106 protein-coding genes and 1 tRNA gene (2 of these 107 cut by a window edge) are annotated in these 112,541 nt (G+C 70.8%); 71 read left to right on the top strand and 36 right to left on the bottom strand.

Annotated elements, in window-relative coordinates; all coding sequences use genetic code 11:
• Positions 1–389, bottom strand: the beginning of a protein-coding gene (locus tag J2Y46_RS17525) for an alpha/beta fold hydrolase (RefSeq protein WP_310243986.1). It extends 994 nt beyond the left edge of the window; only the first 389 of its 1,383 coding nucleotides appear in the window; it begins with the start codon at positions 387–389; the stop codon falls past the left edge of the window.
• A 156-nt stretch (positions 390–545) separates the two neighbouring features.
• Here J2Y46_RS17525 and J2Y46_RS17520 point away from each other — a divergent pair, with 156 nt between their 5' ends.
• The 6 genes from J2Y46_RS17520 (at position 546) to J2Y46_RS17495 (ending at position 6,458) form a co-directional block, all read left to right on the top strand.
• Positions 546–2,696 carry a heavy metal translocating P-type ATPase gene (locus J2Y46_RS17520; RefSeq protein WP_396653211.1) on the top strand — a complete coding sequence of 717 codons (2,151 nt, stop codon included), beginning with the start codon at positions 546–548 and terminating at the stop codon, positions 2,694–2,696.
• Positions 2,697–2,782: 86 nt separating this feature from the next.
• Positions 2,783–3,613, top strand: a complete 831-nt coding sequence (locus J2Y46_RS17515) for a DUF2510 domain-containing protein (protein ID WP_310243982.1) — start codon at positions 2,783–2,785, stop codon at positions 3,611–3,613.
• Positions 3,610–4,449: a sulfite exporter TauE/SafE family protein gene (locus J2Y46_RS17510; RefSeq protein ID WP_045300425.1), complete on the top strand. Its 840-nt coding sequence runs from the start codon at positions 3,610–3,612 to the stop codon at positions 4,447–4,449. Before J2Y46_RS17515 ends, J2Y46_RS17510 begins: the two co-directional genes overlap by 4 nt.
• Positions 4,450–4,458: 9 nt before the next feature.
• Positions 4,459–4,908: a MaoC family dehydratase N-terminal domain-containing protein gene (locus J2Y46_RS17505; protein ID WP_310243980.1), complete on the top strand. Its 450-nt coding sequence runs from the start codon at positions 4,459–4,461 to the stop codon at positions 4,906–4,908.
• Positions 4,905–5,318 (top strand): MaoC/PaaZ C-terminal domain-containing protein, encoded by a 414-nt coding sequence (locus tag J2Y46_RS17500; RefSeq protein ID WP_045300421.1) that lies wholly within the window; start codon positions 4,905–4,907, stop codon positions 5,316–5,318. The genes J2Y46_RS17505 and J2Y46_RS17500 overlap by 4 nt, the downstream gene beginning before the upstream one ends.
• A gap of 3 nt (positions 5,319–5,321) precedes the next feature.
• Positions 5,322–6,458: a UDP-N-acetylmuramate dehydrogenase gene (locus J2Y46_RS17495; protein WP_045300420.1), complete on the top strand. Its 1,137-nt coding sequence runs from the start codon at positions 5,322–5,324 to the stop codon at positions 6,456–6,458.
• 173 nt (positions 6,459–6,631) lie between these two features.
• On the opposite strand, the gene J2Y46_RS17490 is transcribed toward J2Y46_RS17495, so the two are convergent.
• The gene (locus J2Y46_RS17490) at positions 6,632–7,834 is read right to left on the bottom strand and encodes a pyridoxal phosphate-dependent aminotransferase (protein WP_045300419.1); all 1,203 of its coding nucleotides are present in this window, start codon (positions 7,832–7,834) and stop codon (positions 6,632–6,634) included.
• A gap of 149 nt (positions 7,835–7,983) precedes the next feature.
• Here J2Y46_RS17490 and J2Y46_RS17485 point away from each other — a divergent pair, with 149 nt between their 5' ends.
• The 5 genes from J2Y46_RS17485 (at position 7,984) to J2Y46_RS17465 (ending at position 12,122) form a co-directional block, all read left to right on the top strand.
• The gene (locus tag J2Y46_RS17485) at positions 7,984–8,322 is read left to right on the top strand and encodes a hypothetical protein (protein WP_045300417.1); all 339 of its coding nucleotides are present in this window, start codon (positions 7,984–7,986) and stop codon (positions 8,320–8,322) included.
• A 115-nt stretch (positions 8,323–8,437) separates the two neighbouring features.
• Positions 8,438–9,331 carry an ABC transporter ATP-binding protein gene (locus J2Y46_RS17480; RefSeq protein WP_045300415.1) on the top strand — a complete coding sequence of 298 codons (894 nt, stop codon included), beginning with the start codon at positions 8,438–8,440 and terminating at the stop codon, positions 9,329–9,331.
• Positions 9,328–10,194 carry an ABC transporter permease gene (locus J2Y46_RS17475; RefSeq protein ID WP_310243970.1) on the top strand — a complete coding sequence of 289 codons (867 nt, stop codon included), beginning with the start codon at positions 9,328–9,330 and terminating at the stop codon, positions 10,192–10,194. Before J2Y46_RS17480 ends, J2Y46_RS17475 begins: the two co-directional genes overlap by 4 nt.
• A 30-nt stretch (positions 10,195–10,224) precedes the next feature.
• Positions 10,225–11,487 carry a sensor histidine kinase gene (locus J2Y46_RS17470; protein WP_052676841.1) on the top strand — a complete coding sequence of 421 codons (1,263 nt, stop codon included), beginning with the start codon at positions 10,225–10,227 and terminating at the stop codon, positions 11,485–11,487.
• Positions 11,484–12,122: a response regulator transcription factor gene (locus tag J2Y46_RS17465; RefSeq protein WP_045300413.1), complete on the top strand. Its 639-nt coding sequence runs from the start codon at positions 11,484–11,486 to the stop codon at positions 12,120–12,122. The genes J2Y46_RS17470 and J2Y46_RS17465 overlap by 4 nt, the downstream gene beginning before the upstream one ends.
• Positions 12,123–12,181: 59 nt before the next feature.
• Here J2Y46_RS17465 and J2Y46_RS17460 read toward each other — a convergent pair whose 3' ends face one another.
• Together J2Y46_RS17460 and aceB are read right to left on the bottom strand one after the other, a co-directional pair.
• A complete protein-coding gene (locus tag J2Y46_RS17460) occupies positions 12,182–13,777 on the bottom strand; it encodes an isocitrate lyase (RefSeq protein WP_310243966.1) in 1,596 nt (531 codons plus the stop codon).
• A gap of 26 nt (positions 13,778–13,803) precedes the next feature.
• Positions 13,804–15,444 (bottom strand): malate synthase A, encoded by a 1,641-nt coding sequence (aceB, locus tag J2Y46_RS17455; RefSeq protein ID WP_045300627.1) that lies wholly within the window; start codon positions 15,442–15,444, stop codon positions 13,804–13,806.
• Between the two features lie 234 nt (positions 15,445–15,678).
• Here aceB and J2Y46_RS17450 point away from each other — a divergent pair, with 234 nt between their 5' ends.
• On the top strand, positions 15,679–17,157 hold the full coding sequence (locus J2Y46_RS17450) for a helix-turn-helix domain-containing protein (protein WP_310243963.1): 1,479 nt from the start codon (positions 15,679–15,681) through the stop codon (positions 17,155–17,157).
• A 118-nt stretch (positions 17,158–17,275) separates the two neighbouring features.
• Here J2Y46_RS17450 and J2Y46_RS17445 read toward each other — a convergent pair whose 3' ends face one another.
• Together J2Y46_RS17445 and J2Y46_RS17440 are read right to left on the bottom strand one after the other, a co-directional pair.
• Positions 17,276–18,667: an FAD-binding oxidoreductase gene (locus J2Y46_RS17445; protein ID WP_310243960.1), complete on the bottom strand. Its 1,392-nt coding sequence runs from the start codon at positions 18,665–18,667 to the stop codon at positions 17,276–17,278.
• Positions 18,668–18,802: 135 nt separating this feature from the next.
• Entirely contained in the window at positions 18,803–20,338 is a 1,536-nt protein-coding gene (locus J2Y46_RS17440) for a PucR family transcriptional regulator ligand-binding domain-containing protein (protein ID WP_310243957.1), read from the bottom strand.
• Positions 20,339–20,431: 93 nt separating this feature from the next.
• Here J2Y46_RS17440 and gabT point away from each other — a divergent pair, with 93 nt between their 5' ends.
• The 5 genes from gabT to J2Y46_RS17415 all read left to right on the top strand — a co-directional run bounded on the left by gabT (position 20,432) and on the right by J2Y46_RS17415 (position 27,091).
• On the top strand, positions 20,432–21,793 hold the full coding sequence (gene gabT / locus J2Y46_RS17435; protein WP_310243954.1) for a 4-aminobutyrate--2-oxoglutarate transaminase: 1,362 nt from the start codon (positions 20,432–20,434) through the stop codon (positions 21,791–21,793).
• A 98-nt stretch (positions 21,794–21,891) separates the two neighbouring features.
• Positions 21,892–23,253 carry an NAD(P)/FAD-dependent oxidoreductase gene (locus J2Y46_RS17430; protein WP_310243952.1) on the top strand — a complete coding sequence of 454 codons (1,362 nt, stop codon included), beginning with the start codon at positions 21,892–21,894 and terminating at the stop codon, positions 23,251–23,253.
• The gene (locus J2Y46_RS17425) at positions 23,250–24,125 is read left to right on the top strand and encodes a universal stress protein (protein ID WP_045300400.1); all 876 of its coding nucleotides are present in this window, start codon (positions 23,250–23,252) and stop codon (positions 24,123–24,125) included. Before J2Y46_RS17430 ends, J2Y46_RS17425 begins: the two co-directional genes overlap by 4 nt.
• Positions 24,125–25,702 carry an APC family permease gene (locus J2Y46_RS17420; protein ID WP_045300398.1) on the top strand — a complete coding sequence of 526 codons (1,578 nt, stop codon included), beginning with the start codon at positions 24,125–24,127 and terminating at the stop codon, positions 25,700–25,702. Before J2Y46_RS17425 ends, J2Y46_RS17420 begins: the two co-directional genes overlap by 1 nt.
• 27 nt (positions 25,703–25,729) lie before the next feature.
• Entirely contained in the window at positions 25,730–27,091 is a 1,362-nt protein-coding gene (locus J2Y46_RS17415; RefSeq protein WP_045300396.1) for an NAD-dependent succinate-semialdehyde dehydrogenase, read from the top strand.
• Between the two features lie 54 nt (positions 27,092–27,145).
• Here J2Y46_RS17415 and J2Y46_RS17410 read toward each other — a convergent pair whose 3' ends face one another.
• Positions 27,146–27,760 carry a hypothetical protein gene (locus J2Y46_RS17410; protein ID WP_310243949.1) on the bottom strand — a complete coding sequence of 205 codons (615 nt, stop codon included), beginning with the start codon at positions 27,758–27,760 and terminating at the stop codon, positions 27,146–27,148.
• 64 nt (positions 27,761–27,824) lie between these two features.
• On the opposite strand from J2Y46_RS17410, the gene J2Y46_RS17405 reads away from it, so the two are divergent.
• The 7 genes from J2Y46_RS17405 (at position 27,825) to J2Y46_RS17375 (ending at position 32,494) form a co-directional block, all read left to right on the top strand.
• Positions 27,825–28,262, top strand: coding sequence for a pyridoxamine 5'-phosphate oxidase family protein (locus J2Y46_RS17405; protein ID WP_045300392.1), 438 nt, complete (start codon positions 27,825–27,827; stop codon positions 28,260–28,262).
• 175 nt (positions 28,263–28,437) lie between these two features.
• Positions 28,438–28,510, top strand: a tRNA-Trp gene (locus J2Y46_RS17400).
• A 90-nt stretch (positions 28,511–28,600) separates the two neighbouring features.
• Entirely contained in the window at positions 28,601–28,873 is a 273-nt protein-coding gene (secE, locus tag J2Y46_RS17395; protein ID WP_045300625.1) for a preprotein translocase subunit SecE, read from the top strand.
• Between the two features lie 83 nt (positions 28,874–28,956).
• Entirely contained in the window at positions 28,957–30,078 is a 1,122-nt protein-coding gene (gene nusG, locus J2Y46_RS17390; protein ID WP_310243946.1) for a transcription termination/antitermination protein NusG, read from the top strand.
• Between the two features lie 131 nt (positions 30,079–30,209).
• Entirely contained in the window at positions 30,210–30,641 is a 432-nt protein-coding gene (rplK, locus tag J2Y46_RS17385; protein ID WP_045247325.1) for a 50S ribosomal protein L11, read from the top strand.
• Positions 30,642–30,655: 14 nt separating this feature from the next.
• Positions 30,656–31,348 (top strand): 50S ribosomal protein L1, encoded by a 693-nt coding sequence (gene rplA, locus J2Y46_RS17380; RefSeq protein WP_045300386.1) that lies wholly within the window; start codon positions 30,656–30,658, stop codon positions 31,346–31,348.
• Between the two features lie 99 nt (positions 31,349–31,447).
• Positions 31,448–32,494 carry a nitronate monooxygenase family protein gene (locus J2Y46_RS17375; protein ID WP_045300384.1) on the top strand — a complete coding sequence of 349 codons (1,047 nt, stop codon included), beginning with the start codon at positions 31,448–31,450 and terminating at the stop codon, positions 32,492–32,494.
• Between the two features lie 92 nt (positions 32,495–32,586).
• Here the strand turns inward: J2Y46_RS17375 and J2Y46_RS17370 are convergent, their stop codons facing one another.
• The gene (locus J2Y46_RS17370; RefSeq protein ID WP_045300623.1) at positions 32,587–32,862 is read right to left on the bottom strand and encodes an acylphosphatase; all 276 of its coding nucleotides are present in this window, start codon (positions 32,860–32,862) and stop codon (positions 32,587–32,589) included.
• Positions 32,863–32,908: 46 nt separating this feature from the next.
• On the opposite strand from J2Y46_RS17370, the gene J2Y46_RS17365 reads away from it, so the two are divergent.
• Positions 32,909–33,286, top strand: a complete 378-nt coding sequence (locus J2Y46_RS17365; RefSeq protein ID WP_310243937.1) for a DUF1801 domain-containing protein — start codon at positions 32,909–32,911, stop codon at positions 33,284–33,286.
• A 10-nt stretch (positions 33,287–33,296) separates the two neighbouring features.
• Here J2Y46_RS17365 and J2Y46_RS17360 read toward each other — a convergent pair whose 3' ends face one another.
• Positions 33,297–33,692 carry a helix-turn-helix domain-containing protein gene (locus J2Y46_RS17360; RefSeq protein ID WP_310243934.1) on the bottom strand — a complete coding sequence of 132 codons (396 nt, stop codon included), beginning with the start codon at positions 33,690–33,692 and terminating at the stop codon, positions 33,297–33,299.
• A gap of 86 nt (positions 33,693–33,778) precedes the next feature.
• Here J2Y46_RS17360 and J2Y46_RS17355 point away from each other — a divergent pair, with 86 nt between their 5' ends.
• Positions 33,779–34,639, top strand: coding sequence for an NAD-dependent epimerase/dehydratase family protein (locus J2Y46_RS17355; RefSeq protein WP_310243931.1), 861 nt, complete (start codon positions 33,779–33,781; stop codon positions 34,637–34,639).
• Between the two features lie 58 nt (positions 34,640–34,697).
• Here the strand turns inward: J2Y46_RS17355 and lysE are convergent, their stop codons facing one another.
• Positions 34,698–35,441 (bottom strand): L-lysine exporter, encoded by a 744-nt coding sequence (lysE, locus tag J2Y46_RS17350; RefSeq protein ID WP_310243928.1) that lies wholly within the window; start codon positions 35,439–35,441, stop codon positions 34,698–34,700.
• 71 nt (positions 35,442–35,512) lie between these two features.
• Here lysE and J2Y46_RS17345 point away from each other — a divergent pair, with 71 nt between their 5' ends.
• A complete protein-coding gene (locus J2Y46_RS17345; protein WP_045300376.1) occupies positions 35,513–36,412 on the top strand; it encodes a LysR family transcriptional regulator ArgP in 900 nt (299 codons plus the stop codon).
• Between the two features lie 97 nt (positions 36,413–36,509).
• Here J2Y46_RS17345 and J2Y46_RS17340 read toward each other — a convergent pair whose 3' ends face one another.
• Positions 36,510–37,535 (bottom strand): NADP-dependent oxidoreductase, encoded by a 1,026-nt coding sequence (locus J2Y46_RS17340; RefSeq protein ID WP_310243924.1) that lies wholly within the window; start codon positions 37,533–37,535, stop codon positions 36,510–36,512.
• A 130-nt stretch (positions 37,536–37,665) separates the two neighbouring features.
• On the bottom strand, positions 37,666–38,859 hold the full coding sequence (locus J2Y46_RS17335; RefSeq protein ID WP_310243922.1) for an ROK family protein: 1,194 nt from the start codon (positions 38,857–38,859) through the stop codon (positions 37,666–37,668).
• A gap of 113 nt (positions 38,860–38,972) precedes the next feature.
• On the opposite strand from J2Y46_RS17335, the gene J2Y46_RS17330 reads away from it, so the two are divergent.
• The 7 genes from J2Y46_RS17330 (at position 38,973) to J2Y46_RS17300 (ending at position 46,373) form a co-directional block, all read left to right on the top strand.
• The gene (locus J2Y46_RS17330; RefSeq protein ID WP_310243921.1) at positions 38,973–40,079 is read left to right on the top strand and encodes a Gfo/Idh/MocA family oxidoreductase; all 1,107 of its coding nucleotides are present in this window, start codon (positions 38,973–38,975) and stop codon (positions 40,077–40,079) included.
• Positions 40,076–41,647, top strand: coding sequence for a sugar ABC transporter ATP-binding protein (locus J2Y46_RS17325; RefSeq protein WP_310243920.1), 1,572 nt, complete (start codon positions 40,076–40,078; stop codon positions 41,645–41,647). The genes J2Y46_RS17330 and J2Y46_RS17325 overlap by 4 nt, the downstream gene beginning before the upstream one ends.
• Positions 41,644–42,744, top strand: a complete 1,101-nt coding sequence (locus tag J2Y46_RS17320; RefSeq protein WP_045300368.1) for an ABC transporter permease — start codon at positions 41,644–41,646, stop codon at positions 42,742–42,744. The genes J2Y46_RS17325 and J2Y46_RS17320 overlap by 4 nt, the downstream gene beginning before the upstream one ends.
• Entirely contained in the window at positions 42,741–43,817 is a 1,077-nt protein-coding gene (locus J2Y46_RS17315) for an ABC transporter permease (RefSeq protein ID WP_310243919.1), read from the top strand. The genes J2Y46_RS17320 and J2Y46_RS17315 overlap by 4 nt, the downstream gene beginning before the upstream one ends.
• A 2-nt stretch (positions 43,818–43,819) precedes the next feature.
• Positions 43,820–45,031, top strand: coding sequence for a substrate-binding domain-containing protein (locus tag J2Y46_RS17310; RefSeq protein ID WP_045300364.1), 1,212 nt, complete (start codon positions 43,820–43,822; stop codon positions 45,029–45,031).
• A gap of 121 nt (positions 45,032–45,152) precedes the next feature.
• Positions 45,153–46,010: a sugar phosphate isomerase/epimerase gene (locus J2Y46_RS17305; RefSeq protein ID WP_310243915.1), complete on the top strand. Its 858-nt coding sequence runs from the start codon at positions 45,153–45,155 to the stop codon at positions 46,008–46,010.
• 66 nt (positions 46,011–46,076) lie between these two features.
• Complete coding sequence (locus J2Y46_RS17300) at positions 46,077–46,373, top strand: Dabb family protein (RefSeq protein WP_045300360.1); 297 nt, start codon at positions 46,077–46,079, stop codon at positions 46,371–46,373.
• Between the two features lie 7 nt (positions 46,374–46,380).
• On the opposite strand, the gene J2Y46_RS17295 is transcribed toward J2Y46_RS17300, so the two are convergent.
• Both J2Y46_RS17295 and J2Y46_RS17290 read right to left on the bottom strand, forming a co-directional pair.
• On the bottom strand, positions 46,381–46,845 hold the full coding sequence (locus J2Y46_RS17295; RefSeq protein ID WP_052676854.1) for a MarR family winged helix-turn-helix transcriptional regulator: 465 nt from the start codon (positions 46,843–46,845) through the stop codon (positions 46,381–46,383).
• An 11-nt stretch (positions 46,846–46,856) separates the two neighbouring features.
• Positions 46,857–48,617: an MDR family MFS transporter gene (locus J2Y46_RS17290; protein WP_310243907.1), complete on the bottom strand. Its 1,761-nt coding sequence runs from the start codon at positions 48,615–48,617 to the stop codon at positions 46,857–46,859.
• A 358-nt stretch (positions 48,618–48,975) separates the two neighbouring features.
• On the opposite strand from J2Y46_RS17290, the gene J2Y46_RS17285 reads away from it, so the two are divergent.
• Positions 48,976–49,965, top strand: coding sequence for a hypothetical protein (locus tag J2Y46_RS17285; protein ID WP_310243904.1), 990 nt, complete (start codon positions 48,976–48,978; stop codon positions 49,963–49,965).
• Between the two features lie 129 nt (positions 49,966–50,094).
• Here the strand turns inward: J2Y46_RS17285 and J2Y46_RS17280 are convergent, their stop codons facing one another.
• Positions 50,095–50,805, bottom strand: coding sequence for a helix-turn-helix domain-containing protein (locus J2Y46_RS17280; protein WP_310243901.1), 711 nt, complete (start codon positions 50,803–50,805; stop codon positions 50,095–50,097).
• Between the two features lie 164 nt (positions 50,806–50,969).
• Here J2Y46_RS17280 and J2Y46_RS17275 point away from each other — a divergent pair, with 164 nt between their 5' ends.
• The 6 genes from J2Y46_RS17275 (at position 50,970) to J2Y46_RS17250 (ending at position 58,771) form a co-directional block, all read left to right on the top strand.
• Positions 50,970–52,757: an amidohydrolase gene (locus tag J2Y46_RS17275; protein ID WP_310243898.1), complete on the top strand. Its 1,788-nt coding sequence runs from the start codon at positions 50,970–50,972 to the stop codon at positions 52,755–52,757.
• A gap of 47 nt (positions 52,758–52,804) precedes the next feature.
• On the top strand, positions 52,805–54,454 hold the full coding sequence (locus tag J2Y46_RS17270) for an ABC transporter substrate-binding protein (RefSeq protein ID WP_045300354.1): 1,650 nt from the start codon (positions 52,805–52,807) through the stop codon (positions 54,452–54,454).
• 76 nt (positions 54,455–54,530) lie between these two features.
• Positions 54,531–55,484 (top strand): ABC transporter permease, encoded by a 954-nt coding sequence (locus tag J2Y46_RS17265; RefSeq protein WP_045300612.1) that lies wholly within the window; start codon positions 54,531–54,533, stop codon positions 55,482–55,484.
• The gene (locus J2Y46_RS17260) at positions 55,481–56,344 is read left to right on the top strand and encodes an ABC transporter permease (RefSeq protein WP_310243893.1); all 864 of its coding nucleotides are present in this window, start codon (positions 55,481–55,483) and stop codon (positions 56,342–56,344) included. The genes J2Y46_RS17265 and J2Y46_RS17260 overlap by 4 nt, the downstream gene beginning before the upstream one ends.
• A complete protein-coding gene (locus J2Y46_RS17255) occupies positions 56,341–58,224 on the top strand; it encodes an ABC transporter ATP-binding protein (protein ID WP_310243891.1) in 1,884 nt (627 codons plus the stop codon). The genes J2Y46_RS17260 and J2Y46_RS17255 overlap by 4 nt, the downstream gene beginning before the upstream one ends.
• Before the next feature lie 43 nt (positions 58,225–58,267).
• The gene (locus J2Y46_RS17250) at positions 58,268–58,771 is read left to right on the top strand and encodes a 2'-5' RNA ligase family protein (protein ID WP_310243888.1); all 504 of its coding nucleotides are present in this window, start codon (positions 58,268–58,270) and stop codon (positions 58,769–58,771) included.
• A 24-nt stretch (positions 58,772–58,795) separates the two neighbouring features.
• Here J2Y46_RS17250 and J2Y46_RS17245 read toward each other — a convergent pair whose 3' ends face one another.
• Positions 58,796–59,503 carry a YqaJ viral recombinase family protein gene (locus tag J2Y46_RS17245; RefSeq protein ID WP_396653210.1) on the bottom strand — a complete coding sequence of 236 codons (708 nt, stop codon included), beginning with the start codon at positions 59,501–59,503 and terminating at the stop codon, positions 58,796–58,798.
• A 114-nt stretch (positions 59,504–59,617) separates the two neighbouring features.
• On the opposite strand from J2Y46_RS17245, the gene J2Y46_RS17240 reads away from it, so the two are divergent.
• Positions 59,618–60,253: a 4a-hydroxytetrahydrobiopterin dehydratase gene (locus J2Y46_RS17240; RefSeq protein WP_045300347.1), complete on the top strand. Its 636-nt coding sequence runs from the start codon at positions 59,618–59,620 to the stop codon at positions 60,251–60,253.
• Between the two features lie 36 nt (positions 60,254–60,289).
• Here J2Y46_RS17240 and J2Y46_RS17235 read toward each other — a convergent pair whose 3' ends face one another.
• Positions 60,290–60,694 carry a heme-binding protein gene (locus J2Y46_RS17235; RefSeq protein WP_045300345.1) on the bottom strand — a complete coding sequence of 135 codons (405 nt, stop codon included), beginning with the start codon at positions 60,692–60,694 and terminating at the stop codon, positions 60,290–60,292.
• Positions 60,695–60,747: 53 nt separating this feature from the next.
• Complete coding sequence (fdhA, locus tag J2Y46_RS17230) at positions 60,748–61,968, bottom strand: formaldehyde dehydrogenase, glutathione-independent (RefSeq protein WP_045300343.1); 1,221 nt, start codon at positions 61,966–61,968, stop codon at positions 60,748–60,750.
• Between the two features lie 358 nt (positions 61,969–62,326).
• Here fdhA and rplJ point away from each other — a divergent pair, with 358 nt between their 5' ends.
• The 7 genes from rplJ (at position 62,327) to J2Y46_RS17195 (ending at position 69,989) form a co-directional block, all read left to right on the top strand.
• Positions 62,327–62,842 carry a 50S ribosomal protein L10 gene (rplJ, locus tag J2Y46_RS17225; protein ID WP_310243884.1) on the top strand — a complete coding sequence of 172 codons (516 nt, stop codon included), beginning with the start codon at positions 62,327–62,329 and terminating at the stop codon, positions 62,840–62,842.
• A 44-nt stretch (positions 62,843–62,886) separates the two neighbouring features.
• Complete coding sequence (rplL, locus tag J2Y46_RS17220; RefSeq protein ID WP_045300341.1) at positions 62,887–63,273, top strand: 50S ribosomal protein L7/L12; 387 nt, start codon at positions 62,887–62,889, stop codon at positions 63,271–63,273.
• A 308-nt stretch (positions 63,274–63,581) separates the two neighbouring features.
• Complete coding sequence (locus tag J2Y46_RS17215) at positions 63,582–64,508, top strand: carbohydrate ABC transporter permease (RefSeq protein WP_045300339.1); 927 nt, start codon at positions 63,582–63,584, stop codon at positions 64,506–64,508.
• The gene (locus J2Y46_RS17210; protein WP_211255936.1) at positions 64,495–65,418 is read left to right on the top strand and encodes a carbohydrate ABC transporter permease; all 924 of its coding nucleotides are present in this window, start codon (positions 64,495–64,497) and stop codon (positions 65,416–65,418) included. The genes J2Y46_RS17215 and J2Y46_RS17210 overlap by 14 nt, the downstream gene beginning before the upstream one ends.
• A 95-nt stretch (positions 65,419–65,513) precedes the next feature.
• On the top strand, positions 65,514–66,851 hold the full coding sequence (locus tag J2Y46_RS17205; protein WP_052676839.1) for an ABC transporter substrate-binding protein: 1,338 nt from the start codon (positions 65,514–65,516) through the stop codon (positions 66,849–66,851).
• A gap of 178 nt (positions 66,852–67,029) precedes the next feature.
• A complete protein-coding gene (locus J2Y46_RS17200) occupies positions 67,030–68,886 on the top strand; it encodes a DUF6807 family protein (protein WP_052676838.1) in 1,857 nt (618 codons plus the stop codon).
• Positions 68,883–69,989 (top strand): Gfo/Idh/MocA family oxidoreductase, encoded by a 1,107-nt coding sequence (locus tag J2Y46_RS17195; RefSeq protein WP_310243879.1) that lies wholly within the window; start codon positions 68,883–68,885, stop codon positions 69,987–69,989. Before J2Y46_RS17200 ends, J2Y46_RS17195 begins: the two co-directional genes overlap by 4 nt.
• Before the next feature lie 14 nt (positions 69,990–70,003).
• Here J2Y46_RS17195 and J2Y46_RS17190 read toward each other — a convergent pair whose 3' ends face one another.
• Positions 70,004–71,053, bottom strand: coding sequence for a LacI family DNA-binding transcriptional regulator (locus J2Y46_RS17190; RefSeq protein WP_045300333.1), 1,050 nt, complete (start codon positions 71,051–71,053; stop codon positions 70,004–70,006).
• A 243-nt stretch (positions 71,054–71,296) separates the two neighbouring features.
• Between J2Y46_RS17190 and J2Y46_RS17185 the strand changes: the two genes are divergently transcribed.
• The 3 genes from J2Y46_RS17185 (at position 71,297) to J2Y46_RS17175 (ending at position 75,054) form a co-directional block, all read left to right on the top strand.
• Positions 71,297–72,640, top strand: a complete 1,344-nt coding sequence (locus J2Y46_RS17185) for an ABC transporter substrate-binding protein (RefSeq protein WP_045300332.1) — start codon at positions 71,297–71,299, stop codon at positions 72,638–72,640.
• 93 nt (positions 72,641–72,733) lie between these two features.
• Positions 72,734–74,077, top strand: coding sequence for a carbohydrate ABC transporter permease (locus J2Y46_RS17180; RefSeq protein WP_045300331.1), 1,344 nt, complete (start codon positions 72,734–72,736; stop codon positions 74,075–74,077).
• Entirely contained in the window at positions 74,077–75,054 is a 978-nt protein-coding gene (locus J2Y46_RS17175; RefSeq protein ID WP_045300329.1) for a carbohydrate ABC transporter permease, read from the top strand. Before J2Y46_RS17180 ends, J2Y46_RS17175 begins: the two co-directional genes overlap by 1 nt.
• An 83-nt stretch (positions 75,055–75,137) precedes the next feature.
• Here J2Y46_RS17175 and J2Y46_RS17170 read toward each other — a convergent pair whose 3' ends face one another.
• On the bottom strand, positions 75,138–75,812 hold the full coding sequence (locus J2Y46_RS17170; RefSeq protein ID WP_310243876.1) for a DUF305 domain-containing protein: 675 nt from the start codon (positions 75,810–75,812) through the stop codon (positions 75,138–75,140).
• Positions 75,813–75,819: 7 nt separating this feature from the next.
• Complete coding sequence (locus J2Y46_RS17165) at positions 75,820–76,530, bottom strand: DUF3105 domain-containing protein (protein WP_310243873.1); 711 nt, start codon at positions 76,528–76,530, stop codon at positions 75,820–75,822.
• A 388-nt stretch (positions 76,531–76,918) separates the two neighbouring features.
• Between J2Y46_RS17165 and J2Y46_RS17160 the strand changes: the two genes are divergently transcribed.
• Positions 76,919–78,274: a multidrug effflux MFS transporter gene (locus J2Y46_RS17160; protein WP_084695648.1), complete on the top strand. Its 1,356-nt coding sequence runs from the start codon at positions 76,919–76,921 to the stop codon at positions 78,272–78,274.
• Between the two features lie 7 nt (positions 78,275–78,281).
• On the opposite strand, the gene J2Y46_RS17155 is transcribed toward J2Y46_RS17160, so the two are convergent.
• Positions 78,282–78,779, bottom strand: a complete 498-nt coding sequence (locus tag J2Y46_RS17155) for a nitroreductase family deazaflavin-dependent oxidoreductase (protein WP_310243870.1) — start codon at positions 78,777–78,779, stop codon at positions 78,282–78,284.
• A gap of 180 nt (positions 78,780–78,959) precedes the next feature.
• Between J2Y46_RS17155 and J2Y46_RS17150 the strand changes: the two genes are divergently transcribed.
• The 3 genes from J2Y46_RS17150 to J2Y46_RS17140 are packed head-to-tail and all read left to right on the top strand — an operon-like array spanning position 78,960 to position 82,368.
• The gene (locus J2Y46_RS17150) at positions 78,960–79,625 is read left to right on the top strand and encodes a phosphatase PAP2 family protein (RefSeq protein WP_045300323.1); all 666 of its coding nucleotides are present in this window, start codon (positions 78,960–78,962) and stop codon (positions 79,623–79,625) included.
• A 4-nt stretch (positions 79,626–79,629) separates the two neighbouring features.
• Positions 79,630–81,684, top strand: a complete 2,055-nt coding sequence (locus tag J2Y46_RS17145) for a helicase HerA-like domain-containing protein (protein ID WP_084695647.1) — start codon at positions 79,630–79,632, stop codon at positions 81,682–81,684.
• 45 nt (positions 81,685–81,729) lie between these two features.
• Entirely contained in the window at positions 81,730–82,368 is a 639-nt protein-coding gene (locus J2Y46_RS17140) for a DUF305 domain-containing protein (RefSeq protein WP_157005579.1), read from the top strand.
• A gap of 150 nt (positions 82,369–82,518) precedes the next feature.
• On the opposite strand, the gene J2Y46_RS17135 is transcribed toward J2Y46_RS17140, so the two are convergent.
• The gene (locus tag J2Y46_RS17135) at positions 82,519–83,265 is read right to left on the bottom strand and encodes an IclR family transcriptional regulator (protein ID WP_052676836.1); all 747 of its coding nucleotides are present in this window, start codon (positions 83,263–83,265) and stop codon (positions 82,519–82,521) included.
• Complete coding sequence (locus tag J2Y46_RS17130) at positions 83,262–84,701, bottom strand: APC family permease (RefSeq protein ID WP_052676835.1); 1,440 nt, start codon at positions 84,699–84,701, stop codon at positions 83,262–83,264. Before J2Y46_RS17130 ends, J2Y46_RS17135 begins: the two co-directional genes overlap by 4 nt.
• Before the next feature lie 251 nt (positions 84,702–84,952).
• On the opposite strand from J2Y46_RS17130, the gene J2Y46_RS17125 reads away from it, so the two are divergent.
• The 7 genes from J2Y46_RS17125 to J2Y46_RS17095 all read left to right on the top strand — a co-directional run bounded on the left by J2Y46_RS17125 (position 84,953) and on the right by J2Y46_RS17095 (position 92,725).
• On the top strand, positions 84,953–85,795 hold the full coding sequence (locus J2Y46_RS17125) for a hypothetical protein (RefSeq protein WP_045300319.1): 843 nt from the start codon (positions 84,953–84,955) through the stop codon (positions 85,793–85,795).
• A gap of 17 nt (positions 85,796–85,812) precedes the next feature.
• Positions 85,813–87,720 carry a hypothetical protein gene (locus J2Y46_RS17120; RefSeq protein ID WP_310243855.1) on the top strand — a complete coding sequence of 636 codons (1,908 nt, stop codon included), beginning with the start codon at positions 85,813–85,815 and terminating at the stop codon, positions 87,718–87,720.
• A 94-nt stretch (positions 87,721–87,814) separates the two neighbouring features.
• The gene (locus J2Y46_RS17115) at positions 87,815–88,501 is read left to right on the top strand and encodes a DUF305 domain-containing protein (RefSeq protein ID WP_310243853.1); all 687 of its coding nucleotides are present in this window, start codon (positions 87,815–87,817) and stop codon (positions 88,499–88,501) included.
• Between the two features lie 143 nt (positions 88,502–88,644).
• Positions 88,645–89,139 carry a signal peptidase I gene (gene lepB / locus J2Y46_RS17110; RefSeq protein ID WP_045300314.1) on the top strand — a complete coding sequence of 165 codons (495 nt, stop codon included), beginning with the start codon at positions 88,645–88,647 and terminating at the stop codon, positions 89,137–89,139.
• A gap of 127 nt (positions 89,140–89,266) precedes the next feature.
• Positions 89,267–91,777, top strand: a complete 2,511-nt coding sequence (locus tag J2Y46_RS17105; protein ID WP_045300312.1) for an FdhF/YdeP family oxidoreductase — start codon at positions 89,267–89,269, stop codon at positions 91,775–91,777.
• Between the two features lie 28 nt (positions 91,778–91,805).
• Complete coding sequence (locus J2Y46_RS17100; RefSeq protein WP_045300310.1) at positions 91,806–92,285, top strand: molybdenum cofactor biosynthesis protein B; 480 nt, start codon at positions 91,806–91,808, stop codon at positions 92,283–92,285.
• Positions 92,285–92,725 (top strand): molybdenum cofactor biosynthesis protein MoaE, encoded by a 441-nt coding sequence (locus J2Y46_RS17095; RefSeq protein ID WP_045300308.1) that lies wholly within the window; start codon positions 92,285–92,287, stop codon positions 92,723–92,725. The genes J2Y46_RS17100 and J2Y46_RS17095 overlap by 1 nt, the downstream gene beginning before the upstream one ends.
• A gap of 114 nt (positions 92,726–92,839) precedes the next feature.
• On the opposite strand, the gene J2Y46_RS17090 is transcribed toward J2Y46_RS17095, so the two are convergent.
• Genes J2Y46_RS17090 through J2Y46_RS17065 form a run of 6 tightly spaced genes read right to left on the bottom strand, consistent with a single transcriptional unit; the run spans position 92,840 to position 96,824 of the window.
• The gene (locus J2Y46_RS17090; RefSeq protein WP_045300306.1) at positions 92,840–93,073 is read right to left on the bottom strand and encodes a MoaD/ThiS family protein; all 234 of its coding nucleotides are present in this window, start codon (positions 93,071–93,073) and stop codon (positions 92,840–92,842) included.
• Positions 93,073–93,342, bottom strand: a complete 270-nt coding sequence (locus J2Y46_RS17085) for a DUF6457 domain-containing protein (protein WP_045300304.1) — start codon at positions 93,340–93,342, stop codon at positions 93,073–93,075. Before J2Y46_RS17085 ends, J2Y46_RS17090 begins: the two co-directional genes overlap by 1 nt.
• Positions 93,339–93,965 (bottom strand): molybdenum cofactor guanylyltransferase, encoded by a 627-nt coding sequence (locus J2Y46_RS17080; protein WP_045300302.1) that lies wholly within the window; start codon positions 93,963–93,965, stop codon positions 93,339–93,341. Before J2Y46_RS17080 ends, J2Y46_RS17085 begins: the two co-directional genes overlap by 4 nt.
• Entirely contained in the window at positions 93,962–94,453 is a 492-nt protein-coding gene (gene moaC / locus J2Y46_RS17075) for a cyclic pyranopterin monophosphate synthase MoaC (RefSeq protein ID WP_045300300.1), read from the bottom strand. The genes J2Y46_RS17080 and moaC overlap by 4 nt, the downstream gene beginning before the upstream one ends.
• On the bottom strand, positions 94,450–95,694 hold the full coding sequence (gene glp, locus J2Y46_RS17070; protein WP_045300299.1) for a gephyrin-like molybdotransferase Glp: 1,245 nt from the start codon (positions 95,692–95,694) through the stop codon (positions 94,450–94,452). The genes moaC and glp overlap by 4 nt, the downstream gene beginning before the upstream one ends.
• Positions 95,691–96,824, bottom strand: a complete 1,134-nt coding sequence (locus tag J2Y46_RS17065) for a ThiF family adenylyltransferase (protein WP_310243845.1) — start codon at positions 96,822–96,824, stop codon at positions 95,691–95,693. Before J2Y46_RS17065 ends, glp begins: the two co-directional genes overlap by 4 nt.
• A 210-nt stretch (positions 96,825–97,034) precedes the next feature.
• On the opposite strand from J2Y46_RS17065, the gene J2Y46_RS17060 reads away from it, so the two are divergent.
• Complete coding sequence (locus tag J2Y46_RS17060; protein WP_310243843.1) at positions 97,035–98,552, top strand: protein adenylyltransferase SelO family protein; 1,518 nt, start codon at positions 97,035–97,037, stop codon at positions 98,550–98,552.
• Positions 98,553–98,576: 24 nt separating this feature from the next.
• Here J2Y46_RS17060 and J2Y46_RS17055 read toward each other — a convergent pair whose 3' ends face one another.
• Entirely contained in the window at positions 98,577–98,939 is a 363-nt protein-coding gene (locus J2Y46_RS17055) for an MmcQ/YjbR family DNA-binding protein (protein WP_045300296.1), read from the bottom strand.
• 152 nt (positions 98,940–99,091) lie between these two features.
• Between J2Y46_RS17055 and J2Y46_RS17050 the strand changes: the two genes are divergently transcribed.
• The 6 genes from J2Y46_RS17050 (at position 99,092) to J2Y46_RS17025 (ending at position 104,658) form a co-directional block, all read left to right on the top strand.
• Positions 99,092–99,484, top strand: coding sequence for a molybdopterin-binding protein (locus tag J2Y46_RS17050; protein WP_045300294.1), 393 nt, complete (start codon positions 99,092–99,094; stop codon positions 99,482–99,484).
• Position 99,485: 1 nt separating this feature from the next.
• Positions 99,486–100,292: a molybdate ABC transporter substrate-binding protein gene (modA, locus tag J2Y46_RS17045; RefSeq protein WP_310243841.1), complete on the top strand. Its 807-nt coding sequence runs from the start codon at positions 99,486–99,488 to the stop codon at positions 100,290–100,292.
• Positions 100,289–101,122: an ABC transporter permease gene (locus tag J2Y46_RS17040; RefSeq protein ID WP_310243839.1), complete on the top strand. Its 834-nt coding sequence runs from the start codon at positions 100,289–100,291 to the stop codon at positions 101,120–101,122. The genes modA and J2Y46_RS17040 overlap by 4 nt, the downstream gene beginning before the upstream one ends.
• Complete coding sequence (locus J2Y46_RS17035) at positions 101,119–102,267, top strand: ABC transporter ATP-binding protein (protein ID WP_310243837.1); 1,149 nt, start codon at positions 101,119–101,121, stop codon at positions 102,265–102,267. Before J2Y46_RS17040 ends, J2Y46_RS17035 begins: the two co-directional genes overlap by 4 nt.
• 162 nt (positions 102,268–102,429) lie before the next feature.
• Positions 102,430–103,041 (top strand): GNAT family N-acetyltransferase, encoded by a 612-nt coding sequence (locus tag J2Y46_RS17030; protein ID WP_157005575.1) that lies wholly within the window; start codon positions 102,430–102,432, stop codon positions 103,039–103,041.
• A 66-nt stretch (positions 103,042–103,107) separates the two neighbouring features.
• Positions 103,108–104,658 carry an SDR family oxidoreductase gene (locus J2Y46_RS17025; RefSeq protein ID WP_310243835.1) on the top strand — a complete coding sequence of 517 codons (1,551 nt, stop codon included), beginning with the start codon at positions 103,108–103,110 and terminating at the stop codon, positions 104,656–104,658.
• Positions 104,659–104,668: 10 nt separating this feature from the next.
• Here J2Y46_RS17025 and J2Y46_RS17020 read toward each other — a convergent pair whose 3' ends face one another.
• The 5 genes from J2Y46_RS17020 to J2Y46_RS17000 all read right to left on the bottom strand — a co-directional run bounded on the left by J2Y46_RS17020 (position 104,669) and on the right by J2Y46_RS17000 (position 111,623).
• Positions 104,669–105,613 (bottom strand): capsular polysaccharide synthesis protein, encoded by a 945-nt coding sequence (locus tag J2Y46_RS17020; RefSeq protein WP_045300283.1) that lies wholly within the window; start codon positions 105,611–105,613, stop codon positions 104,669–104,671.
• Between the two features lie 37 nt (positions 105,614–105,650).
• A complete protein-coding gene (gene cydC / locus J2Y46_RS17015; protein ID WP_310243832.1) occupies positions 105,651–107,327 on the bottom strand; it encodes a thiol reductant ABC exporter subunit CydC in 1,677 nt (558 codons plus the stop codon).
• Positions 107,324–109,006, bottom strand: coding sequence for a thiol reductant ABC exporter subunit CydD (gene cydD, locus J2Y46_RS17010; RefSeq protein ID WP_310243829.1), 1,683 nt, complete (start codon positions 109,004–109,006; stop codon positions 107,324–107,326). Before cydD ends, cydC begins: the two co-directional genes overlap by 4 nt.
• Before the next feature lie 118 nt (positions 109,007–109,124).
• Positions 109,125–110,159, bottom strand: coding sequence for a cytochrome d ubiquinol oxidase subunit II (gene cydB, locus J2Y46_RS17005; RefSeq protein ID WP_310243828.1), 1,035 nt, complete (start codon positions 110,157–110,159; stop codon positions 109,125–109,127).
• 18 nt (positions 110,160–110,177) lie between these two features.
• Positions 110,178–111,623: a cytochrome ubiquinol oxidase subunit I gene (locus tag J2Y46_RS17000; protein WP_310243826.1), complete on the bottom strand. Its 1,446-nt coding sequence runs from the start codon at positions 111,621–111,623 to the stop codon at positions 110,178–110,180.
• Between the two features lie 229 nt (positions 111,624–111,852).
• Here J2Y46_RS17000 and moaA point away from each other — a divergent pair, with 229 nt between their 5' ends.
• Positions 111,853–112,541, top strand: partial view of a GTP 3',8-cyclase MoaA gene (moaA, locus tag J2Y46_RS16995; RefSeq protein WP_310243825.1) — the 5' portion only. The gene runs 409 nt beyond the window's last position; the window shows 689 of its 1,098 coding nt (coding positions 1–689); its start codon is at positions 111,853–111,855; its stop codon lies off the right edge, out of view.

The following is a 112,541-nucleotide window of genomic DNA, read 5'->3' as shown; positions in this document are numbered from 1 at the left end:
TCATCGAACTCGCTCCACGGCGGCAGTGGCAGCTCGCCGCCCTCCGTCGCGAACCCGTCGAGCAGGGGGTCGCCGTCGGCCGTCGGGAAGCCTCCGATGAGGATCAGACGCGCGACACGATCGGGGCGCGCGTCGGCCGCCGCGTAGACGATGCCCGCGCCCGCGGAGTGTCCGACCAGGACGACCCGCTCGCCGGGCGCCTCGTCGATGGCGGCCACGACAGCCGCGACGTGGTCGGCCAGGGTGATCGCCGAGCGGTCGGCATCGGCCGATCCCATGCCGGGGAGGGTGAGCGGCACGGGCCGATGCCCTTCACGCTCGAGGGCCGGCGCCACCTCGTACCACGCCCATCCGCCCATCCACAGGCCGGCGACCAGGATGATGTCCATTCGTGCTCCTCGCGACTCCAGGGTGATGTCAGTGTCGCGCGCTCCGCCGACATCCGCCAGGATTCGGCGCGAAGGGGAATAGCGCGTTCGCGGGGTCGATTGAACCTGATACCCCTAGGGGGTATAACAAAAGCGTACTTCGACGAGGAGATCACCGTGACCGATCCGCATCGCGACCAGGACCACTCCGGGCACGACCACGACCACTCCGCTCATCGGGCCATGAGCGCGACCGCCACGACCGACGCCGATCACGCCGCGCACGCCGATCACGCCGATCACATGGGTCACGGAGGCCACGCCGGCCACGGCGCGGACCACGTCGCCCGCTTCCGCCGCCTGTTCTGGATCAACCTCGCCCTCGCGGTGCCCGTGGTCGCGTTCTCGGGCATGTTCGCGATGGTGCTCGGCTACACGCTGCCCGACGCCCCCTGGGTCCGCTGGATCTCGCCCCTTCTCGGCACTGTCATGTACTTCTGGGGCGGCTGGCCCTTCCTCTCGGGCGCCGCATCGGAGCTGCGCTCCCGCAAACCCGGCATGATGCTCCTCATCGGCCTCGCGATCACGGTCGCGTTCTTCGCGTCGTGGGGTGCGAGCCTCGGGCTGCTGCACCATGAGCTCGAGTTCTGGTGGGAGCTGGCCCTGCTCATCGTGATCATGCTGCTCGGCCACTGGATCGAGATGCGCTCACTCGCCCAGACGAGCTCAGCGCTGGACTCGCTCGCGGCGCTGCTCCCCGACGAGGCCGAGCGTGTGGAGGGCGACCGCATCTTCACGGTCGCACCGTCCGAGCTGCGGCTCGGCGACGTCGTCGTGGTGCGCCCCGGCGGCAGCGTTCCCGCCGACGGCCGGATCGTCGACGGCGGCGCCGACATGGACGAGTCCATGGTCACGGGCGAGTCCCGGCCCGTCGTCCGCGGCGTCGGCGATCACGTGACCGCCGGCACGGTCGCCACCGACTCGGGGCTGCGGGTCGAGGTCACCGCGACCGGCGACGACACCACGCTCGCCGGCATCCGACGGCTCGTCGCCGAAGCGCAGAGCTCGACGTCGCGTGCGCAGCGCCTGGCCGACCGTGCGGCCGGCTGGCTGTTCTGGCTCGCCCTCGGCGCCGCTGCGCTGACCGCGATCGTGTGGACCATGCTCGGACTGCCCGACGAGGCGGTCGTGCGCACCATCACCGTGCTCGTGATCGCCTGCCCTCACGCGCTGGGCCTCGCGATCCCGCTCGTGGTGTCGATCGCCACGGAACGGGCCGCGCGCGGCGGCGTGCTGATCAAGGACCGTCTGGCGCTCGAGAGCATGCGCACGATCGGCGCTGTGCTGTTCGACAAGACGGGCACCCTCACGAAGGGCGAGCCGACGGTGGTCGACGTCGCATCCGTGGCGGTGACCGGCGAGGACCCGATCGATGCCGACGGCGTGCTCGCGCTCGCCGCGGCAGCCGAGGCCGACAGCGAGCACCCGCTCGCGAAGGCCATCGTGCGCGCTGCGAAGGAGCGCGGTCTCGCGGTCGCCCCCGCGTCCGGCTTCCAGTCGTCGCCGGCCGTCGGCGTCACCGCGACCGTCGACGGGCATGTCGTGCGGGTGGGCGGCCCTCGCCTTCTCGACGAGATCGGCCGTGTCGACATCGTGGCCGCGCGTGCCTGGCGGGACCAGGGCGCGATCGTGCTCCACGTCGTTCGCGACGGCTCCGTCGTCGGGGGCCTCGCGCTCGCCGACGAGATCCGCCCCGAGTCCCGCGAGGCCGTCGACGCGCTGCACCGGCTGGGCGTCGAGGTCGTCATGATCACGGGCGACGCCGAGCCCGTCGCGCGGTCCGTCGCCGAGGCGCTCGGCATCCGTCGCGTGTTCGCCGGGGTGCGCCCGGAGGACAAGGAGCGGAAGGTCGCGGAGCTGCAGAGCGAGGGCCTCAAGGTCGCGATGGTGGGCGATGGCGTCAACGACGCCCCCGCGCTCGCGCGGGCGGACGTCGGCATCGCGATCGGCGCCGGAACCGACGTGGCGATCGGGTCGGCGGGGGTCATCCTGGCGTCGAGCGATCCGCGCTCGGTGCTGTCGGTGATCGAGCTGTCTCGCGCGAGCTACCGCAAGATGACGCAGAACCTCTGGTGGGCCGCGGGCTACAACCTCATCTCGGTCCCGCTGGCGGCCGGAATCCTCGCCCCGATCGGCTTCGTGCTGCCGATGTCTGTCGGCGCGATCCTCATGTCGCTGTCGACGGTCGTCGTGGCGCTCAACGCGCAGCTGCTGCGCCGGCTCGACCTCAGCCCGGAACGGAGCGCCCGCGCGGTCCTCGACCGCTGACTCCGGGGACCGGATGCTGCGCCCCGGCGCCGGGGCGCAGCATCCGCGATCCGTGCCTCCGGAGGTCGCGGAGATAGGGTTTGAGGATGACGACTCCTCCCGGCTGGTACGACGACGGTCACGGCGCGCTGCGCTGGTGGGACGGGACGCAGTGGACGGAGCACGTCGCTCAGCCCGACCCGGAGGCGTCGCCGGCCCCGACGGAGGCCGAGATCGTCGCCGGAGCCGAGGCATCGGGGGAGAGCCAGCAGGAGGCGTTCGCGTCGCAGCCCGTCTCCCCGGCGGCGCAGCCGTACCCGGCGCAGCCGTACCCGGTGCAGGAAGGGTACGCGCCGGTCGAGGGGTCTCCGCAGGGCGTGTACCCCGGAACACCGGCAGGCGTCGCTCCTGCCGGTGGCGGCTTCACGGCGGCGACCGAGCCGCGGAGAACGTCGAAGCTCTGGATCGTGTGGGTCGTGCTCGGCGTGGTGCTGCTCGGCATCGTGATCGCCGCAGCCGTCGTGATCCCGCTGCTGCTCCTGTCGGCGTCGACCGCGAACAGCGCCGGCCAGTCCGATGACGAGCGAGCCGCCGTCGCGACCGTGGGCCTGTACGACGACGCGTGGCAGGAGGGCGACTGCGACTCGTTCGCCGCCGCCACGTCCGAGAACTTCCGCGACACCGTCGGGCTGCTCGACTGCGCGACGTTCGAATCGCAGGCGTCCGCCTTCGACGAGAACTTCGACGACTACGAGATCAAGGTCACCGACGTGGAGACCATCGGCGACCAGGTCGCGGTGACGACGAACGAGACGTACACCGCGCTCGTCGACGAGGACGGCCAGCCGACCGACCCCGCGCCCGGCGCCACGGTGTACCACTACACGCTGGTGCAGTCGGACGGCGAGTGGGTCATCGACGACCTGTCGTACGAATGACCCCGCCCGAGACGGCGCGCCCTCTCCACGACGCCAGGTTCTTCCTCACCTGCGTCGGCATCGGCCTCGTTGCGGGTCTCCTGTCGGGCCTGTTCGGCGTGGGCGGCGGCACGGTCATCGTGCCGTTCCTGGTGCTCTTCCTCCGCTTCGACCAGCGGCTCGCCGCGGGCACATCGCTCGCCGCGATCGTGCCCACCGCGACGGTGGGCGTCATCTCGTACGCCGTGCACGGCTCGGTCGCCTGGATCCCCGCGCTGCTGCTCGCCGCGGGCGCGGTGGTCGGCGCCCAGATCGGCACGTGGCTGCTGCCGCGGCTCTCGCTGACGGTGCTGCGATGGGCGTTCGTCGGCTTCCTCGCCGCAGTGATCGTCAGCCTCTTCATCGTGATCCCGTCCCGCGATGCCCAGTTCTCCCTCACCTGGGTGAGCGGAGTCCTGCTCGTCGTGCTGGGGGTGGTCACCGGCATCCTGTCGGGGCTGATCGGCGTCGGCGGCGGGATCATCGTGGTGCCGGCGCTCATGGTGCTGTTCGGCACGAGCGATCTCGTGGCCAAGGGCACGTCGTTGCTCATGATGATCCCGACGGCCGTCTCGGGAACGGTCGGCAACATCCGGCGGCGAAACGTCGACCTCGTCGCGGCGGCGATCGTCGGCGTCGCGGCGTGCACCACGACGGCGCTCGGCGCGTGGGCGGCGACGCTCATCGATCCCTTCGTCGGCAACATGCTGTTCGCGGCGTACCTCGTGATCATCGCGGTGCAGATGGGCCTGCGGGCCTGGCGCGGGCGCCCTCGCCCGACGACCGGCCCGGCCGGCCCGGGGGATGCTGCTCGGTAGGATGGGCGGGTGCCAGTGAACCCCGAGCTCGTCGGCCGCGACTTCCCGCCGACGACCCCCTACCTCGTGGGTCGCGAGAAGGTGCGCGAGTTCGCGCGCGCCGTCTTCGCCGATGACCCGCAGCACACCGACCTCATCGCCGCCCGGGCGCTCGGCTACGCCGACGTCGTCGCGCCGCCGACCTTCGCGATCGTGGTGACCGACGCGACGCTCCAGCAGCTGCTGGGGGAGCCCGACTCGGGCATCGTACTGAAGAACGTGCTGCACGCCGAGCAGAAGTTCCGCTACTCGCGGCCGATCGTGGCGGGCGACGAGCTCACCGCGAAGCTGTCGGTCACCGGCATCCGTGCCATGGGCGCGGCCGCGATGGTCACGAGCGAGTCCGAGATCACGGATGCCGCGGGCGGCCACGTCGTCACCACGACGTCCGTCCTGCTCGTGGGGGAGGGCGACGCATGAGCGCGCTCGCGAACCTGACCGTCGGCGACGTGGTCGCCGAGCGCACCGTGCACCTCACGCGTGAGTCCCTCGTGCGCTACGCCGGGGCCTCCGGAGACTTCAACCCGATCCACTACCGCGACGACGTGGCTTCGGCGGTGGGTCTGCCGGGCGTGCTCGCCCACGGCATGCTCACGATGGGCCTCGCCGTCGGCACGATCGAGTCGTGGCTCGGCGACACCGGCCGCATCCTCGAGTACGGTGTGCGCTTCACCAAGCCCGTCGTCGTCGACCCCGAGACCGGGGCCGACGTCACCGTCGTCGCGAAGGTCGGGGCGGTCGACGAGGAGTCCGCCCGCATCGACCTCACCGTGTCGTTCGAGGGTGTCACCGTGCTCGTCAAGGCGCAGGTGCGCGTCCGGACCGTCTGACGCATGCCCGACATCACCCCCATCCCGCTCGCGCGGCTCACGACGCTGCGCACCGGCGGCACGCCGGAGCGCATGATCGACGCCCACACGACCGATGAGCTCGTCGACGCCCTGCGCGACGTCTGGGCCTCCGGCGACGAGTGGCTCGTGCTGGGCGGCGGGTCGAACCTGTTCGTGGGCGACGAGTCCTTCGCCGGCACGGTCGTGCGCGTGCTCACGAAGGGCATCGAACGGATGCCGTCGCCCCTGTCCGGACGCGTCCGGCTCAGAGTCCAGGCGGGTCATGACTGGGACGACCTCGTCGGCTTCGCGGTCGCCGAAGGGCTCGGCGGCATCGAGGCGATGTCGGGGATCCCCGGAACCGTCGGCGCCGCCCCGGTGCAGAACATCGGCGCCTATGGCCAGGAGATCGTGCAGACCCTGAGCGAGGTCGAGCTGCTCGATGAGTCGACCGGAGAGGTGTCGACCGTTCCCGCCGCCGAGCTGGGCCTGGGCTTTCGGACCTCCGTGCTCAAGCACCACTACGGCTCGGTGCCCGCGCGCCGCGCGGTGATCCTGTCGGTGACGCTGGACCTGCCCGAGATCGGCCAGGGCGCCCGCCGCATCGCCGGGGATCAGCTCCGCACGGCACTCCGCCTCGGCCCCGACGACGAAGCGACCCTCGCCTGGGTGCGCGAGCGCATCCTCGAGACCCGGCGCACCAAGGGCATGGTGCTCGACGCCGATGATCCCGACACGTACAGCGCCGGGTCGTTCTTCCAGAACGCGGTGGTGTCGGCATCCTTCGCCCGGACGCTTCCCGAGGCGTGCCCGCGCTGGCCGGTGCACCCCGACCTCGACCCGGTGCTCGTCATCCCGCTCGCGAACTTCGACGGCTACGTGCCCGCGCCCACGACGGTGGAGTCCGACGTCAAGGTGAGCGCCGGCTGGCTCATCGAGCATGCCGGCGTGCGCAAGGGCTTCCGGCTGCCGCGCTCGCGCGCCGGCCTGTCGACGAAGCACGCGCTGGCGCTGACGAACCGCGGCAGCGCGACCGCAGCCGAGCTCGCCGAGCTCGCCCGCTTCATCCAGGGTCGCGTGCAGTCCGAGTTCGGTCTGATCCTGCAGCCCGAACCCGTCCTGGTGAACGTCGAGCTCTAGCCCCCGGCCGCGGCATCCGTCCCCCCCTACGGTTCGGGGCGCACGGCGAACGTTCGGGGCGCACGGCGCGCGCCCCGACGGCACGGAACGCGCCCCGAACCCCGAAGCGACCCGCCGACAGACGCAGAAACGCGGATGCCTCGAGCCGAGGCATCCGCGTTCTGAAAGGGTTGTTACGACGCGAAGAGGCGCTGCATGCGCTGCACGCCCTCGAGGAGGGCGTCGTCGCCCAGCGCGTACGAGAGGCGCAGGTAGCCGGACGGGCCGAAGGCCTCGCCCGGAACCACGGCGACCTCGGCCTTCTCGAGGATGAGGTCGGCCAGCTCGAGGGAGGTCGTCGGCGTGACACCCGCCCACTCGCGGCCGAGGAGCCCGCGCACGTCGGGGTAGGCGTAGAAGGCGCCGAGCGGCGTCGGCACCTCGACCCCGTCGATCTTCGACAGCTCGGCGACGATCAGCTTGCGGCGGCGGTCGAAGGCCTGGCGCATCTGCTCGACCTCGTCCTGGGGGCCGGTGAGCGCCGCCAGCGCCGCGCGCTGCGCGATGTTGTTCACGTTCGAGCAGAGGTGCGACTGCAGGTTGCCGGCGATCTTGATCGCGTCCTTGGGGCCGACCATCCAGCCCAGGCGCCAGCCGGTCATCGCGTAGGTCTTGGCGACGCCGTTGACGAGGATCGTCTGGGCGGCCGCCTCCGGCACCGCCTCCACGATCGACACCGCGCGCGTGCCCTCGTAGACGAGGTTCTGGTAGATCTCGTCGGAGATGATCCAGATGCCGTGCTCGACGGCCCACCGGCCGATCGCCTCGGTCTCCTCCAGCGTGTACACCGAGCCGGTGGGGTTCGACGGCGACACGAACACGAGCGCCGTGGTCTTGTCGGTGCGGGCGGCCTCGAGCTGCTCGACCGTCACCTTGTAGTCCTGGTCGGCACCGGCGAAGACCTCGACCGGGATGCCGTCGGCCAGCGCGATCGCCTCGGGGTAGGTGGTCCAGTACGGAGCCGGCAGCAGGACCTCGTCGCCGGGGTTCACCACGGTCTGGAAAGCCTGGTAGACGGCCTGCTTGCCGCCGTTGGTGACGATGACCTGCGACGGGTCGACCTCGAGACCCGAGTCTCGCAGCGTCTTCCCTGCGATCGCCTCGCGCAGGACCGGGAGTCCGGCGGCGGGGGTGTAGCGGAAGTTCGCGGGGTTGTGCAGCGCCTCTGCAGCCGCGTCCACGATGAACTGCGGCGTCGCGAAATCGGGCTCGCCCGCCGCATACGAGATGACCGGTCGACCGGCGGCCTGGAGCGCCTTCGCCTTGGCATCGACCTTCAGGGTCGCGGACTCGGCGATGGCGGAGAGCTTGCGGGAGAGCGGAGCGCGTTCTGTCACGGTTCGAGCGTAGTCCGCGCGGCGGGAGGCTTCAGCCGCCGATCGCGCACGCGTGGCCCGCGCGTGTGCGCGATCCGCCGCCGACACGACGGAACGTCCGGGGTAAGCGCTCTTCCGGATTCGGCCGGTGCGGCGGTAGCCTGTGCGTCGTGGACGCCTGGATCTGGGGAGCCGTCGTGCTCGCCATCGTGCTCGTCATCGCCGGTGGGATCGCCTGGTGGCTGGCGCGCGGGTGCGTGCTGACCATCATCGGCGCCACGGGCGCCATCCTCGGCGGCCTCGTCGCCCTGATCAGTCTCGTGCTGCTGCTCGACCCCGATGTCGGCCTGCGCGTCGCGTTCATCGTCACGGTCGGCTCGGGGGTATGGCTGCTCGCCTGGGCTCTGGCGGGGGGAATCCGTGGTCAGCGCATGCTCCGCGCGGAACAGCGTGCGGAGGTCGATGCCCGAGCGGTGCGTGTCCCGGTGATGGTCGCGTCGCGGCACTGATCAGCGTTCGGGCTTGCCGACCGCCCACGGTGGGCGTGGCATCCACCGAATGGGGGATGCCGTCTCCTGCGGATGACCACTGGGCGCAGCATCCGTCATCCGTGACGCTGGAAGCATGCAGACACAAGCGGTGCGGGTGCGGAACCTGCGCAAGACGTATGGTGACCGCACGGTCGTCGACGGGGTGTCGTTCGAGATCGAGCGCGGCGAGACCTTCGCCCTGCTCGGGCCGAACGGCGCCGGCAAGTCGACGACCGTCGAGATCCTCGAGGGGTACCGGCGCCGCACGGGCGGTGACGTCGAGGTGCTCGGCGTCGACCCGGCGACGGGTGGGCTGGACCTCAAGGCCCGGCTCGGCATCGTGCTCCAGTCGACCGGCCAGTCCGGTCTCGTCACCGTGCGCGAACAGCTCCGGCAGTTCGCGGGCTTCTATCCGGATCCGCGCGACGTCGACGAGGTGATCGCGGCCGTCGGTCTCGAGGCGCAGGCGAAGACGCGCATCTCCAAGCTCTCCGGAGGCCAGCAGCGCCGCGTCGACGTGGCCCTCGGCATCATCGGTCGCCCCGAACTGCTCTTCCTCGACGAGCCGACGACGGGCTTCGACCCGCATGCGCGTCGCGAGTTCTGGGAGCTGATCCGACGCCTCCAGGCCGAGGGAACGACGATCGTGCTGACGACGCATTACCTCGACGAGGCGGCGCAGCTCGCCGACCGCGTCGCGGTGATCGCAGCCGGTCGGCTGCAGGCGATCGGGCCCGTCGCGGGGTTCGGCGGCGATGCGGCGCGCGTCCCGGTCGTGCGATGGGTGGAGGACGGGATGCCGCGGCACGAGCGCTCCGAGGACCCCTTCGCGTTCGCGACCGCCCTGGCTGCGCGGCTGGGCGCAGCGCCCGCCGAACTCGAGATCGTGCGGCCGAGCCTCGAGGACGTCTACCTCGAGCTGGTCGGCGAGACGACCGCCGACGCGGTCCCGGGTGCGGCCGTCCAGAAGAAGGGAGCGGTGCGATGAGCGCCACCGTCGAGACAGCGCGGGCGGTCGGCCTCCGTCCGCGTCGTGCACGCAGCAACGTCCTGCGCGTGGGCGTCTGGCGCACACGGTTCGAGCTGATGCAGTACTTCCGCTCGGGCGACACGCTGTTCTTCACGTTCCTCTTCCCCGTCTTCATGCTGGGGCTCTTCAGCGTCGCGTTCGGCTCGGACGGCGACGTGCAGATCGCCCCGGGCGTGCCGGCGATCTCGATGGCCGAGCTGTACCTGCCCGGCATGATCGCCGCGGGCCTGCTGCTGTCGGGCTTCCAGAATCTGGCCATGGACATCGCGATCGAGCGGTCCGACGGCATGCTGAAGCGTCTCGGCGGCACGCCGCTGTCACCGGTGAGCTACTTCATCGGCAAGATCGGACAGGTGCTGGTCACCGGGGTGCTCCAGTCCGCCCTGCTGCTGGTGTTCGCGTCAACGGTGCTCGGGGTCGAGCTGCCGACGGAGCCGGCGCGCTGGGCGACGTTCGCGTGGGTGTTCGTCCTCGGCATCACGACGTCAGCCCTCCTGGGCGTCGCGCTGTCCTCCGTGCCTCGCACCGCGAAGAGCGCGACCGCCGTGGTCGTGCCGATCGCTCTCGCGCTGCAGTTCATCTCGGGCGTGTACCTCACGTTCTCGCAGCTGCCGGAGTGGCTGCAGAATGTCGCCGGGCTCTTCCCGCTCAAGTGGATGGCCCAGGGCATGCGGGCCGTGTTCCTGCCCGACGCCTATGCGACCCTCGAGCAGAACGGCGAGTGGAACCTCGCGGGCGTCGCGATCGCGCTCGGTGTCTGGCTGGTCGTGGGACTGGTGCTCTCGCGGATCACCTTCCGCTGGATCCGACGCGACGCGTAGCCTGCCGGTGGGCCGAGGGGAAGAGGGACGATGCTGACCAAGCGCGGATGGGATGCGATCGTGTCGGTCGTCTGCGCCGTCATCGCCGTCGCGCTCGTCTTCCTCTTTCCGCCTGCCACCGCCGTCCGCACCGCGATCGCACTCGGCGCGATCGGTCTTTTCGTGCTCGGCTATGCGCTGATCGGCCGCGACGCGATCGAGCCGCCGCGCGCGGCGTGGCGGTACCCCGCGTTCCTGTCGGTGGCTGCCGTCGCCGCGGGGATCGGCGCGGGTGCGGCGCCGTTCATGGCGATGCTCCAGACTCTGGCGTACCCCCTGGTGTGGGTCATCGGCGACTCCCGACGTCGCGGGATCGGCGGCTCCGCGGTCATTGCGGGGAGCGTCTTCGTCGGGGCGAGCTTCGGCTACGGACTGAACATGGAGTCCCTGCTCGCCGGCGGGACCACCGCGGTCTTCTCCCTCTCCTTCGCGATCGCCATCGGCCTGTGGATCGCCCGCATCGCCGAGTACGGCGAGGAGCGCGAGCGCCTTCTCGCCGAACTGACGGCGGCGCAGACCGAGGTCGAGGCGCTCAGCCGGGAGCGCGGCGCGTCGGCCGAGCGCGAGCGCCTGGCCCGCGACATCCACGACACGCTCGCCCAGACGCTGGCAGGGCTGGTGATCTTCGCCGAGCGCGCAGGCCGCCAGTCCCGGGAGGGGCAGACGGATGCTGCCGCCACCACGATCGCGACGGTGGAGCAGGTCGCGCGCGACGCGCTCGCCGAGTCCCGCGCGCTCGTCGCCCGCACGGCGGCCGTTCCCCGCGAGCCGGCGTTCGGCGCCGCGGTCGAGCGCCTCATCGAACGATTCCGGGAACATGGTGCGGCGCGCATCGCGCTCGACACCGCCGGCGTGGAGGGCGAGCTCGACCGTGAGGCCCAGGTGGTGCTGCTGCGCTGCCTGCAGGAGGCGCTGTCGAACGTGACGAAGCACGCCGCGGCGGCGGAGGTGACGGTGCGTGTGGAGGTCGCCCCCGACGGCGCCGCGGCGCTCGAGGTGATCGATGACGGACGCGGGTTCGACACCTCGCGGCCCACGAGCGGGTTCGGGCTGGACGGCATGCGCGAGCGTGTGGCGCTCGCGGGCGGCACGTTCGACGTCGTCTCGGCGCCGGGCGACGGTGCGAGGCTGACGGTCAGGCTTCCGGCGGTGTCGCAGGACGCGCGGGGTGCCGGAGAGCCCGCCCCGGTGATGACCGCCACGATGGAAGCTGCGACGGCCGAGGCCGTGCGGACGAAGGGGGATCGCCTGTGATCCGGCTGCTGATCGCCGACGACCATCCGGTGGTGCGTGCCGGCCTCGCGGGCCTGCTCTCGGACGAGCCCGGATTCGAGGTCGTGGCCGAGGCATCCGACGGCGACGAAGCCGTGCGTCTCGCGGGCGCGACCCGCCCCGACGTGGTGCTGATGGACCTGCGCATGCCGCACGTAGACGGCGTCGCCGCCACCGCCCGGATCGCCGGCGGCGAGGCGGGCGACCCGCCGCCGCGCGTGCTGATCCTCACGACGTACGAGTCCGACGACCAGATCCTCGCGGCCATCGAGGCCGGCGCGACGGGGTACCTTCTGAAAGCCGCACCGCGGGCCGAGATCGTCGCCGGCATCCGCTCGGTCGCGGCGGGGCAATCGGCGCTGTCGCCGCAGGTCGCGGTGCGGCTCGTCGAGCGCATGCGCCGCCCGGAGCCCGAGACGGTGCTGACCGCGAGGGAGCTCGACGTGCTGCGGCTGGTCGCCACCGGCCACAGCAACAAGCAGATCGCGGTCGTCCTGGGCATCGGCGAGTCGACGGTCAAGACGCACCTGCTCAAGGTGTTCGAGAAGCTCGGCGTCGCCGACCGTACGCGTGCCGCGACCCTCGCCATGGAACGCGGACTGCTCGCCCAGCGCTGACCACGCGAACGACGGATGCTGCAACCCGGCCGGGTTGCAGCATCCGTCGTTTCCCGCACTCAGCCGAACTGGTTCATCGTGTTGTGCTGGCCGCCCGCCTTCAGGGCGGCGTCGCCGGCGAAGTACTCCTTGTGGTTGTCGCCGATGTCGCTTCCCGCCATGTTCTGGTGCTTCACCGTGGCGATGCCCTCGCGGATCTCGCGACGCTGGACGCCCTTCACATAGGCGAGCATGCCCTCGTCCCCGAAGTAGCCCTTCGCCAGGTCATCGGTCGACAGGGCCGCCGTGTGGTAGGTCGGCAGGGTGATGAGGTGGTGGAAGATCCCGGCGCGGGCCGCCCCGTCGCGCTGGAATGTGCGGATCTTCTCATCGGCCACTCGCGCCAGCTCGGTGTCGTCGTAGGCGACGTTCATCAGGTCGCCACGGTCGTACGCCGAGACATCCTCGCCCTGCTCCGCCAGCAGGTCGTACGCCTGCTGCCGGAAGTTGAGCGTCCAGTTGAACGACGGGCTGTTGTTATAGACGAGCTTCGCGTTCGGGATGACCTCGCGGATCGCGTCGACCATGCCGGCGATCTGCTCCACATGGGGCTTCTCGGTCTCGATCCACAGCAGGTCGGCGCCGTTCTGCAGCGACGTGATGCAGTCGAGCACGACGCGCTCCTCACCCGTTCCGGGGCGGAACTGGTACAGGTTGCTGGCGAGCCGCTTCGGGCGCAGCAGCTTGCCGTCGCGCTTGATGACGACGTCGCCGTTGCCGAGGTCGGCGTCCGAGATCTCCTCCACGTCCAGGAAGGAGTTGTACTGGTCGCCGAGGTCGCCGCTCTGGTGCGTGACGGCGAGCTTCTGCGTGAGCCCGGCGCCGAGCGAGTCGGTGCGGGCCACGATCACGCCGTTCTCGATGCCCAGCTCGAGGAACGCGTAGCGGACCGCGTTGATCTTCGCGATGAAGTCCTCGTGCGGAACAGTCACCTTGCCGTCCTGGTGGCCGCACTGCTTCTCGTCCGACACCTGGTTCTCGATCTGGATCGCGCACGCGCCGGCCTCGATCATCTTCTTCGCCAGCAGGTACGTGGCCTCGGGATTCCCGAAGCCCGCGTCGATGTCGGCGATGATCGGCACCACGTGGGTCTCGTAGTTGTCGATCTGCGACTGGATGAACTCGACCGCGGTGTCGTCGCCCGCGACGCGTGCGTCGTCGAGCTGCGTGAACAGCAGATCGAGCTCGCGGGCGTCGGCCTGACGGAGGAACGTGTAGAGCTCCTCGATGAGGGCGGGCACCGCCGTCTTCTCGTGCATCGACTGATCGGGAAGCGGCCCGAACTCGGAGCGCAGCGCCGCGACCATCCACCCCGACAGGTAGAGGTAGCGCTTGTTCGTGGTCTTGAGGTGCTTCTTGATCGAGATGAGCTTCTGCTGCCCGATGAAGCCGTGCCAGACGCCGAGCGACTGGGTGTAGACCGACGAGTCCGCGTCGTACTCGGCCATGTCGCGGCGCATGATGTCGGCCGTGTACTGGGCGATCTCGAGTCCGGTCCGGAACCGGTTCTGCGCCCGCATGCGGGCGGCGGACTCGGGGTCGATGGCATCCCAGCTCGAGCCGTGCTGCTCCTTGAGCGCCCGGATGGCTTCGATGTCGTCCTGATAGGCAGTCATTTTCGTTCCTTGTTCGTGTCGGGGGATCAGTCGGTCTCGACGAGGTACTTCGCGTAGGCGGGCAGCGTCAGGAACGCCGGGAAGTCCTGGCCGAGCGCGACCTCGCGGAAGATGTCCGCGGCGTCGTCGAACCGGTCGCCCTCGCGGCGGTCCGCCTCGGCCAGCACCTGCGCGACGAGTGCTTCGATCGACTCCCGCGTGATCGGCGTGCCGTCCTCGGTGGTGCGGTCCTGGTGGATCCACTGCCACACCTGGCTGCGGCTGATCTCGGCGGTGGCAGCATCCTCCATGAGGTTGTCGATGGCGACGGCGCCGAGGCCTCGCAGCCACGCCTCGATGTAGCGGATGGCCACCGACACGTTGCCGTGCACCCCCGCTGTCGTGATCGGGCGTCCGATGTGGACGTCGATCAGGTCGGCGGCCGCCACCTCGACCTCGGGACGCTGCCGGTCGAGCTGGTTCGGGCGATCACCCAGCACGGCGTCGAACTCCGCGCGCGCCACCGGGATGAGGTCGGGGTGCGCGACCCACGTGCCGTCGAAGCCGTCGCCGGCCTCGCGCTTCTTGTCGGCCGCCACCTTCTCGAACGCGCGCTCGGTGACCTCGGGGTCGCGGCGGTTCGGGATGAAGGCGCTCATGCCGCCGATCGCGAAGGCACCGCGCTTGTGGCACGTCTTCACGAGCAGCTCGGTGTATGCCCGCATGAACGGGACGGTCATCGTGACCTCGCTGCGGTCGGGCAGCACGAACCGTGCACCGCGACCGCGGTAGTTCTTGATGATCGAGAAGATGTAGTCCCAGCGACCCGCGTTCAGGCCCGCGATGTGGTCGCGCAGCTCGAAGAGGATCTCCTCCATCTCGAACGCCGCCGGCAGCGTCTCGATGAGCACCGTGGCACGGATGGTGCCGTGGGGGATGCCGACATACTGCTCGCTGAACGTGAACACGTCGTCCCACAGCTTCGCCTCTTCGCTCGACTCGAGCTTGGCGATGTAGAAGTAGGGGCCGCGCCCGTTCGCGATCAGCTGCTCGGCGTTGTGGAAGAAGTACAGGCCGAAGTCCACGAGCGAGCCCGACGCGGCCATCCTGCGGCCGGTGCGGTCGGTGAAGCGGATGTGCTGCTCGGGCAGGTGCCACCCACGCGGACGCATCACGATGGTGGGCGTCTCGGTCGCCGTGACCTCGTAGAGCTTGCCTTCGGGGCTCGTGAACGAGAGCTCGCCGCGGATCGCGTCGCGCAGGCTCAGCTGGCCTTCGATGACGTTCTTCCAGGTCGGGCTCGTGGCGTCCTCCTGGTCGGCGAGCCACACCTTGGCGCCGGAGTTCAGCGCGTTGATCGTCATCTTCGGGTCGGTCGGGCCCGTGATCTCGACGCGGCGGTCCTCGAGGCCGGGTCCGGCGCCGGCGACCTTCCACTCCGCGTCCTCGCGGATGTGCCGGGTGTCGTCACGGAACTGCGGGTCGTGGCCGTTGCCGATCTCGAACCGGCGGCGCATGCGGTCGGCGAGCCGGTCGTGGCGGCGGGCGCCGAAGCGGTGGTGCAGCTCGGTGAGGAACGCGACCGCCTCGGGCGTCAGGACTTCGTCGTAGCGCGGGCCGAAGCGGCCGGCGATCTCGATCGAAGGCTCGTGGGTCTGGGTCGGGATGGGGCCGGTGCGCGTACGCATCGGGGTGGCGGTCGCAGGTGTCATGTCCCTGCCTTCCTGTGATGGACTGCGCGTTGAGTGTGTGGGGGCTGCCGCTGCCCGGCGTGTGCGCCGGGTCGAGGCATCCGGTGATCCGCGTTCTGGGTGGATCGATGGTTCGTCGTGAGACCACTCTGCGGTGAAGTTCCGGGGTGTACCCCACGATTACGGGTGTGAAGTTTTCCGGTATTTCTGCTTTCGTGACAGAATCACGGCATGACGACGACGTTGACCTCGGATGTGCGCGGTGAAGTCTCGGACGATGGTGAGGTGGATCCCCTCACCATCGGCCGACGCATCCGGCAGCTGCGCACCGACCGCGGCATGACGCTCGAAGAGCTGGCTTCCGCGGTCGACCGCGCGCCGAGCCAGCTGTCCATGATCGAGAACGGGCGCCGCGAGCCGAAGCTCACGCTGCTGCAGGCGATCGCGCGGGCGCTGGGTTCGTCGATCGATGCGATCCTCGAGTCCGAGCCGCTCGACGAGCGCGCCACGCTCGAGATCTCGCTCGAGCGGGCGATGCGCGGCCAGACGTTCCAGGCGCTCGGCATCCCCCCGTTCCGGATCGGCAAGACGGTGCCGACGGAGGCGCTCAAGGCGATGCTGGCGCTGCAGGGCGAGATCGAGAGGCTGCGCGACGAGCGCGCCGCGACCCCCGAAGAGGCGCGACGTGCGAACGTGGCGCTGCGCAAGCTCATGCGCACGCAGAACAACTACTTCGCCGAACTCGAGGAGCAAGCGAGGCGCATCCTCGATGCGGTCGATCACCCGGGCGGCCCGCTGACCCAGCGCACGGCGTCGGACATCGCCGCACACCTCGGCTTCACGCTGCACTACGTGCCCGACCTGCCGCAGACGACGCGGTCGGTCGCCGACATCAAGAACGGCCGGCTGTACCTGTCGAGCCGACTGGCCACCAAGGGCGACCCGCGCACGGCGGTGCTGCAGGCGCTGTCGAGCCGCATCCTCGGACACCGCGAGCCGACCTCGTACGCGGAGTTCCTGCGCCAGCGCGTCGAGACGAACTACCTCACCGGCGCTCTGCTCATCCCCGAGGCGCACGCCGTGCCGTTCCTGCAGGAGGCGAAGAAGGAACGCTCGATCTCGATCGAGGACCTCCGCGACGCCTACTCGGTGTCGTACGAGACGGCCGCGCACCGCTTCACGAACCTCGCGACCATGCACCTGGGCCTGCCCGTGCACTTCCTGAAGGTGCACGAGTCGGGCGTCATCACGAAGGTCTACGAGAACGACGACGTGAACTTCCCGACCGACCGCCTCGGCGCGATCGAGGGGCAGATGTGCTGCCGCAAGTGGACCTCGCGCGTCGTGTTCGACGTGGACGACCACTTCAACCCGTACTACCAGTACACCGACACCGGCAACGGCACGTACTGGTGCACGGCCCGCGTCGAGCTCTCGAGCGAGGGCGCCCACTCGATCAGCGTGGGCGTGCGCTTCGACGACACGAAGTGGTTCCTCGGCCGCGACACCCCGAACCGCGGCGTCTCGAAGCACTCCGTGGAGGTCTGCTGCCGGCGCGCGCCCGCCGAGCTCGAGGCGTCGTGGCGCGAGCAGTCGTGGCCGAACGTGCGCACGCCGCGGACGCTGCTGGCGACGCTGCCCACCGGCTCGTTCCCCGGCGTCGACACGACCGACGTCTACGAGTTCCTGGAGGCCCACGCCCCGCGCTGAGCCGCGGCCTGGGCGACGCGCGGGCCCGGACGCAGGTGCGACTGCGCCACTTTCCTGCGAGTGCTGCGTCGCGCGACGCAGCACTCGCAGGAAACTGCAGCGCTCGCGGGGCCGGAGGTCAGTGGCGGCCCGCGACGACGTCCGCGACGTGCGCCGGCCACGCCGTGCGGTCGGAGGATCCGGATGCCTCGACCCGGTCCGCCATCCGATACGCGGTGTAGATCGCGTTCACGGCGGTCCACCGGAGCGGCTCGACCTCCCAGCGCCGCGTGCGGTGACCCACCCAGGGGAGCCGGGTGAGGCCGGTGTCGCGCTCGAGCACCAGGTCGGCGAGCGTGCGGCCCGCGAGATTCGTCGCGGTCACGCCGGTGCCGACGTAGCCGCCGGCCCAGCCGAGGCCCGTCGCTCGGTCGTGGACGACGGTCGCGGCCCAGTCTCGGGGCACGCCGAGCACGCCGGCCCAGGCGTGCGCGATCGGCGTACCCGCGGCATCCGGGAAGAACTCCCGCAGCAGCCGCGCGAGCGAGGCGATCGTGCGCGTCTGCGTCGTGCCGTCGGTGTCGACGCGCGAGCCGTAGCGGTAGGGCACGCCGCGGCCGCCGAACGCGATGCGGTCGTCCGCCGTGCGCTGCGCGTACATGTACACGTGGGCGAAGTCGCCGAGCGTCTCGTACCCGTCCCAGCCGACCTCGTCCCAGAACGAGGCCGGCAGGGGCTCGGTCACGATCATCGACGAGTTCATCGGCAGCCACGCGCGGTGCTCGCCGCGGAGGTCGGCGGTGAAGCCCTCGGTGGCGCGCAGCACGTGGGTCGCGCGCACGGTTCCGCGGTCGGTGACGGCCCGTCCGGGGGTGATCTCGCGCACAGCGGTCTGCTCGTGGATCGGCACTCCGAGCCGCTCGACCGCGTCGGCGAGGCCGCGCACGAGCTTCGCCGGGTGAACCCGGGCGCAGTGCGGGTGCCATGCTGCGCCGAGCGAGCCGGCGATGCGGATCCGGGATGCTGCGGCCGCAGCATCCATCCATTCCAGGTCGGTGTGCGGCCAGGCCTGCTCTTCGGCGACGGCCCCGCGCAGGCGGGCCAGCTGTGCCGGCGTGCGGGCGACGCCGTACTCGCCGCCCTTGAGGATGTCGGCGTCGATGCCCTCGCGCCTGGCGACGGCGACGACCTCGTCGACGGTCTCGTTGAGCGCGCGCTGCTGCGCGATCGCCGCGTCGCGGCCGTGCGACTCGGCGTAGCGTTCGCGGCCGCCGGTGACGGTGTTGGTGAGCCACCCGCCGTTGCGGCCGGACGCCCCGAACCCCGCGAACCGCTGCTCGAGCACGACGACCCGCAGGTCGGGCTGGGCCTGTTTCAGGTAGTACGCGGTCCAGAGCCCGGTGTACCCGCCGCCGACGATCGCGACGTCGACGTCGGTGTCGCCGGGCAGGGGAGCCCGCGGCGCCGGAGTGCCGCCGAGGCTCCGCCACCACCACGACACGTCGCCGTTGGGCACAGGGGGCTCGGTCATGCGCCCATCCTTCCGGGTGCTGCCGCCCGCGACGAGGAACGATCTGTTGCGAACGCGCGACCGAGTCGGACCGACCGTGCGCCATGTCTCTTTCGGTCGATGAACCTCCGGCGAGCGCGGAGGTCGCGCGGTCGATCAGACCGACGCGTCGAGGGCGCGCAGCGCCGCCCACAGCTCGGCGCGCGTCGCGAACGACGAGAGATCCCGGCCGAGCACGCGCTCGATGAGGGCGAGGCGCGTGCGCACGGTGTGGCGGTGCACACCCAGCGCCTGCGCGGTGGCCTCGTGCGAGCAGTCCTCGTCGAGCCATGCCTTCAGCGTCGCGACGAGGTGGGTGCCCTGCGCGGCATCATGGTCGCGAAGCGGTGCGAGCTCCGCTCGCGCCAGCGCGCGGGCCTCGTCCGTGAGCGCCGAGAGGACGCCGGCGCGGGCGACCTCGGCGAACGCCGTGACCGGACGGATGCCGCGATCCCGCGCGACGCGCGCCTGCCCGAGCGCAGCGGCGAAACCGTCGTAGCCGGTCGGATCCGACAGCCCGACGCGCACCTCGAAGCGTGCGACGAGCTCGTCGATGCTCGAGCGGTCGTCTGCGGGCACGACCAGCACGAGGCCGTCCTCACCGCGGCCGAAGAACAGCGCTCCGCGGCGCTCGTCGGCCCAGAGCTCGAGCAGCTCGGCGATGCCGTCGACGCGCGCGGCCGCGGCATCCGTCACCCCCACGACGACGGGGGCGGAGGGAAGCGGTCCCCACAGCTCGCGCGAGGTGCGGCGGGCGAGGGCGGGGTCCCCCGTGAGGAGCGACTGCACGAGGCCGGCGCGCAGCGCCGAGCGTGCGCGGCCGAGGCCCTGCTGCTGCTCCAGCGCGAGGCCGGCCATCGCGATGACCGCGGTGACGACGACGCGGCCCTCCTGGTCGAGGTCTCCGGCGGCGATCGCGATGACCCCGCGCAGGTGTCCGCCGCGGCCGAGGGTCTGCAGCGAGAACGGCGTCTCGCCGATGTGCAGAGACGAGCCCGCGCGCGCGCCGCGATGCAGCACCCCGGTGACCTCGCGCTGGAGAGCCGCGGCCGTCTGGGCGTCGAGCCCGCCCGCGGGGTGCTCGCGCGACAGCTCGCCGGCGGCGTCGAACATGCCGACCCAGGTGTCGAGCTGCTTGGCCAGCTCCGCGACGGTCGCGCCGAGTCCGTCGGGCCGCAGGGCCGCCAGCGCGATCGCGCGCTGCGCGGCCAGCGCCCAGCTGCGCCGCGCGTAGGCCTCGGCGGCGATCGCCTCGGCGTTGGCCCGGGCCACGGCGATGAAAGGCGTGCGGTACGGCACTTCGAACAGCGGCATCCGTTCGTCACGGCACGCGTCGATGAGGGCGGGAGGGATGCCGGCGCGCGCGACCTCGGTGCCGAAGCCGAGGCCGACCACGCCCCGCGTCGCCAGGCGGTGCACATACGCCCGGTAGACCGCGGAGGCGTCGGCGTCGTCGCCGTGCGGGAACTGCGTGCCGGTGGTCAGCAGCACGAGCCCCTCGGACAGGAAGGGCGTGGGGTCGGCGAGATCCGAGCTGTGGACCCAGCGGATGCCGCGGTCCAGTGCCTGCGGATCAAGGTCGTCGCCGGCCAGCGAGAGCTTCAGATCCCGCCGGGCGAGAAGGGCGCGAAGGGTGGGGGCGTCGGCGTCCATGATGCTCCGAGTGTACGACTCGTACAGCAGGCCGGACAGAATGTACACGGGGGCGGGTGCGGGCGTTCCCGGCGACGAAATACGCTCCCCAGCATGAGCAGCGCAGCCGACACCCTCACCGAAACGCCCCTCGGCGGTCCGACCCTTCCGCAGGAGCGTCGCCTGGTCACCAGCATCCCGGGTCCCCGCTCGCAGGAGCTCCTCGCCCGCAAGGCCGACGCCGTCGCCGCAGGCGTCGGCCACACCGCGCCCGTGCAGGCCGTGGCGGCGGGCGGCGGCGTCATCGTCGACGCCGACGGCAACTCGCTCATCGACCTGGGCTCGGGCATCGCGGTCACGACGATCGGCAATGCGCACCCCAAGGTCGTCGCGGCGGTGCAGGCGCAGGTCGCCCAGTTCACCCACACGTGCTTCATGATCGCGCCGTACGACTCGTACGTCTCGGTCGCCGAGGCCCTCAACCGCATCACGCCGGGCGACCACGCCAAGAAGAGCGCCCTGTTCAACTCGGGCGCCGAGGCGGTGGAGAACGCGGTCAAGATCGCCCGCAAGTACACCGGCAAGCAGGCGGTCGTCGCGTTCGATCACGGCTACCACGGCCGCACCAACCTCACGATGGCGCTCACCGCGAAGTCGATGCCGTACAAGAGCGGCTTCGGCCCGTTCGCGTCGGAGATCTACCGCGCGCCGCTGTCGTACCCCTACCGCGACGGGCTCGACGGGGGCCTCGCCGCCAAGAAGGCCATCTCGATGATCGAGAAGCAGGTCGGCGCCGACAACCTCGCCGCGATCATCGTCGAGCCCATCCAGGGCGAGGGCGGCTTCATCGTCCCCGCCGACGGCTTCCTGCCCGCCCTCGTCGAGTGGTGCCGCGCCAACGACGTGGTGTTCATCGCCGACGAGATCCAGACCGGCTTCGCTCGCACGGGCGAGATGTTCGCGAGCGACCTGTTCGGCATCGTGCCGGACCTGATCACGACCGCCAAGGGCATCGCGGGGGGCCTGCCCCTGGCGGCCGTGACGGGCCGGGCCGACATCATGGACGCCTCGCACGCGGGCGGCCTCGGCGGCACCTACGGCGGCAACCCCATCGCGTGCGCCGCCGCACTCGCCGCGATCGACGTGTTCGAGAACGACGGGATGCTCGAGCGCGCCCGCGAGATCGAAGCAGTCCTCAAGGGCCGCCTGCAGCAGCTGCAGGCCACCGACCCGCGCGTCGGCGATGTGCGAGGCCATGGCGCCATGATCGCCGCCGAGTTCGTGGATCCCGCGACGGGCGAGCCGGACGCCGCGCTCACCGCCGCGGTCGCGAAGGCGTCCATCGCACAGGGCGTCATCGTGCTCACCTGCGGCACCTATGGGAACGTGATCCGCTTCCTGCCGCCGCTGTCGATCACCGACGACCTGCTCCACGAGGGCATGGACGTCGTCGCCGCAGCCCTCGCGGCTGCGTGATCACGGATGCTGCGACCGCCGCACGCACGGCGGTCGCAGCATCCGTCTCCCGCACTTCACACAAGACCAACGCAACCTCGCCTGACGAAGGAGTCCGAATGACCGAGCTGACCCGTGACGTCGTCATCGTCGGCGCCGGCGCCGCCGGCACGACTGCTGCCAACGAACTGAAGAAGGCAGGCCTCTCGGTCGTCGTGCTCGAGGCGCGCGACCGCGTGGGCGGGCGCCTGTGGACCGACGTCGTCGACGGCGCGATGCTCGAGATCGGCGGGCAGTGGGTGTCGCCCGACCAGGACGCGCTCAAGGAGACCCTCGCCGAGCTGGGGCTCGAGACCTACAGCCGCTACCGCGAGGGCGACTCGGTCTACATCGGTCAGGACCGCGAGCTCACCCGTTTCACGGGCGAGATCTTCCCGGTCGCTCCGGAGACCGAGAAGGAGATCGTCCGCCTCATCGAGGTGCTCGACGGCCTCGTCGCGCAGATCGACCCCGACAAGCCGTGGGAGCACCCCGACGCCGAGGCGCTCGACCGCATCTCGTTCGAGGCCTGGCTCCAGGAGCAGACCGACGACCAGGAGGCGCGCGACAACATCGCCCTCTTCATCGCCGGCGCGATGCTGACCAAGCCCGCCTACGCGTTCTCGGCGCTTCAGGCGCTGCTGATGGCGGCGAGCGCCGGCAGCTTCTCGCACCTGGTCGACGCGGACTTCATCCTCGACGAGCGCGTGGTCGGCGGCCTGCAGCAGGTGCCACTGCTCCTCGCTGAACGCCTCGGCGACGACGTCATCCTGGGTCAGCCGGTGACCGAGGTGCACTGGTCGCAGGACGGCGTGCGCGTGGTCACCGACAACGGCCTCGAGGTGCGCGCCCGCTTCGTCATCCTCGCGCACGCGCCGATCCTCTACCCGTGGATCGAGTTCGCGCCGCCGCTGCCGCGCCTCAAGCAGCAGATGCACCAGCACATCTCGATGGGCTTCGTCATCAAGGTGCACGCGGTCTACGATCGCCCGTTCTGGCGCGAGCAGGGCCTGTCGGGCACCGCCTTCAGCCCGTACGAGATCTCGCACGAGGCGTACGACAACACCAACCACGACGACGAGCGCGGAACCCTGGTCGGCTTCGTGTCGGACCGCAACGCCGACGACCTCTTCCGGGTGTCGGCGGAGGAGCGCAAGGAGCGCATCCTCGAGTCGCTGTCCCACTACTACGGCCCCGAGGCCAAGACCCCGCTCGTCTACTTCGAGAGCGACTGGGGCGCCGAGGAGTGGACCCGCGGCGCGTACGCCGCGAGCTTCGACCTCGGCGGTCTCGCCCGCTACGGCGCGGACCTGCGCACCCCCGTCGGCCCGATCCACTTCGCCTGCAGCGACATGGCCGGCGCCGGCTACCAGCACGTCGACGGTGCCATCCGCATGGGCCGACTCGTCGCGGCGAACATCGTCGAAGCGGCACGGCGATGAGCGACCGCATCGTCGTCGGATACACCGCAACGGATGCGGGCGCCGATGCCGTCGCGCTGGGCGCTCGCCTGGCGGCGGCCATGGACGTGTCGCTCGACCTCGTGCTGGTGCTCCCGGCCGAGGACCGCAGCGTCATCACCCCGCCCGATGCCGGCTATGACCGCTACCTCGTGACGCAGGCCGAGGCCTGGCTCGCCGAGGCGGCGGCCACGATTCCGGATGCCGTGACCCACGCGTCGCACGTGCGGTTCGGCGACTCCTTCGCAGAGGGCCTGATCGCCGCCGCGCACGAGTTCTCGGCATCCCACATCGTCGTGGGCGCCGCCAACGGCGGGCTCCGTGGGCGTCATCGTCTCGGCACCGTCGCCAACGAGCTGCTGCACTCGTCGGACGTTCCGGTCGTGCTGGCTCCGGAAGGCTCGCGACGTCTCGAGCCGTCGACGGGCATCACGCGGATCACCGCCGCGATCGGCACGCGTCCCGGCGCCGACGTGCTCCTCGAGGAGAGCGTCGCCCTCGCCGTCGCGACCGGGGCGGGCCTGCGGCTCCTCTCGCTCGCCGCGGTGGACATGCCGCCGAGCCTCGAGGCGATGGAGTTCGGCGCCCGGCACGCGGACGACGTCTTCGTGCACGTGCGGGCGGCCCTTCCGAAGGACATCGACACCGACGCGGTCGTCGGTCTCGGCGACAGCGTGGAGGACGCCGTCTCGCATCTGAGCTGGGAGCCCGGCGAACTCGCGGTGGTCGGCTCCAGCAGGTTGGCCCGGCGCCGGCGCCTCTTCCTCGGCTCGACAGCGGCGAAGATGCTGCACGAGCTTCCCGTTCCCATGGTCGTGGTGCCCCGCACGCGCGGCAAGAAAGGCGCACGCTGATGAGCGCTTCCGAGAGCCGCGGCGCAGCGCCGCTGGCCCCGTCGACCGGCGCGCGCGCCGGTGAGCTGTCCAAGAAGGGCCTGAGCGCCGGCGCTGTCGGCGTCCTCGGCGCCGTCGTCATCGGCGTCTCGACCATCGCCCCGGCCTACACGCTCACGGCGTCGCTCGGGCCGACCGTGTCGGTGGTCGGCACGCAGGTGCCCGCGATCATCCTCGTCGGGTTCATCCCGATGCTGCTGACGGCGTTCGGCTACCGCGAGCTCAACCGCGCGATGCCAGACTCCGGCACCTCGTTCACGTGGGGCGTGCGTGCCTTCGGCCCGTGGATCGGCTGGATGACCGGCTGGGGCCTCGTCGCCGCCACCGTCATCGTGCTGTCGAACCTCGCCGGCATCGCCGTGGAGTTCCTGTTCCTGCTGATCTCGCAGTTGAGCAACAACCCCGACATCGCGGACCTCGCGTTCAACCCGTTCATCAACGTGGTGGTGTGCCTGCTGTTCATGCTGGGCGCGACGCTCATCTCTTACCGCGACATGCAGACCACGCAGAAGTTCCAGTACATCCTGGTGACGTTCCAGGTCGCCGTGCTCCTGCTGTTCGCCGTCGTGGCCATCGTCAAGGCGGTGTCGGGCGACGCCCCCGACCCGACGGCGTTCTCGTGGTCGTGGTTCAACCCGTTCGAGGTGCCGACGTTCAGCGCGTTCGCCGCCGGCCTGTCGTTGTCGATCTTCATCTTCTGGGGCTGGGACGTCGTCCTCACGATGAACGAGGAGACTAAGAACCCCGCGAAGACCCCCGGCCGCGCGGCCATGCTCACGGTCGTGATCGTCGTCTCGCTGTACCTGCTGCTCTCGATCGGCCTGATCATGTTCGCCGGCGTCGGCGACGGCCCCCTGGGGCTGGCGAACGAGGACATCTCGGCGAACGTCTTCTTCGCGCTGTCCGATCCGATCCTCGGCCCGCTCGCGTTCCTCGTGTCGCTGGCGGTGCTGTCGAGCTCGGCCGCGTCGCTGCAGTCGACCGCCGTCGGCCCGGCCCGCACCCTCCTGGCGATGGGGCACTACGGCGCCCTGCCGGCGAAGTTCGCGCGCGTGAGCCCGCGGTTCTTCACGCCCGGCTACGCCACCGTGGTGTCCGCGATCGTCGCGTCCGTGTTCTACGCCGTCATGCGCGTGATCAGCGAGAACGTCCTCACCGACACGATCCTGTCGCTCGGGATGATGATCTGCTTCTACTACGGCCTCACCGCGTTCGCCTGCGTCTGGTACTTCCGCAAGCAGTGGTTCGACTCCGTGCGCAGCTTCTTCTTCACGTTCCTGTTCCCGCTCGTGGGAGGCGCGATCCTCGCGGTGCTGTTCGTCACGACGCTCATCGACTCGATGGACCCGGCGTACGGCAGCGGTTCGAGCATCGGCGGGCTGGGCCTCGTGTTCGTCCTGGGCGTGGTCGTCATCCTCGCCGGCGTCGTGATCATGATCTGGCAGGCGATCAAGCGTCCGGCGTTCTTCCGCGGTGAGACACTCGGTATCGATGCCCCCGAAAGCCTTCGACGTGCCCGCCGCCGGCAGGCAGACTGACCCACACCATCCGATCGGAGAGTAAGCATGACCGACTACGCCGTCGTCAACCCGGCCACGGGGGAGACCCTGGCCACGTATCCGACCATCACCGACGAGGCCCTCGAGGCCGCGATCGCGGGAGCGGATGCTGCGTACCGCACCTGGCGCGACCGGCCGGTGGCCGAGCGCGCGGCCGCCATCCGCAAGGTCGCCCAGCTGCACCGTGAGCGTCGCGACGATCTCGCCGCCATCATCGTGCGCGAGATGGGCAAGCCCCTCGAGGCCGCGCTCGGCGAGGTCGACTTCGCCGCAGACATCACGGAGTACTACGCCGACCACGCCGAGAAGATCACCGGCGACCAGCCGATCGACATCGACGGCGAGGGCACCGCGGTCATCCGCCGCTCGCCCCTGGGCGTGCTGCTGGGCATCATGCCGTGGAACTTCCCCTACTACCAGGTCGCCCGCTTCGCCGCGCCCAACATCGTGGTCGGCAACACCATCCTCCTGAAGCACGCCCCGCAGTGCCCCGAGTCCGCCGCCGCCATCGCGGCGATCTACGCGGACGCCGGCCTCGAGGGGGTGTACACGAACGTCTACGCCACGAACGACCAGGCGGCGACCGTCATCGCCGACCGCCGCGTGCAGGGCGTTTCGGTGACCGGCTCGGAGCGCGCGGGCGCCGCGGTCGCCGAGATCGCGGGCCGCAACCTCAAGAAGGTGGCGCTGGAGCTCGGCGGGTCCGATCCGTTCATCCTGCTCTCGACCGACGACCTGGACGGGGCGGTCGAAGCCGCCGTCGCCGCGCGCCTGGACAACACCGGGCAGTCGTGCAACGCCGCCAAGCGCTTCATCGTCGTCGACGGCCTCTACGACGCGTTCCTCGAGAAGTTCACCGCCGCGATGTCGGGTGCGAAGGTCGGCGACCCGTTCGCGGATGACACCGTGCTCGGCCCGCTGTCGTCGCTCACGGCGGCGGAGCGCCTGGCGGAGCAGGTCGACAGGGCCGTCGCCCAGGGCGCCACACTTGTCGCCGGCGGAAAGCGCGACGGCGCCTTCTACCCGGGCACCGTGCTCACCGACGTCACCAGCGACATGGACGCGTACCGCGAGGAGTTCTTCGGCCCCGTGGGAGTCGTGTACAAGGTCGCCGACGAGGACGCCGCGGTCGCGCTCGCGAACGACACCAGCTACGGCCTCGGTTCGTACGTGTTCACGACCGACGAGGAGCAGGCCCAGCGCGTCGCCGACAGGATCGATGCCGGCATGGTCTACGTCAACGTGGTCCTCGCCGACGAGCCCGGTCTGCCCTTCGGCGGCGTGAAGCGCTCCGGCACGTCCCGCGAGATGGGCCTGCTGGCCGCGGACGAGTTCGTCAACAAGAAGCTCATCCGCGTCGGCGCCTGACGCCTGCGCCGAGGGGCGTTTCGACTCGCGAGCGAGTGAAGCGAGTCGAAACGCCTAGAGCGCGGCGCGGGCCTCGGCGAGGGCTTCGTCGGCCCACTGCACCTGCTGCGGCGTGCCCCAGCGGGTCGCGGCATCCCGTGCCGACTCGAACTCCGTGATCGCGTCGTCGAGGCGCCCGGCGTCGAACAGGCGCCAGCCGGCGTTGTTGTGCAGCGACACGTTCCAGCGGAGGGTGCGCGGCTCCGCGACGCCCTCGAGTGCCCCGAAAGCCGCAGACGTCCATTGCTCGGCCTGATCGGGCTCGGCGATGGCGAGCATGTGCAGCGCGTCGACCTGCAGGAAGCTCAGGCTGGCCCCGGATGCGGCATCCACCGCCGCGAGGAAGTACGGCACCGCGGCCTCGGGATCACCCGCCGAGTTCCGCACCCGGCCCCGCTCCAGCGCCGCACGGGCCGCGACGGCGGCGTCCTCGATCGCGACGGCGTCGAGCACCGCGTCGGCCTCGTCGAACCTCTCCTGCAGGCCCAGGGCCCGCGCGACCTGCGTCTCGAGTTCGGCGCGGGCGGCGGCATCCGTCTCGTCTGCCGCCGCCGCGCGCAGGCGCGCCTCGGAGCCGGCAGCGTCGGAGAAGTCCCACAGCTCGTCGAGCAGGGTCTGCGCAAGAGTCATGCCGGAATGCTAATGCCGTCATCCGGGGGTGTCGCCGACGGAGCGCTAGCGCGAGGATGGAGTCATGGCAGACACACCGGACCCCGTCGTCTCCCTCTCCGATGAAGAGTGCTGGGAGCGCCTGCGCGGACAGGAACTCGGCCGCCTCGTCACGCATGTCGGCGACGTGCTCGACATCTTCCCCGTGAACTACGTCGTCGACGGCGAGAGCGTGCTCTTCCGCACCGCGCAGGGGAGCAAGCTGTTCGAGCTCACGGTCAACGACGAGGTGCTCTTCGAGGTGGACGACCACACCGACACCGACGCGTGGAGTGTGATCCTGCGCGGTCGCGCCCATCCGCTCGACCGCTCCGCCGACGTGGAGCGAGCGGATGGCCTGGGTCTTCGGCCCTGGATCCCGACGCTCAAGTACACCTATGTGCGCGTCGAGGCCACGTCGCTGTCGGGGCGCGCCTTCGAGCGCGCGCCCGAGCCCGATCGCTACGGCGTGCAGCAGTACTGATCCGGTGTGCGCACGCGTGCGGAGGCGCCTCGGTTCGCGGGGCCCGCGGGCATGCCGTACACTGGATCATGCAGTCGAAGTCTGCATTCTTTCGCCGTGCCCGGTCCTCGGGGGCGGATCCTCAAGCCGCGGTGAGAGGGGAAGAGTGCGGGTTTCGCGAGACCTCCGGGTCTCTAGGGCGGTAGCTCAATTGGCAGAGCAGCGGTCTCCAAAACCGCAGGTTGCAGGTTCGATTCCTGTCCGCCCTGCGCGTCAGCGCAACGCCGGTGACATGCTGGTGGTTGACAACACAGTGTGCCGATCCGTGTCGGCTCACGGAAGGTAATCAGGTGGCATCGATGGTTCAGGACGAGCCGAAGGGCGAAGTCGTCCCCGCAGAGGGAACGGCCGCGCCTCGCGAGAAGAAGCCCAACGTCTTCGCTCGTATCGCCCTGTTCGTCCGCCAGGTCTTCGCCGAGCTCCGCAAGGTCGTCACCCCGACGCGCCAGGAGCTGCTGAAGTACACGGCGGTGGTGCTCGGCTTCGTCGTCGTGATGATGGCGCTCGTCTACGGCCTGGACGTGCTGTTCGTGTGGATCACGTCGTACGTCTTCGGAGTGCCCGGCGCCTGATCCCCGAGCGTCCCGGCTCGCACCAGGGGCATGACACGGGCGGACCGCAGGTCCGGCAGCGGACGGAACGGAAGAGAATTCACGTGACTGAAAGATATGTCGACGACGCCGATTGGGCGACCGCCGCGGAGCAGTCCTCCGAGGACGACGAAGCCCAGGAGGGCAACGTCCTCGCGGAGGAGGAGCGGTCGGTCGAGGCCGCCGAGCACGTCGCGATCCACATCGTCGACGACTCCGACGAGGACGACGCCGACCTGGACGACATCGACATCGACGACCCGGAGGCGGACGCCATCGTGAACGACGCTCTCAACCTGGACGAGACGGCCGAGACCGAGGCCGCGGCCGAGGTCATCAACGACTCCATCGCCGAGGAGGTCGCCGAGCGCGAGGCCGAGGAGGCCTCCGAGGTGACCCCGTACGACGGTCCCGACGTGAACGGCGATGAGGACGAGCCCGAGCTCGACGAGGACTTCGTCGCAGAGGTGGACGCCGCCGCCGCGGTCGTCGACGACGTCGAGGCATCCGTCTCCCCGGCCGACGCCGCCGAGGCCCCCGAGACCGACGACGAGGACGACGACGAGGACCCCTTCGAGGCGTTCCGCGCGGACCTGCGCACCCTCCCGGGCAAGTGGTACGTCATCCACTCCTACGCCGGCTTCGAGCGCAAGGTGAAGGCCAACATCGAGCAGCGCAAGTCGACGCTCGAGGTCGAGGAGGAGATCTACCAGATCGAGGTCCCGATGGAGGACGTAGTCGAGATCAAGAACGGTCAGCGCAAGATGGTCACGCGCGTCCGGATCCCGGGCTACGTGCTCGTGCGCATGGAGCTCAACGAGGACACCTGGTCGGTCGTTCGCCACACGCCCGGTGTCACCGGCTTCGTCGGCAACGCCCACAACCCGACGCCGCTGCGCTTCGAAGAGGCCTTCAACATGCTGAAGAGCCTCGTCGAGGTCAAGGAGGTCGCCGGCGCGAAGGGTGGTGCGGCCAAGAAGGGCGGCGCCGCCGCGGCCCGCGTCATCCCCGCCGAGGTCGACTTCGAAGTCGGCGAGACCATCACGATCAAGGAAGGCTCGTTCGCGGGCCTGCCCGGCACGATCAGCGAGATCAAGCCCGAGAGCGGCAAGCTCACGGTCCTCGTCTCGCTCTTCGAGCGCGAGACCCCGGTCGAGCTCAGCTTCGACCAGGTCACGAAACTCTGATCCATCTGCTGGTAGACTCTGCAGGTTTGCGCGCGCCTTGAGCGCGTGCGTCTGACACCGCGTTCCGGAACCGCCGGATTCGCGGGAGAACCGGCTGCCCCGGCAGCCGTCGTTCGACGAAAGGAAGAAGAATGGCACCGAAGAAGAAGGTGACCGGCCTGATCAAGCTTCAGATCAACGCCGGTGCAGCCAACCCGGCGCCGCCGATCGGCCCCGCGCTCGGTCAGCATGGCGTCAACATCATGGAGTTCTGCAAGGCGTACAACGCCGCGACCGAGTCGCAGCGCGGCAACGTCATCCCCGTGGAGATCACCGTCTACGAGGACCGCAGCTTCACGTTCATCCTGAAGACCCCGCCGGCCGCTGAGCTCATCAAGAAGGCCGCAGGCGTCCAGAAGGGCTCCAAGACCCCTCACACGGTCAAGGTCGCCAAGCTCACCAAGGAGCAGGTGCGCCAGATCGCTGAGACGAAGCAGCCCGACCTGAACGCGAACGACATCGAGGCCGCCTCGAAGATCATCGCCGGCACCGCCCGTTCCATGGGCATCACGGTCGAGGACTGAGGGGGATAGGAAACATGGCTACCAAGTCCAAGGCCTTCCGGGCCGCCGCCGCCAAGATCGAGGCGGACAAGTTCTACAGCCCCACCGAGGCCGTCGCGCTCGCGAAGCAGACCGGCTCGGCGAAGTTCGACTCGACCGTCGAGGTCGCGCTCAAGCTCTCCGTCGACCCCCGCAAGGCCGACCAGATGGTGCGCGGCACCGTCATCCTCCCGCACGGCACCGGCAAGACCGCCCGCGTCATCGTGTTCGCGACGGGTCCGGCCGCTGAGGCCGCGATCGCCGCGGGTGCGGACGAGGTCGGCGGCGCCGAGCTCATCGAGAAGGTCGCCGGCGGCTGGACCGCGTTCGACGCGGCCGTCTCGACGCCCGAGCTCATGGGCCAGGTCGGTCGTCTCGGCAAGGTGCTCGGCCCCCGCGGCCTCATGCCCAACCCGAAGACCGGCACCGTGACCCCCAACCCGGCCAAGGCCGTCGAGGAGATCAAGGGCGGAAAGATCGAGTTCCGCGTCGACAAGCACGCCAACGTGCACTTCGTCGTCGGCAAGGCGTCGTTCACCGCCGAGCAGCTCGACGAGAACCTCGCCGCAGCGCTCGAGGAGATCGTGCGTCTGAAGCCGTCGAGCTCGAAGGGGCGTTACATCCAGAAGGGCGCGGTGTCGACCACGTTCGGCCCCGGCATCCCGCTGGACGTCAACGCGCTCGTCTGAGTCGTCTTCGTGCGAAGGCCCCACCCATCCGGGTGGGGCCTTCGTCGTTCGCGCGTGACTCCGGGCCAGGGAGCGCGGGGCGGGAGTAGCGTCTGAGACATGTCGAAGACGCTCCAGGACCTGTTCGGAATCGACGCGCCGATCGTGCTCGGCCCCTTCGGCGGACTGTCGTCGATCGAACTGACGGCGGCGGTGAGCGAGCTCGGCGGACTGGGCTCGTACGGTCTGTACGGCTACCCCGCCGATCGCATCAGCGACACCATCGCCGCGCTGCACTCCGCGACGCGGCGTCCGTTCGCGGTCAACCTGTGGCTGCCGACGGGCGACGAGGTCGCACCGGGCGACGTCGACCTCAGGCCTGCGATCGAGGCGGTCGCGCCCCTGTACGACGAACTGGGTCTCGCGCACCCGACGCCTCCGATCGAGTTCCTGCCCGACCTCGACTCTCAGCTGACGGCCGTGATGGATGCTGCGCCCGCGGCGTTGAGCGTGGTCTTCGGCGTGCCGTCGGAGCACGTGGTCGCGGCGGCGCGGAGCCGAGGCATCCGCGTCATCGGCACGGCCACCACCGTCGCGGAGGCCGTCGCGCTGGAAGCGGCCGGGGTGGACGCCATCGTCGCGACCGGCGCCGAGGCGGGCGGTCACCGGGTGTCGTTCCTGCGGCCCGCGGAGCAGTCGCTCGTCGGCACGTTCGCCCTCGTGCCGCAGGTGGTCGACGCGGTGGAGGTGCCGGTCATCGCGGCCGGCGGCATCGGAGACCGACGCGGCGTCGCGGCGGCATTCGCCCTCGGCGCGTCGGGGGTGCAGGTGGGTTCGGCGTTCCTGCGCACCCGCCAGTCGGCCGCCACCGAGGCGCACCGTCAGGCGATCGCCGATGCCGCCGACACCGCCACCGTGCTCACCCGCGCGATGAGCGGGCGACTGGCGCGCGGCATCCCGAATCGGGCGATGCGCGAGATCGAGACGACCGGGATCATCGCGCCGTTCCCGGCGCAGAACTGGCTCACCGGCCAGTTCCGGGCCGAGGCCGGGCGTCGCGGCGACGGCGACCTCGTGTCGCTGTGGGCCGGACAGGCGGCCGGGCTCGCGCCCAGCGACGACGCGGCCGAGGTGTTCGCCGAGCTCGCGGCCGGCGTGCCCGACTGACGAGCGCGGTCTCGCCCGTCGCAATCCGCAGCCCGGTCGTCCCCCCGCGACGGACTGCGACAGTGGAGCAAGGAGGCCAGGAAGCTGCTGCTTCAGGCGGTCGGGCGCACGTCGAAGCCGCGTTCGCCGATGGGTTCGGCATCGATCACCGTCGCCGCGTCGACGAGAGCGCCGGGCGGCCCCGCGGCCATCCACGCCAGCACCTCGTCGACCTGACCGGGCGTGCCTTCGACCTCCGCCTCCACGGAGCCGTCACGTCGGTTGCGCACCCACCCCGCGGCGCCCGCCTCCCGTGCGACCATGAGCATGGTGTAGCGGTAGCCGACGCCCTGCACGTCGCCGCGGACCGTCACGTGCACGCGTCTCATGCGGCCCATCTTGCCGTGACGCGCGGGCGTGGGCCAGGATGCCGCCATGGGAACCGTCGACGACTATCTCGAGAGCCTCGATCCGGATGACCGCGCCGTGGTGTCCCACGTCTTCGACGTCGTGCGCGAGGCGGTGCCCGATGTGGAGCAGGGCATGAGCTACGGGATGCCGGCTCTGAAGTACCGCGACAAAGCCCTCATCGCGGTGATGCGCACCAGGAAGCACATCGGCGTCTACCCGTTCAGCGGCCGCGTGCCCGAGGTGGTCGCGGAGGGACTGCCTGCGGCCGAGCGCGAAGCGCTCGCGTACGACAAGGGCACGATCCGGTTCCAGCCCGACCACCCGCTGCCGGACGACACGATACGCGCGATCGTCGCAGCGCGTGTGGCGGAGATCGAAGATCCCGCTCTGCGCAAGGGCTGATCCGCGGGCGTCAACCGCCCTCGGCCAGAGCCGCCCGTTCGCGGGAAGCGAGGAGGTCGGGCACATGCTGCTCGGCCCAGTCGCGCATCCCCTGGATCGGCTCCAGCAGGGAGAGGCCGAGATCCGTGAGGGCGTACTCGACACGAGGCGGCGACTCGCGGTACGCCCGGCGCGACAGGAGACCGTCGGCCTCGAGCGCGCGCAGCGTCTCGGTGAGCACCTTCGCGGTGACCACGCCGACGCGCGCCTTGAGGTCGGTGAAGCGCATCGGTCGCCCGTCGGAGAGAGCGAGGATCACGAACATGGTCCAGCGTTCGCCGATCCTGCTGAAGACGACGCGGCTGGGGCAGTCGGGATCCATCACGTCCATCGGGATGGTCTCGCTGGGCGTCGAGCCGTCGTTCATCGCTTCCTCCCGTGCGCGTTCGCGGCTCGGTTACGTCAAAGGAAGTTCCGTTGAAGTAACCGGTTTCGAATCCATACTGTTGCGGCATGAGGATTCTACTGACCGGTTCCACCGGCTACATCGGCTCCGTTCTGCTCGAGCGTCTCGTCGCGTCGGGCCACGAGGTCACCGCGGTCGTCCGCACGCCCGAGGCGGCGGCGCGGGTCGTCGCCGCCGGGGCGCGCGCAGCCGAGGGAGACCTCGCGGACACCGCGTGGTTCGCCGGACTCCTGGCAGATGCCGATGCCGCCGCGCACCTGGCCGCCCCCGCCGAGGGAGTGGCCGCGCTCAACGAGGCGGTGGTCGACGCCGCCATCGACGCCTACGCGAGCACGGGCAGGAGGTTCGTGCTGACCAGCGGCATCTGGCTGTGGGGATCGGCCTCGGACATCACCGAAGAGACGCCGCCGCGCGCACCGGAGCTCGTCGCCTGGCGCGTGCCGGTCGAGGAGCGCCTGCTCGCCTCCGACGTCGATGCGACGGTGCTCGCGCCAGCGGTCGTCTACGGGCGCGGCACCGGGCTGCTGGGCCTGATCACAGACGGCGCCCGCACGCCCGAGGGCGCGCTGCGGCTGATCGGCGACGGCGAGCAGCACTGGAGCTGGGTGCACGTCGAGGACCTCGCCGTGCTCTACGAGCTCGCGCTCACCCACCCTGCGGCGAGCGGGCGGCTGATCGCCTCGGACGGAGCGCCCGCCCGCGTGCGCGAGATCGCCGAGCGCGCCGCCGGCGACGCCGGTGTCGCGGCGGAGGGTGCCGGTGCCTCGCGCGAGCGCCTGGGCGCGGCGTTCGCCGACGCTCTGCTTCTGGACCAGCGCGCCGGTGGGGAGCGCGCGCGCTCCCTGGGCTGGACCCCGGTGCACACCAGCGTCCTCGACGAGGTCGCTGTGGCGGCATCCGTCTCCTGAGTCACCGTGCCCGGGCGCGCCGCCTGGGCGGGGCGCCCGGGCACGGTGACTCAGGAGGTCAGTGCGGGAGCACGAGTGAGACGCCCAGTGCGATCATCACGAGCGCGATCAGAGCGTCGAGGATGCGCCACGCGCGCGGTGTCGACAGCCAGCGGCCGAGCAGGCGCGCGCCGAATGCGAGACCGAAGAACCAGATGACGCTCGCGGCCATGGCGCCCGCGGCGAAGAGCCAGCGGGAGTCGCCGTGGGTGTTCGCGACGGTGCCGAGGAGGAACACGGTGTCGAGGTAGACGTGCGGGTTGAGCCACGTCAGCGCCAGACAGGTGAGCAGGACCGGGATCAGGCGGGAGTGCGCGGCGGGCGTCGCGGCGGTGCGGATGTCGCTGCGCACCGCGGAGGCCGAGGCGTCGGCTTCGAGCGCCTCACCGGTGTGGGTGTGCGCGGGCGGTGCGGGCGCGTGCGCGCCGGGCGATGCCGACGGAGCCGAGTCCGCCGCGTCGGCGCCGAGCGTCTCGCCCGACGGGCGCCAGGCGCGCCGTGCCGCCAGCACGCCGTATGCCACCAGGAACAGCGCACCTGCCCAGCGCACCACGTCGACGAGCCACGGCACCGCTTGCAGCACGAACCCGATGCCCGATACGCCGAGCGCGATCAGCACGGCATCCGAGATCGCGCAGATCGCCGCGACGGCGAGGACGTGCTCGCGGCGCAGACCTTGGCGCAGCACGAACAGGTTCTGGGCGCCGATCGCGATGATGAGCGAGAAGCCGAGGCCGAGGCCGGCGAGGACGGGGGAGAGCACGTCTCGACGCTACGGGTCGCGGCATCCGTATTCCAGCTCATGGATCTTCAGTATCATTAGCTCTACTTACGATGCGCATTCCCTTCGAGCTGGCCGAGACTCTGGCCGTCGTCGTCGACGAGGGCACGCTCGACGCCGCCGCACGGCGTCTGCACGTCACGCCGTCGGCGGTGAGTCAGCGCATCAAGGCGCTCGAGGAGCAGCTCGGGCGGCTGGTGCTGGTGCGCTCCAAGCCCGTGCAGCCGACGGCGGCCGGCATGTCGGTGATCCGGCTCGCGCGGCAGACGGCGCTGCTCGAGCACGATGCGCTCGCGGAGCTCGGTGCCGGCGACGACGAGGCCGCGCTCACCGTGGTCTCGCTCGCGGTCAACGCCGACTCGCTGGCAACATGGTTCCTCGAGCCGCTCGCGCGACTGGCGGAGCGCCATCCCGTCGTCTTCGACCTGCACCGCGACGACCAGGACTTCACAGCGGGGCTGCTCGAGTCCGGAACCGTGATGGGCGCCGTCACCTCGCGCGCCGCGCCGGTCGCCGGATGCCGCAGTTCAGTGCTCGGGGCGATGCGGTACGAGGCGGTCGCGACGCCCGCGTATGCGGCGCGGTGGCTCGGCGGAGACCGTGCGACCGCGCTCGCGAACGCGCCGCTCGTGGACTTCGACCGCCGCGACGATCTGCAGAACGAGTGGCTCGGTCAGCAGGGCGTCGACCCGGCCCGGCCGCCGCGGCACTACGTGCCCGCGTCGAGCGACTTCGCATCCGCGGTGCGGCTCGGCCTCGGCTGGGCGATGCTGCCGCGCTTCCAGTCCCACGACGCGCTCGCGCGCGGCGAACTCGTGCTGCTGGGCGGCCCACCGGTCGACGTCGCGCTGCACTGGCAGCAGTGGAATCTGCGCTCACCGCTGCTCGACGCCATCGCCGACGCCGTCGTGGCGGAAGGGCGCCGCGTGCTGGTCATCCCTCCAGCTCCGTGAGACCACAGCCGGCGGACGAGACCCTGGGGTCGACCCGCGGTCTCGTCCGCCGACTGTCGTCTCGCGATCAGGCGCATCCTGCAAGGGCTGACGGGGTTCAGCCGTCGCTCACGCGGAGCACGACCTTGCCTCGCGTGTGCCCGGTCTCGATCGCGCGATGCGCGGCGGACGCCTCGGCGAGGTCGAACACCTGCTCGATGTAGACCTGCACCGAGCCCGAGTCGAGGAGACGCCCGATGGTCGCCAGGGCACCGCCGTCGGGGACCACCTTGTACGAGGTGGTGCGCACGCCGGCCTCGGCCGCCGCTTCGGCATAGCCCGGCCACGAGCCGGTCGGCACGAGCACGTAGAGCCCGCCGGGTCGCAGCACCTCGAGCGAACGCGCGCCGGTCTCGGCGTGGACGTTGCCGACGAGGTCGATGACGACGTCCACCTCGCCGACGACCTCTTCGAACCGCGTGGTCGTGTAGTCGATCACGACCGCGGCGCCGAGCTCGCGCAGCCACGCGGCGTTGCGGCCGGAGGCGGTGACGGTGACGTGAGCGCCGAAGTACGCGGCGAACTGGACGGCGAAATGACCGACCCCGCCGCTGCCGGCGTGGATCAGCACGCGTTGCCCCTCGTGGGCGTGCGCGGTCTCGACCACGAGTCCCCAGGCCGTGAGCGCGGCGAGCGGTACGCCGGCGGCCTCCACGTGCGACAGCGATGCGGGCTTGCGGGCGACCGAGAGCGACGGCGCCACGACGTACTCGGCGTACGAGCCGCCGGTGCGCGGGAAGGACGCCATGCCGAAGACCTCCGTGCCGGGGGCGAGCGGGTGGGCCTCGTACGGGCTCTTCACGACGATGCCGCTGAAGTCGTAGCCGAGCGTCGCGGGGTACCCCGCGACGGCACCCGAGACGCCTCGGCCGCTGCGCGTCTTGGCGTCGATCGGGTTCACTCCCGCAGCGACGACCCGCACCAGCACTTCGCTCAGCACGGGAGAGGGGACGGGAACGGATGCTGCGCGCAGCGCGTCCGCGTCACCGGGGGCATCCACGACCATCGCCTGCATCTCGGCGGGCGGCTCCTCGACGGGGGCGAGCGGGGTCTCGGGTGCCGATCGCAGCGGTCGGATCCTCATCGTGCGCTCCTTCCGCGGGTGTGCCGCCTTCGGCACCAGAACTGAAACCCCGTGGCTACAGTCAACCCTGCCTTCGTCTCGCCCGTGTTACGCGGGTGCTACCGGTGTCGCAAAACGTCAGGCCCTGCGGTCAGGCTCGCGCGGCGCGGAGCTCGACGGCCGCGGGCGAGAGCACCTGCTGCGTGACCATGATCGCCGCCCCCAGCACGCCTGCCGTCTCGTCGGCCTGCGATTGCACGATGCCCAGATGCTGCGTGGCGAGCGGGATCGAGCGGCGGTAGACGACCTCGCGCACACCGGCGAGCAGGTGCTCCCCGGCGCGGGCCACGCTGCCGCCGATCACGATGACCGACGGATTGAGCATGTTGACGACGGTCGCGAGCACCTCGCCGACCTCGCGGCCGGCCTGCCGCGTCGCGGTGATGGCGGCCTGATGCCCTGCGCGGACGAGAGCGACGACATCCGCGCTCCCGGCGGCGTCGATGCCCTGTGCGCGCAGGTCGGCGGCGATCGCGGTGCCGCTCGCGACGGCCTCGAGGTCTCGTTGGTCGCCGGGTGGCCGCGGCGAGTCGTGGCTGTAGGGCACCTGCACGTGCCCCATGTCGCCGGCTGAACCCTGGGCGCCGCGCTGCAGCGTCCCGCCGGAGATGATGCCGGCGCCGATGCCCGTCGACACCTTGACGAAGATCAGGTCGGCGACGCCAGGCCAGCTGAGCGCCTGCTCGCCGAGCGCGAGGATGTTGACGTCGTTGTCGACCAGCACCGGAACGTCGAAGGTGCGCTGCACGTAGTGCGGCACGTCGAAGCGGTCCCAGCCCGGCATGATCGGCGGGTTCGTCGGACGGCCGGTCGAGTGCTCGACGGGTCCTGGCACGCCGATGCCCACGCCGACGACGTGCGACGCGGCGATGCCCTCCTGTTCCAGCAGGGCCGCGCCCTCCGAGATCACCGCGTCGAGCACCGCCTCCGGGCCGTCGGCGATGTCGAGGGGATGCGTGTTCGACGTGAGGATGCTCGCGGCGAGATCGGCGACCGCGATCGTCGCGTGGGTCGCTCCGAGGTCGACAGCGAGCACGACCCCTGCCGACGGATTGAACGCGACGCGCGCCGGCGGGCGTCCGCCGGTGGAGACCGCCTCGCCCGCGGGCCGCAGCAGTCCCGCGGCGAGCAGGGTGTCGACGCGGCCGGAGACCGTCGATCGGGCCAGGCCTGTCAGCGTCGCCAGCTCGGCTTTCGTGCGCGCATGGCCGTCGCGGAGGATCTGGAAGATCTCGCCCGCGCCGTTGCTTCCGACGGCTCCGCTGCCGCGCACTGCATCGACCATGGCGACAGTAAAGCACGGGCTTCTGACCGAAGGCAGCAGGACTTAAGGTCACGGCAAGGTTACTTTTGACGAAGTCCTAGCAAAAGTCGGATGCTGCGTGCCATGATCGCCGCATGACTACGGAAGTCATCGACACTGTCGTCGGCACGGTTCGCACCGGACTCGTCGGCGGCGGGTTCATGGGGCGGGTCCATGCGGCTGCCGCGCGGCGGGCGGGGGCGCGGCTGGCGTCAGTCGCCTCCGCGAGCCGGGACCGCGCCGAGAAGGTGGCTCGAGAGCTCGGCGTCTCCCGCGTAGCCGACGACGCAGGCGGTGTGATCGCAGCATCCGATGTCGATGTGGTGCACATCTGCACCCCCAACGCGACCCATGCGGCGCTGGCCGAGGCGGCGCTTGCCGCCGGCAAGCACGTCGTGTGCGAGAAGCCGCTCGCGACGTCCGTCTCAGACGCGCGGGCACTGGCTCGTCAGGCGTCCGCGACCGGGGTCGTCGCCGCGGTTCCCTTCGTCTATCGCTACCACCCGATGGTCCGCGAGGCCCGCGCGCGCGTCGCATCCGGCCGGATCGGGACGCTGCTCTCGCTCGACGGCTCGTACCTGCAGGACTGGATGCTGCGGCAGGACGACGACGACTGGCGAGCGGATGCTGCGGCCGGAGGCCCGTCGCGCGCCTTCGCCGACATCGGCTCCCACCTGTGCGACCTGGTCGAGTTCGTGACCGGGGAGCGCATCGCACGCGTGGCCGCCCGCACCCGCCGGGTGTTCGACGAGCGGGCGGGCCGGTCGGTCGCGAACGAGGACGTCGCCGCGCTGCTGGTCGAGACGGAGTCCGGCGCGCTCGGCACGCTGCTCGTGTCGCAGATGGCCCCCGGCCGCAAGAACGCGCTCGTCCTCGAACTGCACGGCACGCGCCGGAGCCTGCGGTTCGACCAGGAGCGCCCCGAAGAGCTGTGGGTCGGGGCACGCAAGGGCTCCCGGCTCGTGCTGCGGGACCCGGCCGCCGACCACCCCGACTCGGCGCGGCTGCAGACCGTGCCCGCGGGGCATCCCATGGGGTACCAGGACGCCTTCGACGGATTCGTCGCCGACGTCTACGCAGCCATCGGCGGGGCGCAGCCGGACGGGCTGCCGACGTTCGCCGACGGCCTGCGCGCGGCCGTCCTGACCGCGGCCGTGCTGGAGTCCGCTCAGACCCGAACCTGGATCGAGGTGCCGGCATGACCGACACGATGCTCGCCGACACGCCGGTGCCGCCGGGCGGCTCCGACGTGGTGCTCCGCGCCCGTGGGGTCTCGAAGTCGTTCTTCGGCGTGCGCGTGCTCTCGGACGTGGCCCTCGACGTCCGCCGCGGCGAGGTCCACGGGCTCGTCGGCGAGAACGGCGCGGGCAAGTCCACGCTCATGAAGGTGCTCGCCGGCGTCCATCATGCCGACGCCGGGTCGGTGGAGTTCGAAGGGCAGCCGGTGATGTGGGGCCACCCGCGTCAAGCGATGGACGCCGGTCTCGTGACGGTCTTCCAGGAGTTCAACCTGCTGCCCGAGCGCACCGTCGCACAGAACGTGTTCCTCGGTCGCGAGCCGCGGCGCGGCGGCTTCATCGACAAGAAGGGGATGCAGCGCCGCACGCGCGAGCTGCTCGACGGTCTCGGAGTCTCGTTCATCGACCCGGGTGCCCGCATCTCGTCGCTGACCGTCGCGGAGCAGCAGATCGTCGAGATCGTCAAAGCCCTCTCGTTCGACGCGCGCGTGATCTCGATGGACGAGCCGACGGCGGCACTGAGCGACCACGAGGTCGAGCTCCTCTACGCGATCATCCGGAGGCTCACCGCACGCGGCGTCGCCGTCATCTACGTCTCGCACCGGCTGAAGGAGATCTTCGACCTGTGCGATCGCATCACGATCCTGAAGGACGGCGCGCTGGTGTCGACGGATGCCGCGACCGACCTCACCGACGCGGAGCTGGTCCGTCGGATGGTGGGTCGCCCGCTGCAGTCCTACTTCCCCGGCCCGGTCGAGGGCACGACGCTCGGCGGCCCGCGCCTGGAGCTCACCGAGTGCGGCAACGAGTACGTGGACGGCGTCTCTCTCACGCTGCGCGCCGGCGAGATCGTGGGACTCGCCGGGCTGCAGGGGTCGGGGCGCACCGAGCTCGTCGAGGGCATCTTCGGCGTGCACGGCTTCACCCGCGGCGGCATGACGCTCGACGGTCGCACGGCGCGGTTCACCAGTCCGCGAGCCGCGGTACGGGCGGGACTCGCGCTCGTGACCGAGGATCGCAAGGCGCAGGGCCTCGCGCTCGGCCAGTCCGTGCTCGACAACTCGCTGCTCGTGGTGCGCAGCGTCTTCGCCGGACGCACCGGCGCCTCGCGCAAGCGGGTGCCCGGCATCCTGAGCTCGCTGGAGGTGTCGTCGCGCGGCGTCGACCAGGAGGCGCGGTTCCTCTCCGGTGGCAACCAGCAGAAGGTCGTGCTCGCGAAGTGGCTCGTCACCGACCCGCAGATCGTGCTGTTCGACGAGCCGACACGTGGCATCGACGTCGGCGCGAAGGTCGCGGTCTACCAGCTCATGCGCCAGCTGGCCGCCGAGGGGAAGGCCGTGCTCATGGTGTCCAGCGAGCTGCCCGAGGTCATCGGCATGAGCGACCGCATCCTGGTGATGCGAGACGGCGAACTCGCCGCCGAGCTAGCGGCGGGTTCCGCCGAGCACGAGGTGCTCGCGGCCGCCACCGGCTCCGCGGACGCGGACACGCCCGACGATCCGGGCTCCGACGACGAGGGGAGCCGTCCGTGAAGCGCGTGCGCGTCGACTCCACCGTGATCGTGCTCGGGATCCTGATCCTCGTCATCGCGATCGGCGCGATCCTCGTGGCGACAGTCGGTCGCAGCTTCTTCAGCCCCGGCAACATCCGCGACATCCTCACCGGCATGAGCGTGCTGGGCCTCGTCGCGATCGGGCAGACGCTCGTCATCCTCGGCGCGTCACTCGACCTTTCGGTCACCTACGTCATCAGTCTCGCGAGTCTCATCGCGGCCACCACGATGAACGGGAACGCGGCGAACATCCCCTGGGCGGTGACGTTCACGCTGCTGGTGTGCGCCCTCATCGGGCTCGCGAACGGCCTGATCGTCACCGTGCTGAAGGTCAACGGGTTCATCGCCACGCTCGGCGTCGGGCTCATCCTGCAGGGCGTCCTGAACACGAACTTCCAGGGGAGCGCCGGATCGGTGCCGTGGGCGTTCCAGCTCATCGGCGCGACGGGCGTCGGGCCGGTGCCGGTGTCGACGATCATCATGATCGCGCTCGCCGCGGCCGTCTGGTTCCTGCTCGACCGCACCCGCACCGGCGCGCACCTGTTCGCGGTCGGCGGCGACCCCGAGGTGGCCCTCCTGTCGGGTGTGCGCACGCGTCCCCCGCTCATCGCCGCACACGTGATCTGCTCGGTCTTCGCCGGGCTCGCCGGGCTGCTGCTCGCGAGCAGGCTCGGCGTCGGCAGCCCGACCGTGGGCCAGCAGGGCGGGTACGCGCTGCTGTCGATCGCGGCCGTCGTGCTCGGCGGGACACTGCTCCTCGGTGGCCGGGGGTCGGTCTGGGGCACGATCGGCGGCGTCGCGATCTTCGCGGTCGTCGACAACGTCATGAGCGTCATGCAGGTGAACCCCTTCCTCAAGGACGTCGTGCGCGGCGTCGTCATCGTCGCCGCGGTCGCCGTGTACAGCCGCCGGGCGATCGTCCGCCGGCGCACGCGGTTCGGCCCGGGCGGCACGAGGACCGGGGGCGACGCCCAGGCTGAGGCTGCCGCACCGGCGATGGTCGCGGCATCCCACGCCCTAGAGGCGGACGCCGACGCCGCCGATGGCGGCGCTGCGACCCAGGGAGGTGCGCGATGAGGTTCCTGAAAGCGCTCGTGAGCCCGCGCGGCGCGGTGTTCCTGCTGCTGGTGATCCTGCTCGTCGCCATCATGCTGCTGAACCCGAACTTCGCCGAGCCCGGCCAGATCATGCGGTACATCCAGCGGGTCGCGCCCGTCGCGATCGTCGCGATCGGCCAGTACTTCGTCATCACCGCGGGAGAGTTCGACCTCTCCCAGGGCTCGCTCATCACGGCGCAGGTGATCGTCGCGGGCAACCTCGTCGGCCAGGACGACGCACGCACCGTGCCGGTCCTCGCCCTCATGATCGTGCTCGGCCTGTTCGTGGGGCTCGTGAACGGGCTGCTCACGACCCTCCTCAAGGTGCCGTCGTTCATCGTGACGCTCGGCATGATGCTCGCGCTCCTCGGCCTGGTGCTGTGGTGGACGGGCGGAGCGGCGACGGGGAACCCCGCCGACAGCTTCCGCCAGATCGGCCGCGGCGGCATCCGCGAACTTGCGGTGATCGACTTCCTGCCGTGGTCGGTGCTGATCCTCGCGGTGTGGCTCGCGCTCGGCATCTGGATCACCAAGCGCCCGCTGGGCAAGCTGCTGATCGCGATCGGCGACAACGCGCGCGCGACGCGCTACTCGGGCGCCCGCGACTGGTGGGTCACGACGCGCGCCTTCATGATCTCGTCGCTGTCGGCGACCGTCTCGGCCGTGCTGCTCGTCGGCTACGCCGGCGTGCACCCGTCGGTCGGGCGCGGGTACGAGTTCGTCGCGATCACCGCCGTCGTGCTCGGCGGGGTCGTGCTCGGCGGCGGCCGCGGCTGGATCGTCGCCGCCGTGGCCGGCGCCTTCGTGCTCGAAGCGCTCTTCCTCCTGCTCAACATCGCCGGGGTGCCGTCGTCGCTGCGCGACGCGGTCCAGGGCGTCATCATCATCGCCGCCGTCGCCTACTCGGGATTGGTGTTCCGGTCCCGGCGGCGCAGCGGCCCACCGACCCCTCCCTCACCAGGGAAGGAACCCGACGCGCCCGACGGCGCCGAGGAGTCGTCCGCAACACCGGCCCTCGCAGGCGAGGGCGCAGCACACAACAACAGGAGCTAGCAATGCGACGATCAGTGAAGATCGCCACCACCGCGGTGGCGCTCGTGGGTCTCTTCGCCCTGGCAGGGTGTACGACCGATCCGAATGTGGCCCCGCCGGACTCGTCGGCCGAGCCCACCGAAGAGGGCGGCGCCAACGAGTGGTTCGACCAGGCGCTGTTCGACACCCAGATGGCCCAGCGCGAGGTCGTGCCGGAGGGGCCCGAAGACGAGCCGTACCTGCAGTACATCGACGCGGAGATGGTCGACACGTCGCAGTACGCGAGCAGCGGCGCCAAGAAGGCGTGCTTCGCGAACGCGTCGATCTCGAACCCCTGGCGCCAGACCGGGTGGATCACGATGAACGAGCAGCTGAAGGTGCTCCAGGAGCAGGGCGCGATCAGCGAGATGGAGACGCGTGACGCGCAGGACTCCGATGACACGCAGATCGCCGACATCGACTACTTCATCTCGGACGGCAACTGCGACGTCTTCATCATCTCCCCGAACAGCACCGCGGCGATGACGCCGGCCGTCGAGCGCGCGTGCGACACCGGCAAGCCGGTGATCGTGTTCGACCGCGGCGTCGAGACCGACTGCCCGGTGACGTTCATCCATCCCATCGGCGGTTTCGCGTGGGGCATCGATACCGCGCAGTTCCTCATCGACAACCTCGAAGAGGGCGACAAGGTCGTGGGCCTGCGCATCCTCCCGGGCGTCGACGTGCTCGAGCAGCGGTGGGCAGCGGCCGAGAAGATGTTCGCCGACGCGGGCATCGAGGCCGTCGACTACTTCACCGGCGCCGACCCGGCCGAGATCAAGAGCATCATCTCGGACGAGCTCGCGAAGGGCGACGTGGCGGGGATCTGGATGGATGCCGGTGACGGCGCCGTCGCCGCCATCGAGGCCTTCGAGGACGCCGGCGTCGACTACCCCGTCATGACGGGCGAGGACGAGATGAGCTTCCTGCGCAAGTGGAAGGAGACGGGCCTGACCGGTCTCGCTCCGGTCTACTCCAACTTCCAGTGGCGCACCCCGCTGCTGGCGGCGCAGAAGATCTTCGCCGGCGAAGAGATCCCGAAGGAGTGGGTGCTGCCGCAGAGCCCGATCACGGCCGAGGAGGTCGACCAGTACCTCGAGGCCAACGACGGCATGCCCGACGGGCACTACGCCAAGTTCGGCGGCGAGAACCTGCCGGGTTACCCCGAGGTCTGGCAGCAGCGCCAGATCCCGTAAGGGAGGTCCAGGGCGTTTCGTCTCGCTCCGCTCGCTCGACGACCGGTGCCCCCGGTCGTCGAGCGAGCGAGGAACGAGCCGGACGAAACGCCTCGAGCCCATGACGGACGAAAGGATCTGCATGCAGCGCACGATCGGCGTCAACACCTGGGTGTGGACCTCGCCGCTGACCGACGAGTCGCTGGCCGAGCTCGCGCCGAAGATCGCGCGCATGGGCTTCGGCGCGATCGAGCTGCCGCTCGAGAACGCGGGGGACTGGGATGCTGCGCGCGCGGGCGATCTGCTCGGCTCGCTGGGTCTCGTTCCCGTGGTGATCGGCGCGATGGGTCCGGGCCGTTCGCTCGTCGATCGGGCGGGCAACGTGCCGGCGACCCAGGCGTATCTGCGCACGTGCCTCGCCGCAGCCCGCGGGGTCGGGGCATCCGTCGTCGCGGGGCCCTTCTATGCGCCCACAGGGGTCACCTGGCGCATGACGGCGGGCGAGCGCGCCGAGGTCGTGGCGCAGCTGCGCCGCAACCTCGGACCCCTCGTCGACGAGGCCGCAGCGGCCGGACTCGCGCTCGCCGTCGAACCCCTCAACCGGTATGAGACGAGCGTCATCAACACCGTCGAGCAGGGCCTCGAGGCGCTTGGGCCGCTGTTCGGGCCGGGGCTCGGCCTCGCGCTCGACACCTACCACCTCAACATCGAGGAGAAGCGACCGGACGCTGCGATCCGCGCCGCCGCCGGGAACATCGCGCACGTGCAGGTCTGCGGCAGTGATCGGGGGCCGGTCGGCGACGATCACACCGACTGGCCCGAGACTCTGGCGGCCCTCGACGACGCCGGGTACCACGGCATCCTGGGGCTGGAGAGCTTCACCGGCGAGAACGCCACGATCGCGGTCGCCGCGTCGGTGTGGCGGCCGCTCGCGTCGAGCCCGGACGATCTGGCCGAGCGTTCGCTGCGCTATCTCACGGCACTGCAGGGGTCGCGCTGAGCGATCACGGCCGGCCACGGAGTCTGCCGTCGCCCCGGGCTGCCGGTGATGCGGAAGACTCGGAGCATGCCGATTCAGCACACCGTCGTCTTCCGCCTCGCCCACCCCGCCGGCTCGCCGGATGAGACGGCGTTCCTCGCCGACGCGCGCGCCGCGCTCACGTCGATCCCGGGCGTCGAGGATTTCCGCATCAACCGGCAGGTGAGCGCGAAGAGCGACCTCGAGCACCAGTTCTCGATGGTGTTCCAGGACGCCGCCGCGTACCAGGCCTACAACGACCACCCCACCCACGTCGCGTTCGTCGCCGAGCGCTGGGTCCCCGAGGTGGCGGAGTTCCAGGAGTACGACTTCGTCGAGGCCTGAGCCCGCGTCAGGACGCCGGGCGCTCGCCGATGGTGAGCGCGTGCAGCAGGCGCGTGAGGTTGAGGATGTCGTCGACCGGCCACTCCTCGAGCGCGTCCACGAGCAGGTTCTCCTGCGGGGCGCGCGCCTCGGCCAGGCGCTCCAGTCCGAACGGCGTGGGGGAGAGCAGGCTCGACCGGCCGTCGTCCGGATCGGGCGTGCGCTGCACGAGGCCCAGCTGCTCGAGCTCGCGGACCGTGCGGCTGATCTGGCCCTTGTCCGACGTGAGCGACTCTGCGAGCGCAGAGAGCGTGATGCCCTCGCGGCGCACGATGGTGGTGAACACCTTGTAGGCGCCCGGCAGCATGCCGGGGCTCACGCGGTTGGCGTTGTCGATGAGGATCCGCCGGATGCGGTTGATCAGCTCAGAGAACTCCGCCTCGAGGGCGCGCACCGCCTCGGTGCGCGCCGCTCGAGTGTCGTCGGAGGTCATCAGGTTCGACATTAGCGTCGAGGGGCGGATGCCTCGTCCGCCGTGTCTGCGGTGGCCGCGGGGGTGCCGGGGCCGCGGGTCGCGGCATCCGTGTCCACCGTCGCGGTGGCCGTCAGCGTCTCCATGCCCTCGGCGACCGAGACGGTCGCGAGGTCGGCCTCGCTCGCCTGCACCCGCTCGCTCGTGGTCATGCGGGTGAGCGGCTTGTTGGGCAGGAAGATGATCGCGATGAGGCTGACCACGGCCAGGGGCACGGCGATCAGGAACGAGTGGGCGATGGCCTGCGCGTAGATGTCCTCGACGATCACGCGGATCGACTCGGGCAGCGACGAGACCTGCGGGATGGTGCCCGACGCGAGCTGCTGGCCGATGGCCGCGCCCTTCTCGCCGAGTGCCATGAGCGCTGCGCCGATGTCGTCCTTGCGGTCGGTGAACAGGTTCGTCGTCGAGGTCGCGAGCGCCGCGCCCATCACCGAGACGCCGATCGTGCCGCCGAGGCTGCGGAAGAAGGTGACTCCCGAGCTCGCCACGCCGATCTCCGACGGCTTGGACGTGTTCTGCACGATCAGCACGAGGTTCTGCATGGTCATGCCGACACCCGCGCCGAGCAGGAACATGTACAGCGAGACCAGCACGAAGTTCGTGTCGTAGTGGATGGTGGACAGCAGGTAGGAGCCGGCGATCAGCAGCACGCCGCCCACGATCAGGTACGGCTTCCAATGGCCGGTGCGGGTCACGAGACCGCCGATGACGATGGATGCGAGGAGGAGTCCGCCGATCATCGGGATCGTCATGAGACCCGCCTCGGTCGGGGTCGCGCCGCGCGCCAGCTGCATGTACTGGCTGAGGAACACCGACGTGCCGAACATCGCGATGCCGATGGAGATCGACGCGATGACCGCGAGGGTGAAGGTGCGGTTGCGGAACATCGTCAGCGGGATCAGGGGCTCCTTGGAGCGCAGCTCGACGATCACGAAGAGCACGGCTGCCAGCAGCGCGCCGCCGACCATCAGGATGGTCTCGGTGCTCCACCAGTCGTAGTCCTTGCCCGCGTTGGTGACCCAGATGAGCAGCAGCGAGACGGCCGTCGACAGCAGCACGATGCCGAAGTAGTCGATGCGCGCCTTCTTCTTCGGGCGCGCCGGCAGGTGGAGCGTCCGCTGCATGATGATGAGCGCGGCGACGGCGAACGGCAGGGCGATGAAGAAGTTCCAGCGCCAGTCGATCGTGTCGGTGATGAAACCGCCCAGGAGCGGGCCGCCGACGGTCGCGACGGCCATGACGGCGCCGAACAGGCCCATGTACCGGCCGCGCTCGCGCGGGCTGATGATGTCGGCCATGATGACCTGGCTGAGCGCCGCGAGACCGCCGGCGCCGATGCCCTGCACCGCGCGGAAGGCGATGAGCGTGCCGGGGTCCTGCGAGAAGCCGGCGGCTGCGGTGGCGAGCACGAAGATCACGATCGCGATCTGGATCAGCAGCTTGCGGTTGAAGAGGTCGGCGAGCTTGCCCCAGATGGGGGTGGAGATCGCGGTCGTGAGCAGGGTCGCGGTGACGACCCACGTGAACGCCGCCTGGTCGCCGCCCAGGTCGTGGACGATGACCGGGAGCGACGTCGAGACGACCGTCGACGCGAGCATCGACACGAACATGCCGAGCAGCAGGCCGGTGAGCGCCTGCAGGATCTTGCGGTGCCGGCGCTTCTCGTCGGCGCTGCTGATGCCAGCTGTCGAGGTTGCGACCGACCCGGTCGCGGGGGTGGACGTGGCCATAGGAGTCCTTAGGAACGAGGAGTGGTGGTGTCGCGGCGACGTCGGCGCGCAAGAAGGTTGACGCAAGTCAACAGTTGATTCGCGTCAACTATACGCTGATGGTTGACGTACGTCAACCATCACGTGGGTTGAGGGCGCAAGCGCGGGATGTTCACATCGGGTGCTCTCGCCGAGATCACCTGTCGTGTGCGTTCATAACGCGTGCGCTCGGTGAGAGCACGTGATGTGAACGAGCGATGTGGGGCGGATGCTGCGGCCCGCGGCATCCGTTCCTCCACAGGTCGTTGCGGGGACGAGCAGCGCACAGGCTGCGGGATCGGTCGAGCGTCCGGATGCCGTCGCGGGCAGTCTGGGTCGCGTGCCGCGCCACCTGAGTCTCGACGAGGCGATGGCTGTGGTCCGCAGCCGCGAGCAGTTGCGGGCCGGCGGCATGACCGCGCGGGCGATCGGTGACGCGGTGGTGCGCGGCGAGCTGCGGCGGCTGCAGCGCAACCGGTATGTCGGGGTAAAGCTCTGGAACGATCTCTGGCCGGAGTCGCGTCACCTCATCGAGGTGTGCGCCGCGGTCGCCGAGATGCGCGACGGCGATGGTGTCGCCTCCCATGAGTCGGCCGGGGTTCTGGCGGAGTTGCCCCTGTATCGGCACACGCCGTCGGCGGTCCACCTCCTCAAGCCCGAAGCGCGACGCGGGTCCAGCCGCGTCGGGCTGCAACACCATGCCGATCTGCTTCCCGCTGGCGACATCACGGTGGTCAACGGCATCCGGTGCACGACGCTGGATCGCACGGTGTTCGACTTGGTGCGCACCCTCAGCATGGAGGCTGCCATCGCTGTGGCGGATGCCGCGTTGCGCCGCGAGGCGATGCGCGGATCCGCGTACGAGGAACGCGCCGCGGAAGCATGGCGTGAGCGAATGCTGCAGCGGTGCGAAGCTGCACGCGGTGGCCGAGGCGTTCGCCAGGCTGAGGCGGCGATCCGCTTCGCCGACGGTCGTTCGGAGTCGCCCGGGGAGGCGGTCAGCCGGCTGCAGCTGAGTCGTCTCGGATTCCAGGAGCTGCGGCTCCAGGTGCCGGTCAGCGGACCGGACGGGCGGACCTATCGCGTCGACATCGGCATCGAAGATGTGCGGAGCTTCTACGAGTTCGATGGCATGGGCAAATACGACGAACTCGCGCTCGCGTCGGGGAAGACGGTCAAGGAGGTGGTTCTCGACGAGAAGCGCCGCGAGGACTGGATCCGCGGCACGACCCAGCGTCGGTTCGCGCGTGCGGAAGCCCCGCACATCCTGACGCCCGAGGCGCTGGGTCGCCGCCTCGCTGCCTTCGGGATCACCCCGCCGCGCCGGTGACCCTGCCGTTCACATCGGGTGCTCCCACCGAGATCACCCGTCGTGTGCGTTCATAACGCGTGCGCTCGGTGAGAGCACGTGATGTGAACGAGCGATGTGGGGCGGATGCTGCGGCCGGCGGCATCCTTCTCAGGAAGGGCGGGCGGCGCGCTCGGCGGATCGGATGACCGACTCGACGCCGAGCATGAAGAGCTCGCGGTCTTCGAGGGCCAGCAGCTGTGCGGACATCTGTGCGATGTGGGGGTGCTTGATCGGGTCGACGAGCAGCGGGCCCTCGAACCACGGGCTGGACTCGGCGGTGGCGGTGGCGGTGGCGGTGGCGGTGGCGGTGGTTGTGCGTTCGGCCCGCGCGCGGGCGACGCCGGCGGCGATCGAGAGCACGTGGGTGGCCATGAGTGCGTAGTGCTGCACCAGGGCGTCTCCGGTGAGGCCGGCTCGCGAGAACGCGTCGAGCATCAGCTCGATGGCGTCGAGCTCTCCGGGGCCGTGGGTGGTGAGGACGATCGCCTCCTGCCCTACGGCGGGGTAGCGGGCGAACTCGGTCAGGGTCGCCGATGCGAGCTGGCGAAGGCGCTCCTGCCACTGCTCGGGCTCGGCGGTGACCGCGGCGAGGCTCCGCAGGGTGAGCTCGTCGAGCAGTGCGCTCATCAGCTCCTCCTTGCCCCGGAAGTGCCGGTAGACGGCGGTCGGGTCGGTGCCGAGCTTCGCGCCGAGGTCGCGGATCGAGAGGGAGGCGGATCCGGTCGTCTCGGCGAGCTCGAGGCCCGCCGCGATGATCGTGGCCCGATCCAGGCGCTTCGCGCCCGGCTTCTCGGGCGTCGCCCCGGTGCGTGCCGCCATGATCCCCGCTTTCGCCGTCGCGTCCATCGTGCCACGCGGGCCCGTCTCGACCCCGGACGATCCGAGCCTACTCGAGAGGTCATCGACCCTGTCAACAGTGTTGACAGATGCGATGACAGCCGTCTATCGTCAAGCAACCCGTTCGACGACGAAGGAGAGGTCCCGTGGCCGCTGCTGTTCCTGCCGGTGCAGACAACCCGTACGCAGACACCGTGTTCATCCGAGGTGCGCTGTTCAGCTCCGACCTCGTTCGGGCGGGAAGCGCCGAGGCCCTGGGCGGCGTCGCCGTGGCCGTGCGCGACGGGCGCATCGCGGCGGTGTGCGCCGAGGACGAGGCATCCGTGTTCATCGGCCCTGACACGGAGGTCGTCGACCTCGCGGGAGCGCTGCTCGCGCCGGGGTTCCAGGACGCGCACGTGCACCCGATGTCGGGCGGCGTCGAGCTGCTGCAATGCAACCTCACCGGCTCGGAGGACGCCGCCGACACGCTCGCGACCATCGCGCGCTACGCCGCCGAGAACCCCGACGCCGAGTGGATCGTGGGCGGCGGGTGGTCGATGGACCACTTCGCGGGCGGAGCCCCGCTGCGCGGCGCGCTCGACGCGATCGTGCCCGACCGGCCGGTGCTGCTCGCAAGCCGCGACCACCACTCCGCGTGGGCCAACACCGCGGCGATGTGCGCGGCCGGCGTCGACGCGGCCACGGCCGACCCGGCCGACGGCCGCATCGAGCGCGAGGCCGACGGGTTCCCCGCCGGCACCTTCCACGAGGGCGCGGCCGACCTGTTCGCCGAGGCGCGCCCGAAGGTCTCGGAAGACCTCGCCTACGCGGGCCTGCTGCGCGCGCAGGACGACCTCATCGCCCAGGGCATCACGGGCTGGCAGGACGCTCTCGTCGGGAACTTCCCCGGGATCGCCGGCGGCCTCGCCGCCTACCGTCGCGCGCTCGCCGAGGGAACCCTCAAGGCGCACGTCGTCGGGGCGCAGTGGTGGGAACGCGGTGAGGGGATCGAGCAGCTCGAAGGCATGATCCGCGCCCGCGACGAGGTCGCCGCGCTCGGACGCGAGGACCGCTTCTCGCTCGGCTCGATCAAGTTCATGGTCGACGGCGTCGCAGAGAACCACACGGCCGCCATGCTCGAGCCGTACCGCGACGGGCACGGTCACCCGACCGACAACCGGGGCCTGTCGTTCATCCCGGCCGAGCGGCTCCGCGAGTACGCGATCGCGGCCGACGCCGCAGGCTTCCAGCTGCACTTCCACGCCCTCGGCGACCGGGCCGTGCGCGAGGCGCTCGACGCGGTCGAGGCGGCGGCGGAGGTCAACGGCGCCACCGACGGCCGTCATCACCTCGCCCATATCCAGGTGGTCGACGAGGCCGACGTGCCGCGCTTCGCAGCGGCGGGCGCGGTGGCGAACATGCAGCCCCTGTGGGCGTGCCACGAGGATCAGATGGACGAGCTCACCCTCCCGTTCCTCGCCGAGTCCGCCGCATCGCGCCAGTACCCGTTCGGCGATCTGCAGCGGGCAGGGGTGCGCCTCGCCGGCGGCAGCGACTGGCCGGTCTCGAGCGCCGACCCGCTCGCGGGCGTGCACATCGCGGTGAACCGCGTCGCGCCGCTCTCCGACGACGAGCCGCTCGGCGGCGGCCACCAGCGACTCGACCTCGCGACCGCGCTCGCCGCCTACACATCGGGCACCGCGTACGTGAATCACCGCGACCACGACACCGGCTACGTCCGCGCGGGCTACCTCGCGAACCTCGTCGTCGTGGAGCCGAACCCGTTCACCGTCCCCGTCGAGGACCTCCACCTGTGCCGCGTCGCCTCGACCTGGATCGACGGGGAGCACGTCTACTCGCGCGCCGACGCCGAGGCCGCAGCGGGCGCCGAGGCCGACGCCGACGTTGAGGCCGCAGCGCGCGCCGAGGCCGCAGCATCCGCTATGTCCTGAGTTCCTTCTCCACCACCCGACACCGTCGTCAGAACCCGAGGAGCACCATGATCCGCACCCGACGCGCCGCCCGTCGCCTGCTCGCCGCCGCGAGCCTCGGCGTGGCGGGCGCGCTCGTCCTGTCCGCGTGCAGCGCCGACACGTCGAGCCCCGACGCCACCGCCGCCCCCGAGTGGGATTACACCGTCCAGACGGCCGCGCCGTCGGGCGACATCGACTCGTTCTCGTGGGTGAGCTACTCCGAGCCCTACTCACTCGACTACGCGTACGCGTTCGACTACGCCGACAACCAGGTGCTCTCGAACGTGTGCGAATCGCTCCTGCGCCTGAACCCCGACTACACGCTGACGCCGGGGTTGGCGGAGGCGTTCGAGCACCCGACGCCCGAGACGTGGGTCTACACGATCCGCGACGGCGTCACGTTCCACGACGGCACCCCGCTCACGGCGGCCGACGTGGTCGCATCGATGAGCCGCCACCTCGATCCCGAGGTGGGGTCGTCCTGGTACTCCGTGTACCAGAACGTCGCCTCGATCCAGCAGACCGGCGACCGCCAGGTCACCGTCACCATGAACCAGGCGGACTCGCAGTTCAACCTCGCGATGGGCGGCGCGGCGGGCGTCGTCGAGTCGGCGGCGACGCTGGCCGACAAGGGCGCGGACTACGGCAACTCGTCCGGGCTGGTGAACTGCACGGGCCCGTTCGAGCTCAGCGAGTGGAAGTCGGGCGAATCCGTGACGCTGACCCGCTACGACGACTACTGGGACGCCTCGCTGCGCGCCAAGGCGGGCGAGGTCGAGATCCTGTTCATGACCGACGCGAACGCGCGGGTCAACGCGCTGAAGTCGGGCGAGGTCGACGGCGGCTGGATGATCCCGACCGACGCGATCTCCCAGCTGCAGTCCTCCGGCAAGGGTGATATCCACTTCGGCCTCAACACCGCTGTCGGCAGCCTCGTCGTGAGCAACCTGGAGGGTCCGCTCGGTGACGAGCGCGTGCGCAGAGCGCTGCTGATGGCGATGGACCGGCAAGGGATCCTGGATGCAGCGGCCAAGGGCTACGGCGAGGTCACCGACGTGCTCACCACCGAGTCGGTCTGGGTCGGCGCCGGCGACGCGGCGCTGAAGGAGGCGTTCGACGGGCTCGAGGAGTATCCGTACGACGTCGAGGCGGCGAAGAAGCTCATCGACGAGGCAGGAGTCACAGGCGAGGAGATCGTGATCGCGACCGCGCCGATCAGCAACGACTTCACCGTCATCTCGCAGGGCGCGGCCGCCGCCGCGCAGTCGATCGGCCTCACGGCGACCATCGAGACGGTGAGCCCGAGCGCGTACACGGCGCTGTTCTCCGACCCGAGCGCGCGCGAGGGCATCGACCTCTTCTACACGTCGTGGTACCTGTCGAGCCCGGATCCGCTCGAGATGTACAGCGTGCTGCGCACCGGCGAGTTCAGCAACTACGGCAACTGGAGCGACCCCGAGTTCGACGCCCTCGTGAACGAGGCGGTCGCGATCGACGACCCGGCGGCGCGCAGCGAGGTCACCGCTCAGGCTCAGCGCATCGCGAACGCGCAGCTGCCCTGGCTGCCACTGTTACAGGGCCCGATGACGCTGTTCCTCGGCGACCGGGTGACCGGCGTCGCCCCGTCGGTGGCGTTCATGTACTACCCGTGGGCGGCGACCATTGGCTCCCGTTGACGTGAGCGCGGACCCGGCGGTCGCCGCCGGGCCCGGCCCGGATCGGCGGCGGGCCGGAGGGAGCGGGGGAGCGACGATCGCCGTCCGTCGGATCGCCGGCAGACTCGGCGGGCTGCTGCTCACGCTCTTCCTGGCATCCGTGCTCGTGTTCTTCTCGCGCTTCCTGGTGCCCGGCGACCCTGTGGCGTTCCTGCTGCGGGGCCGCAAGCCCAGTGCCGAAGCGGTGGCGCAGATCACCGCGCAGTACGGCCTCGATCTCCCGCCGTGGCAGCAGTACCTGAACTGGGTGGCGGGGCTCTTGCAGGGCGACCTCGGGCGCTCGCTGCAGTACCGGCAGGACGTCACTGTGGTGCTCGGCGAGCGGCTGCCCGTCACGCTCGGCCTGGTCGTGATCGCGGGCACGGTGATCGCGGTCGTCGGCCTCATCGCCGGCGCGGTCGCCGCCCTCCACCGGGGCCGCCTCGCGGACCGCTCGATCCTCATCGGGCTCACCGTGCTTGGGGCGATCCCGTCGTTCGTCGGATCGATCGTGCTGATCGCGGTGTTCGCGGTGCAGCTCGGCTGGTTCCCGTCGTTCGGGTCGGGCGAGGGCTTCTGGGACACGGTCTACCACCTCGTGCTTCCGTCGATCGCCCTCGCGGTCGTGTTCGTCGTGCTGGTGGGCAAGGTGACGCGTTCGTCGATGATCGACCAGCTCGACCGCGAGCACGTCGAGGTCGCGATCAGCCGTGGCATCAAGCGCGGTACGGTGATCCGCCGTCACGTGTTCCGCAACGCCGTCGGGCCGATCCTGACGGTGAGCGGGATGCTGGTGGCCGGGCTTCTCGTCGCGAGCTCCATCGTCGAGGCGGCCTTCGGTCTCGCCGGCATGGGGTCGCTCCTCGTGCAGTCGGTCGACCGTCTCGACTTCCCCGTCGTGCAGGCGATCGTCCTCCTCGTCGTGACCGCTTTCGTCCTCGTGAACGCCGTGATCGACGTCCTCGAACCCTGGATCGATCCCCGATCCGCTGCCGGAGCCGGTGCCCGATGACGACCACGCCCACACTCGCCGTCAAGGTGCTGCGCGCGCCGCGGCGGCCTCGCACCAGCCTGACGCTCGCGATCGCCCTCGGCGTCCTCGCGGCGATGACTCTGGCCGCGATCTTCGCGCCGTTCCTCGCCCCGTACAACCCCGACGCCGTCGACTTCGCCGCCGTGAACGCGCCGCCGAGCCCCGCGCACTGGCTGGGCACCGACGGCCTCGGCCGCGACACGCTGAGCCGTCTCATCTACGGCGCGCGCACGGCCCTGCTCGGCCCGCTCCTGGTGGTGATCGCGTCGACCCTGCTCGGCATCCTCCTCGGTCTCGTCGCCGGCTGGCGCGGCGGCTGGATCGACTCCGTGCTCGGTCGCCTCTTCGACGTGCTGTTCGCCTTCCCGTCGCTGCTCATCGCGATCATGGCGGTCGCGCTGTTCGGCAAGGGGCTGGTCGCTCCCGTCATCGCGATGAGCATCGCGTACGCGCCGTTCGTCGCGCGCCTCACCCGCTCGCTGATCGCGGCCGAACGCACGAGGCCCTACGTCGCGGCGTATCGCGTTCAGGGCTTCGGCGGTGGGTGGATCGCGCTGCGGCGCGTGCTGCCCAACGTCACGCCGGTCGTCGGGGCGCAGTCGACGCTCAACTTCGGCTACGTGCTGGCCGAGCTCGCGGCCCTGTCGTTCCTCGGCCTGGGCGTGCAGCCGCCCGCCGCCGACTGGGGCGCGATGATCAACGAGGCGCAGGCCGGGCTCATCGGCGGGCACTTCCTGCCCGCGATCGTGCCGGCCGTCGCCGTCGTCGTGGTCGTCGTGGCCGTCAACGTCATCGGGGAAGAGCTCTCCGACCGCATCGGTGGGGAGATCCCGGCATGAGCGTACCCGAGACCGTGGTCGATCCGGTCGACACCGCTGCGACCGCGGCCCCCGCGAACGCCCTGCTCGACATCCGCGACCTCGCGCTCGACCTGCGGGACGGAACGCGGCTGCTGCACGGCATCTCGCTGTCGGTCGCCGCGGGCGAGACCGTCGGCCTCGTCGGCGAGTCCGGGTCGGGCAAGTCCCTCACCGCCCGCACGGTGCTGGGGCTCGTTCCCGACCGCTCCACGATCACGGGCGAGGTCGTGCTCGACGGGGCCGGAGTGCTCACCGCACCCGCAGCCGGGCTCCGGCAGCTGCGCCGCCATGGCGCGGCCATGATCTTCCAGGATCCGCGCGCGGGCATCAACCCGATGCGCACGATCGGCGACCACCTCACCGAGGCGCTGCGCCTCGCGGAGGGATGGTCGACGGATGCTGCGCGCGCACGCGCCGTCGAACTGCTCGAGGCGGTGCGTCTTCCGCGCCCCGAAGATCACCTGCGCCAGTACCCGCACGAGTTCTCGGGCGGGATGCTGCAGCGGGTCATGATCGCAGGAGCCCTGACCACGTCGCCGAAGCTCCTCGTGTGCGACGAGCCCACGACGGCGCTCGACGTCACGACGCAGGCCGAGATCATCGGCGTGCTCGCCGAGCAGCGCGCGAGCCGCGGCATGGGCATGCTCTTCATCACGCACGACCTCAACCTCGCCGCCTCGCTCTGCGATCGCGTCTATGTGATGAGCGGGGGCCAGGTCGTCGAGCACGGGCGCGCACACGAGGTGCTGCGCGACCCCCGGGCCGAGTACACGCGGCGCCTCGTCGCGGCGACCCCGACGCTCGTCGGCGCCGCGGCCCAGCACAGCATCGGAGGTTCTGCGCGACACGCCGGGCCGCAGCATCCGTTCGCCGCCGCGTCGTCGGCGATCTCCGATTCTGTGCACGGCGAGATGGTGGCGGATGCTGCCGACCCGGCCGCCGCAGCGCCGCCGATGCTCGAGGCGGACGGGGTGTCGAAGACCTACGTGCGCCGCGGCAAGGAGCCGGTGCGCGCGGTGATCGACGCGTCGGTGGCGGTGCCTCGCGGCGGTGCGCTGGGCGTGGTGGGCGAGTCGGGGTCGGGCAAGTCGACGCTCGCGCGCATGATCGTGGGGCTCGAGGCCGCCGACGCGGGCGACATCCGCATCGACGGTCGGCAGCGCAGCGCTGTTCCTCGCAACCGGCGCGACCGGCTAGCCCACGCGCGGAGCGTGCAGATGGTGTTCCAGGATCCGTACCTGTCGCTCGACCCGCGCATCACGGCGGGCCGGGCCATCGAAGACGCCCTGCGCCTGCACACGCGCCTGGGGGTGACCGAGGCGCGGTCGCGGGTGCTCGACCTGCTCGCCCAGGTCGGACTGGGGGAGAAGCACGCCGGCGCGCGGCCGCGGACCCTCTCCGGCGGTCAGCGGCAGCGTGTCGCGATCGCGCGCGCCCTCGCGATCGAGCCGGACGTGCTCGTGATGGACGAGGCGACGAGTGCGCTCGATGTCTCGGTGCAGGCGCAGGTGCTCGACCTGGTCGACCGCATCCGGCGGGAGCGCGGACTCACCGTGCTCTTCATCAGCCACGACCTCGCCGTCGTCAGGCGGGTGTGCGAGGAGACCGTCGTGATGCGCGGTGGCGAGATCGTCGAGCGCGGCCTGACGGCGGAGCTGCTCGCCGCCCCGCAGCACGAGTACACGCGGCTGCTCATCGACTCGGTGCCCAAACCCGGGTGGGACGCGGAGGCGGCAGGTGCCGAAGTCGAGGCTGCGGCGATCGACGGCGGTGGGTCGGACACGCACGCCGACGACGGCGATGCGCAGGCGCGGGCGGTGGAGACGGCGAACATCGAGGCGGGCGGGCAGGCGCGGTGACCCGTGTCCGGCGGAGGACGCCGGCGCGCGGGAGGATGGAGGGGTGTTCAGCGTCGAACTGATTCCGGATGCCGAGGTCGACCGCGTCGTGCGGGAGGACTGGGACCGGCTCCTCGGCGCCGACCTGCCGAGCTCGGGACGCAATCCCGCGCCGAGCAACCGCCCGCACGTCACGCTCGCGGTGCGGGATCATCTCGAGCCGTCGGCCTTCGCCGGCATCGCCGAGATCCTTCCCGTCCCCCTGGAGCTCGGAGGAGTGCTGCTCCTCGGCCACCGGGACCGGTACGTGCTCACGCGCCAGCTCGTCGTGAGCGCCGCCCTGCTGGCGATTCACCGTGTCGTGGCCGAGCTCGCCGGCAGGCCCGAGCCGCGCTATTCTACGACGGGCATCGACCACTGGACGCCGCACATCACCCTCGCGCGAGGGCTGACCGCGGTGCGGCTGGCGACGGCGATGCGCACGATCAGGGCCCCGCACATCAGCGGGGAGGCCGTGGGAGTGCGGGTGTGGGATGCCGAGAACCGCCGCGTCACCACGATCAGGTGAGCGCGGCGCGCGCTCCGCGAGCGCTCAGTCGGCGAGGGCGAGCGCGCGGAACGGCTCGCGCGGCGCGGCGGGTGGCTGCGGGGTCCGTTCCGGCTGCTGCCGTGCCCGCATGGTGCGCAGGTAGAGCTCGTCGATGAGGGCGGTCGCAAGACGCACGAGCTTCGCGATCTCGGCGTCGTCGCGATCGACCCACGCGCAGCGGGGCTCGTCGTCGACGGGTACGAAACCGTCGTGCTGCTCCCACGCGACCAGCGTGCGCTCGGCGCCCAGCACGTGCTGCTGCCACCACACCTGGCGGAGATACGAGCGCGGGATGCTGCGCCACGCCTTGTTCGTCGTCTTGATCTCGGCGAGGGTGATGCGACCGACCCCGTCCACCGCGATGCCGTCGGGCGTCGCGAGGTGCCTCTTCTCGACGACGGCGTGGAAGAGCGCCGACGACGGCTGGATGCCGTGGGTCGCCGCGACCCACGCGGCGATCTCGGGCTCCCGCGCGCGTCCGTGCGCGGTGTACGCGTTGCCCGAGAAGCCCGAGCCGAGGAGTTTCGCATCGGCCGCGCGGGCGATCGCCCTGTCGGAGGTGAGGGTCGCGACGTCCGTCGCGGTGATACCCCGGGACCGGGCGCGCACCCAGGCCACCCGGTCGCGCGAGTCCGCGACGATGCGGGCGGCGACCTCCGGTGCCTGCGCCGCGAGCCCGGACGGGCGCGCGGCGGAGTGCTCGGGAATCACCCTTCGAGGCTACGCCGCCGACCCGACATCCGCCGCCTGCGACGCACCGCGGTCGACAGACGAGGGTGCGCAAGGGGGGTTGCGGCGGGCTGTGACGGTGGCATCCTCGGGGGCATGGACACCATCACTTCAGCCGAGTTCCGCGCTTTCCCCGGTGTCGAGCACTGGCATCCGCGCGTGACCGGGGCGTTCGCCCTGTTCCGCACCGGCACGTTCGCGGCCGGGGCGCAGCTGTTCGGCGCGATCGCCGAGCTGGCGGAGGCGGCCGACCATCATCCCGACGTCGACGTCCGGTACACCTCCGTGCGCGTGCGGCTCACGACGCACTCGGCCGGCGGGCTGACGGAGAAGGATGCTGCGCTCGCCGCGCAGATCTCGCAGGCCGCGCGCGAGCTCGACATCCCGGCCGACACCGGGCGCATGCTCGACGTGATGCTCGCGGTCGCCACACCGGATCCGGGGGCCGTGGTGCCGTTCTGGAAGGCGGCAACCGGATTCTCGGAGGTGCGCGACGGCGTCCTGTTCGACAAGGACGGGCGCGGCCCGCTGATCTGGTTCCAGCCGGTCGACAAGCCGCTGCGAGGTCGGTCGCACCTCGACGTCAACGGCCCCCGCGACGTCATCGAGAAGCGGCTGGAGGCCGCGCTCGCCGCAGGCGGCGTCATCGTCGACGACTCGCATGCGCCCGAATGGTGGACGCTCGCCGACGCCGACGGCCACAAGGTCGACCTCTGTCCCTGGCGGGCCTGACCCCGCCGGCGCGCGGCCCGCCATCTCTCCTCGAGGTCAGAACGCTGCGGCGCCGGCCTCCGCGACGGTCTGGTCCTGCTCGCCCGAGCCGCCGCTGACGCCGACCGCGCCGACGACTTCGCCGTCGCGGGTAAGCGGCACTCCGCCCGCGAAGATGGCGACGCCGCGGCCGTGCGCGTTGGTGGTGTGGATGCCGAAGAACTGCTGCGTCGGCTGCGAATTGTCGCCGAGGTCCTTGGTCGAGATGTCGAACGCCTTCGACGTCCATGCCTTGCTGATCGAGATCTCGATGCTGCCGATCCAGGCGCCGTCCTGGCGCACGTGCGCGACGAGGTTGCCGCCCGCGTCGACGACAGCGATGTTCATGGGCTGGCCGATCTCGTCGGCGCGCTTCTCGGCGGCTTCGATCACACGGCGGGCATCTGCGAGGGTCACGGACATGGGGGTTCCTTTCATAGCGGGACGGATGCCTCGGGCCGAGGCATCCGTGTCGGTCAAGCGGTCTGGATGTAGCCGTTGGGGTTGAGCACGTACTTCTTGGCGGCACCCTGGTCGAAGTCGGCATAGCCCTGCGGGGCGTCTTCGAGGCCGATCGGGGTCGCGCCGACCGCGTCGGCGATGTGCACCTTGTCGTGCAGGATCGCCATCATGAGCTGACGGTTGTACTTCATGACCGGGCACTGCCCGGTGGTGAACGACAGCGACTTCGCCCAGCCGAGGCCGAGGCGCAGCGACAGCGAGCCCACCTTGGCGGCCTCGTCGATGCCGCCGGGGTCTCCGGTGACGTAGAGGCCGGGGATGCCGAGGGCGCCCCCTGCCGCAGTGAGGTCCATCAGCGCGTTGAGCACCGTCGCGGGCGCCTCGTGGGAGGCATCCGATCCGTGTCCTCTCGCTTCGAAGCCGACGGCGTCCACGCCAGAGTCGACCTCGGGGACGCCGAGGATCTGCTCGATCTGATCCTTCGGGTCGCCCTGGGAGACGTCGACGGTCTCGCAGCCGAACGAGCGGGCGCGGGCCAGGCGGTCGGCGTTGAGGTCGCCCACGATGACGACCGCTGCCCCGAGCAGCTGCGCCCCGACGGCGGCGGCGAGCCCGACGGGGCCGGCCCCGGCGATGTAGACGGTCGATCCCGGCCGGACGCCGGCGGTGTAGGCGCCGTGGAAGCCGGTGGGGAAGATGTCGGAGAGCATCGTCAGGTCGAGGATCTTCTCGAGCGCCTGGTCGCGGTCGGGGAACTTCAGAAGGTTCCAGTCGGCGTAGGGGACGAGCACGTACTCGGCCTGGCCGCCGACCCAGCCGCCCATGTCGACGTAGCCGTATGCGGAGCCGGGGCGGTCGGGGTTGACGTTGAGGCAGATGCCGGTCTTGCCTTCCTTGCAGTTGCGGCAGCGGCCGCAGGCGATGTTGAACGGCACCGAGACGATGTCGCCGACCTTGATGAACTCCACGTCGGGGCCGACCTCGACGACCTCGCCGGTGATCTCATGGCCGAGCACGAGCCCCGCCGGTGCGGTCGTGCGGCCACGCACCATGTGCTGATCCGAGCCGCAGATGTTCGTCGACACGGTCTTGAGGATCGCGCCGTGCGGCACCTTCCTGCCGACGTTCGCCGGGTTGACCCCGGGGCCGTCCTTGAGCTCGAACTCGGGGTAGTCGGTGTCGATGACCTCGACCTCGCCCGGCCCCTTGTACGCCACCGCCCTGTTCGCAGACATCGTCGTCCTCTCCGTCGCTCGACAGATTCGGCCGGCGACTTCGTCGTGCTGGGTCCGCTGAGAGCCTTCTCCTTCCGGAGGCCTCGCGCAATGGGGGCTCGATTTGGCGGACCGCGCGGCATCACGTACCCTTGTGGAAGCCGAAGACCGCTGGTCATCGACGTGCGTGCGAACGCATGGAGATCGAAGCTCTGCAACGCAGGGGCCCGCGCAGGTGTCACGAACGATTCTCCTGGATTCAGGAATCCCGCTCCGTGCGCTTGCGCCGGAGCTTTTTTGTTGCCGCGACGAGGATGACCGGGAGCCTTCGTCCGGCGCCCCGCCACCGCGGAGCGTCTCATTCACACAAGGAGTGGCCATGGCGCAGAAGGAAGCATCGGTCGCCGAGCTCACGAAGCACTTCGAGGACTCGACCGCCGTTCTGCTGACCGAGTACCGCGGTCTGACGGTTGCCCAGCTCAAGGAGCTGCGCAACAGCATCCGTCAGGACGCGGAATACGCCGTGGTGAAGAACACGCTGACCAAGATCGCCGCGAACAACGCGGGGATCACGTCGCTGGACGACGACCTCAAGGGTCCGTCGGCCATCGCATTCGTGCACGGTGACCCGGTCTCCGTCGCGAAGGGTCTCCGTGCCTTCGCCAAGGCACACCCTCTTCTCGTGATCAAGGGCGGTTTCTTCGACGGAAACCCCCTGAGCGCTGACGAGGTCAACAAGCTCGCCGACCTCGAGAGCCGTGAAGTCCTGCTGGCGAAGCTCGCCGGTGCGATGAAGGCCTCGATGACCAAGGCGGCAAACGTCTTCAATGCGCTTCCGTCGAAGGCCGTCCGCACGGTCGACGCGCTGCGCGAGAAGCAGGAGTCCGCGGCCTGACATCGGGCCTCGGCGTAGCAAAACCACAATCAAGGAGAAACATCATGGCAAAGCTCAGCACTGAGGAGCTGCTCGACGCGTTCAAGGAGCTCACGCTCATCGAGCTCAGCGAGTTCGTCAAGGCGTTCGAGGAGACCTTCGACGTCACCGCCGCCGCCCCGGTCGCGGTTGCCGCTGCGGGCGCGCCCGCCGGTGCCGCTCCGGAAGAGGTCGAGGAGAAGGACTCGTTCGACGTCGTCCTCGAGGCCGCCGGCGACAAGAAGATCCAGGTCATCAAGGTCGTCCGCGAGCTCACCTCGCTCGGCCTCGGTGAGGCGAAGGCCGTCGTCGACGGTGCTCCGAAGGCCGTCCTCGAGGGCGCCAACAAGGAGACCGCCGACAAGGCGAAGGCCGCTCTCGAAGAGGCCGGCGCGACGGTTACCCTCAAGTAATCCCGCGCTGCTTCTTGCAGCGATCCACGAAGGCCCCGGATGCTCGGCATCCGGGGCCTTCGTCGTTTTCGAGAACCGGTAGTTGGATCTGAGACTGCGCATTCTGTGAAACCCCTTTCTCACGAATCGGTCACGCTCCACCGTTGATTTCACTGCAGGGCTTGCGCTGCAGCATCCGTTCTGGCAAGAATGAGAAAGCGCATTCCAGAAAGCGCATTCTCACCCTCGAAGACGAGACCGGAGGATACGGTGACGACGACGCACCGCCCTAGAACGCTGCCGCCGGGCCGCGCATGCGGAGGCACCGCATGAGCGCGATCGGCGAGCTCGGCAAGCTCAAGACCGCGAAGAGCGACGGCAAGAAGCAGAACAAGGCCGCCTACCTCTTCCTCGCCCCGTGGTTCGTCGGGCTGGTCCTCATCACGATGGGCCCGATGGTCGCCTCGTTCGGGCTGTCGTTCACCCGCTACAACCTGCTCAGCGCGCCGAAGTGGATCGGACTTCAGAACTACGCCCGCATGTGGGAGGACGAGCGCCTCCACTCGGCGCTCCAGGTCACCTTCACGTACGTGTTCGTGTCACTGCCCCTGCAGCTCGCCGTCGCGCTGTTCCTGGCGATCGTGCTCGACCGGGGCCTTCGCGGGCTGGCGTTCTACCGCTCCGCGTTCTACCTTCCGTCGCTGCTCGGAGCGAGCGTCGCGATCGCGATCCTGTGGCGCCAGATCTTCGGCGTCGACGGCCTCGTCAACCAGGTGCTCGCGGTGTTCGGCATCCAGGGACAGGGATGGATCTCGAACCCCGATACCGCCCTCGGCACGCTCATGATCCTGAACGTGTGGACCTTCGGCTCGCCGATGGTGATCTTCCTCGCGGGCCTCAGGCAGATCCCGACGATGTACTACGAGGCCGCGGACGTCGACGGCGCCAGCAGGCGGCAGCAGCTGTTCCGCATCACGATCCCGCTGCTGACCCCGATCATCTTCTTCAACGCCGTGCTGCAGCTGATCGGCACGTTCCAGTCGTTCACCCAGGCGTACATCGTCTCGGGCGGCACCGGCGGCCCCGTCGACTCCACGCTCTTCTACACGCTGTACCTGTACCAGCAGGGGTTCACGAACTACAACATGGGCTACGCATCGGCCATGGCGTGGCTGCTGCTGGTCATCATCGGCATTCTGACCGTCCTGATGTTCTGGACCTCGAGATTCTGGGTTTTCTACGATGACCAAGATTGACGACGCCGCCATGCCGGCCCCGCTCGCGACCGAGACGATCGTCACAGGACGCCAGCCGCGCTCCCGCCGGCGGAGCGCCTTCCGCAGGCCGATGACGAGCATCGTGCGCCACACCCTGCTCATCGCGCTCGCGCTCGCGATGCTCTACCCCGTGATCTGGATGGTCGTCAGCTCGCTGCGGCCGAACGACGAGATCTTCCGCGATCCGAGCATCATCCCCGACAGCTTCGAGATCTCGAACTACACCGACGGGTGGAACGCGCTCGCATACCCGTTCAACGTCTACATGTGGAACTCGGCGCTGATCGTGATCGGCTGCATCGTCGGCAACCTCGTGTCGTGCTCGATGGCGGCCTACGCGTTCGCCCGCCTGTCGTTCAGTGGAAAGCGGTTCTGGTTCGCGGTGATGCTCCTGAGCATCATGCTCCCGATCCACGTCATCATCGTTCCGCAGTACGTGCTGTTCTCCCAGCTCGGCTGGGTCAACACGTTCCTGCCGCTCATCGTCCCGAAGCTGCTGGCGACGGACGCGTTCTTCATCTTCCTCATGGTCCAGTTCATCCGGGGCATACCGAAGGAGCTCGATGAGGCCGCGCGGATCGACGGGGCGGGCCACCCGCGGATCTTCCTGCAGATCATCCTTCCGCTGATGGTGCCCGCACTCGCGACGACCGCGATCTTCACCTTCATCTGGACCTGGAACGACTTCTTCTCGCAGCTGATCTTCCTGACCAAGCCCGAGCTGTACACCGTGCCGCTGGCGCTGCGGTCCTTCGAGGATGCGCAGAGCTCAACCAACTACGCCCAGATGTTCGCGATGAGCGTCGTGTCGCTCATCCCGATCTTCCTGATCTTCCTGTTCGGCCAGAAGTTCCTCATCAAGGGGATCGCGACGACCGGGATCAAGTGACGCTCGCGTCACGCACCTCTTCGCGGGCCGCCAGGCCCACCCTCATCACACCGCACCAACACCACTCACCGACTTCGGTGGAAAGGATGCAAGACATGCGACGCACCACAACCGCACCGCGCTGGTTGCTGCTGACCTCCGTCGGCGCAGCGACGATGCTGACGCTGACCGCGTGCGGGGGTCAGGCGGAGACCCCCGCCACCGGACCGACCCTGTCCGACGAACCCGTGACGCTCAGCTTCACCTGGTGGGGCAACGACGTCCGCCACGGCATCACGGAGGAGCTCATCGCCGCCTTCGAGGCCGAGCACGAGAACATCACCATCGAGCCGCAGTACACCGACTGGGCGGGCTACTGGGACAAGCTCGCCACCACAGTGGCCGCCGGAGACGCCCCCGACATCATCCAGATGGACGAGAAGCAGCTCTCGACGTACGCGGCGAACGGCGTCCTGCTCGACCTCGGAACCCTGGGCGACCAGCTGCCGACCGGTGACTTCCCGGAGTCGGTCCTCGGCACCGGCGCGCTCGACGGCACGCAGTACGGCATTCCGGTGGGCATCAACACCTACACCTACATGGCGAACGTGGATGTGCTCGACAGTCTCGGCATCGAGCTGCCCGACGATGAGACGTGGTCGTGGGACGACCTCAACGAGATCGCCGAGGAGGTGACCGCCGCCAGCGGCGGCGCGGTCGTCGGCTCGCAGTCGTGGGGCTTCGAGGACGGCGGCCTCAACAACTGGCTGCGCCAGCACGGCGAGTCGCTGTACGCCGAGGACGGCTCGCCCGAGGTGACCGCGAGCGAGAAGACGCTCGCCGCCTGGTGGCAGAACCTGCTCGACGTCACCGAGGCCGGTGGAACGCCCGTGCCCTCCGCGACGATCGAGCGCGAGTCCGCCGGACTCGCGGAGTCGTTCACGGCGACCAACCAGTCTGCCTTCGGACCGTGGTGGTCGAACCAGGTGGCCGCCCTCCGCGATGCGAGCGGCCAGAACCTGGTGCCGCTCATGGTGCCGACCCCCGACGAGGGCGAAGACGCCGCCGCGTACTACAAGCCCTCGATGTTCTGGTCGGCATCGGCCAAGACCGAGCACCCGGGGGAGGTCGCGCTGTTCCTCGACTTCCTCGCCAACAGCGAGGAGGCGGCCGACCTGCTGCTCGCCGAGCGCGGCGTGCCCGCCAACGACAAGATCCGTGCGTACATCACCCCGAAGCTCGACGAGGTCAACCAGGAGGTCGTCGACTTCCTCGACAAGATCGCGCCACGCGTCGGCGACGCGCCGCCGGCGACGCCGCCGGGCGGCGGTGCGATCGAGACGATCATCGATCAGCACACGCAGCGCGTGCTGTTCGGCGAGGTGACGCCCGAGGACGCCGCTGCGAGCTTCATCGCGGAGCTGCAGCAGGCGCTCGACGACGCGGCCATCTAGCCCACGAGCGGGGTCGCGACACAGAGCGCGCGACCCCGCCGTGCCCAGGACTGTCCGGGGCCGGACCGAAGTGATGAGGGGTCCGGTCCCGGGCGGGCGCCCCGACGCGGAAGTCGTCCGGTCGAATGCGCCCCACCGCGCCCGTCGGCGCCCAAGATTGAGAGAGGAGGGGGATTCCTTGAGCGAGGTCACGTCGCGCCCGATCACGATGGCGCAGGTCGCACAGTACGCCGGTGTGTCGCAGGCATCCGTGTCACGCGTGCTCAACGGCGTCGCCACCGTCGATCCCGCCATCGTCGCGAAGGTCAACCGCGCGGTCGCTGCGCTGAACTATTCGCCGAGCGAGGCGGCGCGCAGCCTCGTGCGCGGGAGCAGCCACACCATCGCGCTGCTGGTTCCCGACCTCGAGAATCCGATGTTCCAGGGCGTCCTGAAGGGGCTCACCGTCGCCGCCGCCCGCGACGGCTACCGTGTGCTGGTCGCCGACAGCGCAGAGGCGGTCGGCGTCGAGGCCGACATCGCGAGCGAGGCGCGCAGCAAGTGCGACGCCTTGGTGCTGGTGTCGCCACGGATGCCGGACGCCGAGCTCCGCGACCTCATCCACCGCACCACGCCGGTCGTGGTGGTGAACCGCCGCGTCGACGACACCGCGGCGGCCCAGCTGTCGGTCGACTACACCACGGCCGTCAAGGAGCTGGGGATGCACCTGCGCGGCTTCGGCCACCGACGCATCGCGTACGTCGCGGGTCCGGCCCTCAGCTACGCGAACGAGCAGCGGGCCCTCGGACTGGGGGAGCTGGCGCGGGAACACGCCGACCTCGAGTTCCTCACCATTCCGGCGGGCTCGAGCATGGAGGCGGGCTACGACGCCGCCGACGCCGTGCTCGAGACCGGAGCCACCGCCGCCATCGCCTTCAACGACCTCGTCGCCCTCGGGCTCATGTCGCGCCTGCGCGAGGTCGGCGTGGAGGTGCCCGAACAACTCTCCATCGTCGGGATCGACGACATCCCGCAGTCTCGTTTCGCCGCCCCTCCGCTGACGACCATGTCGGTCCCGCGGATCGAGATCGGGCGGCAGGCTTGGAATCGCATGCGTCAAGCGCTGGACGGCGAGAGCGCCGACCACCCCCTGTTCTATCGGCCGGTCCTCGTGGCGCGCCGCAGCTCCGGTCCGGCGTCCCACGCCAGCGGCTGGGTGGGCCCGGCCCGCCCGGTCCTGCGGCTCGGGTCCACCGTCGTCGCCCAGTACGAGGAGGGCGTGAACGTCGACTCGGTGCTCTCGCCGCGCCCGTACCTCGACGCGGTGATCTCCCGCACCGGAACGCCGCTCACCGTGACGGAGCCGACCGACCACCCTCACCACCTCGGCGTGAGCCTCGCGATCGCCGACGTCAACGGCACCTCGTACTGGGGTGGCCGCACGTACGTGCGCGGCGAGGGATCGGTCATGGTTCCCAACCACGGCCGGCAGCGCCGTGACCGCCTTCACATCGAGGGGCACGCGCTCGACGAGCGGCTGAGCTGGGTCGACGAACACGGCACGACGCAGCTCGTCGAGGTGCGCGAGCTCCGCTCCGCCGAGCTGGCGAACGGCTGGGCGCTCCGGTGGCGCAGCCACCTCAAGGCGACGCTCGACGCGATCACCTTCGGGTCCCCGGCGACGAACGGGCGCGACGGCGCCGGGTACGGCGGCATCTTCTGGCGGTTCGCCCCTGAGATCGCCCGGGTCTTCAGCCCCGCCGGCGACACCGAGCGCGATGTGCACGGGGCTGCGACACCCTGGATCGCCTTCACCTTCCCCGAGCGGGGCACGACCGTCGTGCTGACGCAGGGAGAAGAGCAGCTGCCCTGGTTCGTCCGATTCGCCGAGTATCTCGGCGCCGGCCCCTCGGTGGCATGGGACGAGGCACGCACGATCCCCGAGGGCGGCGAGCTGAACCTCGAGCTGACGGCGTTCGTGCTCGATGAAGAGCTCGCCGACGCTGCGGCCGTCGACGCCGTGCTTCCCGCACTGCGGGCCGAGGCGGGGCTGTGACGAACCGCCTTCGCGTGGGCGTCGCCGGCGTCCACGGTCACGGGCGCGGCCACGTCGACACCGTGCTCGCGGCGCCCGATCTCGAACTCGTCGCCGTCGCCGACCCCCGGGGCGGCGGCGACGTGCCCTCCTCGACACGGGAGTTCGCCGACGCCGTCGCCATGATCGACGCCGTCGATCTCGACGTGGTCGTGCTCAGCACCCCGATCCCCACCCATGCCGGCCTTGCCCGCCTGGCGCTCGCGCGCGGTGCGCACGTCCTGCTGGAGAAGCCGCCCGTCGCCTCGGTCGCCGATCATCACGCTCTCGTGAGTGCGACGGATGCCGCGTCCCGCGCCGTGCAGGTGGGCTTCCAGTCGCTCGGCAGTGCCGGAGTGGCGGCGACGGCGGACGCCGCGGCATCCGGTGCGATCGGAGACGTGCTCCACTACGGCGCAGTCGGGCTCTGGACGCGGTCCGAGGAGTACTGGCGACGGGCGCCCTGGGCGGGGCACCGCGTGATCGACGGGCGACCGGTCGCCGACGGCGTCGCGACCAACCCGCTGGCCCACGCCCTCGCGACAGCGTTCGCGATCGCCGGCGCCGCGGCCCCCGACGACGTCGTAGGGATCGACGCCGACCTCCGTCGCGCGAACGACATCGCCACCGACGACACGTCGTCCCTCGTCGTCGAGCTGCGCGGGGGAGCCAAGGTGGCGGCCGGCCTCGCGGTGACCGCCCCGACCCGCCATGAGCCGTTCGTGCTCGTGCGGGGCACGCGCGGCTTCCTCGTGTACGTCTACACGCTCGACACGCTGCACGTCCATCGTGACGCAGCGGCGCTGCCTCGCACGTACGCCTTCGAGCGCACGAGCCTGCTCGACAACCTCGCCCGGCACGTCCGCGACGGGGACGACCTGCTCGCCCCGCTCGCACGCACCGGTGCCTTCACCCGCGTTCTCGAGGAGATCGTCACAGGGCCGCCGCCCGCACCGATCGCTTCGCAGCTCATACGGATCGAGGCATCCGACGGCGAGACTTCCCGCACCGTGATCGGCGTGGAAGAGGCGGTCGAGCGCGTCGCGTGGGAGGCGCGCACCTTCCGCGACCTCGGCGTGCTCTGAACCGCCCGCGGCCTTCAGCCGGTGCCGAGCGGGCCGACGCCGATGATCGCGGAGGCGTCGTCGTCGACGGGGGCGGTGGAGTTGCGCACCACGAGCGGTGACGACTCGTACAGGCGGTGCGTGGGGGCGTCGGGGTCGTCGAGCTGCCACATGAGCAGCTGCACGGCGGCGCGCCCCTGCTGGTGCGGTCGCTGCTGCAGGGTGGTGAGAGAGAACATCTCGGCGTAGGCGTGGTCGTCGATGCCGACCACGCTGAGCCGCTCCGGAACACGGATCCCGAGCCGTCGCGCGGCGATGATCGCCCCGACGGCGACCTCGTCGCACACCCCGACGATCGCCGTCGGCCGGGTGCGGCGGTCGCCGAGCAGCTCGACGGCCGCGCCGTACCCGCCGGGCATCGTCACCTCGGATTGGACATGGCGGACGGATGCCTCGAGCCCGGCCTCGCCCATCGCCGAGAGGTAGCCGTCCAGGCGCCTGCCGTCGCCGAAGCTCGTGCGGCGCCCGTCGGGGTCGCCGCCGAGGAAGACGATCTCGCGGTGGCCCAGGCCGACGAGGTGGTCGGTGGCGATGCGGGCGGCCGCGTGGTCGTCGATGGAGACCGCGTTCGTGCCGATGCCGTAGCCGCCCACCGCCACGACCGGCTTGCCGAATTCCACGAGCCGCTCGAGCTCGTGCGCACTGGGTTCGATGCCGACCGCGATGAGCCCGTCGAACCTCTTGCGCGCGAGGAAGTGCTCGAACATCTCGCGGCGCGCGGAGGACTCGGGCGGTGCTCCGTAGAGGGCGAGGTCGTATCGACGTTCGAGCAGCGCATCCTGGATGCCTTCCAGCACCTGGGCGAAGAACCAGCGGTCGAGCGACGGCATGACGACGCCCACGGTCTGCGTACGTCCGGTCACCAGGCTCACGGCGCTCGTCGTGGGAACGTACCCCAGGGCGGCGGCGGCATCCCTCACGCGCTGCCGGGTGGTGGCCGAGACGTACCCGGAACCGGTGAGCGCACGCGAAGCCGTCGACTTCGAGACGCCTGCCGCTCGCGCAACATCGGCGATGCCCGCCATCGGGTCCTCCTCGCGGTCCCGGGAACGCCCTCGTCACCCGGGATTCTGGAACCGGTTCCAGGGGTCATTGTGCCGTGATCGCTTTCCGTGCGCCACCCTGGGTGCGTGGTTTACCGAGTTGTGATCCGCGGTCATTGTGCGCTCTTGCGCCATCCCCTAGTTTGAGCATGGAATCGGTTCCCGATCTCACATCTGCGGAGCCCGAGAGGCGTGGCTCCGCGAACTCAAAGAGGAGGCAGACACATGACTGCACTGCGATCACGTCGTCGGCACGGCTACATCGCGCTGGGACTGACGGCCGTCGCGGCACTCGCACTCGCCGGATGCGCCGAGGGCGGCGGCGACGACGGCGGCGACAGCGGCTCGGTCGAAGGAGAGACCGTCGAGATCGCCGGCGGCATCACCGGCTCGGAGGCCGACAACCTCCAGAAGTCGTTCGAGCAGTTCGAAAAGGACACCGGTATCACCGTCAACTACACCGGAGACAAGGGATTCGAGGGCAACATCGTCACGAAGGTGGCGGGTGGCTCCGCTCCTGACATCGCGATCGTCCCCCAGCCCGGCCTGCTGCGATCGCTGATCGAGACCGGAGAGGTCAAGGAAGGCACCTCCGAGGTCGAGGCGAACGTGGACAAGTACTGGGCGCCCGCGTGGAAGGACTACGGATCGCTCGACGGCACGTTCTACGCCGCGCCGATGCTCGCGAACCTCAAGGGCTACGTGTACTACTCGCCGAAGAGCTTCGCGGAGTGGGGCGTCGAGGTGCCGACGACCTGGGACGAACTCCTCACCCTCACCGACACGATCCGGGAGAAGACCGGCGAGCCCCCGTGGTGCGCCGGGTTCTTCTCCGAGGCGGCATCGGGATGGCCGGGAACGGACTGGGTGGAGGACCTCGTCCTGCGTCAGGCCGGCGCCGACGTCTACGACAGCTGGGCCGCCGGTGACACCCCGTTCACCGACCCCGACATCGAGGCCGCGTTCGACTCGGTCGGCGAGATCCTGCTGAACCCCGACTACGTCAACGCCGGCTTCGGCGATGTCAAGAGCATCAACCCGACGGCGTTCGGCGACCCGATCGCAGCTGCGGTGGCCAACGGAACCTGCGCGCTCACGCACCAGGGCTCGTTCCTCACGGCGAACTTCCTCACCGCGCAGACCGCGGACGGACAGACGCCGACGATCGCGCCGGACGGTGACATCTACGCGTTCATCCTCCCCGGCGTGAAGGAAGGCGAGCTCGCGGTCGAGGGCGGTGGCGAGTTCGTCACACCGTTCTCGGACGATGCCGCTACACAGCAGGTGCTCGAGTACATGTCGACGCCGGAATTCGCCGACGCGCGGGTGAAGCTCGGCGGCGCGATCTCGGCCAACACCGGTGCCGATCCGACACTGGCGTCGAGCGAGTTCCTCACTGAGGCGATGCAGATCGTCCAGGACCCGAACACCGTGTTCCGTTTCGACGCCTCCGACCTGATGCCGGCGACCGTCGGTTCGGGCTCGTTCTGGCGCGGCATGGTCGACTGGATCGACGGCAAGCCGACGCCGCAGGTCCTGAGCGATATCCAGGCGGGATATCAAGACTGATCCACCGCATCCTGGTGCCGGGTCCGCGCGGGCGACGTGCGGCCCCGGCGCCGGGGTGATTCATCCGTCGAGGTCGACGGGGGAAGGCAGAACATGTCTCAGACCACAACATCGGCGGCCGACCAGGAGCAGGGCGCGTCGCCACCGGAACGCGGAGGAAGGAAACCTCCGTCGCGGCGGACCACGCGACTCGGCGTCGCGATCGGGTTGATCCTGATCGCAGCGCTGGTGATCTTCCTCCTCCTCAGCCCTCCCAACCCGGACGCGCGGCCGGTCTCGCTGGGCTTCTCGTACAACTCGTTCTTCCAGTGGATCGGCAACCTGGGTCCGATCGTCCAGATCCCCATCGTCCTGATCGTCTTCGCCGCCGTGGTCGGCATCCTGCTCGTGCTCATCGAGTTCGCTCCGCGCGCCGGCAGAGGCTACTTCTGGCTGCGGCTCATCTCGTGCTTCGCGATCCCGTTCCTCGCATTCATGCTGCTGCGGCCCTACCAGGGCGCCGTGATCTACGTGATCGCCATCGCCCTCGTCGCCGGCGGCCTGCTCTTCTGGGCCGACTACCGCGCGAGCCAGGGCGCCGGCTACATGTACCAGCTGACGCTGTTCATGGCGCCGGCCGCGATCGCGATCCTCGTGGGTCTGGTGTATCCGAGCATCGCGACCATCGTGCAGTCGTTCTTCGACAAGACCGGCGAGAACTTCGTCGGGCTGGAGAACTACGTCTGGGCCTTCACGAACCCTCAGGGGTTCTGGTCGATCATCAATACGCTCATCTGGGCGATCTTCGCCCCGATCTTCGCGACCGTCGTCGGCCTGGCGTACGCGGCCTTCATGGAGCGGGCGCGTGGTGAGCGGCTGCTGAAGCTGCTCGTCTTCATGCCCTTCGCGATCGCGCCGGTGAGCATCAGCCTCATCTGGAAGTTCGTCTACGACTATCGGCAGGGCGAGCAGATCGGCACCCTCAACGCGATCGTGGTGGCCTTCGGCGGCCAGCCGGTGCCATGGCTCGACATCTGGCCGCTGGTCAACACGTTCTGCCTGCTGTTCGCGTTCGTCTGGGCACAGACCGGCTTCGCCATGGTCGTGCTCTCGGCGGCGATGAAGGCGGTGCCGGTGGAGCAGCTGGAGGCTGCACAGCTGGACGGCACGTCGGCCTGGCAGCGGTTCATCAACGTGACGGTGCCGGGCATCCGAACGTCGATCATCGTCGTCCTGACGACCGTCACGATCGCAGCCCTGAAGCTGTACGACATCGTGGCGGTGATGACGGGCGGACGGGCGAACTCGACCGTGCTGGGCTTCGAGATGGTCAACCAGCAGCAGCGGTTCCAGAGCTACGGCCACTCCGCGGCGCTCGCCGTGCTGATCTTCGTCTTCGTGACGCCGCTGATCGTCTACAACGTGTTGCAGTTGCGCAAGCAGAGGGAGGTGCGGTGATGACTGCCGTCGACTCCAAGACCACGCCGCAGAACACCAAGGCCGAGGCGCGCAGGGTCGCGCGCGAGACGCGCCGCAACGAGGCGCTCGCGCACAAGCGGCTGACGTCGCCCCTGGCCACCATCCTTGCGGTGGCGATCGCCTTCCTGTGGACGATCCCGACGCTCGGCCTGCTCATCACGTCGTTCCGGCCGGGCGCGGACTCGGCGACGACGGGCTGGTGGACGGTCTTCACCAACCCCGACTTCACTCTCGGCAACTATCAGGCCGCGCTCACGTCGGGTGGCACCGCCTTGACGCTCGGCGAGTCCTTCCTCAACTCGCTCGCGATCACGATTCCGGTCACGATCTTCGCCCTCGCCGTTGCGTCGCTCGCTGCGTACGCGTTCGCGTGGATGGATTTCAAGGGCCGTGGCTTCTTGTTCGTCGCGGTGTTCGCGCTCCAGATCGTCCCGATCCAGATGGCGCTCGTTCCGCTGCTGAGCCTGTTCTCGAGGGGGCTCGAGATCGGCGACGTGCAGATCTTCCCTGGCTTGGAGATGCGGGAGGTCGACCACAGCTTCGCGACGGTGTGGATCGCCCACGTCATCTTCGCGATGCCGTTGGCGATCTTCCTGCTGCACAACTTCATCGCCGAGATCCCGTCCGACGTCATCGAGGCGGCGCGCGTCGACGGCGCAGGTCACGGGCAGATCTTCTTCCGGATCATCCTGCCGCTCGCGACGCCGGCGCTGGCGTCGTTCGCCATCCTCGAGTTCATCTGGGTGTGGAACGACCTGCTCGTCGCGACGATCTTCGCCCCGACGACATCGCTGCCGATGACGCAGACGCTGAACTCGTTGTCCGGCACCTGGGGCAACCAATGGTTCCTCGTGTCGGCCGGTGCGTTCCTCGTGCTGTTCGTGCCGATCATCGTGTTCCTCGCGCTGCAGCGGTTCTTCGTGCGCGGGCTCATGGCCGGCGCGACGAAGGGCTGATCGACAAGAGACAACGGATGCCGCGGGCTTGCGTCTCACGCAGGCCCGCGGCATCCGTTTCTGGTGGCGCTCTCGTTTCGGCGTCAGCCGGTGCAGCCGAGCCGCGCCTGGATCGACTGCATCGCGTCGATCTCGGCCGTCTGACCGTTCTTGATCGCGGTCGCGACCTCGAGGGCGCGAGCGTCGGTGCCGAGCTCGAGGAGGGCCTCCGCCATCGGGATGGCGCCCTCGTGGTGGCGGATCATCAGCGTCAGGAACTGGCAGTCCGCCGCCACGCCTGTCGCCGCCTTGAGCGCGGCGATCTCGTCGGCCGACGCCATCCCCATCGCTTCGTGGGCCTCTTCGTCGCTCATCGGCTCGGCGGACGTGCCGCCGTGCGTGTGGTCCGCGTCGGAGGCGTCCATCCACTGCATCATCGGTCCGCCGGACTGCGGGAGACCCCACCGCACGAGCCAGTCGAACATCTCGCCGCGCTGGCCGGCCTGACCCGTCGCGATGTCGTACGAGAGCACGCGAAGCTCGTCGTCGTCGGTCTGGCGGTAGATCTCCATCGCCATCTCGATCGCCTGAGCGTGGTGCACCTGCATGTCGCGCGAGAACCCGGCCTCAGGCGAGTTCGTGCCCGGGCTCGACACGGCCGCCTGTGAGCCGAACGTCGAGAAGCGTCCCACCGCGAACGCGAGGCCCGCGATGAGGATGAGCGCGACGGCGATGACGAACCATCGCCGGGCGCTTCCCGCCGAGGGCTCGTCCGACACGCGCGGCCTACTTCTTGCCGGGGGCGTCGTACGCGCCGGTGCAGGCGGCGTTCGGCTCGGGGGCGTTGGTGCTCTTCCAGTACGCCTTGATGAACTCCTCGATGCGCTCGTCGTCGGCGGAGTCGATCTTGAGCTGCGCGTTCCATGCGCTGAGGGCGATGGGGGTGTCCATGTCGTTGTAGGGCGAGAGCACCGTGTAGGTCGAGGGCAGCTCGCCCTCGAGCTTCGCGATGTCGTCGGCGGACACCTGCGCGGGGTCGTACGTGACCCATACCGCGCCGTGCTCGAGCGCGTGTACGGCGTTCTCGTTCGGAACCGGCTCCGTGTACACGCCGCAGTTGAGCCACATGGCGTTGTGGTCGCCGCCGGCCGGGGGAGACTGCGGGTAGTCGACTGCGCCCTCGACGTGGTTCGCCGTGTTCGTGAACGTCTCGACGCCCTCGATGCCGCTGCCGTCGCTGTCACCGCGAGCGTACGACGGGGCGGGAGCCGGCGCGAAGACGATCGATGCGACGATCGCCGCGACGACCAGCACGGCGGCGGTCGAGCCGACGATCCACCACACGAGCTTGCCGCGCTTGCGCTTGGCGAGCTGCTTCTGGTACTCCGCGAGCTTCTCCTGGCGCTTCTGCTCACGCTGCTGCTTGACCGTGAGGTCGATCTTCGCCTGGGTGGCGGGGTTGCCGCTCTTACGCTTGTCGTCGGGGGTCGGGGTCATGCTCGTGATCTCTGCCAATCGATGAACAGGGGGATGCCGCGCCCGGCGCGAACCGCTCGAGAGCGGCTGACGGGTTGTCCTCATCCTATGCGAGTGCATGAGTCGGCCCCCTGGGAAGGAGCCGACAGCGCCGCCGTGGCCCGCCCCCGGCACGGCCACGGGATACCGCTTGCGGGCAGGGCGGAGGCATCCGTTATCATGGGTACTCGAATCGATTCGACCTTCTCGGTCTATCGTGCGGGCCCCGGTGCCGATCGGCAGCGCCGGACGACCCGCGTCATCTCGGTCCGTTCCTCCCTGCGCGCCCAGACCGGCCCAGCCGGTGTCGACGCCGCTCCGCCTCGCCCACCGCCCCGTCGAACCCCTTGCCACGAAACGAAGTCCACTGTTGCTCGACACCGCCTCCATCCCCACGCAGAAGCCCGAAGCCCACCTCCCCGCCCCACCCAAGCCGCAGCCCACGGCCACGGGCGCCATCCGCACGCTCGGCAGCAACCCGGCCACCGCGCCGATCGTGCTCCACCCGGGCGATTCGATCCCGCACCGCCGCCGGGTCCTCTACATCGTGCTGCTCGGCGCGCTCACCGCGCTCGGCCCGTTCACGATCGACCTCTACCTGCCGGCGTTCCCGGTGCTCGAGGCGGACTTCCAGACCACAGCCGCGATGATCCAGCTGACCCTCACGGGTACGATGATCGGCTTCGCCCTGGGACAGCTCATCGTCGGCCCGCTGAGCGACAAGGTCGGTCGGCGCATCCCCCTGCTGTCGGTGACCGCGCTGCACGTCGTGGCCAGCGTCGGCGCGGCGCTCGCGCCCACGCTCGAACTGCTGTCGGTGGCCCGCGTGCTGCAGGGTGCCGGCGCCGCGGCCGGTGGCGTCGTCGCCGCCGCGATCGTCCGCGACCTGTTCGGCGGCCGCCGCCTGGTCGTCATGCTCTCGCGGCTCGCGCTCGTGTCGGGCGTCGCCCCGGTGCTCGCGCCGCTCGTCGGCTCGGCCCTCCTCGCTGTCATGCCGTGGCGGGGGATCTTCGTCGTCCTCGCGGTGTATGGCGCGGTCATGCTCGTCGCGTCGATCGTCTTGCTCCCCGAGACGCTGCCGCCCGCGCGTCGCCACGACAAGGGCGCCACGACCGTCTGGCAGCGCTACCGGAGCGTCTTCGGCGACCGCGTCTTCATCGGCGTGCTCATCATCGGCGGCATGACCTTCTCGGGCCTGTTCTCGTACCTGTCCAGCTCGTCGTTCCTCTTCCAGCTGAGCTACGGCCTCTCCGCGCAGCAGTACGGGCTCATGTTCGCCGTCAACTCCCTCGGCGTCGTCGTCGGCGTGCAGACCGCTTCGCGTCTGGCGGCACGTTTCGGCCCGCAGTGGGTCATGGCCTGGTCGACCGCGGTGCTCGTGGTCGCAGCATCCGCCATCATCGTCACCGACCAGATGGGCCTGGGCCTGTGGGGCACGATCGTGCCGCTCTTCGTCTTCATGACGGCGTGCGGCTTCACGTTCCCCTGCGTGCAGGTGCTGGCGCTCGACCGCCACGGCAAGGCCGCGGGCACCGCGCAGTCGATCATCGGCGCGACGAACTTCGGCGTCGCGGGCCTGATCTCGCCCCTCGTGGGATGGATCGCGAAGGACGCCGGCATCACCGCCACGACGATGGCGGCGGTCATGGTCGGGTGCGCCGTCATCGGCGTGCTGGCGCTGTGGTTCGTCGTGCGCCCGCGCACGGTGGAGCGCCTCGCGCCCTGAGCCGGCGTCAGGCAGGCGGCCGCACGGGCTGCAGGCGGAAGAGCCGGACGGTGCGCCCGGACTCGCGCTCGTAGTTGCGGTAGCCGGGCCACTGGGCCTCGATGAGCTCCCACACTGCGTCGCGCTCGGACGCGGGAACCGGCGTGGCGCGGACGGGCATGCGCTGCCCGCGCACGGTGATCGCGGCGTCGGGGTGGGCGAGCAGGTTCGCGGTCCATGCCGGATGGTGGGCTCCGGCGAAGTTCGTGCCGGCCACGATGGCGCGACCGTGCCCGTCGGGCGTGTACATGAGCGGCACGTCCCGCGGCTCGCCGGACTTCGCGCCGACGGTGTGGAGCACGAGCGACGGCACCAGCAGGGCGCTCACCTGCACGCGTCCTCGCGACACCCAGGCGACGAACCGCTCGACCGGCGGCAAGAACGCGGGGCCGATCACGCGGCGGAACACCCTCGTGCGGGTGAGCGGTGCGATGAGCCGGCGCACCACATCGACCACCGATGCCATCGGGACCCCCTCGTGCTCGCGGATGAAACCGCACGATAGCACCGGACGGCCGCCCGATTCTGCCCACCCGGTGTCCGCGCGTCTGCGCCGAGCCGACGTCTGTGGTCGCCGGGTTCTGGCATGCGGCGCGCCGGTCCGCAAGGGGGTGGTGCGGACGAGCCCTCCGGGCAGAATGGGGCGATGACGACAGTCCAGCGGCGGGTGGCCGCTCCGGTCATCGCCTACCTGGCGGTGGGATCGACCCTGGTCCTGCTGTCGTGCCTGCTGGGCTGGTGGATCCTCGCGCGCGGCGACGAGCCGTTCGCCATCGACACGGCGTGGAATCTGCTCGTGGCCGAGCTGTGGCATCCGGCACTGACCGGGTTCTCCCAGGTCATGAACTTCCTGGGTGGAGGGTGGGTCGGCGTCCTCGCGGTGCCCATCGGCGGTGCGATCGCGCTCGTCGTACTGCGGCGGCCGTGGGCGGCCGCGTACTTCCTCGCCGCTGAGGCGGTGTCGGCAGCGGGTGTGCAGGTGCTGAAGCACGTGTTCGGCCGCGTGCGCCCCGAAGACATCCTCGTCGTCTCGGACTACGGTTCATACCCGTCGGGGCATGTGACCAACGCCGCCACGATCGCGGTCGCCGCGGTGGTCATCTTCCCGCGCGTGTGGGTAGCTGTCGTGGGTGCTGCGTGGGTCGTGCTCATGGCCTTCAGCCGCACCTACCTTCACGCACACTGGCTGAGCGACACGGTCGGCGGCGCACTGCTCGGCGCCGGGGCGGCGCTGATCGTGGCGGCGGCGTTCGCGGTTCCGATGGCACGGGAGGGGATGGCTGCCTCGGCGAAACGCCCGTGGCTAGGCTGAGCGCATGACCTCCGCCGTGCCCGATCCGCCCGCGTCCGACTCCACGGCGTCCGATCCGGCCGTCGCCGCCGCCGAGGCGGAACTCGCGCGACTTCGCGCCGAGGCCGAGGCCGCGGAGGCACAGTTGAAGGCCGCTCAGGCCAAGGCCGCGCTCGCCGCTGCGGAGGCGTCGGCCGCGAAGGCCAGGGCGACCGGTGCACCCGCGCCCGACGCATCCTCATCTGAGGACGAGAGCGGGAAGGCGGGAGCTTCCGGAGGCGCGGCTGCTCAATTCGGCTCAGATCCTCAAATAAGGACGGCGACGGGGGAGGGGTCGCAGGCTCAGGGGCCTGCGCGAGCGCCCGCCTCGGAATCGACCGCGCGGGAACAGACTCCGAGCGGATCAACCCCGCAGCAGACGCAACACGGCCCTCTCACCGAACAAGAGGTCGAGAAGGTGCGGACCGGGTACACCTTCGACCCGGCGACCGCGACCCTCGATCTCGGCGCCCTTCTCAACGGAGACCCCGTCCCCGCGGCGCAGATCCGCATCCCGCTGCCGATGATGAACCGCCACGGGCTCGTCGCGGGCGCGACCGGCACGGGCAAGACGCGCACGCTTCAGGGGCTCGCCGAGCAGCTCGCGGCGAAGGGCGTGCCCGTGTTCGCCGCCGACATCAAGGGCGACCTGTCGGGCGTCGCGACGCCCGGGGAACCCAGCGAGAAGCTCCTCGCCCGCACACAGGCGATCGGTCAGGACTGGAAGCCCGAGGCATCCGTCACCGAGTACTTCGCGCTGGGCGGCGTCGGAAAAGGCGTGCCGGTTCGGGCGACGGTGTCGGGCTTCGGCCCGCTGCTGCTCAGCAAGGTGCTCGGCCTCAACGACACGCAGGAGTCGAGCCTCGGCCTCGTGTTCCATTACGCCGATGCGAACGGCCTGGCGCTCGTCGACCTGTCGGACCTGCGCGCCGTGCTCACGCACCTCACGAGCGACGAGGGCAGGGCCGAACTCAAGGAGCTCGGTGGCCTGTCGGCGGCGACGGCCGGCGTGATCCTGCGCGAGCTCATCACCTTCGCGGATGCCGGAGCCGACGTGTTCTTCGGCGAGCCCGAGTTCGACGTCGCCGATTTCATCCGCACGGCGCCCGACGGCCGCGGCGTCATCAGCCTGCTCGAGGTGCCCGGAGTCATCGACAAGCCGGCGCTGTTCTCGACGTTCCTGATGTACCTGCTGGCCGAGCTGTTCGAGATCCTCCCCGAAGTGGGGGACGCCGACAAGCCGAAGCTGGTGTTCTTCTTCGACGAGGCGCATCTGCTGTTCAAGGACGCCTCGAAGGACTTCCTCGCGGCGATCGTGCAGACGGTGCGACTCATCCGCTCGAAGGGCGTCGGCGTCTTCTTCGTGACGCAGACTCCGAAGGACGTGCCGTCCGACGTGCTCGGCCAGCTCGGCTCGCGCGTGCAGCACGCCCTTCGCGCCTTCACACCCGACGATGCCAAGGCGCTGCGCGCGACCGTCGGCACTTACCCGAAGTCGGGCTACGACCTCGAGCGGGTGCTGCAGGAGCTCGGCACGGGGGAGGCGATCGTCACCGTGATGAGCGAGAAGGGCGCACCGACGCCGGTCGCCTGGACGCGGCTGCGCGCGCCGCAGGGGCTCATGTCGCCGACGCCGGAGCCGGCGATCGTCGCGGCCGTGAACGCGTCGCCCCTCCTGGCCGAGTACGGCACGGCGATCGACCGGGAGTCGGCGCGCGAGATCCTCGCGAAGAAGATGCAGGCCGCCGACGACGCGGCCGCCGCCGAGGACGCTGCTCTGGCGAAGGCGAAGGCCGACGCCGAGTATGCGAAGCAGAAGGCCGCGATCGACAAGCAGCAGGCCGCGGCCGACAGGGCCAGCGCTGCGGCCGAGAAGAAGGCGCAGCAGGAGTACGAGCGTCTGCTCAAGAAGACGGCCGGCACGACGCGCACGTCGCGGTCGGCCCAGAAATCGCCGATCGAGCAGATTCTCAACTCGAAGTCGACCCAGACGATACTGGGTGGGGTGATCCGCGGGATCTTCGGCACCGGCAAGCGCTGACGCATCCCGACCCCGGCGGATCGCTCCCGATCCGGAAGGTCTCGCGTGCGCCGCACAGTGGTTCTCGTCGTCGCGCTGACGCTCGCGCTGGCGACGGCGGGGGTCGGCGTGTGGCTTGCGATCGCCGCAACGGCCGGGAACACGGATGCAGCGCCCTCGGCGTCCTCGTCGCCCTCGGCGTCGCCCACGGCACCGGTGACGGCCGACGACTACTGCTACGTCGAGGCGATGATCTACTACCGGGTCAAGGAGCAGGAACTCGCAGACACCCTGCTGCGCAAGCAGGGGATCGACGCCGGGGCGAGCGGGTTCGCCACCGGCATCGCGGCGCGCAGCGAAGACGAGCTCGAAGACCTGCGGGCGTGGTACCTCTCATGGGCGGATGCGCGTCCTGCCGAGCCGCCGGCCGACGGGCCGTGCGGCGGCCACGGCGCCGACCACGCGCAGATGCCCGGCATGCCGTCGTGGAGCATTCTGCAGGGGTTCGTCGACGCGCAGCACCCCGATGCCGAGCGCCGCTTCGCAGAGATCCTCCAGGCGCAGAATGCCGGGATGATCGCGCTGGTCACGCTCATCCTCGAGGGCGACCCGCATCCGGCTGTAGCCGGATCGGCCGAAGAGGTGCTGAAGCAGGCCGAGGCCGACCAGGAGACGCTGCAGGGCATCCTCGACGCCCTGCCGTGATCACCTCCGCTCGGGTTCGCGCGGATGCAGCGGTCCACAGCATCCGTGTTCCCCCTCCTCCGACAGGTCAACCGGGTCTCTGCATGACGGGGGAACGCGTTCCGGTCGGGGGCAAGCCCGGTTGACCTGTTGAAGCGGTGAGGCGCGACGTCACCAGCCGCTGAGCGAGCCGAGTGGAGCGAGCGCGCGCGCGGCGTCACGCAGCGCGCCGACGTGACGGGCCGCCACGGAGAGGCGCGAGATCGAGGTCGACAGCGTCACCGCCCCGATCGGACGGGCCGCGTCGTCGTGGATCGGGACCGCGAGGCAGCCGCGATCGGAGGTGAGCAGGGCGGCCTGCTCGGTGTAGCCGCGGACGGCGTACGCCTCGTGGATCGCGCGCACGTCGTCCGCGGGCGGGGCGACGCGCCAGTTCGGCGCCTGCGGCATCCGACGGTCCGGGTGCGCGACGAGCCAGAGATGTCCGATCGCCGAGCGCGTGGGATCGGCGAGGAGGGCGTCGCGGTCCGACAGCGGCTGGGACTCGTCCTCGTCGAGGACCATCAGGCCCGAGCGGTGGAAGGCGAACAGGTGCACGGCCTCGCCGGTGTCGTCGCGCAGCCGGGCCACCACCGCCGCGTGCTCGGGCCGGGTGCGCGCGCCCACGATCGCGGCGAGCTCCAGCACGCGCGTTCCGAGCAGGAACCCCGAGAAGTCGCCGCGACGCACGAGATACTCGTCGCGCACGAGCGAGTTGACCACGCGGTACACCGTCGCGCGGGGCGCGCCGACGGCACGGGCGATCTCGGCCGCCGAGGCGCCGCGGTCGTCGCGGGCGACCTGCTCGAGGATCTCGAGAGCCAGGCCCAGACCCTTCTCCGGCAGGCGGGTGTCGCCCGCGAGGCCCGCGCCGTTCACGTCCGCGCCGGCCCGTCGATGCAGTCGGCGTCGGTCGGCCAGTCGTGCACGCCGACGCGGGCGGCCACACGGGGATGGCGCGCCAGGCGGACCGAACCGGCCACCACGACCGCGGCGAGGATGCCCACGGACCACAGCAGACCCGCCGGATTGTCGCGCAGCGTCGCGGCGAGGTAGAAGCCCAGCACGCACAGCAGCCCCGCGAGCGGACCGACGCTGAGCACGACCGCCCGGACGGTGAGCTCGCCGATCCGAGCGAGGAACACCGGAGCCGCCGCGCACACCAGCGCGTAGGCGAGCACGAAGCCGAGGATCGACGCCGGCGAGGTGACGATGCGCATGTCCTGTCGGCTGCCTCCCCACGCGAGGATCGCGACCGGCACCAGCGTGACCGCAGAAGCAAGCAGTACGCCGCCGATCGCCGGCACCCCGCGCCGCGACACGCGCCCGAACGCCGCGGGCATCAGCCCCTCGCGGCTCATCGCGAAGACCAATCGCGTCGCGGCGTTGGTCATGGCGAGCGCGCACGCGAGGAACGAGATCGCGACGATCACGTCGATGAGGGTCGCGAGTCCGGTGACGGACGCGAGGGAAGCCGCACCCGGGCGCTCTGCGACGATCGACAGCTGCGCCGCGGTGCCGACGAGCATCACGAGCCCCGTGGCGCCGACGCTCACCATGATCGCGCGGGGGACGGCGGCGAACGGGCGACGGGTCTCGGGGCCGAGCGCGGCGCCGCTCTCGAATCCGACGAAGCCGATCAGGGCGAAGGCGACGCCGGTGATGATCGCCTCGAGCGACACATCCGGGGCGCGAGGGATGAGCAGACCGACGTCCCAGCGGGTGAGGCTGAGCGCGGCGATGGAGAGGCATAGCACGGTCACGACGGCGATCGACTCGAGCACCAGCAGCACGCGCGTCGACATGCGCAATCCACGGGCGACGACGAAGGCGATGACCGCCCCGAACCCGGCGATGAGGGCGATCACGAGCCACGGGGGCGCATCGCCTCCGCTGAGGATGTTCGCGAGCCGTGTGGACCCCGAGGTGAGCGTGTTCATCGCCACGGCGAGGTAGCCGATCCCCAGCGCTGCCCCGGTGACGAGACCCGCGTGGGAGCCGAGCCCGCGTACCGCGAACGTGTACAGGGAGCCGGTGCTCACGATGCGTCGCGCGAACATGCCGATCACGAGGCCCACGCCCACCACCAGGGTGATCGTGATCGCGATGTCGAGGAAGGCGAAGGAGCCGCTTCGTGCGAAGGCGGCGGCGGGATGGATCAGGAGCACGCCGGCAGGAGCGGTGGCCGCCACGGACTGCGCGACCACGTCGATCGTGTGCGCGTGGCGTCGGCGGAGTCCGGCGAACGGAGAGCTGGCTCCGAGATCGTTGCGCGGACGAGCCCGCTCGATCGCGCCCGCGAGTGCACTGCTCACGCGACCTCCTCGCTTCCGGCGCTCGCCGCCATGCGGCTGGCCGTGACGCTACCGGGTGCGCGTTGCCGGGAACGACGAGCCATGTTTCGGCCGCGTGACGAGCCGTGGGAACGAAGTGCGCCGGGCGCGCGCCCTCGTCTCACCAGGTTTTCGCCCGACGTTCTCGGCCCTGAATCATCGGGAAACGGCGGCGTCCAAGAATCGGCCTCGATGCGGGTGCGAGCCGCATCTTCGCCGTCGAAAGGACTCCTGTGACCGAACAACAGCTCTCCACCGAGGGGGACTCGCCGCCCTCGGACCCGCGGCCCTCGAGGCGGGGCCGTTTCCTCACTCCCCGTGCGCTGGGCATCGGCTCTGCGCTCGCCGCGACCGCCGCGGCTGTCGCCCTCGTGTTCGCGACGCAGACCGCCGTGCAGGCGACCTCGTCTCCCGAATCGCCGGCGTCCACCCCCATCGCCGCCGACAGCACCGACGAGGACGCCCCCGAGAAGGCGACGGAGGTTTCGAAGCCGACCACCGTCGCCGCCGCGTATGACGGGCTCACCGGCGCCGAGGTCGAGTACGTGCGCTTCCTCGGCGCCCAGGACCCCGCGTTCGCCGCGGGCAAGGACCTGTTCGGCGAGCCTGGCCTGCAGTTCCTCTCGACCGACGTCGCCGACCCGCAGGCGTACTCGGACGGGCACCGCCGGCTGCTCTCGCTGTACTACGACTACGCCACCAACGAGACGGTAAGCATGATCGTCAACGTCACGAACGGCGCGATCGAATCGGTCGACCGTGCGTCGGGCACGCAGCCCGCGCCGACCGATGCCGAGACCTCGTTCGCGTGGGAGCTGCTGCTCGACGCTGACACGGCGCAGCCCGTGGTCGACGAGTTCGCCGCACTCACCGGCGGCTCGGTCCTGACCCCGGCATCCGCCGAGGTGCTCCTCACCGCGCACTCGTTCGTGACGGATGCCGGATCCTTCGGCGCCGAATCGTGCGGCGTCGACCGGTGCGTGCAGGTGCTCGCCCAGGTCGACGGCGGCGCCTTCCTCACCACCAGCACGTACGTCGTCAACCTGTCGACGCGTGCCGTCCTGTCCATCTCATGACCATGGAGACACCCCCGATGAAACGAACCTCCCTCCGCCGGCTCCTCGGCGCGGGCACCGCGATGGCCTTCCTCGCGGGCGGCCTCGTGCTGTCGGCGCCGGTCGCGGCGTCCGCGCAGACCGTCACCGAGGCGTCCTGCTCCGGCGAATCCCTCGTCTCGGAGACGCTGGAGTCCGGCTCGAGCTGGCAGATGTGCTGGCGCCTCGACACCTACCGAGGCCTCGTGCTCGACAAGATCGCGTACCAGCCGCGCGACGACGCGGCGCCGATCCTCGTGCTCGACTCGATCGCGCTCGCGCAGCTCAACGTGCCGTACGACACGGGCGCCACCGAGTACAACGACGTCACCACCTACCAGGTCGGCGGTCGTCGCCTGCAGGCGATCGAGGCCGTCGACTGCCCGGTGGGCGAGGTCTTCAACGCGTGGGTCGACGCGACCCGCGGCTCGATCCCCGCGCTCTGCATCGGCGAGGAGGACTCGGGCCTCGCGTACCGCTCGAACATCGCCCGTGACGCGCTGTACGCGGCGCAGGGCACCGACCTCGTGCTGCACACGGTCTCGCGGATCGGCTGGTACGAGTACCAGACCGAGTACCGGTTCCACGACGACGGCGAGATCTCGGTGCGCCTCGGCGCGACCGGCGACCTGTCGCCCAATGACTACGTGAACGTCGTCAACCAGGGCTGGCCGATCGCGCCAGGCCAGGAGGACTTCGCGGTCAACCACTACCACTCGGCGTTCTGGCGCGTGGACTTCGGCATCGACTCGGGCGCGAACCAGGTCGTCGAGAAGTTCGCGACCACGCCGACGGGCGAGTACGGCACGACCGGCGACACCGGCCACACCGCGATCCTCGAGACGCAGCTCACCCAGATCACGAACGAGACCAAGACGATGGGCGCGAACCGCGAGGCATACCGGGTCGTGAACCCGGAGAGCCTCAACGCGGACGGCCACGCCCGCTCGTACGAGATCATCGTGCCGCGCGACCAGGCGTACAACCTCAACCCCGAGACCGACTTCGACATCGCCTTCACCTCGGCGAAGTCCGATGAGGTGCACGCCAGCCACAACCTGATCCCCTCGAAGGCGGGTCAGATGGTCACCGACTACATCGCCGACGGCGAGACGCTCGAGGACCCGGTGGCGTGGGTGAACGTGGGCTTCCACCACATCAACCGGGACGAGGACCAGAGCCCCATGCCGATCCACTGGCAGGGATTCACCCTCTACCCGCGCGACTTCGCCGCGCAGAACCCCAACATCCCCGAGGGCCGCAAGTGGGTCAACGGCGACATGCGGGGCGTTCCGAACCCCAACATCACCCCGACGCCCACCGCGTCGCCGACGCCCACCCCGACGACCGAGCCGACGGGTGAGCCGACGCCGACCGCGACCCCGACCACGCCGGGCAACGGGAACGGGAACGGCAACGGGAACGGGAACGGGAACGGGAACGGCAACGGCAACGGCAACGGCAACGGGAATGGGGCCACGCCGGCCCCGGCCTCCGTGACGTTCGGCTCGGGCGAGGTCGCTCCGGGTGCCGCGCAGACGGCCACGGCCGCCGGCTTCACCCCGGGCGAGACGGTGAGCGCCGTGCTTCACTCCGACCCGGTCGCTGTCGGCACGTTCGTCGCCGACAGCGAGGGCGTCGTGAGCGCGCAGTTCGTCGTCCCGTCGGCCACGCCGGCCGGAGAGCACACCCTCGTGCTGACCGGGCAGACCTCGTCGGCGGTGGCGCAGGGCACGTTCACCGTGGCGTCCGCGTCGCCCGCAGCGGTGTTCGGCGCCCTGGCCACCACGGGCACCGACGCGAATCGCTGGGCGCTCTCGGGGCTCGTGCTCCTGGTCGCCGGCGCGGGCCTCGCCGGCACCTCGTGGTACCTGCGGCGTCAGCAGAACCTGAAGGCTCACGCCTGACCCGCTCCCGCGGGGCGGCGCCCGGCGCCGTCCCGCGGGACCCTCCCTCGGCGCACCCGCCGGGGACGCGGCATCCGACCCGAAAGGACACCTGATGCGCAATCGCATCGCCGCGCTCGGCGTCGTGCTGGCCCTGTCGACCGTGGTCGTCGGCGCCACCGCCGTCGCGCTCGCGCTGACGACGCCGGAGGACTCGGCTCCGCAGGCGGCAGCCTCAGGAGCGATGACGGATGCCGCCACCGCCGCCTACCCGACCCTCGAGGACCACTGCTACATCGAGGGCATGATCCCGCACCACGAGCAGGCGCTCGAGCTGAGCCGCCTGGTGCTCGGCGCCCCCGGTGTGCGCGAGCGCACACGGGCGCTCGCCGACTTCATCGTCGCGGACCAGACCGCCGAGATCGACACGATGCGTGCCTGGCAGACCGCGTGGCGCGGCGCCATTCCCGCCGAGGGGTCGGCCGGCGGCCACCAGGGTCACGATGCTGCCCAGGCCGCCGCCGGTACCATCCCGACCGGCTGCGGAGATCACGCGCACATGCAGATGAAAGGCATGGCGACCGCCGAGCAGCTGGCCGCACTGGACGCGGCCGACGGTGTCGCCGCCGACCGGATGTTCCTCGAGCTGATGATCGCGCACCACGAGGGTGCGCTCGAGATGGCGGAGAACGCCGTCCGTGAGGGATCGAACGCGTTCGTCCGCAACTCCGGCAAGCACGTGCTCGTCGAACAGCAGCGCGAGGTCGCCGCCATGACCGCGCTGCTCGCCGAGGCGTCGTGACCCCGGTCGCTCAACAGGCCGATCGGGCTTCGACGGGCGATTCGCATCGGGTCGGATCCGGGGATTCCGCGGCCGACCCGTCGACGCGGGGCGACGGCGGCCGGGGCGACGGCAGGCGGGGCGACGGCAGGCGGGGCAGGCTCGTGTCCATCGCAGCGGTTGTCGCTCCCGTCGTGTTCGGGCTCGTGATCGCCACGGCCTTCGGCGTCGCGACCGTTCGCAACGACTCGATGAGCCCGACCCTGCACAGCGGTGCCACCGTCGTGTTCGATCGCTGGAGCACGCCCGCGCGCGGCGACGTCGTCCTCGTCGTCGACCGCGAGGGCTGGTCGGGCACGCCCGACACGCTCCTCGTGAAGCGGGTCGTCGGCGTCGGTGGGGATGTCGTGATCTGCTGCGAAGCGGGCAGCGGTCGGCTCCTCGTCAACGATCACCCTCTCGACGAGCCCTACGCGGGCGAGGTGCGCCCGGGCGGCGACATCCCCTTCCGCGTCGCGGTGCCCGACGGTGCGGTCTGGGTCATGGGCGACAACCGCGCCGGCTCGGCGGACTCGCGCCTCTCGGTGTCCGAGCCCGGTCACGGCGCCGTGCCGCTCGGCGACCTCCGCGGCACGGTGCGCCTCTGGTGGGGCGGCTGAGACCCCGCCTCGTGCGGATCCGCCGGCCCGCAGCATCCGTGCGTCCTGCTCCCGCGTACATCTGTGACGAACGAACATCGAGGGGCGGGGCCGCCCCGGGGCGTCGGGCGAGGCATAGCCTGGAGGTATGGCGACGAAGCCCCCGACAGCCGACATCGATGAGACCCGCCTGCGCGCGTCGCGACCCAAGAAGGTCGCGGTGGGCGTGCCGGCGGTGCTGCACGCGCTCGAGATCGCGAACGAGCAGATGGGCGTCATGCGCTCGGTGCAGACGCTCATGCGGGTCAACCAGAAGGACGGCTTCGACTGTCCCGGCTGTGCGTGGCCCGAGGAGGACAAGCGCCACATCGCGGAGTTCTGCGAGAACGGCGCCAAAGCGGTCGCCGAGGAGGCGACGCTGCGCCGCGTGGGTCCGGAGTTCTTCGCCGCGCACTCGCTCGACGAGCTGCGCGCCCATGACGACTGGTGGCTCGGGCAGCAGGGCCGGCTGACCCACCCCATGGTCCTCGACGAGGGGGCTTCACACTACCGCCCGATCTCCTGGGACGACGCGCTCTCACTCGTCGCCGACGAGCTGAAGGCCCTCGATGACCCCGATGAGGCCGTCTTCTACACGTCGGGACGCACGTCGAATGAGGCGGCGTTCCTCTACCAGCTGCTCGTGCGCGGCCTCGGCACCAACAACCTGCCCGACTGCTCCAACATGTGCCACGAGTCGTCGGGCTCGGCGCTCACCGAGACGATCGGCATCGGCAAGGGCACCGTCTCGATCGAGGACGTCCACGAGGCGGACCTGCTGATCGTCGCCGGCCAGAACCCGGGCACCAACCATCCCCGCATGCTGTCGGCCCTCGAGAAGGCCAAGCGGCGCGGCGCGACGATCATCGCCGTCAACCCGCTGCCCGAGGCCGGGCTGATGCGGTTCGAGAACCCGCAGACGGTGCGCGGCGTCGCGTTCGGCGGCACGAAGCTCGCCGACGAGTTCGTGCAGATCCGGCTCGGCGGCGATCAGGCGCTGTTCCAGGCCATCGGCAAGCACCTCCTCGAGGCCGAAGCCTCTGACGGGGGAGTGCTCGATCACGACTTCATCGCGGCGCACACCAGTGGTTTCGACGCCTATCGTCAGGCGATGACGGATGCCCCGTGGCGAGACCTCGTCACCGCCACCGGTCTGCCCGAGAAGGCGCTGCGCCGCGTGGGCGAGGCGGTGCGAACCTCGAAGGCGACCATCGTCTGCTGGGCGATGGGGCTGACCCAGCACAAGCACTCCGTGCCGACGCTGCGCGAGGTCGTCAACGTGCTGCTGCTGCAGGGCAACATCGGGCGACCCGGCGCCGGTGTCTGCCCGGTGCGCGGGCACTCGAACGTGCAGGGCGACCGGACGGTGGGGATCTACGAGAAGCCTTCGGCGGCGTTCCTCGATGCGCTCGACGCCGAGTTCGGGTTCGCCGCTCCGCGCGAGCACGGCTTCGACACCGTCCAGGCGATCCGCGCGATGCGCGACGGGCAGGTGCGGTTCTTCATGAGCATGGGCGGCAACTTCGTCTCGGCCACGCCCGACACCGCCGTCGTCGAGGCGGGGATGGCCCGGGTAGGGCTCACCGTGCACGTGTCGACGAAGCTCAACCGATCGCACGTGGTCACCGGCCGCCGCGCCCTCATCCTGCCGACGCTCGGACGCACCGACCGCGACCGCCGCGGCGGACGCGAGCAGCGGGTCACGGTGGAGGACTCGATGGGCGCGGTCCACTCCTCGCGCGGGCGACTCGCCCCGCCGTCGGAGGAGCTGCTCAGCGAGGTCGCGATCGTGGCACGGCTGAGCGCACTGATCTTCGGGGCCGCGGATGCCGCGGCGACGGCGCCACGAGCGGGGGAGATGTCGCGAGCGGAGGACGACTTCGCCGCATCCGCTCCTCCCGTGCTCACATCTCCTCCGCTCGTCGCAGCCGCGCGGGGGAGTGCCGACCCGGGGACCGACCACGGGCTTCCCGAGCACGGCGCGGCGGAGGGCGAGCGTCCGGATCCCGTGGGGGTGCAGCATCCGTCCAACGTCCCTCAGGCCGACTGGGCGGCGCTCGAGGCCGACTACGCGCTGATCCGCTCGCACATCGAGCGGGTCGTCCCGGGTTTCGACGACTACGAGGAACGCATCGACAAGGGGCGCACGCTGCACCTGCCGAACGGTCCGCGCGACGCGCGCCGGTTCGCCACCGTCGACGGCAGGGCGCGGTTCACGGTGAACCGGCTCGAGTACCCGGTGATCCCGCGCGGCCGGCTCCTGCTGCAGACCCTCCGCTCGCATGACCAGTACAACACCACGATCTATGGCAAGGACGATCGGTACCGCGGCATCCACGGCGGCCGACGTGTGGTGCTCGTGAACGCGAAGGACATCGTGTCGCTCGGGTTCACGGAGAACGACGTCATCGACCTCGTGTCGGAGTGGACGCGCCCCGACGGCACGATCGAGGAGCGCCGTGCCGAGGAGTTCCGCATCGTCGCCTACCGCACGCCGCGGGGGAACGCCGCCGCGTACTATCCCGAGACGAACGTGCTCGTGCCGCTCGACTCGGTCGCCGACGTCTCGGGCACGCCGACGTCGAAGTCGGTGATCGTCCGGCTCGAGCGCCGCGCGTGATCCGCGCGTGCGCACCTAGGCTGGACGCATGACCCGAGCCGCTGTCGTCACCGTGTCGGACCGCTCGGCCGCGGGTTCGCGGACGGATGAGAGCGGACCGCTCGCGGTCGCCGCGCTCCGCGAGGCCGGCTTCGACTGCGCAGATGCCGTCGTCGTCCCCGACGGCGCCGACAGTGTCGAGCGCGCCCTCACGGCGGAGGTCGTCGCAGGCGTGAAGCTCATCGTCACGACCGGCGGCACGGGGGTCTCGCCGCGCGACCAGACGCCCGAGGGCACCGCGCGCGTGGTGACCCGCCATATCCCCGGCATCTCCGAGGAGCTGCGTCGCCGCGGTGCCGCCGAGAAGCCCGTGGGAATGCTCACGCGCGGCCTGGCCGGCGTCGTGGACCCCCACGGCGTGCTCGTCGTGAACCTTCCGGGATCCCCCGGGGGCGTGGCATCCGGGATGCCGGTGGTGGTGTCGGTCGCCCGCCACGTGCTCGACCAGCTCGGCGGGAGCGACCACTGATGGCCGTGTCGACCCATGCCGTGCGGATCGCGGCGATCAGCGCCGAGCCGCTCGATCTCGACGCCCACCTGCGCGCCGTCGACGACGCGCACATGGGCGCGGTCACCACGTTCGTGGGGCGCGTGCGCGATCACGATCCGGATGCCGCCACCGCCGTCGTCGCCCTCGAATACTCCGCCCACCCCGACGCCGAGGCCACGCTCTCCCAGCTGGCGGCGGCCGCCATCGGCTCGACCGGAGCACTCGTCGCGGTGTCGCATCGGGTCGGGACCCTGCAGGTCGGCGATGCCGCCGTCGTGATCGCGGTCGCCTCGGCGCACCGAGCGGAGGCCTTCGAGGTCTGTCGCACGCTCATCGAGACGATCAAGACGGACCTCCCGGTGTGGAAGCGTCAGGTCGAAGCCGACGGCACCGCGACCTGGCTCGGCCTCGGCGGCTGAGCCCACCGGAGCGCCGAGCACAGAATCGGAGTCCACCGCCGCCACGCCGGGTCGAGGCATCCGTCCCCGCCGTGTCGCCGGAGATCTCCGATGCTCTGCGCGCCGTCGGGGCCCTCAGCCGCCGGCGAAGGGCGGCAGCACGTCGACGAGTTCGTCGGCGCCGAGGGGGGTGTCATCGTCGACGCGCGAACCGCCGACGAGCACGGCGCAGCGGGGGAGGATCCCGCCGAGGCTCGGGTAGGCCGCCGAAACGGCGTCGCGCAGCGCGCCCAGCGTGGGCTCCGAGCGGCGTTCGGTGTCGAGGCCGGTCGCCTCCTGGGCGGCGGCGAAGTATCGGACGACGGCCACTAGACCTCCCACTCGTTCGCCATCGCGGTGATCACGGCGACAGCGGCCGCCGTGTCTTCGGGCGAGCCGCCGGCGCGACCGGCGACGAGACCGGCGGCGAACGCGCTGAACGGCGCCGCCGGGCGTGCGACTCCCAGCGCGACGTCGCGCGCGAGGTCGAGGATCAGGGCCACGGGGAGCTCTTCCGGCGCGAGGCCGAACCGCTCGCGCAGCGCGTCGGCCCACGCGTCGAGGGCCTCGGGCGGAAGGGTGCGGGACTGCTCGCTCATGACGGCTCCTCCGGTGCGTGCTCGGCCCTTCTCCGGGCCTCCTCCAGATCCTCCCACGTGTCCACGTCGCGGGTCAGGTCGTCGGGCGCGACCACGACCGTGATCGCGAGATCGTCGAGCAGCGCGCGGACGGGGGCGTCACGACCGGCATCGGGAAGAACGGATGCTGCGGCCCGCAGCGCGCCCGTGCGATAGGCGCCGATCAGCCACTGCGGCCGGCTCGACGCGTCGGCGAGGCAGACGCCGTCGCTGTCGGAGGGGAGGAGCGGGATGTCGTCGACGAGCCGACGCACGGCGGCGCCGGTGCCCGGGAGGTCGCACGCGAGCACCAGCGTCCACGCAGGGTCGTCGTCCTCCGACCAGGAGGCGAGAGCGGCGACGACGGCCGCCGCGGGTCCGGTGAACGGCGGGTCCTCGCGCACCCAGTCGACCGGCAGCGTCTTGTCGAGGACGGGCGCCACCACGGTGATCGGCCGGGCGGCGGCATCCGTCGCCGCTGTCACGGCTGCCGCCAGCAGAGTGCGCCCGCCCACGTCGAAAAGCGGCTTCGCCGCACCGTCGACGCGGGACGCGCGGCCGCCCGCCAGCAGGATCGCGCCGAGGCCGCCCTCAGTCGGGGTCATGCCTCGTCCGGGCGATGCCAGTCGCCGCTCTTGCCACCGGTCTTCGTCACGATGCGCACGTTTTCGATGGAGGTTCCCTTGTCGAGGCCCTTCACCATGTCGACGACCGCGAGCGCGGCGACCGAGACCGCGGTGAGCGCCTCCATCTCGACGCCGGTGCGGTCGGCGGTGCGCACCGTCGCCTCGATGCTCACACCGTCGTCGACGATCGCGAGGTCGACCGTCGCGCCGTGCACGCCGATCACGTGGGCCAGCGGCAGCAGTTCGGGGGTGCGCTTGGCGGCCTGGATGCCCGAGATGCGGGCGACGGCGAGCACATCGCCCTTCGGCACCGAGCCGTCACGCAGCGCGGCGACGACGTTCGCGGCGCACCGGACGAACCCGCGCGCGGTGGCGGAGCGCACCGTCGGCTGCTTGAGGGTCACGTCCACCATGCGGGCGTGTCCCGCTTCGTCGAGGTGTGTGAACGTCGGCTGCTCGGTGCTCATGAGATCAGCATGACATCGACGAGGTCGCCCGCTGCGACGGCGTCGACCTCGGCCGGCACGATGGCGTACGCCTCGGCGCGGCCGAGTCCTCCGGCCAGATGCGATCCGCCGGAGGTCGCGGGGATCACGCGCCACGCCCCGGGGTCGGTGCGGTCGATGGTGACGGGAAGGTATTGCCGCCGGCCCGGCGGAGTGCGCCAGTCCGCGGCCGCGGGCAGCGTGAGAACGGGGCGATCCCGCACCCGGCGACCCTGCATGAGCAGCAGGGCGGGTCGCACGAACACCTCGAACGACACTCCGGCGCTGACCGGGTTGCCGGGCAGACCGAACAGCAGCGCGCCCGAGGGAAGGCGGCCGAAGCCCTGGGGCTTGCCCGGCTGCATGGCGACCTTCGAGAACGTCATCGTGCTCTCAAGCGTCGTCTTGACGACCTCGTAGGCGCCCGCGCTCACGCCGCCCGAGAAGACGACGACCTCCGCCGACCGCGGTGACCTCGGATCGGTCACCTCCGCCAGCACAGCATCCAGGTCGCCCGGCTCGTCGGGAACGCTCGCGCGCCGCACGACCTCGGCGCCCGCGTCGGCGGCGAGTGCGGCGAGCAGCACGCTGTTCGACTCGGGGATCTGGCCGCGGCGCAGTGGCGCCCCGGGTTCGACCAGCTCGCTGCCGGTCGAGATCACGGCTACCCGCGGTCGGCGCGCGACCGCGACTACCGCGACGCCGCACGCCGCGACCGCCGCGACCTGCAACGCACCGAGCACGACGCCCGCGGGGAGCACCTCGTCGCCGGCACGCGCGTCTTCTCCCGCGCGGCGGACGTGCGCGCCGAGGGCGCGCGGCGCTCGCAGCACCGAGATCGACCCGAGCGAGTCGGCGAGTCCGCCGGCGGTGTCCTCGAAGGGCACGATCGCGTCGGCGTCGGTGGGGACGGGGGAACCCGTCATGATGCGGGCGGCCTCGCCGGGTGCGAGCTTCGGGTCGGCGGCGGTTCCGGCAGGCAGGTCGGCGACGACACGGAGGGTCACCGGGGCGCCGGGGGCAGCATCCGCGACATCCGCGAAGCGCACGGCGAAGCCGTCCATGGCGGAGTTGTCGAAGACGGGGATGTCGACGGCCGCCCGCACCGGTGCGCGAAGCGTTCGGCCGTGGGCGTCGGCGAGAGGGATGCGCTCAGCGGGCAGCGGCTGGGCGGCGGCCAGCACGTCGGCGAGCTGCTCCTCGACGGCGCGGAGCCCGCTCACGCGTGCACCGCGCTGATGTCACGGTTGTATGCGTCGATGCCTCCGGCGAGGACGGATGCCTCGACCCCGGCGTCACGCAGAACAGCCGCTGCGCGCTGCGCGCGCATTCCCACCTGGCAGACGACGACCACGGCCGGCGCGCTGATCCGCGACGGGTCGGCGAGCACGTCGCCGAGGGGCAGCAGCACCGAACCCGGGATGACGCCACGCTCCGTCTCGAAGGGCTCGCGCACGTCGAGCAGCATCGAGCCGGCGCGCTGCGCCGCCAGGGCCTCCGCGGGGGACAGCTGCGGGATGGCGGGGCGTGCTGACGCATCGCCTCGGGTCGATGCCCCTGCCGTGGGTGCAGGAGCGGTGCCATCCACCGCCGGTCGCAACGGCACCTCGTCGGTGCGACCGCGGAGCGCGTCGATCACGAGCACGCGGCCCAGGAGCGGCTCGCCGACCCCGGTGATCAGCTTCACGGTCTCGGTCGCAAGGAGCGACCCCACCTGCAGGCACAGCGAGCCGAGCACGCCGACCTGTGCACACGACGGTGCTTCGCGCCCGGCGTCCGGCGGGTACAGATCCGCGAGTCTGATCGGTCGCTCTCCGGCGGGCGGCGCCGACCAGAAGACGGTGACCTGCGCGTGGAACTCCTGCACGACGCCCCACACGAGGGGCACGCCCAGCTGCTCGCACGCCACGGCGACGGCCTCGCGGGTCTCGAACGTGTCGGTGCCGTCGACCACGATGTGCGCGTCCGAGAGGAGGTCCGCCGCGTTGTCGGTCGTGAGCAGCTCCCGCACCGGACGCACCACGGTGGTGGGTGAGAGGTCCGCGGCGATGCGCACCGCCGAGTCCACCTTCGGCGCCCCCACATCGCTCACCCGATGCATCACCTGGCGCTGGAGATTGGATGCCTCGACCAGGTCGTCGTCGATCACGGTGATGGTGCCGACCCCCGCGGCCGCGAGGGCGAGCACGGCGGGAGAGCCGAGACCGCCGGCTCCGACGACGGCGACATGCGCCGCGGCGAGCCGGCGCTGGGCGATCTCGCCGAAGCCGGCCAGCACACGGTGACGGGCGGTGCGCGTGCGTTCGGAGTCGGTCAGCTCGGCGACCGGCTCGACGAGCGGGGGAAAAGCCATGCCCTCAGGCTAGCCGCGCCCGTGCGCACGCAGGCCGGTCGTTCGGCAGCTCCGATCAGTCCTGCGCAGCGATCTGCCGGCGGCGGCAGAGCATGGCGCCTACTGTGCTCCGAGACCGGCTGCGCGGCGAGCACGTCATGCGGCGACGCGCGAGGCCGCACGACGTCATGTTCCGTCCAGGGGGACGGGCGTGCGGCCTAGCCTGCGTTCATGGGTGACGTGGTGGGTGTCGTGGCGCGGACAGGCCGCGCGGTCGTGCGGGTCGACGGACGGGAACCGCCGGCGCTCGAACGAGTATGGGCCGAGGCTCTCCCGGAGCTCTCCCGCCCGGTCGCTCCCGTCCGGACTCCGCGGCCGCGGGTGCTCGTGCTGAACGACGAGGTCGCCGTCGAACTCGGCCTCGACCCCGACTACCTGCGCTCGCCGGAAGGGGGCCGCTTCCTGACCGGTGAGTCGCTCGGGTCGGGGTCCGTCCCCGTGGCCCAGGTGTACGCAGGGCATCAGTGGGGCGTCTTCAAGCCGATCCTCGGCGACGGTCGAGCGGCGCTCCTCGGTGAGCGGCGTGACCGCGCCGGACGACTGCGCGATGTGCACGTGAAGGGGATCGGCCCCACGTCGATGTCGCGGGTCGACGGGTTCGCCGTGGTCGGGCCGATGCTTCGCGAGTTCCTCATGGCCGAGGCGATGCACGCGCTGCGCGTTCCCACCACGCGGGCGCTCGCCGTGGTGGCCACCGGTGCTCCTCGCGACCATGACGGTCGTGTGCTTCCCGGCGCCGTCCTGGCCCGAACGGCGTCGAGCCACGTGCGGTTCGGCTCGTTCGAGTACGTGCGCGCGCAGGGCGACTCCGAGCTGCTGCGCCGGCTCGCGGATCACGTCATCGCACGCCATCACCCGGCGGCGGCCGGCGCCGATCATCCGTATCGTGCGCTGCTCGACGGGATCGTGGATGCGGTCGCGGCCGTCACCGTCGACTGGATGCGCACCGGCTTCGTGCACGGCGTCCTCAGCACCGACAACGTGCTGGTGTCGGCGGAGACCATCGACTACGGTCCCTGCGCGTTCCTCGACGCGTACGAACCCGGTGCGTACTTCAGCTCCATCGACCAGCTCGGCCGCTACGCCTACGACAGGCAGCCTTCGATCATGCGATGGAACCTCGAGCGGCTCGGCGACGCCCTGGCGCCGCTGCTCGCCGACGATCCCGCGGCCGGCGCATCGGTGGCCAGAGAGATCGTCGACACGTTCGACGGGCGCTATCGGTCGTACTGGGCCGCGGCGTTCCGGGACAAGCTCGGGTTGGATGATCGGATCGACGAGCAACTCGCCGCCGAGCTCGCCCAGGGCGCCCTCGACCTGCTCGCGGACCACGGGGTCGACTTCACCGGGTTCTGGCGCGATCTCGCGGCGGCTGCGGAGCAGGATCGGCAGCCGCTGCGCGATCGCTTCCTCGGACCGGTCGCCAAGCTCGACGCGTGGCTCGCCCGATGGTCGGCGCTGGCGCCGGACGCCGCTCTCATCCGGGCGACGAACCCGCTGTACATCGCCCGCAACCACATCGTCGAGGAGGCGCTGCAGGCAGCGACCGACGGGGATCTCGCGCCCTTCGAGCGGCTGCTCGACCTGCTGTGCGACCCGTACACCGAGCGGGCCGGGAGCGAGTACCGGCGCTTCGCGCGGCCGGCGCCTGAAGGCACGGCCCGGCATCGCACCTTCTGCGGCACGTGATCGCGGGCCCAACGCAGCCCGGACCTACTCGATCTCCGGCGGGCGGTACTTCATCGGCAGTCCTGCGACCACCAGCTCGTAGGAACGGTCGATCGCCTCGCGCAGCTCGTCGTCGGGGATGCCGCCGCCCGTTCTGAGCCGGTTCCAGCCGGAGCGCCCGATGTACGCCGCGACGGTGGCGTCGTCGGGATAGCGCGCCAGCCAATCGTCGGCCTCGTCACGCGTCGTCGCGGCCTTGACACCGATAGAGCTGCCATCGCCGAGGAAGACGAAGATCTTCCCGCGCTCGCCTGGACCCACCTTGAAGACCGGGTCGTCCTCCCAGGGCTCGTCCTCCCACGCTCCCGGCTTCGCGGCACAGTACGCGCGGATGTCGTCCGGGGTCACCCCCTCAGTATCCTCGCCCGATCGGTTCGGAGGCGAGCCTCGGCGTGAACATCCCCGGGAACTCACAACCACGCTCCGCCGGCCGACGCCGGAACCGCAGCTGCGGAGAATTCGAAGAGATGCGTCCGCATCTGCGGTGCTAGCGTGAGGGCGTGAGCAGTTACAAGATCGCCGAAGCGGCGCGCCTTCTCGGCGTGAGCGACGACACCGTACGGCGGTGGGTGGACGCGGGGACGCTGGCGACGACCGGGGCATCGCCGATCGAGATCCCCGGCGACGCACTCGCGGCGCACGCGGTCGGGCTGGCCGCGACGCCGAAGGATCCGGGCGACGTGCTCTCCAGCGCCCGCAATCGGTTCGTGGGACTCGTCACGCGTGTGCAGATCGACGGCGTCATGGCGCAGGTCGACATCCAGTCCGGCCCGCATCGTGTGGTCTCGCTCATGTCGTCCGAGGCGGTGCGCGAGCTCGATCTCGAGCCCGGCTCCCTCGCCGTCGCCCTGGTGAAGGCCACGAACGTCATCGTCGAAACCCCGAAAGGCTGACATGCCGCGCTCCGCGCTTGTGCGCACCTCTGTCGTCCTCGCCTCCCTCGCGCTGCTGCTCACCGGCTGCGCGACCGGCGCCGATCAGGATCCGGCCGCGACGTCGGTGCCGACGACGTCGGCCGAGCCCGAGCTCGCCGGCGACCTCACGGTGTACGCGGCGGCTTCGCTGAAGGCGGCGTTCGATGAACTGGCGACGGAGTTCGAGGTGCAGCATCCGTCCGTCGATGTCCAGCCGATCACGTACGACGGCTCGTCGACGCTCGCGACCCAGATCATCGAGGGCGCTCCCGTCGACGTGTTCGCGTCGGCCGACGAGAAGAACATGCAGAAGGTCGTCGACGAGAAGCTGGCGTCCGGCCCGGAGCTGTTCGCGACGAACACGCTCGTACTGGTGGTGCCCGCCGGCAACCCGGGCGGCGTGGAGAGCCTCGACGATCTTGCGACCGCCGACCTCACCGTCGTGCTGTGCGCCGCCGAGGTGCCGTGCGGCGGGGCGTCTGCGACGCTGCTCTCGGACGCCGGCGTCACGGCGAGCATCGACAGCTACGAGCAGAACGTGACGGCGGTGCTGACCAAGGTCGCCGCCGGTGAAGCAGACGCGGGCCTCGTCTATGTGACGGATGCGGCGACCACCGACGACGTCGAGGCGATCGAGGTCGACGGTGCCGAGGATGTCGTGAACCGCTACCCGATCGTGGCTCTCTCCGCCGCGGCGGACCCCGAGGTCGCCGACGCGTTCGTCGCGTTCGTGGTGGGCGACGAGGGCCAGGAGGTGCTCGCGGCCCTGGGCTTCGGGGCGCCGTGACCACCGCCGCAGCGGCGCACGCGCCCGCGCGTGAGGAACGCGCGGGGTTCGTGCCGCGCGTTCTGGCCGTGCCGGCGGTGGTCGGGCTCGCGTTGCTCGTGGTGCCGCTCGGCGCTCTCGTGCTGCGGGTCGAGTGGGGGACGCTGTGGAGCGACGTCACCTCGCCCCAGGCGCTGTCGGCCCTGGGGCTCTCGCTCGCGACCGGCGCGGCGGCCACGATCGTGTGCGTCGTGCTCGGAGTGCCGCTGGCGCTTCTCATCGCCCGGAGCACCGTGCGCACGGCCGCCGTGCTGCGGGCTCTGGTGACGGTGCCGCTCGTGCTGCCGCCGATGGTCGGCGGGGTGGCGATGCTGTTCCTCTTCGGCCGCACGAGCTGGCTCGGCGGCATCCTCGCGGAGTGGGGCATCCGCATCCCGTTCACGACGACCGCCGTCGTGATGGCGCAGACGTTCGTCGCGCTGCCGTTCCTCGTCCTCGCGCTCGAAGGCGCCCTTCGGGCGACCGGGGTCGGCTTCGAGCAGGCGGCCGCGGGCCTCGGGGCGGGCCGGTGGACGATCCTGGCCCGCGTGACCCTGCCCCTTGCCGCCCCGGGACTGGTCGCCGGGATCGTGCTGTGCTTCGCGCGCGCGATCGGCGAGTTCGGGGCGACGGCGCTGTTCGCGGGCAACGCGCCCGGCGTCACGCAGACCATGCCGCTCGCGATCTACACCGCCTTCAACGGCGCGGGCGTCTCGCAGGGCACGGCCGTCGCGCTGTCGCTGCTGCTGCTGGTGACCGCCGTCGGCGTGCTGCTGCTCGTGCGCGCCTGGCGAGCGGAGGCGCCGCGATGAGCGCCCTCGCTTCGCAGACCCGGAAGGATGCCGAACCCGGCGCCGTGGCTGGACTCGACGCCCGCGTGGTGGTGCGTCGCGGCGGGTTCGCCCTCGATGCCGTGCTGCGCGTGCCCGGCGGATCAGTGGTCGCCCTCATGGGTCCGAGCGGCGCCGGCAAGTCCACGCTCCTCGGGGTGCTCGCGGGCTTGACGCGGTTCGACCAAGGCCACGTACGTCTCGGGGATCGCACGCTCGACGAGTCTCCCGTACGACGCACGCCGCCCGCGTCGCGCGGCGTGGTGCTCCTCGGGCAGGACCCGCGCCTGTTCCCGCACCTCAGCGCTCGCGACAACGTCGCCTTCGGGCTGCGCGTCCATGGCGCGGCCAAAGCCGCCGCCGCGGACGGAGCCGCCGAATGGCTCCGGCGCGTCGGCCTCGAGGGTCTGGGCGGGCGTCGTCCCGCGCAGCTGTCGGGGGGCCAGCAGCAGCGCGTCGCACTGGCGCGTGCGCTCGCCACGGCGCCCGCCGCGATCCTCCTCGACGAGCCGCTGACGTCGCTCGACACCGAGACCGCCGGCGATGTGCGCGCGCTCCTGCATCAGCAGCTCGCGGCCACCGGCACCACGGCGGTCGTCGCGACCCACGACGCGGTCGACGCGGTGGCGCTCGCGAGCCGCCTGGTCGTGCTCGAGGGCGGCCGCGTCACGCAGTCGGGTCCCGTCCGTGAGGTCCTCGCGTCGCCGGCGACCCGGTTCGCCGCGGCGGTGGCGGGCCTCAACCGGGTGGAAGGGCGAGCGGTCCCCGCGGCCCCTCCACTCACCCCCGGCGCGTCGAGTGGAGCCTCAGGCCGTGTGGGCCCAGCTGCGGCCTGGCGTGCGGGGAATCTCGTGCTGCCGCTACCGGCGGGGGTGCGGCATCCTTCGCTCGCGGCCGTCTTCCGGCCGAGCGACGTGCGGGTCGTCGACGGAGCGCCGAGCGGTGCGGGGGAGTGGACGGCGCACATCCTGCGGCTCGAGCAGACGCCCGCAGGCGTGCGGGTGCGCACCGCCGATCCCGACGTCGCGGTGGACGTCACCGCCGACCGCGCGGCGGGGCTGGCGCCGGGTGATCCGATCACTCTGCGAGTCGACCCGGCCGACGTGCGCTTCGTCGTCGAGGCCTGAGCCTGCGCCGGCTCAGCGCCTCTCCTCTTCGCGCGCCGGAGCGCGCTCCGCTCAACGACCGGTGCTGGGGGTCCTGCTCGTCGAGCGAGCGAGGAACGAGCGAGACGAAACGCCCTGTGGTTCCGGGAACGCGTGGTGCGTGCGCAGCCGTAGACTCGGCCGGTGATGCGAATCCGCCCCTTCCGGCCGGGTGACGAGCCCGCCCTCGCCGACATCTGCCTCAAGACCGCGGACGCCGGCGCCGACGCCACCGGTCTGCTCGACGACGACGACCTCTGGGCCGAGATCTTCGTGCTCCCGTACGTTGCACGCCACCCCGAGTTCGCCTTCGTCGTCGAGACCGGCGACGACCGCGTCGTGGGCTACATCGTCGGTGCGCCGGACTCCGCCGCGTTCGAGGACTGGTTCCGGGCCGAATGGTGGCCGCGGTTCGCCGAGCGCTGGCCGAAGCCGCAGGGCGAGCCGCTGCCGGTGAGCGCGTCGCGCCAGGACGGCATCGTCCGCTACGCGTACGCTCGCCAGGGCGGAGCGCAGCCGTTCGGCGACGCGTACCCCGCGCACCTGCACATCGATCTGCTGCCCGAGACCCAGGGGCAGGGCCTCGGCCGTCGCCTCATCGAGACGCTCGAGGACGCCCTGCGCGCAGCGGGCGTGACCGGCCTCCACCTCGTCGCGTCGTCCGACAACACCGGCGCGATCGCGTTCTACCCGCGTGTGGGGTTCGAGCCGCTGCCGTCGCCGGAGGGCACGCAGGTCTTCGCGACGCGCCTCTGACCTACGCCCTCGGGCACCCGCCGTCAACCCGTTGGGGAGGCCGGAAGGCTCCCGTAGTCTGCGGGCGTGGACGATGTCTCGGCGCCGACCGGTCGCGAACCGGAACTGACCGCTGTGCCCCGTGAGGACGGCTCCGCGCCGCGCGCGCTCGTGCTCGGGGCCACCGGCTACATCGGCGGGCGCCTGGTGCCCCGGCTGCTGAACGCCGGGTACGAGGTCCGCGTGCTCGCGCGCGAGCCTGCCCGCGCGGCGGCCTTCCCCTGGGGTGACCGCGTCGAGATCGTGCGCGGAGACGCCACCGACGCGGCATCCGTCGGCGAAGCGGTTCGTGAGGTCGACGTGCTGTATTACCTCGTCCACTCGATGTCGGGCGGCACGACGTTCGCCGACGCCGACCGCCGCGCTGCCCAGACGGTCTCGCGGGCGGCGGCCGAGGGCGCCGTGGGCCGGATCGTGTATCTCGGCGGGCTGCACCCCGACGGGGTGACGCTGTCGCCGCACCTCAGGTCGCGTGTGGAGGTCGGCGAGACGTTCCTCGCGAGCGGAGTCCCGACGATCGTGCTGCAGGCGGGCGTCGTGATCGGGTCGGGATCGGCGTCGTTCGAGATGGTGCGCCATCTCACCGAGGTGCTGCCGTACATGCCGGCGCCGAAGTGGGTGCGCAACCGCATCCAGCCCATCGCCGTGCGCGACGTGCTGCACTACCTGCTGGGCGCCGCGCGCCTGCCCGCCGACGTGAACCGGGCGGTCGACATCGGCGGGCCGGACGTGCTGCGGTACGGGCAGATGATGAACGGGTACGCGGTCGAGGCGGGGCTGCGGCAGCGGCCCATCGCCGCGCTGCCGGTTCTGACGCCCCGTCTCGCCTCGCACTGGGTGAACCTCGTCACCCCGATTCCCCGCTCGATCGCGCGTCCGCTCGTCGAGTCGCTGCAGAACGAGTGCATCGTCAAGGACCACGCGATCGACGCACTGATCCCGCCGCCGGAGGGAGGGCTCACCCCTTACCGGGCGGCGGTGCGACTCGCGCTGCGTCGCGTCGAGGCCGACGCGATCGAGACGAGCTGGCAGGATGCCGAGGTGCTCGGCGCGCCGAGCGACCCGCTGCCGAACGACCCCGACTGGGCAGGGCGGGCGGTGTTCACCGACGTGCGCACGGCGCACACGCCCGCGTCGCCCGAGTCTCTGTGGGGCGTGATCGTGGGGATCGGCGGCGAGAACGGCTGGTACTCGTCACCGCTGCTGTGGGCCGTCCGCGGATGGATGGACCGCCTCGTCGGCGGCATCGGACTCGCGCGCGGACGGCGCAGCAAGGGGCGGCTGTCGGTCGGCGACGCGCTCGACTTCTGGCGCGTCGAAGCGCTCGAACCGGGACGGATGCTGCGCCTCCGCGCCGAGATGAAGGTGCCGGGGCTCGCGTGGCTCGAGCTTCAGGCGTCGCCCGACGGCGAGCGCGGCGGCTCGCGCTACGAGCAGCGCGCCGTGTTCTTCCCCAGCGGGCTCGCGGGGCGCCTGTACTGGCTCGCGGTGCTCCCGTTCCACGGGTTCATCTTCGCCGGGATGGCGCGGCGCATCACCAAGACGGCGGAGGCCGCGGCGGAGTCCGCGCAGCAGTGACCGTGCGGCGTCACCGGACGAGGATCGGTTCGCCCGACACCAGCCGCTCGAGCACCGAGCCCGGCGGCACGTCGTCGTACTTGTAGCTGAGCTTCTGCACGATCGATGCCCCGGCGACGAAGCGGAGCGGATCGGGATCCCACGGCTGCATCATGCCGAGCTGCAGGAGGTGGCTCGCGGCGCTCGACAGTGCGGGTGCAGCATCCCACTGCCCGTGGAACTCGGGGACGAGATCGAGGAGCACCTCGAAGATGCGGTGGTACAGGAAGTAGTCGGGGATCCCGCCGTCCTGCTCCCACCAGGCCTCGAGCGCGAGCCGCTGCAACCGGATCAGCGCTGTCGCCGGCACGGCGGCGATGAACCAGTTGCCGATCTGGCGGTGGGTCCAGCGCGGGTACAGCGCTCCTGCGGTCAGGAGGGGAGCCACGGCCGCCGGCAGCGGCGCCGGCGCCCAGCAGGTCGCATCCACCCAGATGCCGCCGAGCCGGTCGAGCACGCTGATGCGGACGAAGTCGGAGAAGTGCGCGGGGTGGTCCTTCTCGAGGGCGTCGGCGACGGCATCCGGGATCTCCACGAGCTCCCGCGCCGAGCGGCCGTCCAGCACCGTCAGCGGCGTCGGCAGGTCGGCGTGAAGGCGCGTCATCTCTCCGACGCACGCCTGAACCAACGGCGGCGCGGTTCCGAGAGGCGTGTTCCAGAACGTGTAGAGGTTCAGCGCCGACACCTCGACGCGCGCGCCGTCGTTCTCGGCGATGAGGCGGCCGTCCCGGCGGGTGCCCGGCTGTTCGGGCAGTCCCGCCGCCACGCGCAGCGCGGGCAGGCGCGGCCGGAGGAACTCGGTGAAGGTGCGGTAGGCCGCGATCGCCGCGACGGGGTCGACCGCGTCACGGAACCGGTCCGCACGCCGCAGCTGCGCCTCGAGCCCTTGCAGCGGGTTCGGGATGCCTTCGCTCACGATGCGAGCCTATGCGCTGGTGCTGCAGCAGCCGGGATCACGCGACGAGGCGTCCGTCGTCGATGCGCACGACCCGGTCGACCCGCCCGTCGGGCACGGCGACATGGGAGATCAGCACCACGGCCTGGTCGTCACGGACGGCGCCGAGCAGATCGGTGAGCAGTCGATCGGAGGCTTCCGGGTCGACGCCCGCGGTCGGCTCGTCGAGCACCAGTACGGGGAAGCCCCGCAGCAGCGCCCGTGCGAGCGCGATCCGCTGCGCCTGCCCGCCTGACACCAGCGCGCCGCGCTGGCCGACGCGCGCGCCGAGGCCGCCGCGCTCGCGCAGCCATGGCCCGAGGCCGACGCGCTCGAGCGCCGCCTCGAGCTCGGCGTCCGTCGCGGTGTCACGCGCGAACAGCAGATTCTGGCGGATGTCCTCGTCGAAGAGCATCGGATGCTGCTCGCACAGGCCCACGGTGAGCCGCACGTCGTCGGGGGAGAGGTCGTGCACCGAGCGCGGGCCGACGTCGTAGCCGCCCTCGATCTCGAGGAACCGCACGAGCGCGTGCGCGAGAGTGCTCTTGCCGGCGCCGCTCGATCCCATCACGAGGACGCGCTCGCCGGGCCGGATGGTGAGGTCCACCTCGTGCAGCGCGGGCTCGGCGGCCCCGGGCCACCGCACGCTCGCCGCCCGCAGGCGGATGCCGTCGCCGAGCGCCGGCGCGTCGCCGGTGGGTTCGACCGTCTCGGGGGCGAGTTCGGCGGGCGGGGCGGCCGGCAGCGCGTCGGCGATGCGCTCGGCCGACGCGCGGACCTGTCGCCACGCCGACGCCGCCGTCGGCACGGACGCGAACACCTCGAACACCGCCATCGGCACGAGGACGACGACCGCGAGCGACGGGCCGGTCAGGGAACCGGATGCCGCACCCGGCGCGGCGACCAGCACCGCGGCGATCGACGCGGCGCCGGCGAGGAGCGACACCAGGGCGGCGGTGCCGGCCTGGGCTCCCGAGCGACGGACGACGGCGCGCCGCAGGTCGGCGTCCGCGCGCGCGATGCGCTCCCGGCTCTGAGCCTCGGCGCCGAAGGCCGTGAGCACGTCGAGGCTGCCGATGTGGTCGAGCACCGCGTCGGCGAGGCGGGCGCGCAGCGGGGCGATGGCGCGTTCGGCGCGGGCGCCCGACATCCACCCCCACAGCGTCGCGATCGCGGCGGCGACCACGAGACAGGCGAGCAGCGTCAGCGCCGCGGGCCACCACACGAACGCGACAAGCACGACGGCGCCGAGGGCGACGAGCGCCGAGGAGACGAGTGGCTGCACGACCCGCAGCGGAAGGTTCTGCAGCTCATCGACGTCGTCCACGAGCGCGCCGAGCACCGAGCCGCGGCGGGTGCGAGCCAGTCCGTCCGGGGCCAGGGGAACGAGGCGACGTACGAGATCGGCGCGCGTCGATGCGAGCTGACGCAGGGCCGCGTCGTGGCCCGTGAGTCGCTCGAGGTAGCGGAACGAGGCCCGCGAGATCGCGAAGAACCGCACGCCGACGACGGCGGCAGACAGGTACAGCACCGGCGGCTGCTCGCTCGCGCGCACGATGAGCCAGGCGCTGACCGCGAGGAGAGCGACGGCCGAGGCTTCCGACGCGAAGCCCGCGACGAGAGCCCACCAGTACCGCCGCGCCGGAGGCATCGCCCCGCGCAGCACCGCTCCCGTCGTCGAGGCCGGCGCGGTCATGCGAGCACCTCGCTCGACTCGAGACGTACGATCTGGTCGGCGATCGCGCGCGCCGAAGTGCGGTGCGAGATCAGCAGCACCGCCGCGCCCTCGTCGGCCAGGCGACGGATGCCGTGCCACAGCCGGCGCTCGGTCTCGGGATCGAGCGCCGAGCTGGGTTCGTCGAGCGCGATCACCGGAGCGCCTCCGCGCAGATGCCGGTAGAACGCGCGGGCGACCGCGACCCGCTGGGCCTGACCGCCCGACAGACCGGCGCCCTGAACGCCCAGCTCCTCAGCCGGGTCGAGCGAGCCGGCGCACGCCAGGTCGAGGGCTCGGCGCACCGTCGCGGGGTCGGGCGCCGGGTCGCCGAGCGTGACGTTGTCGGCGATGCTTCCGGTGAGGAGCCCCGGCCGCTGGCCGGCCCACGCGAGCCACGCGGACGGTGCGAAGGCGCGCAGGTCGGCGCCGCCCCAGGAGGCATCCCCGTCGAACGTCGCGGCGCCGCGCAGTGCGGCGAAAAGGCTGGACTTGCCGGCGCCGCTCGGTCCCTCGATCAGCGTGACGGAGCCAGGGGCGGCCGCCAGGTCGACGGGAGGCAGCATCCGGTCTCCGCGGCGCACGCGAACGCCGTCGAGGATCAGAAGCGAGTCCGGGGCCGCCGGTCGTTGCGCGGAGGGCGCCCTCGCGCCCGCAGGCGGGTCACCCGCGGCCCGCGCGGCGTCGAGGACGTCGAAGACGTCGTCGGTCGCGGCGACGCCCTCGGAGGCGGCGTGGAACTGGACGCCGACCTGGCGCAGGGGCAGGTAAGCCTCGGGCGCGAGCAACAGCACGAAGAGGCCGACCGCGAGCGTCAGCGCTCCGTCGATGAGCCGGAAGCCGATCGACACCGCGACGATCGCGACGGCGATCGACGCGAGGAACTCGAGCGCGAACCCCGACAGGAACGAGACCCTCAGCACCCGCATCGTCTCGCGGCGGTACTCGCCGGTGACCCGTTCGATGGATGCCGCGGCCCGGTGCTGCCGGCCGAAGACCTTGAGCGTCGACAGCCCCTGCACGGTATCGGCGAACCGCGAGGCGAGGCGCTGGAGCGTGCGCCACTGCCGATGCTGCACCGAGCGCGTGGCCAGGCCGATGAGCACCATGAAGATGGGGATCAGGGGAAGCGTGAGCAGCACGGTCAGCCCCGAGATCCAGTCCTGCCACCACATCACGGCGACGATCAGCGGCGTCGCGACGACGGTCTGCACGAGTTGCGGCAGGTAGCGGCCGAAGTACGCCTCGAGCGCCTCCAAACCGCGGCCCGCGGTCACGGCGAGGGCGGCGGTGTTGCGGACGCCGAGCCACTCGGGCCCGAGCACGCCGATCGCCTCGACGAGCCTCGCGCGCAACTGGCCCTGCACCCGAGCGGCCGCGCGGGCGGCGACGGCCTCGCGCGCCCAGAGCAGCACGGCGCGCAGAGCCACCGTGATCGCGAGGGCGCCGAGCATCGCCGCGAGTTCGGCCCGGGGCATCCCGTCGATCGCTCCGGTGATGGCGTGCGTCAGCAGCCACGCGAACGCGACGATCACCGCGGTCTGCGCCGCCGCGATCGCGGCGATGGCGACGAAGAAACCGCGAGAGGCGCTCGCGTACCTCAGCAGCCGCGGATCCACGGGCTTGCTGCTCACGCGAGGCGGGGCGTCCGTCTCACTCATTCCTCTTCGACCCTACCCATCCGTCGCTCTGTCGCCGACGCGCCTGCCGGAGGCGCCTGTCGGCGAGCTGACGCGGGAGGACGGATGCCTCGCCCCGAGGCATCCCGTCATCCGCACGTCAGTGCGCGGGCGCCGCAGCCGCCTGCTCGATACGGGAGCGGGTGATGCGCTTGCGGAAGATCCAGTACGTCCAGCCTTGGTACGCGAGCACCAGCGGCAGGAAGATGAGCGCCGCCCACGACATGATCGTCAGCGTGTAGTCCGTGCTCGACGCGTTCTCGATCGTGAGCGAGCCGGCCGGGTCGCCGGTCGACGGCATGACGTAGGGGAACAGCGCGAACCACACCGCGAGCACGGCCGTCACGATCGTGAAGGCGCCGAAGCCGAAGGCCCAGCCCTCGCGGCCACGGGCGTTCGACATCCAGGATGCGATCAGGAGCACGGCCGCGACGGCCGACAGGATCGCGGTGACCATCGCGAAGTCGCGGCCTTCGGAGAACGCCATGACGACGGTCCACACCAGGAAGGCCGCGGCGACGACGATCGTGAGCAGTCCCGCGCGGCCGGCGAGCCGGCGCGCGTCGGCGGCGACCTGCCCGTCGGTCTTCAGCGCGACGAAGTACACGCCGTGCGTGAAGAAGAGCAGGAGTGTCGTCAGTCCGCCCAGGAGACCGTAGGGGTTGAGCAGCGTCAGCAGCGACCCGGTGAACTCGTGGTCGGCGTCGAGCGGCACGCCCTGCACGATGTTGGCGACGGCGACGCCCCACAGGAGCGCCGGCACGGCGGAGCCGACGACGATCATCGTGTCGAAGCCCTTCTTCCACCGCAGCGAATCGCGCTGGTGGCGGTACTCGAAGGAGACGCCGCGCAGGATGAGCGCCAGCAGGATCAGCAGCAGTGCCAGGTAGAAGCCGCTGAACAGCGTCGCGTACCACTCCGGGAACGCGGCGAACAGGCACGCGCCGGCAACGATGACCCAGGTCTCGTTGAGGTCCCACACGGGGCCGATCGTGTTGATGACCTGGCGGCGGCTGATGTCGTTCTTGCCGAGGAACGGCAGCGACATGCCGACGCCGAAGTCGAACCCGTCGAGCACGAAGTAGCCGACGAAGAGGAAGCCGACGATCCAGAACCAGAGGTAGGCGAGATCCATGATGTGCTCCTGAAGCTCTTAGTAGACCGTCGTCGGGGTGTCTTCGACCGCCTGGGTGCGCGCATCCGGCGCTCCCGGCTCGGGGAGGGGCTCCGGGCCCTTCTGCGTCGTCTTCAGGATGAGGCCGAACTCGACCACCGCGAGCGCCGCGTAGATGAGCGTGAACGCGGTCAGCGAGATGAGCACGGTCCATCCGGGGACCGAGGGCGAGACGCCGTCCTCGGTCAGCATGAGGCTGAACACGATCCAGGGCTGGCGGCCCATCTCGGTGAAGACCCATCCCACGAGGATCGCGAGGAGGGATGCCGGCCAGGCCCAGATCGCGAGGCGCCAGGCCCACGCGGGAACCTCGCGCTTCGCCTTCTTGCGCGTGAGCCAGAGGCCGACGACCGCGACGAGCGCGGCGACGCCGCCGAGACCGATCATCCAGCGGAACGCCCAGTACGTGACCCAGAGGATCGGCGCGAAGTTGCCGTCGACCTGGTCGGCGAACTGCGGGAACAGCTCGGTCGTGTAGAGGTTGTTGAGGTCGTTGATGCCCTCGACGCAGCCGTCGAGGGAGTGCGTCGACAGCAGCGCCAGCAGGTACGGCACGCGGATCGAGAAGAGCTCGCTCGTGCCGTCGGGTGTGCCGAGCGTGAAGATCGAGAACGAGGCGTCCGCTCCACAGGCGCTGTCGAACATCGCCTCGGCGGCGGCCATCTTCATCGGCTGCGTCGCCACCATGACGAGGCTGAGCTGGTCGCCCGAGATCGCGACCCCGGCGAAGGCGGCGATGAGGCCCCACAGGCCGAACTTGAGCGACGAGCGCATCATCTCGACGTTCTGCTTGCGCAGCAGGTGCCAGGCCGAGATCGAGACGATCACGCCCGCGGTCATCATGAACGCGGCGAAGAGGGTGTGGGGCAGGGCCGCGAGGGCCACCGGGTTCGTCAGCACCGCGAAGAAGTCCGTCATCTCGGCGCGGGAGCCGTCCTCGGCCATCTTGAAGCCGACGGGATTCTGCATGAACGCGTTGGCCGCGAGGATGAAGTACGCCGAGAACCAGGCCCCGATCGTCGCGATCCAGATGCTCGCCAAGTGCAGAGCCTTGGGCAGTTTGTCCCACCCGAAGATCCACAGCCCGATGAAGGTCGCCTCGAAGAAGAAGGCCATGAGGCCCTCGAAGGCGAGCGGCGCGCCGAACACGTCGCCGACGAACCGGGAGTACGACGACCAGTTCATGCCGAACTGGAACTCCTGCACGATGCCGGTCACGACGCCCATCGCGAAGTTGATCAGGAAGATCTTCCCGAAGAACCGCGTGAGATGGAGCCACTTCACGTTGCCGGTGCGGAACCACGCGGTCTGGAAGATCGCGACCGTCAGCGCCATGCCGAGCGTGAGGGGGACGAACAGGAAGTGGTACAGCGTCGTGAGGCCGAACTGCCAGCGCGCCAGCAGCAGAGGGTCCAGCAGATCCACGATGCGATTCTCCGATCGTTCCGGACTGGGTCTGATCACCGTAGCATGTGGTCAGACCACACGGGCGACAGAGGTCCAACGCGCGCCCGGTGCACCCAGATTCCCAGGAATCCGGGCGGGAGGCGAGCCTTCCCGCCGTGAATAATGAGCGTGCACCGGCGCCCGCGGTCCGCGGCGCGACTACCCTCGGAAGCATGGCGAGCCGGGCACAGCGATCGGAGCCGGACGCATGACCGCGATCCCGGTGGCGATCGGGCGACGGATGCCTCTTCCCGCGGCATCCGCGGATCCGGGCGCGTTCGAGGGCACGGCCGCAGTCGCGTCGATCGGGGCACCGCTGATCGACACCCATGGGCGTGTGCACCGCGACCTGCGGATCTCGTTGACGGATCGGTGTTCGCTGCGATGCACCTACTGCATGCCGGAGCAGGGCAACGAATGGCTGGCGAAGACGAGCATCCTGACGCTGGACGAGATCGTGCGCATCGCGCAGGTGGCTGCGGCGGACGGGATCACGACGTTCCGGCTCACCGGCGGCGAGCCGCTGCTGCGCTCCGACATCGTCGAGGTGGTGCGCCGGCTGGCGGCGATCACCGGTCCGGACGGCCGGCCGGTCGAGATCGCGATGACCACGAACGGGATCCGGCTGCCCGAGTTGCTGCCCGGGCTGGTCGACGCCGGGCTGAACCGGTTGAACATCTCGATCGACACGCTGCGCCGCGACCGGTTCCACGCACTGACCCGCCGGGACCGGCTGGACGATGTGCTGGAGGGCATCGCGGCGGCGGGGGCCTCGGGGCTGCGGCCGTTGAAGCTGAACGCGGTGGCCATGCGGGACGTCAACGAGGACGAGCTGGTCGAGCTGGTGGAGTTCGCGACCGCGCATGATGCGCAGATGCGGTTCATCGAGCAGATGCC

Source organism: Microbacterium sp. BE35 (genome assembly GCF_031457705.1).
In the GTDB taxonomy this organism is placed as follows: domain Bacteria; phylum Actinomycetota; class Actinomycetes; order Actinomycetales; family Microbacteriaceae; genus Microbacterium; species Microbacterium trichothecenolyticum.
Note: the sequence above shows the minus strand (reverse complement) of the source record. Positions and strands in the feature narration are given on the sequence as shown.

Excerpts from the sequence above, each read along its gene's own strand:
- rplL (WP_045300341.1), top strand. The coding sequence starts at position 62,887 with ATGGCAAAGCTCAGCACTGAGGAGCTGCTCGACGCGTTCAAGGAGCTC.
- J2Y46_RS17300 (WP_045300360.1), top strand. The coding sequence starts at position 46,077 with ATGCCGATTCAGCACACCGTCGTCTTCCGCCTCGCCCACCCCGCCGGC.
- J2Y46_RS17080 (WP_045300302.1), bottom strand. The coding sequence starts at position 93,965 with ATGACCCCGACTGAGGGCGGCCTCGGCGCGATCCTGCTGGCGGGCGGC.
- J2Y46_RS17255 (WP_310243891.1), top strand. The coding sequence starts at position 56,341 with ATGAGCGTACCCGAGACCGTGGTCGATCCGGTCGACACCGCTGCGACC.
- J2Y46_RS17405 (WP_045300392.1), top strand. The coding sequence starts at position 27,825 with ATGGCAGACACACCGGACCCCGTCGTCTCCCTCTCCGATGAAGAGTGC.
- J2Y46_RS17340 (WP_310243924.1), bottom strand. The coding sequence starts at position 37,535 with ATGAGGATCCGACCGCTGCGATCGGCACCCGAGACCCCGCTCGCCCCC.
- J2Y46_RS17415 (WP_045300396.1), top strand. The coding sequence starts at position 25,730 with ATGACCGACTACGCCGTCGTCAACCCGGCCACGGGGGAGACCCTGGCC.
- J2Y46_RS17305 (WP_310243915.1), top strand. The coding sequence starts at position 45,153 with ATGCAGCGCACGATCGGCGTCAACACCTGGGTGTGGACCTCGCCGCTG.
- J2Y46_RS17185 (WP_045300332.1), top strand. The coding sequence starts at position 71,297 with ATGACTGCACTGCGATCACGTCGTCGGCACGGCTACATCGCGCTGGGA.
- rplJ (WP_310243884.1), top strand. The coding sequence starts at position 62,327 with ATGGCGCAGAAGGAAGCATCGGTCGCCGAGCTCACGAAGCACTTCGAG.
- rplA (WP_045300386.1), top strand. The coding sequence starts at position 30,656 with ATGGCTACCAAGTCCAAGGCCTTCCGGGCCGCCGCCGCCAAGATCGAG.
- J2Y46_RS17345 (WP_045300376.1), top strand. The coding sequence starts at position 35,513 with ATGCGCATTCCCTTCGAGCTGGCCGAGACTCTGGCCGTCGTCGTCGAC.
- J2Y46_RS17190 (WP_045300333.1), bottom strand. The coding sequence starts at position 71,053 with ATGGCGGGCATCGCCGATGTTGCGCGAGCGGCAGGCGTCTCGAAGTCG.
- gabT (WP_310243954.1), top strand. The coding sequence starts at position 20,432 with ATGAGCAGCGCAGCCGACACCCTCACCGAAACGCCCCTCGGCGGTCCG.
- J2Y46_RS17355 (WP_310243931.1), top strand. The coding sequence starts at position 33,779 with ATGAGGATTCTACTGACCGGTTCCACCGGCTACATCGGCTCCGTTCTG.
- J2Y46_RS17290 (WP_310243907.1), bottom strand. The coding sequence starts at position 48,617 with ATGGCCACGTCCACCCCCGCGACCGGGTCGGTCGCAACCTCGACAGCT.
- J2Y46_RS17495 (WP_045300420.1), top strand. The coding sequence starts at position 5,322 with ATGCCCGACATCACCCCCATCCCGCTCGCGCGGCTCACGACGCTGCGC.
- J2Y46_RS17215 (WP_045300339.1), top strand. The coding sequence starts at position 63,582 with ATGAGCGCGATCGGCGAGCTCGGCAAGCTCAAGACCGCGAAGAGCGAC.
- rplK (WP_045247325.1), top strand. The coding sequence starts at position 30,210 with ATGGCACCGAAGAAGAAGGTGACCGGCCTGATCAAGCTTCAGATCAAC.
- J2Y46_RS17085 (WP_045300304.1), bottom strand. The coding sequence starts at position 93,342 with ATGAGCGAGCAGTCCCGCACCCTTCCGCCCGAGGCCCTCGACGCGTGG.
- J2Y46_RS17410 (WP_310243949.1), bottom strand. The coding sequence starts at position 27,760 with ATGACTCTTGCGCAGACCCTGCTCGACGAGCTGTGGGACTTCTCCGAC.
- J2Y46_RS17180 (WP_045300331.1), top strand. The coding sequence starts at position 72,734 with ATGTCTCAGACCACAACATCGGCGGCCGACCAGGAGCAGGGCGCGTCG.
- J2Y46_RS17370 (WP_045300623.1), bottom strand. The coding sequence starts at position 32,862 with ATGAGACGCGTGCACGTGACGGTCCGCGGCGACGTGCAGGGCGTCGGC.
- J2Y46_RS17510 (WP_045300425.1), top strand. The coding sequence starts at position 3,610 with ATGACCCCGCCCGAGACGGCGCGCCCTCTCCACGACGCCAGGTTCTTC.
- fdhA (WP_045300343.1), bottom strand. The coding sequence starts at position 61,968 with ATGTCTGCGAACAGGGCGGTGGCGTACAAGGGGCCGGGCGAGGTCGAG.
- J2Y46_RS17035 (WP_310243837.1), top strand. The coding sequence starts at position 101,119 with ATGAGCGCCCTCGCTTCGCAGACCCGGAAGGATGCCGAACCCGGCGCC.
- J2Y46_RS17460 (WP_310243966.1), bottom strand. The coding sequence starts at position 13,777 with ATGACTGCCTATCAGGACGACATCGAAGCCATCCGGGCGCTCAAGGAG.
- cydD (WP_310243829.1), bottom strand. The coding sequence starts at position 109,006 with ATGAGTGAGACGGACGCCCCGCCTCGCGTGAGCAGCAAGCCCGTGGAT.
- J2Y46_RS17365 (WP_310243937.1), top strand. The coding sequence starts at position 32,909 with ATGGGAACCGTCGACGACTATCTCGAGAGCCTCGATCCGGATGACCGC.
- J2Y46_RS17425 (WP_045300400.1), top strand. The coding sequence starts at position 23,250 with ATGAGCGACCGCATCGTCGTCGGATACACCGCAACGGATGCGGGCGCC.
- J2Y46_RS17430 (WP_310243952.1), top strand. The coding sequence starts at position 21,892 with ATGACCGAGCTGACCCGTGACGTCGTCATCGTCGGCGCCGGCGCCGCC.
- J2Y46_RS17235 (WP_045300345.1), bottom strand. The coding sequence starts at position 60,694 with ATGTCCGTGACCCTCGCAGATGCCCGCCGTGTGATCGAAGCCGCCGAG.
- J2Y46_RS17280 (WP_310243901.1), bottom strand. The coding sequence starts at position 50,805 with ATGGCGGCACGCACCGGGGCGACGCCCGAGAAGCCGGGCGCGAAGCGC.
- J2Y46_RS17500 (WP_045300421.1), top strand. The coding sequence starts at position 4,905 with ATGAGCGCGCTCGCGAACCTGACCGTCGGCGACGTGGTCGCCGAGCGC.
- J2Y46_RS17155 (WP_310243870.1), bottom strand. The coding sequence starts at position 78,779 with ATGGCATCGGTGGTCGATGTGGTGCGCCGGCTCATCGCACCGCTCACC.
- secE (WP_045300625.1), top strand. The coding sequence starts at position 28,601 with ATGGTTCAGGACGAGCCGAAGGGCGAAGTCGTCCCCGCAGAGGGAACG.
- moaC (WP_045300300.1), bottom strand. The coding sequence starts at position 94,453 with ATGAGCACCGAGCAGCCGACGTTCACACACCTCGACGAAGCGGGACAC.
- J2Y46_RS17270 (WP_045300354.1), top strand. The coding sequence starts at position 52,805 with ATGATCCGCACCCGACGCGCCGCCCGTCGCCTGCTCGCCGCCGCGAGC.
- J2Y46_RS17295 (WP_052676854.1), bottom strand. The coding sequence starts at position 46,845 with ATGACCTCCGACGACACTCGAGCGGCGCGCACCGAGGCGGTGCGCGCC.
- J2Y46_RS17475 (WP_310243970.1), top strand. The coding sequence starts at position 9,328 with ATGAGCGCCACCGTCGAGACAGCGCGGGCGGTCGGCCTCCGTCCGCGT.
- J2Y46_RS17175 (WP_045300329.1), top strand. The coding sequence starts at position 74,077 with ATGACTGCCGTCGACTCCAAGACCACGCCGCAGAACACCAAGGCCGAG.
- J2Y46_RS17515 (WP_310243982.1), top strand. The coding sequence starts at position 2,783 with ATGACGACTCCTCCCGGCTGGTACGACGACGGTCACGGCGCGCTGCGC.
- J2Y46_RS17120 (WP_310243855.1), top strand. The coding sequence starts at position 85,813 with ATGAAACGAACCTCCCTCCGCCGGCTCCTCGGCGCGGGCACCGCGATG.
- J2Y46_RS17260 (WP_310243893.1), top strand. The coding sequence starts at position 55,481 with ATGACGACCACGCCCACACTCGCCGTCAAGGTGCTGCGCGCGCCGCGG.
- J2Y46_RS17210 (WP_211255936.1), top strand. The coding sequence starts at position 64,495 with ATGACCAAGATTGACGACGCCGCCATGCCGGCCCCGCTCGCGACCGAG.
- J2Y46_RS17095 (WP_045300308.1), top strand. The coding sequence starts at position 92,285 with ATGGCCGTGTCGACCCATGCCGTGCGGATCGCGGCGATCAGCGCCGAG.
- aceB (WP_045300627.1), bottom strand. The coding sequence starts at position 15,444 with ATGCGTACGCGCACCGGCCCCATCCCGACCCAGACCCACGAGCCTTCG.
- J2Y46_RS17335 (WP_310243922.1), bottom strand. The coding sequence starts at position 38,859 with ATGGTCGATGCAGTGCGCGGCAGCGGAGCCGTCGGAAGCAACGGCGCG.
- J2Y46_RS17360 (WP_310243934.1), bottom strand. The coding sequence starts at position 33,692 with ATGAACGACGGCTCGACGCCCAGCGAGACCATCCCGATGGACGTGATG.
- cydB (WP_310243828.1), bottom strand. The coding sequence starts at position 110,159 with ATGGATCTCGCCTACCTCTGGTTCTGGATCGTCGGCTTCCTCTTCGTC.
- J2Y46_RS17420 (WP_045300398.1), top strand. The coding sequence starts at position 24,125 with ATGAGCGCTTCCGAGAGCCGCGGCGCAGCGCCGCTGGCCCCGTCGACC.
- J2Y46_RS17330 (WP_310243921.1), top strand. The coding sequence starts at position 38,973 with ATGACTACGGAAGTCATCGACACTGTCGTCGGCACGGTTCGCACCGGA.
- modA (WP_310243841.1), top strand. The coding sequence starts at position 99,486 with ATGCCGCGCTCCGCGCTTGTGCGCACCTCTGTCGTCCTCGCCTCCCTC.
- J2Y46_RS17115 (WP_310243853.1), top strand. The coding sequence starts at position 87,815 with ATGCGCAATCGCATCGCCGCGCTCGGCGTCGTGCTGGCCCTGTCGACC.
- J2Y46_RS17145 (WP_084695647.1), top strand. The coding sequence starts at position 79,630 with ATGACCTCCGCCGTGCCCGATCCGCCCGCGTCCGACTCCACGGCGTCC.
- J2Y46_RS17470 (WP_052676841.1), top strand. The coding sequence starts at position 10,225 with ATGCTGACCAAGCGCGGATGGGATGCGATCGTGTCGGTCGTCTGCGCC.
- J2Y46_RS17100 (WP_045300310.1), top strand. The coding sequence starts at position 91,806 with ATGACCCGAGCCGCTGTCGTCACCGTGTCGGACCGCTCGGCCGCGGGT.
- J2Y46_RS17375 (WP_045300384.1), top strand. The coding sequence starts at position 31,448 with ATGTCGAAGACGCTCCAGGACCTGTTCGGAATCGACGCGCCGATCGTG.
- J2Y46_RS17240 (WP_045300347.1), top strand. The coding sequence starts at position 59,618 with ATGGACACCATCACTTCAGCCGAGTTCCGCGCTTTCCCCGGTGTCGAG.
- J2Y46_RS17060 (WP_310243843.1), top strand. The coding sequence starts at position 97,035 with ATGGGTGACGTGGTGGGTGTCGTGGCGCGGACAGGCCGCGCGGTCGTG.
- J2Y46_RS17440 (WP_310243957.1), bottom strand. The coding sequence starts at position 20,338 with ATGGACGCCGACGCCCCCACCCTTCGCGCCCTTCTCGCCCGGCGGGAT.
- J2Y46_RS17105 (WP_045300312.1), top strand. The coding sequence starts at position 89,267 with ATGGCGACGAAGCCCCCGACAGCCGACATCGATGAGACCCGCCTGCGC.
- J2Y46_RS17450 (WP_310243963.1), top strand. The coding sequence starts at position 15,679 with ATGACGACGACGTTGACCTCGGATGTGCGCGGTGAAGTCTCGGACGAT.
- J2Y46_RS17205 (WP_052676839.1), top strand. The coding sequence starts at position 65,514 with ATGCGACGCACCACAACCGCACCGCGCTGGTTGCTGCTGACCTCCGTC.
- cydC (WP_310243832.1), bottom strand. The coding sequence starts at position 107,327 with ATGACCGCGCCGGCCTCGACGACGGGAGCGGTGCTGCGCGGGGCGATG.
- J2Y46_RS17445 (WP_310243960.1), bottom strand. The coding sequence starts at position 18,667 with ATGACCGAGCCCCCTGTGCCCAACGGCGACGTGTCGTGGTGGTGGCGG.
- J2Y46_RS17150 (WP_045300323.1), top strand. The coding sequence starts at position 78,960 with ATGACGACAGTCCAGCGGCGGGTGGCCGCTCCGGTCATCGCCTACCTG.
- J2Y46_RS17315 (WP_310243919.1), top strand. The coding sequence starts at position 42,741 with ATGAGGTTCCTGAAAGCGCTCGTGAGCCCGCGCGGCGCGGTGTTCCTG.
- J2Y46_RS17325 (WP_310243920.1), top strand. The coding sequence starts at position 40,076 with ATGACCGACACGATGCTCGCCGACACGCCGGTGCCGCCGGGCGGCTCC.
- J2Y46_RS17065 (WP_310243845.1), bottom strand. The coding sequence starts at position 96,824 with ATGGCTTTTCCCCCGCTCGTCGAGCCGGTCGCCGAGCTGACCGACTCC.
- J2Y46_RS17165 (WP_310243873.1), bottom strand. The coding sequence starts at position 76,530 with ATGACCCCGACCCCCGACGACAAGCGTAAGAGCGGCAACCCCGCCACC.
- J2Y46_RS17480 (WP_045300415.1), top strand. The coding sequence starts at position 8,438 with ATGCAGACACAAGCGGTGCGGGTGCGGAACCTGCGCAAGACGTATGGT.
- J2Y46_RS17310 (WP_045300364.1), top strand. The coding sequence starts at position 43,820 with ATGCGACGATCAGTGAAGATCGCCACCACCGCGGTGGCGCTCGTGGGT.